The organism is Domibacillus mangrovi (genome assembly GCF_001906925.1).
Lineage (GTDB): Bacteria > Bacillota > Bacilli > Bacillales > Domibacillaceae > Domibacillus > Domibacillus mangrovi.
Genome location: NZ_MRWQ01000022.1, coordinates 1 through 86,972 on the forward strand (window position 1 = coordinate 1; position 86,972 = coordinate 86,972).

84 protein-coding genes, 3 pseudogenes and 2 riboswitches are annotated in these 86,972 nt (G+C 38.1%); of the genes and pseudogenes, 70 read left to right on the forward strand and 17 right to left on the reverse strand.

The genetic code is table 11. From position 1 onward, the window contains the following. The 4 genes and pseudogenes from BLL40_RS15205 to BLL40_RS15220 all read left to right on the forward strand — a co-directional run. A partial coding sequence (locus BLL40_RS15205) for an aldehyde dehydrogenase family protein (RefSeq protein WP_143180132.1) occupies positions 1 to 571 on the forward strand: 571 nt, incomplete at its 5' end. 18 nt (positions 572 to 589) lie between these two features. Then, positions 590 to 1,506, forward strand: a pseudogene (locus BLL40_RS15210) (isocitrate/isopropylmalate dehydrogenase family protein). A 172-nt stretch (positions 1,507 to 1,678) separates the two neighbouring features. After that, a pseudogene (locus tag BLL40_RS18260) lies at positions 1,679 to 3,060 on the forward strand (BCCT family transporter). A gap of 566 nt (positions 3,061 to 3,626) precedes the next feature. Then, on the forward strand, positions 3,627 to 4,604 hold the full coding sequence (locus tag BLL40_RS15220; RefSeq protein ID WP_073712714.1) for a ring-cleaving dioxygenase: 978 nt from the start codon (positions 3,627 to 3,629) through the stop codon (positions 4,602 to 4,604). A 148-nt stretch (positions 4,605 to 4,752) separates the two neighbouring features. On the opposite strand, the gene BLL40_RS17590 is transcribed toward BLL40_RS15220, so the two are convergent. The 3 genes from BLL40_RS17590 to BLL40_RS15230 all read right to left on the reverse strand — a co-directional run bounded on the left by BLL40_RS17590 (position 4,753) and on the right by BLL40_RS15230 (position 7,342). Next, positions 4,753 to 4,911 (reverse strand): hypothetical protein, encoded by a 159-nt coding sequence (locus BLL40_RS17590; protein ID WP_173799935.1) that lies wholly within the window; start codon positions 4,909 to 4,911, stop codon positions 4,753 to 4,755. A gap of 167 nt (positions 4,912 to 5,078) precedes the next feature. Then, on the reverse strand, positions 5,079 to 5,492 hold the full coding sequence (locus BLL40_RS15225) for a YugN family protein (RefSeq protein WP_425429429.1): 414 nt from the start codon (positions 5,490 to 5,492) through the stop codon (positions 5,079 to 5,081). Between the two features lie 758 nt (positions 5,493 to 6,250). Next, complete coding sequence (locus BLL40_RS15230) at positions 6,251 to 7,342, reverse strand: carbohydrate kinase (protein ID WP_073712716.1); 1,092 nt, start codon at positions 7,340 to 7,342, stop codon at positions 6,251 to 6,253. 732 nt (positions 7,343 to 8,074) lie between these two features. Between BLL40_RS15230 and BLL40_RS15235 the strand changes: the two genes are divergently transcribed. The 7 genes from BLL40_RS15235 to rbsK all read left to right on the forward strand — a co-directional run bounded on the left by BLL40_RS15235 (position 8,075) and on the right by rbsK (position 15,223). Then, entirely contained in the window at positions 8,075 to 8,974 is a 900-nt protein-coding gene (locus BLL40_RS15235; RefSeq protein ID WP_073712784.1) for an EamA family transporter, read from the forward strand. A 408-nt stretch (positions 8,975 to 9,382) separates the two neighbouring features. Beyond that, positions 9,383 to 10,477: a carbohydrate kinase gene (locus tag BLL40_RS15240; protein ID WP_245797972.1), complete on the forward strand. Its 1,095-nt coding sequence runs from the start codon at positions 9,383 to 9,385 to the stop codon at positions 10,475 to 10,477. Further along, complete coding sequence (locus BLL40_RS15245) at positions 10,478 to 11,395, forward strand: pseudouridine-5'-phosphate glycosidase (RefSeq protein WP_073712718.1); 918 nt, start codon at positions 10,478 to 10,480, stop codon at positions 11,393 to 11,395. 152 nt (positions 11,396 to 11,547) lie between these two features. Next, on the forward strand, positions 11,548 to 12,729 hold the full coding sequence (locus BLL40_RS15250; RefSeq protein ID WP_073712719.1) for a NupC/NupG family nucleoside CNT transporter: 1,182 nt from the start codon (positions 11,548 to 11,550) through the stop codon (positions 12,727 to 12,729). Between the two features lie 23 nt (positions 12,730 to 12,752). Next, on the forward strand, positions 12,753 to 13,682 hold the full coding sequence (locus BLL40_RS15255; protein ID WP_073712720.1) for a nucleoside hydrolase: 930 nt from the start codon (positions 12,753 to 12,755) through the stop codon (positions 13,680 to 13,682). A gap of 27 nt (positions 13,683 to 13,709) precedes the next feature. Continuing rightward, positions 13,710 to 14,303, forward strand: a complete 594-nt coding sequence (locus BLL40_RS15260; protein WP_073712721.1) for an XTP/dITP diphosphatase — start codon at positions 13,710 to 13,712, stop codon at positions 14,301 to 14,303. A gap of 38 nt (positions 14,304 to 14,341) precedes the next feature. Then, a complete protein-coding gene (gene rbsK, locus BLL40_RS15265; protein WP_073712722.1) occupies positions 14,342 to 15,223 on the forward strand; it encodes a ribokinase in 882 nt (293 codons plus the stop codon). Between the two features lie 396 nt (positions 15,224 to 15,619). Here the strand turns inward: rbsK and BLL40_RS15270 are convergent, their stop codons facing one another. Together BLL40_RS15270 and BLL40_RS15275 are read right to left on the reverse strand one after the other, a co-directional pair. Continuing rightward, positions 15,620 to 16,072, reverse strand: a complete 453-nt coding sequence (locus BLL40_RS15270) for a hypothetical protein (protein WP_073712723.1) — start codon at positions 16,070 to 16,072, stop codon at positions 15,620 to 15,622. 204 nt (positions 16,073 to 16,276) lie between these two features. Next, positions 16,277 to 17,206 (reverse strand): urea transporter, encoded by a 930-nt coding sequence (locus tag BLL40_RS15275; protein WP_083566576.1) that lies wholly within the window; start codon positions 17,204 to 17,206, stop codon positions 16,277 to 16,279. A gap of 157 nt (positions 17,207 to 17,363) precedes the next feature. On the opposite strand from BLL40_RS15275, the gene BLL40_RS15280 reads away from it, so the two are divergent. The 9 genes from BLL40_RS15280 (at position 17,364) to BLL40_RS15320 (ending at position 23,691) form a co-directional block, all read left to right on the forward strand. Continuing rightward, positions 17,364 to 17,666 (forward strand): urease subunit gamma, encoded by a 303-nt coding sequence (locus BLL40_RS15280; RefSeq protein WP_073712724.1) that lies wholly within the window; start codon positions 17,364 to 17,366, stop codon positions 17,664 to 17,666. Between the two features lie 14 nt (positions 17,667 to 17,680). Further along, on the forward strand, positions 17,681 to 17,995 hold the full coding sequence (locus BLL40_RS15285) for an urease subunit beta (protein ID WP_073712725.1): 315 nt from the start codon (positions 17,681 to 17,683) through the stop codon (positions 17,993 to 17,995). Positions 17,996 to 18,000: 5 nt separating this feature from the next. Further along, positions 18,001 to 19,713, forward strand: coding sequence for an urease subunit alpha (gene ureC / locus BLL40_RS15290; protein ID WP_073712726.1), 1,713 nt, complete (start codon positions 18,001 to 18,003; stop codon positions 19,711 to 19,713). A gap of 9 nt (positions 19,714 to 19,722) precedes the next feature. Then, the gene (gene ureE / locus BLL40_RS15295; protein ID WP_073712727.1) at positions 19,723 to 20,178 is read left to right on the forward strand and encodes an urease accessory protein UreE; all 456 of its coding nucleotides are present in this window, start codon (positions 19,723 to 19,725) and stop codon (positions 20,176 to 20,178) included. Continuing rightward, the gene (locus BLL40_RS15300) at positions 20,171 to 20,857 is read left to right on the forward strand and encodes an urease accessory protein UreF (RefSeq protein ID WP_073712728.1); all 687 of its coding nucleotides are present in this window, start codon (positions 20,171 to 20,173) and stop codon (positions 20,855 to 20,857) included. The genes ureE and BLL40_RS15300 overlap by 8 nt, the downstream gene beginning before the upstream one ends. A 22-nt stretch (positions 20,858 to 20,879) precedes the next feature. Continuing rightward, positions 20,880 to 21,491, forward strand: coding sequence for an urease accessory protein UreG (gene ureG / locus BLL40_RS15305; protein WP_073712729.1), 612 nt, complete (start codon positions 20,880 to 20,882; stop codon positions 21,489 to 21,491). 1 nt (position 21,492) lies between these two features. Then, positions 21,493 to 22,317: an urease accessory protein UreD gene (locus BLL40_RS15310; RefSeq protein WP_073712730.1), complete on the forward strand. Its 825-nt coding sequence runs from the start codon at positions 21,493 to 21,495 to the stop codon at positions 22,315 to 22,317. A gap of 62 nt (positions 22,318 to 22,379) precedes the next feature. After that, complete coding sequence (locus tag BLL40_RS15315; protein WP_073712731.1) at positions 22,380 to 23,042, forward strand: urease accessory protein UreH domain-containing protein; 663 nt, start codon at positions 22,380 to 22,382, stop codon at positions 23,040 to 23,042. A gap of 34 nt (positions 23,043 to 23,076) precedes the next feature. Then, positions 23,077 to 23,691 carry a PadR family transcriptional regulator gene (locus BLL40_RS15320; RefSeq protein ID WP_073712732.1) on the forward strand — a complete coding sequence of 205 codons (615 nt, stop codon included), beginning with the start codon at positions 23,077 to 23,079 and terminating at the stop codon, positions 23,689 to 23,691. A 205-nt stretch (positions 23,692 to 23,896) separates the two neighbouring features. Here the strand turns inward: BLL40_RS15320 and BLL40_RS15325 are convergent, their stop codons facing one another. Next, entirely contained in the window at positions 23,897 to 24,370 is a 474-nt protein-coding gene (locus tag BLL40_RS15325) for a ferritin family protein (protein ID WP_083566580.1), read from the reverse strand. A gap of 1,122 nt (positions 24,371 to 25,492) precedes the next feature. Next, positions 25,493 to 25,579: riboswitch (cyclic di-GMP riboswitch) on the forward strand. A 19-nt stretch (positions 25,580 to 25,598) separates the two neighbouring features. Here BLL40_RS15325 and BLL40_RS17460 point away from each other — a divergent pair. The 6 genes from BLL40_RS17460 to hxlR all read left to right on the forward strand — a co-directional run bounded on the left by BLL40_RS17460 (position 25,599) and on the right by hxlR (position 31,022). Continuing rightward, positions 25,599 to 25,748 carry a hypothetical protein gene (locus tag BLL40_RS17460; protein ID WP_159434233.1) on the forward strand — a complete coding sequence of 50 codons (150 nt, stop codon included), beginning with the start codon at positions 25,599 to 25,601 and terminating at the stop codon, positions 25,746 to 25,748. Between the two features lie 490 nt (positions 25,749 to 26,238). Continuing rightward, positions 26,239 to 26,877: a hypothetical protein gene (locus BLL40_RS15335; RefSeq protein WP_073712734.1), complete on the forward strand. Its 639-nt coding sequence runs from the start codon at positions 26,239 to 26,241 to the stop codon at positions 26,875 to 26,877. A 231-nt stretch (positions 26,878 to 27,108) separates the two neighbouring features. Beyond that, the gene (locus BLL40_RS15340) at positions 27,109 to 27,915 is read left to right on the forward strand and encodes an ABC transporter permease (RefSeq protein ID WP_073712735.1); all 807 of its coding nucleotides are present in this window, start codon (positions 27,109 to 27,111) and stop codon (positions 27,913 to 27,915) included. A 4-nt stretch (positions 27,916 to 27,919) separates the two neighbouring features. Further along, complete coding sequence (locus tag BLL40_RS15345; protein ID WP_073712736.1) at positions 27,920 to 28,699, forward strand: ABC transporter ATP-binding protein; 780 nt, start codon at positions 27,920 to 27,922, stop codon at positions 28,697 to 28,699. A gap of 13 nt (positions 28,700 to 28,712) precedes the next feature. Next, positions 28,713 to 29,780, forward strand: a complete 1,068-nt coding sequence (locus BLL40_RS15350) for an ABC transporter substrate-binding protein (protein WP_073712737.1) — start codon at positions 28,713 to 28,715, stop codon at positions 29,778 to 29,780. Positions 29,781 to 30,659: 879 nt separating this feature from the next. Beyond that, the gene (gene hxlR, locus BLL40_RS15355) at positions 30,660 to 31,022 is read left to right on the forward strand and encodes a transcriptional activator HxlR (RefSeq protein WP_073712738.1); all 363 of its coding nucleotides are present in this window, start codon (positions 30,660 to 30,662) and stop codon (positions 31,020 to 31,022) included. A gap of 590 nt (positions 31,023 to 31,612) precedes the next feature. On the opposite strand, the gene BLL40_RS15360 is transcribed toward hxlR, so the two are convergent. Beyond that, complete coding sequence (locus BLL40_RS15360; RefSeq protein ID WP_073712739.1) at positions 31,613 to 32,803, reverse strand: coenzyme F420-0:L-glutamate ligase; 1,191 nt, start codon at positions 32,801 to 32,803, stop codon at positions 31,613 to 31,615. 120 nt (positions 32,804 to 32,923) lie between these two features. Between BLL40_RS15360 and BLL40_RS15365 the strand changes: the two genes are divergently transcribed. Then, positions 32,924 to 33,808, forward strand: coding sequence for a LysR family transcriptional regulator (locus tag BLL40_RS15365; protein WP_073712740.1), 885 nt, complete (start codon positions 32,924 to 32,926; stop codon positions 33,806 to 33,808). Positions 33,809 to 33,873: 65 nt separating this feature from the next. On the opposite strand, the gene BLL40_RS18085 is transcribed toward BLL40_RS15365, so the two are convergent. Continuing rightward, entirely contained in the window at positions 33,874 to 34,005 is a 132-nt protein-coding gene (locus BLL40_RS18085) for a hypothetical protein (RefSeq protein ID WP_281247278.1), read from the reverse strand. Positions 34,006 to 34,401: 396 nt separating this feature from the next. Between BLL40_RS18085 and BLL40_RS15375 the strand changes: the two genes are divergently transcribed. Further along, a complete protein-coding gene (locus BLL40_RS15375; RefSeq protein WP_073712742.1) occupies positions 34,402 to 36,204 on the forward strand; it encodes a sulfatase family protein in 1,803 nt (600 codons plus the stop codon). A gap of 663 nt (positions 36,205 to 36,867) precedes the next feature. Further along, positions 36,868 to 38,379, forward strand: coding sequence for a DHA2 family efflux MFS transporter permease subunit (locus tag BLL40_RS15380; protein ID WP_073712743.1), 1,512 nt, complete (start codon positions 36,868 to 36,870; stop codon positions 38,377 to 38,379). 203 nt (positions 38,380 to 38,582) lie between these two features. Here BLL40_RS15380 and BLL40_RS15385 read toward each other — a convergent pair whose 3' ends face one another. From BLL40_RS15385 to BLL40_RS15405, 5 genes are all read right to left on the reverse strand, one after another. After that, complete coding sequence (locus BLL40_RS15385) at positions 38,583 to 39,791, reverse strand: MFS transporter (protein WP_073712744.1); 1,209 nt, start codon at positions 39,789 to 39,791, stop codon at positions 38,583 to 38,585. A 12-nt stretch (positions 39,792 to 39,803) separates the two neighbouring features. Then, positions 39,804 to 40,223 carry a MarR family winged helix-turn-helix transcriptional regulator gene (locus BLL40_RS15390; protein WP_073712787.1) on the reverse strand — a complete coding sequence of 140 codons (420 nt, stop codon included), beginning with the start codon at positions 40,221 to 40,223 and terminating at the stop codon, positions 39,804 to 39,806. A 303-nt stretch (positions 40,224 to 40,526) separates the two neighbouring features. Then, entirely contained in the window at positions 40,527 to 41,219 is a 693-nt protein-coding gene (locus tag BLL40_RS15395; protein ID WP_073712745.1) for an N-acetylmannosamine-6-phosphate 2-epimerase, read from the reverse strand. A gap of 33 nt (positions 41,220 to 41,252) precedes the next feature. Further along, positions 41,253 to 42,791 carry a maltose/glucose-specific PTS transporter subunit IIC gene (locus BLL40_RS15400; protein WP_073712746.1) on the reverse strand — a complete coding sequence of 513 codons (1,539 nt, stop codon included), beginning with the start codon at positions 42,789 to 42,791 and terminating at the stop codon, positions 41,253 to 41,255. Positions 42,792 to 42,811: 20 nt separating this feature from the next. Next, entirely contained in the window at positions 42,812 to 43,342 is a 531-nt protein-coding gene (locus tag BLL40_RS15405) for a PTS sugar transporter subunit IIA (RefSeq protein WP_073712747.1), read from the reverse strand. A gap of 262 nt (positions 43,343 to 43,604) precedes the next feature. Here BLL40_RS15405 and nagA point away from each other — a divergent pair, with 262 nt between their 5' ends. The 11 genes from nagA (at position 43,605) to BLL40_RS15460 (ending at position 53,088) form a co-directional block, all read left to right on the forward strand. Next, the gene (gene nagA / locus BLL40_RS15410) at positions 43,605 to 44,804 is read left to right on the forward strand and encodes an N-acetylglucosamine-6-phosphate deacetylase (RefSeq protein WP_073712748.1); all 1,200 of its coding nucleotides are present in this window, start codon (positions 43,605 to 43,607) and stop codon (positions 44,802 to 44,804) included. Continuing rightward, positions 44,801 to 45,526, forward strand: coding sequence for a glucosamine-6-phosphate deaminase (gene nagB, locus BLL40_RS15415; protein WP_073712749.1), 726 nt, complete (start codon positions 44,801 to 44,803; stop codon positions 45,524 to 45,526). The genes nagA and nagB overlap by 4 nt, the downstream gene beginning before the upstream one ends. Positions 45,527 to 45,633: 107 nt before the next feature. Next, positions 45,634 to 46,356, forward strand: coding sequence for a GntR family transcriptional regulator (locus tag BLL40_RS15420; protein ID WP_073712750.1), 723 nt, complete (start codon positions 45,634 to 45,636; stop codon positions 46,354 to 46,356). Positions 46,357 to 46,384: 28 nt separating this feature from the next. Next, positions 46,385 to 47,122, forward strand: a complete 738-nt coding sequence (locus BLL40_RS15425) for an SIS domain-containing protein (protein ID WP_073712751.1) — start codon at positions 46,385 to 46,387, stop codon at positions 47,120 to 47,122. Between the two features lie 95 nt (positions 47,123 to 47,217). Next, entirely contained in the window at positions 47,218 to 47,652 is a 435-nt protein-coding gene (locus BLL40_RS15430) for a DMT family transporter (protein WP_073712752.1), read from the forward strand. A 236-nt stretch (positions 47,653 to 47,888) separates the two neighbouring features. Then, on the forward strand, positions 47,889 to 48,284 hold the full coding sequence (locus tag BLL40_RS15435) for a CidA/LrgA family protein (RefSeq protein WP_073712788.1): 396 nt from the start codon (positions 47,889 to 47,891) through the stop codon (positions 48,282 to 48,284). Beyond that, the gene (locus tag BLL40_RS15440; RefSeq protein ID WP_073712753.1) at positions 48,266 to 48,958 is read left to right on the forward strand and encodes an LrgB family protein; all 693 of its coding nucleotides are present in this window, start codon (positions 48,266 to 48,268) and stop codon (positions 48,956 to 48,958) included. Before BLL40_RS15435 ends, BLL40_RS15440 begins: the two co-directional genes overlap by 19 nt. A 220-nt stretch (positions 48,959 to 49,178) precedes the next feature. Beyond that, positions 49,179 to 49,634 carry a DUF6884 domain-containing protein gene (locus BLL40_RS15445; protein WP_073712754.1) on the forward strand — a complete coding sequence of 152 codons (456 nt, stop codon included), beginning with the start codon at positions 49,179 to 49,181 and terminating at the stop codon, positions 49,632 to 49,634. Positions 49,635 to 50,040: 406 nt separating this feature from the next. After that, positions 50,041 to 51,207, forward strand: coding sequence for a TraB/GumN family protein (locus BLL40_RS15450; protein WP_073712755.1), 1,167 nt, complete (start codon positions 50,041 to 50,043; stop codon positions 51,205 to 51,207). Positions 51,208 to 51,619: 412 nt separating this feature from the next. Continuing rightward, positions 51,620 to 52,213, forward strand: coding sequence for a TetR/AcrR family transcriptional regulator (locus tag BLL40_RS15455; protein ID WP_073712756.1), 594 nt, complete (start codon positions 51,620 to 51,622; stop codon positions 52,211 to 52,213). A gap of 242 nt (positions 52,214 to 52,455) precedes the next feature. Then, positions 52,456 to 53,088: an SAM-dependent methyltransferase gene (locus BLL40_RS15460; protein ID WP_073712757.1), complete on the forward strand. Its 633-nt coding sequence runs from the start codon at positions 52,456 to 52,458 to the stop codon at positions 53,086 to 53,088. Positions 53,089 to 53,110: 22 nt separating this feature from the next. Here BLL40_RS15460 and rluF read toward each other — a convergent pair whose 3' ends face one another. Next, positions 53,111 to 53,827 carry a 23S rRNA pseudouridine(2604) synthase RluF gene (gene rluF, locus BLL40_RS15465; RefSeq protein WP_173799937.1) on the reverse strand — a complete coding sequence of 239 codons (717 nt, stop codon included), beginning with the start codon at positions 53,825 to 53,827 and terminating at the stop codon, positions 53,111 to 53,113. 478 nt (positions 53,828 to 54,305) lie between these two features. Between rluF and BLL40_RS15470 the strand changes: the two genes are divergently transcribed. From BLL40_RS15470 to BLL40_RS15525, 13 genes and pseudogenes are all read left to right on the forward strand, one after another. Continuing rightward, positions 54,306 to 55,664 (forward strand): diaminobutyrate--2-oxoglutarate transaminase, encoded by a 1,359-nt coding sequence (locus BLL40_RS15470; RefSeq protein WP_073712758.1) that lies wholly within the window; start codon positions 54,306 to 54,308, stop codon positions 55,662 to 55,664. Then, the gene (locus tag BLL40_RS15475) at positions 55,657 to 57,075 is read left to right on the forward strand and encodes an MFS transporter (protein ID WP_073712759.1); all 1,419 of its coding nucleotides are present in this window, start codon (positions 55,657 to 55,659) and stop codon (positions 57,073 to 57,075) included. The genes BLL40_RS15470 and BLL40_RS15475 overlap by 8 nt, the downstream gene beginning before the upstream one ends. Continuing rightward, complete coding sequence (locus BLL40_RS15480) at positions 57,065 to 58,768, forward strand: IucA/IucC family protein (RefSeq protein ID WP_245797970.1); 1,704 nt, start codon at positions 57,065 to 57,067, stop codon at positions 58,766 to 58,768. The genes BLL40_RS15475 and BLL40_RS15480 overlap by 11 nt, the downstream gene beginning before the upstream one ends. Further along, positions 58,719 to 60,497 (forward strand): IucA/IucC family protein, encoded by a 1,779-nt coding sequence (locus BLL40_RS15485; protein ID WP_073712760.1) that lies wholly within the window; start codon positions 58,719 to 58,721, stop codon positions 60,495 to 60,497. Before BLL40_RS15480 ends, BLL40_RS15485 begins: the two co-directional genes overlap by 50 nt. Then, positions 60,494 to 61,300 (forward strand): HpcH/HpaI aldolase family protein, encoded by an 807-nt coding sequence (locus tag BLL40_RS15490; RefSeq protein WP_073712761.1) that lies wholly within the window; start codon positions 60,494 to 60,496, stop codon positions 61,298 to 61,300. Before BLL40_RS15485 ends, BLL40_RS15490 begins: the two co-directional genes overlap by 4 nt. After that, on the forward strand, positions 61,269 to 62,516 hold the full coding sequence (locus BLL40_RS15495) for a type III PLP-dependent enzyme (protein WP_073712762.1): 1,248 nt from the start codon (positions 61,269 to 61,271) through the stop codon (positions 62,514 to 62,516). The genes BLL40_RS15490 and BLL40_RS15495 overlap by 32 nt, the downstream gene beginning before the upstream one ends. Next, the gene (locus BLL40_RS18155) at positions 62,476 to 64,365 is read left to right on the forward strand and encodes an IucA/IucC family protein (RefSeq protein ID WP_083566581.1); all 1,890 of its coding nucleotides are present in this window, start codon (positions 62,476 to 62,478) and stop codon (positions 64,363 to 64,365) included. Before BLL40_RS15495 ends, BLL40_RS18155 begins: the two co-directional genes overlap by 41 nt. 136 nt (positions 64,366 to 64,501) lie before the next feature. Next, positions 64,502 to 65,131: an RraA family protein gene (locus BLL40_RS15505; protein WP_073712763.1), complete on the forward strand. Its 630-nt coding sequence runs from the start codon at positions 64,502 to 64,504 to the stop codon at positions 65,129 to 65,131. A gap of 298 nt (positions 65,132 to 65,429) precedes the next feature. After that, entirely contained in the window at positions 65,430 to 65,729 is a 300-nt protein-coding gene (locus BLL40_RS15510; RefSeq protein ID WP_143180135.1) for an iron chelate uptake ABC transporter family permease subunit, read from the forward strand. A 416-nt stretch (positions 65,730 to 66,145) separates the two neighbouring features. Then, positions 66,146 to 66,577, forward strand: coding sequence for an IucA/IucC family C-terminal-domain containing protein (locus BLL40_RS18265; RefSeq protein ID WP_425429430.1), 432 nt, complete (start codon positions 66,146 to 66,148; stop codon positions 66,575 to 66,577). After that, positions 66,570 to 67,157, forward strand: a pseudogene (locus BLL40_RS18270) (ABC transporter ATP-binding protein); the annotation flags it as partial. The gene BLL40_RS18265 and the pseudogene BLL40_RS18270, both read left to right, overlap by 8 nt. A 148-nt stretch (positions 67,158 to 67,305) precedes the next feature. Continuing rightward, a complete protein-coding gene (locus BLL40_RS15520; RefSeq protein WP_073712766.1) occupies positions 67,306 to 68,322 on the forward strand; it encodes a C40 family peptidase in 1,017 nt (338 codons plus the stop codon). Positions 68,323 to 68,562: 240 nt separating this feature from the next. Next, positions 68,563 to 70,389 carry a PAS domain-containing sensor histidine kinase gene (locus BLL40_RS15525; RefSeq protein ID WP_143180136.1) on the forward strand — a complete coding sequence of 609 codons (1,827 nt, stop codon included), beginning with the start codon at positions 68,563 to 68,565 and terminating at the stop codon, positions 70,387 to 70,389. Between the two features lie 101 nt (positions 70,390 to 70,490). On the opposite strand, the gene sda is transcribed toward BLL40_RS15525, so the two are convergent. Beyond that, on the reverse strand, positions 70,491 to 70,745 hold the full coding sequence (sda, locus tag BLL40_RS15530) for a sporulation histidine kinase inhibitor Sda (RefSeq protein ID WP_073712768.1): 255 nt from the start codon (positions 70,743 to 70,745) through the stop codon (positions 70,491 to 70,493). A 19-nt stretch (positions 70,746 to 70,764) separates the two neighbouring features. Continuing rightward, a riboswitch (cyclic di-GMP riboswitch) is annotated at positions 70,765 to 70,849 on the reverse strand. A gap of 204 nt (positions 70,850 to 71,053) precedes the next feature. Between sda and BLL40_RS16860 the strand changes: the two genes are divergently transcribed. The 7 genes from BLL40_RS16860 to BLL40_RS15560 all read left to right on the forward strand — a co-directional run bounded on the left by BLL40_RS16860 (position 71,054) and on the right by BLL40_RS15560 (position 76,229). Beyond that, positions 71,054 to 71,230 carry a hypothetical protein gene (locus BLL40_RS16860; RefSeq protein WP_173799936.1) on the forward strand — a complete coding sequence of 59 codons (177 nt, stop codon included), beginning with the start codon at positions 71,054 to 71,056 and terminating at the stop codon, positions 71,228 to 71,230. Between the two features lie 202 nt (positions 71,231 to 71,432). After that, positions 71,433 to 72,482 carry a two-component system sensor histidine kinase NtrB gene (locus BLL40_RS15535; RefSeq protein ID WP_073712769.1) on the forward strand — a complete coding sequence of 350 codons (1,050 nt, stop codon included), beginning with the start codon at positions 71,433 to 71,435 and terminating at the stop codon, positions 72,480 to 72,482. 264 nt (positions 72,483 to 72,746) lie between these two features. Beyond that, positions 72,747 to 73,070: a PadR family transcriptional regulator gene (locus tag BLL40_RS15540; protein WP_018393530.1), complete on the forward strand. Its 324-nt coding sequence runs from the start codon at positions 72,747 to 72,749 to the stop codon at positions 73,068 to 73,070. Further along, positions 73,063 to 73,623 (forward strand): HAAS signaling domain-containing protein, encoded by a 561-nt coding sequence (locus BLL40_RS15545; protein WP_073712770.1) that lies wholly within the window; start codon positions 73,063 to 73,065, stop codon positions 73,621 to 73,623. Before BLL40_RS15540 ends, BLL40_RS15545 begins: the two co-directional genes overlap by 8 nt. Further along, positions 73,616 to 74,551, forward strand: a complete 936-nt coding sequence (locus BLL40_RS15550) for a DUF4097 family beta strand repeat-containing protein (protein WP_073712771.1) — start codon at positions 73,616 to 73,618, stop codon at positions 74,549 to 74,551. Before BLL40_RS15545 ends, BLL40_RS15550 begins: the two co-directional genes overlap by 8 nt. A 29-nt stretch (positions 74,552 to 74,580) precedes the next feature. After that, on the forward strand, positions 74,581 to 74,778 hold the full coding sequence (locus BLL40_RS17870) for a hypothetical protein (protein ID WP_245797971.1): 198 nt from the start codon (positions 74,581 to 74,583) through the stop codon (positions 74,776 to 74,778). Between the two features lie 221 nt (positions 74,779 to 74,999). Continuing rightward, positions 75,000 to 76,229: an S-layer homology domain-containing protein gene (locus BLL40_RS15560; protein WP_073712772.1), complete on the forward strand. Its 1,230-nt coding sequence runs from the start codon at positions 75,000 to 75,002 to the stop codon at positions 76,227 to 76,229. Positions 76,230 to 76,417: 188 nt separating this feature from the next. Here BLL40_RS15560 and BLL40_RS15565 read toward each other — a convergent pair whose 3' ends face one another. After that, positions 76,418 to 76,822: an SET domain-containing protein gene (locus tag BLL40_RS15565; protein WP_073712773.1), complete on the reverse strand. Its 405-nt coding sequence runs from the start codon at positions 76,820 to 76,822 to the stop codon at positions 76,418 to 76,420. A 187-nt stretch (positions 76,823 to 77,009) separates the two neighbouring features. On the opposite strand from BLL40_RS15565, the gene BLL40_RS15570 reads away from it, so the two are divergent. Then, positions 77,010 to 77,552: a TVP38/TMEM64 family protein gene (locus BLL40_RS15570; protein ID WP_073712774.1), complete on the forward strand. Its 543-nt coding sequence runs from the start codon at positions 77,010 to 77,012 to the stop codon at positions 77,550 to 77,552. Positions 77,553 to 77,589: 37 nt separating this feature from the next. On the opposite strand, the gene BLL40_RS15575 is transcribed toward BLL40_RS15570, so the two are convergent. Next, positions 77,590 to 77,976: a VOC family protein gene (locus BLL40_RS15575; RefSeq protein WP_073712775.1), complete on the reverse strand. Its 387-nt coding sequence runs from the start codon at positions 77,974 to 77,976 to the stop codon at positions 77,590 to 77,592. A 120-nt stretch (positions 77,977 to 78,096) separates the two neighbouring features. Between BLL40_RS15575 and BLL40_RS15580 the strand changes: the two genes are divergently transcribed. The 9 genes from BLL40_RS15580 to BLL40_RS15620 form a co-directional block, all read left to right on the forward strand. Continuing rightward, on the forward strand, positions 78,097 to 79,212 hold the full coding sequence (locus BLL40_RS15580; RefSeq protein ID WP_073712776.1) for an NAD(P)/FAD-dependent oxidoreductase: 1,116 nt from the start codon (positions 78,097 to 78,099) through the stop codon (positions 79,210 to 79,212). 37 nt (positions 79,213 to 79,249) lie between these two features. Then, positions 79,250 to 80,203, forward strand: a complete 954-nt coding sequence (locus tag BLL40_RS15585; RefSeq protein WP_073712777.1) for a TRM11 family SAM-dependent methyltransferase — start codon at positions 79,250 to 79,252, stop codon at positions 80,201 to 80,203. A gap of 290 nt (positions 80,204 to 80,493) precedes the next feature. Then, positions 80,494 to 81,498 carry a permease gene (locus tag BLL40_RS15590; protein WP_073712778.1) on the forward strand — a complete coding sequence of 335 codons (1,005 nt, stop codon included), beginning with the start codon at positions 80,494 to 80,496 and terminating at the stop codon, positions 81,496 to 81,498. A gap of 18 nt (positions 81,499 to 81,516) precedes the next feature. After that, a complete protein-coding gene (locus tag BLL40_RS15595) occupies positions 81,517 to 82,392 on the forward strand; it encodes a TIGR03943 family putative permease subunit (protein ID WP_073712779.1) in 876 nt (291 codons plus the stop codon). 231 nt (positions 82,393 to 82,623) lie between these two features. Then, positions 82,624 to 82,893 (forward strand): hypothetical protein, encoded by a 270-nt coding sequence (locus BLL40_RS15600; RefSeq protein WP_073712780.1) that lies wholly within the window; start codon positions 82,624 to 82,626, stop codon positions 82,891 to 82,893. A gap of 153 nt (positions 82,894 to 83,046) precedes the next feature. Then, complete coding sequence (locus tag BLL40_RS15605; RefSeq protein ID WP_073712781.1) at positions 83,047 to 84,039, forward strand: M23 family metallopeptidase; 993 nt, start codon at positions 83,047 to 83,049, stop codon at positions 84,037 to 84,039. Between the two features lie 136 nt (positions 84,040 to 84,175). After that, complete coding sequence (locus tag BLL40_RS15610; protein ID WP_073712782.1) at positions 84,176 to 85,588, forward strand: LysM peptidoglycan-binding domain-containing protein; 1,413 nt, start codon at positions 84,176 to 84,178, stop codon at positions 85,586 to 85,588. A 100-nt stretch (positions 85,589 to 85,688) separates the two neighbouring features. After that, positions 85,689 to 85,952, forward strand: coding sequence for a DUF1292 domain-containing protein (locus BLL40_RS15615; RefSeq protein ID WP_073712783.1), 264 nt, complete (start codon positions 85,689 to 85,691; stop codon positions 85,950 to 85,952). A 306-nt stretch (positions 85,953 to 86,258) separates the two neighbouring features. Continuing rightward, positions 86,259 to 86,972: LysM peptidoglycan-binding domain-containing protein (locus BLL40_RS15620; RefSeq protein WP_143180137.1), on the forward strand; the 714-nt coding region annotated here is incomplete at its 3' end.

Sequence of the window (86,972 nt, forward strand, 5' to 3'; positions counted from 1 at the left end):
TCAGCGTATTTATGCACATGAAGAGGTCTATGAGGCATTTGTTGGGAAATTTGCCGAGGCAGCGAAACAGCTGAAAGTGGGCGATCCGTTTGATCCGGAGACGTATATTTCCGCGATGATCACAAAAAGAGAAACAGAACGCATTGCCGAATGGGTAGAAGAAACGAAAAACAGTGAAGCTGAAATTGCGGCGGGCGGAAACTTGACAAACGGTGTCTTCGAACCGACGATTATTACAAATGCTCATCATGAGTTAAATGTATCTTGCAGTGAAGCGTTTGCGCCGATTGTCGTGGTCAATAAAATCAGCTCTGTAGAAGAAGCGGTCGCTGAAGTGAATCACTCTAAGTTCGGCCTTCAGGCAGGGATTTACACAGAAAACATTACACATGCGCTTTATGCGGCGAAACATCTTCATGTCGGCGGCGTGATCATTAATGACGTGCCGACCTATCGTGTCGATCACATGCCATACGGCGGTGTGAAAGAAAGCGGTACAGGACGTGAAGGCCTGAAATATGCCGTCGAAGAAATGACAGAATTAAAGCTTATTGTTTGGAACCAGAACTAAAGAATTGAGGGGAAAGTTGTGAAACCATATAACATTGCCGTCATCGCAGGAGATGGAATCGGCCCTGAAGTCATCAACGAAGGTATCAACGTATTAAACACAATCAGTACAATCAATCCTGAATCCGAAAAAGTTTTGACCAGTACGTGAATATCCGCCCGGTTACACTGATCAAAGGGGCGCATTGTCCACTTTCCGATGTACAGCGTGAAGAGGTAGACATGCTGTTCATCCGGGAAAACAGTGAAGGAGAATATTCTGGTGCCGGTGACTGGCTATTCAAAGGAAAAGAGAACGAAGTTGTCCTTCAAACTAGTGTGTTTTCACGAAAAGGCACCGAGCGCATTATCCGCTATGCCTTTGAAACAGCCAAAAAGCAAGGGAAGACGTTAACGAGTATTAGTAAGGCCAATGCACTGAATTATTCAATGGTATTCTGGGACCAAGTATTTGAAGAAGTAGGCAAGGAATACCCGGAAGTTCAGACAGCGTCTTATCTGGTCGATGCCGCAGCTATGTTAATGATTAAAGACCCGAAACGATTCGAAGTGGTCGTCACATCCAACTTGTTTGGGGATATCTTAACGGATCTTGGGGCTGCACTGGCCGGTGGGATCGGTCTGGCCGCAGGTGCGAACATTAATCCTGAAAGAGAGTATCCGTCCATGTTTGAACCGATTCACGGCTCTGCCCCCGATATTGCGGGGCAAGGCAAAGCGAATCCGCTGGCCTCCATTTGGTCTGCTAGTCAAATGCTTGATTTCTTTGGATATGAGCAATATGGAAAAATGGTTTTGGAAGCGATCGAACAATTGCTTGTGGAAGGAACGGTCTTAACACCGGATATGGGTGGGACAGCCACTACTTCAGAAGTAGGAAAACGAGTAAATGAGCTATTGGTTTCAATTGCCACTTCCAAAAGTGTGAATAATTAAGTAGAATAGGCTCAGTATCCATGAATGAAGCTCATTCAAGATGCTGAGTCTTTTGAAAAATATTTTTTTATTTTTTTTTGGAAATGATTGTCGAAAAAAGTCGAATTAATAGAGGAGCGATGGGATGAAAAGATCCACGATAGACAAACAAATATTAAGTATTGCGCTTGTGATGGTTGGACTGTTGACGATTCCGATATTAATTAACCCGGAAAAAGGAACCTCGTTTTTGCAAAGTGTTTTAAATGTCATTACGAAAAACTTCGGACCGTTTTACTTATGGGCGTGTTTAGCCATTTTCGGTTTTTTACTCTGGCTGGCCTTCAGCCGCTATGGAAACATCAAACTGGGCACTACCAAACCGGAATTTTCAACGTTCAGCTGGCTGGCCCTCATTTTTACAGCCGGCATCGGATCAGGTATTATGTATTGGGGAATTATTGAGTGGTCCTTTTATTATACGGATCCGCCTTTTGCGCAGGAACCTCAAAGCCTTGGAGCGGCCGATTATGCATCAACGTATGGCATGTTCCATTGGGGATTTTCAGCTTGGGCGATTTACTGCCTGCCATCCATTCCGATTGCTTATGCTCTTCATATCCGTAAATACGACTCGGTTCGTTTAAGTACAGCCTGCCGGGGCATCATCGGTGACCATGCAGATGGGATTCTTGGGAAAATCATTGATGTTTGTTTTATGTTTGGATTAATTGGTGGAGTCGGCACGTCACTTGCACTTGGAACGCCGTTATTGGCAGAAGGACTGCATAGCGTATTCGGTTTCGAGAAAACGCTTACACTGAACTTGAGTATTGTCTTGGCGTTAACGGTCTTTTTCTCCATCTGTTTGTATTTTGGCTTGAAACGAGGATTGAAGCTTCTAAGCGACTGGAACTTGTATTTATACTTTGGACTACATTGTTTTACTGGGGATGGTGGTTTTCCTATGCGCCGTTTACCGGCATGTTCGCGGCTCGTATTTCAAAAGGAAGAACGATTCGCCAACTCATATTAGGCCAATTATTGGGCGGAACATTGGGCTGCTGGCTTGCTTTTGCGATTTTTGGCAACACTGGCATGTTCATGGAGCTGAATCATATCGTGCCCGTACTGGATATTTTAAATAAAGACGGTGCACCGGCTGCGATTTTAGCTACGTTAAAAGCGCTTCCACTAGGTGGCGTCATCATGGTGATTTATTTACTTGTGGCCGCTATATTCCTTGCGACAACCGTCAATTCGGGTGCATATACCTTAGCAGACGTCGCCTCTAAAAACTTGAAAGAGGGCGAGGAGCCTGCACGCTGGTATCGCGTATTTTGGGGAATGATTTTAACAAGTATTGCCCTTGTTTTAATGTACGGAGACGGCCTCGCTGCTCTTCAAACGCTCGCTATTATCACGGCCCTGCCGCTCGTTTTTATTATGGGGCTGATGGTAGCCTCGTTCATGAAGTGGCTGCGTGAAGACTATGGGACACCCCCGCCGCAGTATATGGAAAGCCCAAAAGAAGAACGGATTGAAATGGAACCCATTGATACGAAAGCACAATAAAAGAAAGACAAAAACAGATTAAGATTAAAAGGACTGACTCAAAAGCATTGCTTTTGAGTCAGTCCTTTTAATATATAGGAAAACTGCCTAAAGAAGGGGCCATTTTGATCATTACATCTCCATATATAATGGTAAAGCGCCTGATAATACGGCTAGGTTTGTAGAATGGATCGATCAGATGGAAGCTGGAGAGTTCAGAAGAGTGAAGTACGTTGTTTTTAAAAGGTTCTTCAAAAACGTCTTACGCTGCTTGATTTACTTGAGCAATATCTGGCTTGTGGATAGCCATTTGATCGGTTCATTGAGCTTCTTCTATCGTTAAAAGCCTGATATTTTTCCATTTTACCTAAAATGTTTTCAGATTCTTTAAGTATGACAGTAGGAGTTATATGTGAACTGGTATGGAGTAAACCCAGGAAATACAAGGGAGTTGCATCAAATTATATAATTGACAGCAAATATTAGCTATGATAAAATTATTTTGAATTAAAGATATATTAATTAAAGATATATTGATAAAAAGACAAACATAGGTACAAATTAAGGATTAATGGGAGGATTATAAAATGAGCAAATTAAAAGGAATCCATCATGTAACGGCGATTACAAGCAGTGCAGAAAAGAACTATGAATTTTTTACCTATGTGTTAGGGATGCGTTTAATAAAGAAAACCGTTAACCAAGATGACATCCAAACGTATCACTTATTTTTTGCGGACGATACAGGCAGTGCAGGTACAGATATGACATTCTTCGACTTCCCGGGCATTTCAAAAGGTGTCCATGGCACAAATGAGATATCTAAAACATCTTTCCGTGTACCGAGTGATGAAGCAATAGAGTATTGGTTAAAACGTTTTGAACGTCTAAATGTAAAGCATACAGGAATTAAAGAACAATTTGGTAAAAAGACCCTTTCTTTTGTTGATTTTGATGATCAACAATACCAATTGATTTCAGATGAAAACAATGAAGGTGTTGCGGCTGGTACACCGTGGCAAAAAGGGCCGATACCTCTACATTATGCGATTACAGGATTAGGACCTGTGTTTATTCGGATCGCTGAATTTGATTACTTTAAAGAAATGCTGGAAAAGGTTCTCTTATTTAAAGAAATAGATAAGTCCGGTTCCTTTCATTTATTTGAAGTAGGTGAAGGGGGAAATGGTGCGCAAGTCGTGGTAGAAAAAAATGAGATACTGCCTAAGGCACGACAAGGGTTTGGCACGGTTCACCATGTAGCATTCCGTGTTGAAGATCGTTCTATTTTAGAAGAATGGATCAAACGGATGCAAAGTTTCGGATTTCAAACGTCTGGTTATGTCAATCGTCACTTTTTCGAGTCATTATATGCAAGAGTGGCTCCGCAAATTTTATTTGAATTTGCAACAGATGGTCCAGGATTTATGAGCGATGAATCGTATGAAACACTTGGAGAAAAATTATCGTTGCCGCCATTTTTAGAACCAAAACGGGAAGAAATTGAAAAATTAGTACGCCCGATTGATACCGTCAGAAGCACGAAAGCATTTATGAAAGAATAGAGCGAAAAAGTTTGGTGAGGATTGACTGCTTCTAAAAAGAATCTGCACACTTCACTCACCTCGCATTCTTTAAATATCCAAAAGTTTATCGCAGATTCACTTTATTAAATAAAAAGAGTAAGCCCTAATTATTAGGACTTACTTTTTGTCATACTAGTGGAGGCGACTTTTGTTCTGCAGACTTGCCTTTTGAGCTCATGCCCATTCCTTTGAACTGATTCATTAGTTTTGTACGGGATTTTTCATTTCGAAGGAGATAAGCAGCTCCAAGTGCCAGTGTTGTCATCATTGTTTTGTTACCGACCATTACACGCACGCTCCTTTTTATTAAGGTTTACTCCTACATCATTCCCACTTGATTATAAAATAAACAAGGAGGAACATAAAACGTTCACTCGCCGTTGCTTATCTTTAATGAGTATGATGCCAAAGGAACAAAAATCTTTTCAATATACGGGTTCTTTCACGATCCACTTAATGTAAATAATCGATGATCCGTTTGACAGCCTGTTCACCAGCGTCTTCCCATTTGTTTTTATTTTTTATTTGTCCGTCTGTATCGAGAGGATCTTGGAATTGGTTAAAGCTAGAGGTGAGTAATGAACTTTGATCGTTGTCCAAACCAATATTGATGACGTGCTTGATGACAATGGGTGTTTGAAACTCAATTGAAGCATCGTACTCATCGAGTGCTCCATTTAACACACGGAAAGGGATTCTTAAATAAATGGTCTCGCCCCCATCACGGGATAAAATGGAATCAAAGCTCCCTTGATCATAACCCCAATTTCCTCCTAAATCATACCCGAGCGGTTTAAGCGTATCCTGTATATCACCAAAGTAAGCTTTTTTTCCTTCAATATCTGTTTGTAACTTCAGCACATTCATTCACTCCTTTTAAATAGTCAGTAACTATCCTTCACTAAAAATAGAACTAAAATACGTAAGCAGGAATTAAATTTTTTCCTAAAAATAGTTCCTATTTAAAAGAGTACGTTTTATATCGTAAGCTGATGGATGTTCATGAAGGCTCTGAAGGAACCTTTTTTCTTTCTGATACTATTCAAAAAACCTTAGAAAGAACAAGATAAGGGCAGCCATTATGAAGATGAATTAACTGTATTGAATCTTGTTCTTTTAATTGCTGCCGATGCAGCTCTGCTTGATCACTCATTTGTATAACAAACAGAGGAAATAACAGGAATCCGCAAAAGCATACTGATCAGAGAAAAGAAAAAATGGCTCGTTAAACACCACTAAGAAAATAACACCAGGCATCAACAAAAAATAATAAAAAAAGATTTTTTGAAACGCCAATCAATTTGAATTTAACGAGATCTTAAGAAACGATCTTCATTTAAATGCATCACATGTTTTGGGTTATCTGTGAACGATACTTCGGTTTCCTAAGCAATATCATCAGCGTCCTGTTTAAAAGTCGGAATGTTAAGAAATATAGTGACGAAAACAATACCTATATAAATAGAAGAAACACGTCAAAAAAGAGCATCTGCTTGGGAGAAAACAGATGCTCTTTTAACAAAAGGGGAAATAGTATTTTATGAATATGGCATTTTATACGAGTTAATCATTTCTAAAGTAATGAAAAGGAGGTATTTTTTCGGTAAAAATCAAATACGATTTCATCACGAAAACTGCTTTACTATTTCATGAATTTTTTCAAGTTTTAGAAATGATGATATAGATTCTTCAGTTTGGAGGGTCAGAGCAGCACCAGCAAGTCCTAATTGACAAGCATTAAATAGCGATTCTTCGTTCATGATTCCAAATATTACACATGAAGCAAATGCGTCACCAGCACCTGTGACATCAACAACATCCGTTTTGAAAGAAGGCAAATGCCCAGATTCCTCTGGAGAAAAATAATAAACCCCCTGATCACCAAGTGTGATAATAACTTTTTGAACGCCACGCTGTCTAATTTTCTCACAGGCTAATTGACAGTCCTTGATTGAGACGATTTCCATTTCAGCAAGCATCTCTGCTTCTTCCCGGTTAGGGATCAGTAGTTCTACACCATCAAGACGAAAAGGAAGTTTTCGTGCCTTGGCTGAAGATACAGGGTCAATGTATAAAGGAATGTTTTCATCGCTGCAGCGTTTAATTAAATAGCTGATACATTCCTTAGGAATATTCGTATCCAAAAAAACAGCTTGTGAGGCAACAATATAGGACCATTTTTCCTCAAACATGGAAGTTGATATTTTTTCGTATATATTCATATCAGCCATTGAGACAATACTTTCACCATTCGTATCCAATAAGGTGGTAAAAGTCCCTGTCCGTTCTGTTGGCAACACCCATACTTGGCTAACATCCACTCCTTGACTTTTCGTTTCCTTCAGTATCCAGTTACCCTCTTTGTCGTCTCCGACACAAGTCATAAGAGAAGTGCTACAGCCGAGTCGACTTAAATTTTCGGCAAAGTTGCGTGCTACACCGCCACAGGTTTCAGTAATTTTTACTGGATTGGATGAATATAGACGCACCTTTTGATTTGTTCGCGCTTTTCGGTCGGTGTTTGCCCCTCCGATACATACGATCGACGATTCTTCTCGGAGAATATAGCCACGTCCTTTGATTTCACCGCGTCTTGTCAGGTTAGCAATATAATTAGCAACCGCAGGTCGTGATAACCCAACTTTACTTGATAATTCCTGCTGTGAAATGAAAGGATTCATTTTTATGTAATTTAAAATTTGATTCTCTTTATCCATGAAACAACCTCATTTCTCCTTAAACAATAGTTTAAAGTATAATCAAATGTTTGTAAACGCTTAATTGTATAATCCAATTTTGAAAGTATTCTTATAGATTAGTTATAACAATAACTTTTTCTTTCTGTTTGTTTATAAAGATAGCCGATATTTCGTATGCTAAGTAAATATCGGCTATCTTTATGTCAAAATTGCTTTCAGGTTAATTCATACTCTTGAGCCATCTCTTTTCTATGCTTTCAATTCAAATAAAACTGCTCCTTTTGTGCTGAAATCCCGCTTTAGTTATAAAAATGAAAATTTTTATCCCGCAATAACGAGCAAGTAAGACCCCGCTTCAAGCCGTTGAAAAGAAAAGGAGGATAAACTGCCCGTAAAAGCCCGATTGGTTCGGGCCGGCCGAAGCCGGTCACTCAAGTATTGCCGCAGGACGCGGCGCTCTTTACCTGAGTTCCTTTTTATTCAGCGGGGGATGAAAGAAAATCCCCGCTGATGGCAGATTCACTTTATATGATTCTCATTACTAGTGACAGATAAATTATACGTGATCTAAATATTACAGACAGATGATATAGTCAATCCATTATAACCCAAAAAAAAATAGATTGTAAAAAAGTCTATCTGTAATTTATATTAGAGATTATGATTTTTTTGTTTCAGAAGAACTTTCAAAAATCATAATCATGATTTAATGCATAATTAAAAATTATAGGAGGAAGTAGAATGATGAAGATGTATCTGTACCCCCTGTTGGTAGTTATAGCAGCTAGTAGTTATGGCGTAGTTTCAACGATCATAAAACTAGCAATGCATAGTGGTTTTTCGGTCTCTGAAGCAGTTACAAGTCAATTTTTTATCGGTTTTTGCATCGCGGTGTGTATGTTCTTGCTTACAAACAGAACAAAATTAAGCTTTAATGGAGTTAAAATTCTTATCTTTGCAGGCGTTTTAACAGGGTTGACAAATATTCTATATGGTCATTCTTTGAACTATTTACCTGCATCTTTGGCAGTTGTACTACTATTTCAATTTACATGGATAGGCATGTTGATTTCTTGTATAACAAAACGCCAACTTCCCAGTCGAATTGAATTTCTTTCTTTAATAATCTTGGTTATGGGAACCATACCAGCAGCTGGCTTGATTGATGTTGATTTATCTCAAATACCTTTTCAAGGGTGGTTATGGGGGTTAGCGGCCGCTCTTTGTTATTCCCTATTTTTATTTGTTAACGGTAAGGCAACTACAAATATGACAACCTCTAATCGGTTAGTAATTGTTTCTTTCACTGCTTTTATGATGACGGCTGTTTTTCAGTCTCCAGAAATTATTTGGAATGGGACTTTGTTTAACGAAGGACTTTGGCTTTATGGTTTGGCATTGGGTTTATTTGGTATGATTATTCCAGTATACTTATTCACTATAGCAGTTCCTAAAGTTGGATTAGGTACGACATCAATATTGAGTGCTATTGAATTGCCAATCGCGGTGATGGTGTCAGTCATGTTATTAAGTGAAACTGTTACTACGCTGCAAATAGTAGGTATAGTAACCATAATTCTCGGTATGAGTTTACCAACACTGCTAAATAGAAGTATATTATTAAATAAAAATAAAGTTGCACAACAATAAGCAAAAAATAAATCTTATATGTAATGAAAATATTGCTGATAGAAAATGCCTCATCCAGGAAGACAAAGCGGATGAGGCATTTTTGATTTAGGCTCAACTTTAGGACTGTTTAGACTAGTCGTGTTTTCCTGGATCCGCATCCATTTTAAGAGCTAGTGAGTAACAAATTGTTGTTAAAGTTTTTTTGTTATTACTGGAAATATAGTACAGGTGTTTTGTATAGAGCTGATATTGTGTGGCGATATTACTATCTATAGCATTAACAAATTGTAACGATAAAAAAAATAATATGAAATAATGTTTTTTAATTAAAATACTATTGACAATCCGAAGTGAAAGCTTATACTAAACTTATGTTTTATTGATAAACATTTGTTTAGAGGGTGAGGTGTAAAAATGAATAATGATATTAATGGAAATGAAGAATTAATTTTAAGCATGATTAGAGAAAATCCATTTATTTCTCAACAGGAGTTATCAGAAATTGTAGGACTATCAATGTCATCAATTGCTAATATTATCTCTGAACTAATCAAGAAAGAGTATGTTATGGGCAAGGCATATGTTCTAAATGAAACAACCCCTATTATTTGTATCGGGGGAGCAAACGTAGATAGAAAATTCTATGCGAAATATGAAATTACGAATGAAACGTCTAATCCAGTAAAATCCTCTACATCAGTTGGAGGAGTAGCAAGAAATATTGCTGAAAACTTAGGAAGATTGGGTGAGGAAGTTGTCCTAATTTCAGCAAGTGGTCACGATTCAGAATGGGAAGAGATCTATGCTTTATCGTCACCTTTTATGAATTTAGAACATGTGGCTCGATTTGAAAATTCGTCAACAGGTTCCTATACAGCAGTTTTAGATAAGAATGGTGATTTATCAATTGCATTAGCAGACATGGATGTTTATGAAAATATTACTCCTGAATTGATGATAAAAAACAGTAATTTTCTTAGAAGAGCTAAATGTATCGTAGTGGATTTGAATTGTCCAAGCGAAACGATTGATTATATTTCTTCTTTCACATCTAAATATAATATTCCATTAGTCATTATCCCTGTATCGTCTCCAAAAATGAATAGGCTTCCAAAAACTTTGAGTGCAGTGAGTTGGCTCATTGTTAATAAAGATGAAACAGAAACTTTTATGAATATTAAAATCAATGATGAGAAGGACTGGGAAAATTCAGTTAAGAAGTGGTTAGAGTTAGGAGTCAAAAATGTAATTGTAACAAATGGATCAAAAGGTGTAATGTCCGGTTTAGAAAATGGCGAGATTCGTTATTTTCCAGCTATCGAAACACCAATGGTTGTTGATGTTACAGGTGCAGGGGATTCATTTTGTTCAGGAGTTATTTATTCTTGGCTGCAAAAGAAAGAATTCGATTACATTATTAAAGCTGGCATGGTTAATGCCCATAAAACAATTATGTCCAAATATACAGTTAGACAAGAATTATCACAAAAACAATTTACATTAGATATGGAGGCAATTTAAATGAAAAAGTATATTGAATTATCTGCAGAGGTACAACAAGCAAAAGAGGAAGGAAAAGCAATCGTTGCATTAGAATCTACGATTATTTCTCATGGTATGCCTTATCCTCAAAACGTAAAAATGGCTCGAGAAGTGGAACAAATTGTTCGTGATAACGGTGCTGTTCCAGCAACAATTGCGATCATTGATGGGAAAATTAAAATTGGTTTAACAGATGATGAATTAGAGTTATTTGGTAAAAGTTCAAATGTTGCTAAAGTATCAAGACGTGATTTAGCTCAAATTATTGCTACAAAACAACTAGGTGCAACGACTGTTGCAACAACAATGATTTGTGCTGATTTAGCAGATATCAAAATCTTTGTAACAGGTGGTATTGGCGGTGTTCATAAAGGGGCAGAAACGACGATGGATATCTCAGCTGACCTTGAAGAATTAGCTCAAACGGATGTAGCTGTAATTTGTGCAGGTGCTAAATCAATCCTAGATTTATCTCTTACACTAGAATACCTTGAAACAAAAGGGGTTCCTGTAATTGGATATGAAACGGAGTGCCTACCAGCATTCTACACTAGAAATAGTGAACATCAATTAAATTTCTCTACCGATTCAATCGATGTAATTGCTGAAACGTTAAAAACGAAATGGGAATTAAACCTTAACGGTGGAGCAGTAATCGCTAACCCGATTCCTGAAGAATATGCTATGGACGAAGACTATATCAATGGAATTATCGATCAAGCAATCAAAGAAGCAGAAGAAAATCACATTATTGGTAAAGATAGTACACCATTCTTGCTAGGGAAAATTAAAGAATTAACTGACGGTAAAAGCCTTGATGCCAATATAGAATTAGTAAAGCACAATGCTAAAGTAGGAAGTCAAATTGCCGTTAGTTTCAACAATAAAACGAAATAATATGAAATTTAGTTTGTAATTAGTATAAACTCAACTTCTATAAAGTTAAATTTCGTAAAATATTGTGATCCACAATATTGATATAACTAGACTTTATAGGAGTTGTTTTTCCTAAAAAATGAAAACGCTAACAATAAAAGGGGAGGATTCACATGAATTTTATTTTCTTAATAACAGGAATATTGCTTGTTTTTGGTATTGCTTTTCTAGTTAGTAATAATAGAAAACAAATAAAATATAAACGTATTCTGATTATGTTGTCTGTGCAAATCATTTTAGTTTACTTCATGATGAATACTAGTATAGGTTTAATTGCTATTACTAAAGTGGGTGTGTTTTTTGAAAAACTATTGAAGATTGCTGATACAGGAATTCAATTTGTATTTGGTGGTATGTTGAATCAAGGTGAATTTTCATTTTTCCTTGGAGTGTTATTGCCTCTTGTTTTTATGTCAGTATTAATAGGAATACTGAATTATATAAAAGTATTGCCATTCGTAATCAAATATATCGGTTTAGTTTTAAGTAAAATAACTGGAATGGGCAAACTAGAAAGTTATTTTGCTATATCTACAGCTGTACTTGGACAACCAGAAGTGTTCTTAACCATTATCAAACAAATTCCACTATTATCTCCAAAAAGACTTTACACAATATGTACTTCAGCAATGAGTGCAATAAGTATGGCGATGGTCGGAGCTTATATGACAATGTTAGAGCCTAAATATGTTGTAACAGCTGTTGTATTAAATATTTTCAGTGCACTTATCGTTGCTAATATTATTAATCCATATGATTTAGACGATGATGAGGATTTAATTCAAATTGAAAAAAATGAAAGACTTCCTTTTTTCCAAATGGTTGGAGAAAGTGTAATGGATGGATTTAAGATAGTTATTATTGTTGCTGCTATGCTATTGGGATTTATTTCCTTGATGGAATTGATTAATGTGATTTTTCTAGGCGCATTTCACGTTTCTTTCCAAACAGTTATTGGTTATATTTTTGCACCAATTGCTTTCTTAATGGGTGTTCCCTGGGCAGAAGGGGTACAAGCAGGTGGAATTATGGCTACAAAACTTATTACGAATGAATTTGTGGCAATGTTGAATTTTGGTGAAATTTCAAACCATCTTTCAGATAAAACAATTGCAATTGTATCCGTTTATTTAGTTAGTTTTGCGAATTTTGGAACTGTGGGAATCGTTGCAGGTTCAATCAAGTCAATCAGTGAAAAACAAGGGAGTCACGTTGCAAAATTTTCTTTAAAATTGTTGTTAGGTGCGACATTAGCATCTGTCATTTCAGGAACAATCATGGGTTTTGTAATGTAAATATTATATAGAGGTGAAATAGGATGACGAAAAGAAAAATAATTATGGATTGTGATCCAGGACATGATGATGCAATTGCCATTATATTAGCTGCTGTACAGCCTCAATTAGAGATTTTAGGCATAACAACGGTTTCAGGAAATGCAGAAATCGAAAAAACGACTATGAATGCATTAAAAATTTGCGATTTAGTTTCATTAACGGATGTTGTGGTTTCAAAAGGGGCAAGTGAGCCATTGGTTCGATTACGAGAAACTGCCCCTGGTATTCATGGAGACTCAGGGTTAGATGGTCCAGAGTTGCCTGAACCTTCTCGCAGCTGGAGTGAGGAACATGGTTTTGATACAATCATAAGACTTGTAAAAGAATCAAATGGTCCTGTTACAATTCTTCCAACAGGACCATTAACAAATATTGCTTTAGCTTTATCGAAAGCACCAGAAATTAAGGATAATATTGAAGAGATTGTACTTATGGGTGGTGGAACATTTGGTAACTGGACGCCAACTGCTGAATTTAATATTTGGGCTGACCCAGAAGCGGCAAAAAAAGTATTTGATAGTGGTATTCCAATAGTAGTTATGGGACTGGATATAACACATCAAGCCTTAGCAACAAAAGAAGTTATCGATCAAGTGAATAAAATTGATAACAATGTTGCAAAAATAGTTGGTGAATTATTAGTATTTTTTGCATCGACATATAAAGAAATGTTCGATTTTGATGGGGCACCAGTACATGATGTATTAACTGTCGCATATTGTGTTGCACCAGAATTGTTTAAGATGAAAGATGTAAATATTACAGTGGAAACTAAAGGGGAGTTTACTTCAGGAACAACGTTAATTGATCTACATGGGGTCACTGGTAGAGAAGTTAATGCTAAGTTTGGATTAGAACTTGATGTAGAAGGTTTTTGGAAGCTAATGATTGAAGCACTTAAAAAATACTAGAAACTAATATTGAAGGAAGTAAGTTTGGTGAAAAATATTTGGATTGCAACGAATAACGTGGATAAAGCTTCAGAATTTCAAGAGATGTTCGCGGATTTAGGTTATAAAATAAAAACGTTGAATGATTTAGAAGATGTCATTGAAATCGAAGAAAATGGTAGTACATTTGAAGAAAATGCACGAATTAAAGCAGAAACGTTATCAAAGATGGTAAATGAACCTGTTTTAGCTGATGATAGCGGTTTGATGATTGATCAATTGAACGGATCACCAGGTGTATATTCAGCAAGATATGCTGGTAATCATAAATCAGATGCTGATAATATAAAAAAAGTATTAGATGAACTTAAAAACGTTCCAAAAGAGAAAAGAACTTGTCGGTTTGTTTGTGCATTAGCGATCTCAAGACCAAATCATGAAACAGTATTCTTTAAGGGAACATGTGAAGGAGAAATTGCTTTTGAAGCATCTGGTGCAAATGGTTTTGGCTATGATCCCATATTCTTTTTACCAGAAATCAATACAACAATGGCTCATTTAACTAAAACTGAAAAATCAAAAATTAGCCATCGTGGAAATGCTATAAAACAAATAAAAAATAATTTATACGATTTATTCTAACTTCTATAATTGTATAAACTTTTATTAGAGGTGATAATGTGATTACCGTAATTGGAAGCATAAATATGGATTTAGTTGTTCAAACAAATTATGTACCCGAAAAAGGAGAAACGACGTTAGGGAATTCTTTTACAACTTTTTTTGGAGGAAAAGGTGCAAATCAAGTCGTATCTATTGCGAGATTAGGGAAAAAAGCTCAAATGATTGGAGCTTGCGGTACTGATGAATATGGCAAGATGGCGTTGACTTCATTAAAAAAAGAAAACATAAATACAGAGCATGTGTTTTTATTTCCCGATGAAACAACAGGTGTCGCTTCAATCATTGTATCTAATGCAGATAATCGAATTATTGTCGTTCCTGGTGCGAATAATCTATTGACATCCAATGAAATAGAGCTTGTTAAAAATGAGATTATTAAAAGCGAAATGGTCGTTATACAGCTGGAAATACCTTCAGATACAGTTCATACAGCATTGAAAATATGTAAGGATCATAACATTCCAGTTATACTAAATCCTGCACCAATTGATCATTTTAAAAATGAATTTATTGATTTAGCAACGTATATTACACCAAATGAATCTGAATGTATTAGTATTTTTGGTGAAAATGTTGAACAATCATTAGAACGTTATCCCAATAAATTAATTGTAACGTTAGGTGATAAAGGTGCTCGTTTTTATGACGGTACAAAACATATATTCATTAAAGGATTTAATACGAATACTGTTGATACAACAGGTGCTGGTGATACTTTTAATGGGAGTTTTGCTGTTGCATTAACAGAAGGAAAAAATATTGAGGAAGCCGTAAGATTTGCAAATGCAAGTGCTTCTATATCAGTTGAGAAAAAAGGTGCTCAAAGTGGTATGCCTTCATTAGAAAGAGTTTTAAATAGGTTGAATTTAGAAGTATAGTAAGCATTATTAATTTAATATACGAGTTTTAGAACGCACAAAGCGATAAATTTAAAAGAAAATGGCTGTTTAGTATCACTCCTGTTTTTTGTGTCATTAGGTTACCTGTATGAAAAAAAGCATTCAATAAAAAACTCTCTGAACTTGAGCTGATTTGAGCCAATTTCAGAGGTTTTATTTGACTGAGGCTATGTAAGCTGTGCTGTATTAGGTGTATAAAAATTTCTTTAATCCATTTTAAAGAATAATGTTTACTGAAAAAGCCCAAGAAGCCCTCTCCATAGTATACGACGATGAAGATATCTCTTTCATCGATCTACTGGAAAGGGCATCTATTAAAAAGTATTGTTTTTACGGGACTTTGATTGCTACGGTGCTACTTTTTCGTTTTCTTAGTTATTCATTTTCTTGCTCGGCTACTTTTTCATGAATTTCTGCCTCGATTGCCTGAACGTGTTTCTTTTTAAGCTCTTGATGGGGATGAGGGTGGAACCATTGTATTTCTCCTTCATGAATAAAGCCTTGATATTCTTTCCCTTGAACTTGAAAAGTAAATTGTTGTCGTTCATGCAGTTTGCCTTCAAATGCTGGAGTGAGTTTGACGTTGTTTCCTTCGCTAGTAATACTCTTTTCTTTTATCAGCTTATAGATGCTCTTTTCCAAAGTATCGGTTTGATCATCGCCGATCATTTGCCTCGGATGTGGTTGAAGCCATTGAATTTCATCCTTGTGAAAATGACCTTTAAATTCATCACCTCGAACTTTGACTGTAAATTCGTATCGTTCATAAAGCCTTTCTTGAAAGATGGGTTCTAATCCAAATTCTTCTAGTTCGTTTTCGAAAGACATTGTTTTCCTCCTCTTAGAAGCACTCCTCTTGAGTAATTCCCTGGATTCATAATAAATATTCTGCTTTTTCAATCCTGCTTGTTTGTATCTTTACTATAAAAAATATAGATGAGAATGCAATGTGAGGAGAATGAGAAAATAATGAGAAAAGTAAAGCTGCCTCAAAATCCATATATTCTAGGATTTTGAGGCAGCTATTTATTTTTAAAGATTGGGCATTAGTTTTCGGGCAAATAAAAATAGCCATGTACTTAAGACGAACGGCATGGTTAGCGCCGGCAAACCATATGGAAGTAAAAAGCTATCTAGACTTGCGGTAATCAGCACAGATGTTGCCGCAGCTAGCAGACCGGAAAAAGGAATCCATTTCTTTTTGTTATGAAAAACGTCGGAAACGGCAAATATGGTTAATACCGCATTGTATCCATACAATCCTGAACTCAATAAAGAATGTTCGCTGCCCAGGTAATAAGCGGTCAGCAACGAAATAATGGTTGCGTATATAGCGAGCATACCAAGTCGTCTGCTCGCAAAGAAAATGCCACCTAAAACGAGGAAGCCAGCCCAAGTATGATCAAGGAAGTAAACTTGGCCAATACTTTTTGCAAATCCGCTTGTCAGATCGACTGGACCGTGAATATCGAGATGCCAATAGGCAAGAACTTGTGGAACGAGTGACTTATTCGCTTCGAAAAATTCTAAACGATGAGAAGCTGTTAGTAAAAACCAGGCTAAAATAATGTAAGGAAAAGTAAGAGACGGTACATCAAATGGTTTTGTTAAATGCATCATTCCTGCTGTGAAAATGGCGGCGATCACGGCACTGAACAAAGCGATAACAAAGCGCTGATCCCCTTCTAAAAAAAGCACCATTGCTAAACCAGAGAGAGCAGAGTTGAAGCTGAATAAACCTTGAGAAATCAATTTTTCGTCGGCCCCGCCTATTTTTGCGGTAACTGTACCGATAAAGGAAGAGATGAAGGCCATAATGCTTAATGGGACAGAATAGAGAGAAATGGCTACGAGCACAATAAGACCGGTGATGGCATTTTCAATTAATAGAACTTGCGAGATCCCTTTGAGTGAAGCGGAAAACATGGACAGCACATTGCTTGCATTTAGATGTTTTTGCATAAAAAAGCTCCTTTAATATATTTAAATAAAGAGTTGAAAATTTATATATATATGTATATAAAAATTTGTATACATAAAAATTGATATATATGAGCTTATCATATATTATTTAGCTGTAAGAAATCAAAGAAATTTATTGTAAAATGGAGGAATTTGCATGTATTTGTTGCCTAGGGAACAAGAAAAATTATTAATTGTTGTGGCAGCTGATTTGGCAAGGCGCCGAAAAGAACGAGGATTAAAGCTGAATCATCCGGAAGCAGTTGCGTTGATTACGCATGAAATTTTAGAAGGAGCCCGTGACGGTAAAACCGTTGCCCAGTTAATGGAGTACGGGGCGACAATTTTAACGATCGATGATGTCATGGAAGGCGTGGCCGATATGATTCACGATGTGCAAGTGGAAGCCACGTTTCCTGATGGTGTAAAACTCGTGACTGTCCACGTGCCAATACGATAAGGAGGGATTTTTGAATGATACCTGGAGAATACATTTTAAAGTCGGAAGATATTGTTTGTAATGAAGGACAGGAAACGAAAAAGATTTCCATTTTGAATAAAGGAGACCGTCCTGTGCAAGTAGGGTCCCACTTTCATTTTTATGAAATTAATGCAAGTCTTGAATTTGATCGTGAAGCCGCCTTCGGATTTCGTTTAGATATTCCAGCGGGTTCAGCTGTTCGTTTTGAACCAGGTGATAAAAAAGAAGTACACTTGGTCGCGTTCACAGGGGAAAGACGTGTATATGGATTAAACAATAAAACAGAAGGATCATTAGATCGGGGGTAATAAATATGAGCTTTCGTATGACGAGAAAACAATATTCTGATATGTACGGTCCAACAACAGGTGATGCAATTCGTTTAGCGGATACAGAGTTGTTTATTGAAATTGAAAAAGACTTTACACGATACGGAGATGAAGTGGTTTTCGGTGGCGGTAAAGTGATCCGTGATGGGATGGGCAGTCACCCGCTCGCCGTTCGTGCCGATAATGTTCCGGACCTTGTGATTACAAACGTCATTGTGCTGGATTATACAGGTATTTACAAAGCGGATGTAGCAGTCCGAGACGGGAAGATTTTTTCTATTGGAAAAGCAGGCAACCCACTTTTAATGGATGGTGTTACGATTACGATCGGTGCATCTACTGAAATTATTGCCGGCGAAGGAAAAATTTTAACAGCAGGCGGCATTGACACACATGTCCATTTCATTAACCCTGCTCAAGTGGAAACCGCTCTAACTGCAGGTTTAACAACGCTGATCGGTGGCGGAACAGGTCCTGCTGAAGGATCGAAAGCGACAACTGTTACACCGGGTGAATGGAATATTCATCGCATGCTTGAAGCGGCAGAAGATATGCCGATTAACGTCGGATTTTTAGGCAAAGGACACGCCGGTGCAGAAGAGCCGCTTTCGGAGCAAGTTCGGGCTGGTGCGATCGGGCTGAAGGTTCATGAAGACTGGGGTGCGACACGTTCAGCGATTGATTTGTCTTTAAAAGTCGCTGATGAATATGATGTTCAAGTGGCACTCCATTCCGATACATTGAATGAAGGCGGCTTTGCAGAAGATACAGCGTCTGCCTTTAAAGATCGCGTAATTCATACGTACCATACAGAAGGAGCGGGAGGCGGTCATGCGCCGGACATTATTAAATTAGCCAGCTATCCGAATGTGCTTCCTTCTTCGACTAATCCGACGCTTCCTTACACAGTGAATACAATTGATGAGCATCTTGATATGCTAATGGTGTGTCATCATTTAAGTCCGGATATTCCGGAAGATGTGGCGTTTGCTGATTCGCGGATTCGGGGAGAAACGATTGCGGCGGAAGATATTTTGCAGGATATGGGTGTGTTTAGTATGACGAGTTCCGACTCACAAGCGATGGGCCGTATAGGGGAAGTCATTTTACGGACATGGCAAACAGCGGATAAAATGAAACAACAGCGGGGCAAACTTGAAGGCGATGAAGGCATTGGCGATAACAATCGTATAAAACGTTATGTCGCGAAATATACAATCAATCCAGCCATCACACACGGCATTTCTGAGTACGTCGGTTCGATTGAAGAGGGCAAATTTGCCGATCTTGTAGTATGGGATCCGCAATTTTTCGGTGTGAAACCAAACATGATTTTAAAAGGTGGCCAAGTTGTTCAAAGTTTAATGGGGGATGCCAATGCATCCATTCCGACGCCGCAGCCGGTATTATACCGTCCAATGTACGGGACAATGGGAAAAGCAAAATATAAGGCTTCTATTACATTCGTCTCAAAAGCAGCGTATGAAGGCGGCGTTCATGAAAAATTGGGACTTCAAAAGACGGTCCTTCCTGTACACGGTATTCGATCATTGACGAAAAAAGACATGAAATTGAACGATGCGACACCTGAAATCAAGGTCGATCCAGAAACGTATGAAGTGCGTGTGGATGGTGAACATCTTACATGTGCCCCCGTAGACGTCGTACCTATGGGCCAGCGTTATTTCTTATTTTGAGGTGAAAAGATGATTATTGAGAAAATTGTCGGACATATTGATGAGCTTGATCCGGAGCTTGTTGCCCGTACGCATAAAGAAAAAGTGTATCTCGAAAGCAGTGACTTAGTGAAACGTATTCAGCGCGTCAAAACGGATCATGGCAATGAGATCGGCATCCGTTTAAGCGAATCCCGAGAGTTAAATGCGGGCGACGTATTGTACATGGATGAAAAAAATATCATTTTAATTGAGGTATTTCCAGATGATGTGATCGTTATTGAGCCACGGAACATAAATGAGATGGGAACGATTGCTCATCAGCTTGGCAACCGGCATTTGCCCGCTCAATTTGAAGAGGATAAGATGCTCGTTCAATACGATTATCTTGTGGAAGAACTACTTGAGGAGCTTGGTCTCCCATATGTGCGTGAAAAACGGAAAGTGAAGAAAGCGTTCCGGCATATAGGACATAGTCATGGATAATTATTTGCTCTCTTTATTTCAGTTATGTGATTCCAACTTACCAACAGGAGCGTTTAGTCATTCGTTCGGTTTGGAAACATACATACAGGAAAATAAAGTACATGATAAAGAAAGTTTTTCAGAATGGCTGCGAATGTATGTATTAGGGCAGCTCGTCTATACAGACGGGCTAGCCTCTCGTCTTACTTATGAAGCGCTTGAGCAAAACGATGCCGAGGCGATCTGGGCACTTGACCGGAAAATAACGGTGCAAGCTCTTCCAAGAGAAACGAGAGAAGGAACACGTAAGATTGGTGAACGCATGTTGACCATTGGAAATGACCTGTATCCATCTCCTTTACTATCTTTGTATAAAGAAAAAACAGCGGATGGAACGGCGTTTGGTCATCCAGCTATTGTATTTACAATCATCGCTCATCAGTTAAATGTGCCAGGGAATGTCATTTTATCCACGTATCTTTATTCGTCTATATCGAGTCTTACTCAAAATGCAGTGCGAGGTATACCACTCGGTCAGACAGCCGGGCAGTTTATTTTACGCGATATTCAACAGTGGATTACAAAAGCGATTGAACAAATTAGGATAATGGATATAGCTGATTTTGGCGCTGTGGCCCCAGGTCTGGAAATTTCTCAAATGAAACATGAACGGGTACATATCCGTATTTTCATGTCTTAATAATGAAAGGACGTGCTTTTAAATGGAACCGATTAAAATTGGTGTAGGTGGCCCAGTTGGTGCCGGTAAAACAATGCTTGTCGAAAAATTAACTCGTCATATGCAGGGTGATATTAGTATGGCGGCGATTACGAATGATATATATACGAAGGAAGATGCTAAGTACTTAATGAACAATGGTGTTTTAGATGATGACCGAATTATTGGTGTTGAAACAGGCGGCTGTCCTCATACAGCGATTCGTGAGGATACGTCAATGAATAGTGCGGCGATTGAAGAGTTGAAAAAACGCCACTCTGATTTGGACTTGATCTTCGTGGAGAGCGGGGGCGATAATTTGGCGGCTACATTCAGCCCTGAACTTGTTGATTTTTCCATCTACATTATCGACGTAGCCCAAGGAGAGAAAATTCCGCGTAAAGGCGGACAAGGAATGATCAAATCAGATCTTTTCATCATTAATAAAATCGATCTTGCTCCATATGTGCACGCGAATTTGGATGTCATGGCTGCTGATACGAAAGTGTTCCGAGGCGAAAAGCCATTTATTTTCACGAACTTGCAGGACAATACTGGTTTAGATGAAGTCATCCGCTGGATTAAACAAAACGCTTTACTCGCTGGGTTGAATTAAGATGGATAAATGGACAGGCGTGTTGCGTCTGAGCATGGAGAAAAAACGGGATAAGACGGTAACGAAACAAATGTATTTCCAAGGTGCATTTAAGATGCTGCGTCCCCATTATTTTGATAACAGCGGACAAGCATGCTATTTTCTCATTAACCCAGGGGGCGGATATGTAGATGGGGACCGTTACCGGATGGAAATTAAACTTGAGGAGCAGGCTGAGCTGATCTTAACGACACAGTCTGCGACGAAAGTTTACAAAACACCGAATACACCCGTTCTTCAGGAAAATGAAATCATCTTGAAAAAAGGCAGTGTGCTTGAATACATCCCTGATCCGCTGATCGCCTATCGAGATGCCAAGTATAAGCAAAATACGATCATTAAGATGGAACGTGGAGCGACTCTTTTTTACAATGACATTTTAACACCGGGCTGGTCTCCCGATGGAGAGTGGTTTCGGTATGAATTGATTCAATTGAAAAATGAAATTTATTTAGATGGGAAATTAATTATATTTGATCATTTAAAACTCCAGCCCGATGAAACCGGTGTGAATGGAATCGGTTATATGGAAGGGTATACTCATCTAGGTTCGATGATTGTGATTAGTGAAAAAGTAAATGAGGACGTTCTTCAACGATTGTATGGTGTAATTGAAAAAGATTTAGGCGAGTGTAAGGCAGGACTGTCTCTCTTGACAGAAGGCGGTTTTACATTGCGTATACTGGCTCATTCTACACAAAAAATTGAAGAACTTATGGCTGCCTGCAGCGCGTTCCTCCGCAAAGAATGGTATGGTCGTCATCCAGTTACCTTACGAAAATATTAATCAGATAAAAAATTCTGAAGGGAAAATATGTTGATTAAATTGAAGTTAGAAAGGATTTTAAGATGGATGTCACGTTGTTTTCAATATTATCACTGGGGTTCATACTGGGCATTAAACATGCGATTGAGCCAGATCATATTATTGCCGTTTCAACAATTGCGAGCAGAAGTAAAAAATTATCGCAGTCTGCTTTAGCAGGTGTTTTTTGGGGAATCGGTCACACGGCTACTTTGTTTTTGATTGGGATTACCCTTATTTTAATGAAAAATAGCATTCCAGATAAAGTATCTATGTCACTCGAATTTTTAGTCGGTGTCATGCTTGTTTACTTAGGCGTAGCCAACGTTTTGGCAGCGAATAAAAATCAACGACATATCCATCGGAATCATAGCCAGTATGGAGATAAACATTATTTTATTAAGTCATCTCTCATCGGTCTCGTGCACGGACTGGCTGGAAGTGCTGCGATGGTTTTATTGACAATGAGCACAGTAAATAGCGTTTGGCAGGGTGCGGAATACATTCTTATTTTTGGAGCAGGTACGGTAGCAGGGATGCTCCTTTTTACAACCGTGATAGGTATTCCATTCGTGTTTAGTTCTTCTAAAAAAGAAATGAATTCACTGTTTACGATTATCTCTGGTATAATTAGTGTATTGTTTGGTTTGTACTATATGTACAATCTGGCGATTACAGATGGGCTTCTCTCGCTTTTGCTCAAATAGGCGAGTTTACCTGTCGCTGCAAGGGGTGATCACGGTGAACACATTGGGGTATGCAATTCTTAGTATTTTGATTGGAAAGCCATGTTCTGGATATGAGTTGGCATCTTCATTAGAATTCATTTGGCCGGCTAAGCATAGTCAAATATATCCTCAACTATCTAGAATGGAAGAGCAGGGATTGGTTGTTTTTCAAATGATCCAACAAAATGGAAAACCAAATAAAAAAGTATACTCTGTCACGGAACAGGGACAGGAACTCTTAACAAGTTGGCTGAATAAAGAACCTTCTGATCCGGTCGTACGGGATGAGTTTTTAATTAAGAAAAATTCAATCTGGTTATCAGATCAGGAAAGTTCTGAAAGATTGCTGCATAATCGGATCGAAAAATTGAATAATAAAATTGCTTCTCAGGAAAAGCAGATATCTAACATACAACAACATATAGATGGTGATGATTATATGGATTCTGAACAATTTGGTCGTTATATGTTGATAAATAGAGGATTAAGGTTGCAAAGAGAAGAATTGGAATGGTGTAAGTGGGCGCTGAATTTAGTGTCTAAAGGAAAAAAGAAAGTTTGGGCGCTCGGGTTTCTTAGTTTCATTAACATGGAAGAAGCGTTAAGTATGACTTTTTTAATTATATAATCAAAGTCATAAAAGAGACAGTTTTAAAAGTATAGCTTTTGAAACTGTCTCTTTATTATTATTTGGTAGATGAAACTTTAGAAATGTCGTTGTAAAAAGCTAAGAGTGATCCACCTGCTGGTAGTGTGAATGAAGGGAAAAGTGAATCAAAATCTACTATATTACTTCCACTTTTGGTCAGCTGTATATTATTCATTACCTTTCTCTACACATTCATCAACATATATTGAAACCAAGATGCATGACGTTGTTCATCATGAGAGGCATGCATGAAGTGCATTTGAGTATGATGAGTGGTTGCTCTAGAGGCAATATCCTGATAAAAAGCAGCGGCTTCTAATTCATTACGAATTGCTGTTTTAACGCCTTCTTTAAATTCCTTCGGTAATTCTCCAGCTGGGATTTGTGGTTGTTGCCCACCCATTCTGCGTAAAATCATAGTAAACCAATGATAATGTTTTGCTTCGTCTTGCTGTATTTTCAAGATCACTTGTCGGTCCTGTGCATTCGTCGCTAGTTCAGCTAATTTTTGATAAAAATTGTAAGCGTGAACCTCGCCAATTATCGCTTTTGAAACATCATTTAATAAGTGATTATCACTGCTTGACATACCTTGTCCCATCCCCATTTGTCCACCGCCAGAGCCGTCTAGCCTTTGTTCATAAGATTTATTATACATGTAATTTCCTCCTCCCTTTGAAATAATCACATTTAGTATATTCTCATACTGTCCATTAATGTCTCTTCTTCTGATTCGATGGCCACGATTCTATGTTGAAATCGAACATGACTTTCTTCGATCCTTGATTGGAAAAAACCCGCCACTTCTTAAGACATATCAAACAAAACAAAATCAGCTGATCTTCTTTCGTGCCGATATACATATAGGCTACGTAAGCCTGTTAATAAAGCAGATCGATGAAATGATAAATGAGTGAATAGCGGAGTGGGAGTTTCAGTATTGCATACCCTGATGTGCCGATCGCTTCTCAAGTTTCACAGGATAATCAGATTTTAACTGTTGTTCATAAATCCCTTCATTTCCGCATGCCAAATAGTCACTTGCCGGTTTCCAGCGTCTGCTTTTTTATCGCCGGATGCCGTTGAAATAGAAGGTAGGAATGGCATTGTTTCTGCATCACTAATTTGAGTTTCAACAGAGGGAAGCGATTTGGCTTGGGCTAATCACCAGACGTATAAAAGAACGTTTAAAAAACATGAAAGTAAAGGAAAACAATAAGAAGGGTTTCTTTTTGTTTTTTTATGGGTACAGAAGCCATGTAGTAATAAAAAATATACTATCGGGTTGTATGGAAAAGGTGGCTGTCAAGGTATCCAGTGTAGATGAGGCCGATCCTATGAAAAAGAGTGAAATGAGATTCTATTTTTATCCTGCATTAACGGGCAGTAAGACCTTTGCTTCAAGACTTCGAAAAGAAAAGAAGGATAAGCGGGGGATCCACTGCCCGTAAAAGCCCGATTGGTTCGGGCCGGCTGAAGCCAGTCACTCACGTATTGCCGCAGGACGCGGCGCCCTTACCTGAGTTCCTGTTTATTCAGTGGGGAGAGAGGAAGGCAGACTAAGAACGTCACATCCTGTGACAACGTGTGCATGATTCACATCCTGTGAACCTAACCCCTACTGAATAAAGTTTCACTTTATATGAAGTAATCGTTTTTAGCTTATATAATCATTTTCCTGAAATTTCATTTATAAAAAGAAAGATTAAACGATGAATAAAAAATGTCATTTTTAATGTTTTTTCATTGGAAATCTCATAAAATATAATTATGAATAACTAAAAATCAAAGGCAAACTAATCGAAAGATTGGGACGCAAAGCCACGGATCTAAGGTTCTTAGCAACGATGATAGCCGGGTTGCAGAAATGGAAGGATTACATCGCTATGAGTGAAGATAAAGAGCGCCTTATATTTGAGCAGGAGCTCATTCGTTTATATGGAGATTGTGAGCGTTGTAAAGATAGTGAGATTAAAGAAGAAATATTTGAAGATATTAACATTTTAAAAGAAGCCATTGAGTTACTTTCACAATAATCTCAAATGCACCATGAATAAATGGAACAAAAAGGGGAGGCATCGATCTCGCCTCTAGGGAATGATAGAATGGGATGAAAGCGTTTCTTTTGCTCCTAGCTATGTTTTTCGTCTTTTGGAATGATACGCTAGTTCGAACCGAGTAGGAATCATTCTTTTTCAGAAGTCTTAATTCTCTGTGTGAAAGAGGATGGAGGCTTTTTTCTTTGTTTTAAGTATTATTATGATGTTTTCCAAGTTATCCTTTTTCCGTATCTACTAAATCCTTTTTGTTCAAGAACTTATCAATAGTGGAAGGAGATTACGGCTACTGCTTTAATACTAGAGCTAGTTTAGGCATCTTCTTTTAACATCTAGTGTTAGGTTCCCTCTTAACGAATATACATGTACCGTCTATTCGTTGTTTTTTGCTTTGTAGAAGGCGACCTAAAGTGGAACGGTGAACCAAACCTTAAATGAAAAATGTAACGCATTAAAGGAGGGAGAGGAGATGGAGAGGATGACGCCAAGTAGATTACGGTATTTGTTTGATGTGGAGCACCCTTTATTTCAGTTCGAACAGTATGCTGCGTTTATTGAACACTCACTCCGAAGGGAAGCGAGCAAGTATGAAAAGATGGCCGCAGAAAGCAACGAAACAGATCCAGAAGGCTTTCGGGGGTGGCATATAGATGAATGCAGCCTTTACCGCAGTGATTTCCCTAATATTTTGCGAAGCTCGCTTTTAACGAGTCTTTACTCTTTTATAGAAAGTAAATTGGTCGCGCTCTGTTACCCGAGTGAATCAGGAAGAATGTTTAGTAAACGAAACAGCAGCCGGCAATCTCTGATTAATAAGGCTAAAGATTATTTAATAACGGAGTTGCACGTGGAGTTTCCAATCCATCTGCCAGCGTGGAAATTCATTCAAAATACAAATAGGATTCGAAATTGTTTGGTTCATAGCGGAGGGGATGTGAGTGCATTCAGATCGGAGCGGAAATTAAGAAGCATTATTGCCAATATGGAGCATGTAACGATCGATTGGAGAGACAAGATCATTCTGGATGAAATGTTTTGTCTCGTATTTATTAACCACGCCTCTATACTTTTATCAGCGCTCTACAATGTTCAAGTAGAGGGACGGTAAAGATTTTTACTCATCTCCCTTGTATTTACTCAAGAAGTTCGACTTTTCTTGTTCAAAAGCTTTCTTTTTTCTGAATATGATCATTCTCGTTTAAAAAGGACGAGCATTGATTAAATTTAGATACTATTTTGTAGGGGAGTTAGTTCATCATAAGCTAACGGCCGACACTTTATGTTTGGTGCACACAATTTTGGAAGTATGCATATTATTTTGATGAAGAGGTGGTGAAAAATGAAGGATATAAAAAATCCAATCGAAACAGAAAAACAAGAATGGCGTAAACAACAAATAAAGCAAAGGTTGAAGACATGGTTAACTATATTTTCTCCTATATGTCTCTTGCTTATCTGGCAATTTTTATCCCAAAGTGGACTGATTGACGCACGATTTTTCCCCCCACCTACCGCCATTATTTCCACATTTATTGAATTGCTCACAAGTGGTGAATTGTTTCACCACATAAACATTTCTTTGTTTCGAATCTTCACTGGTTTTTTACTGGGTGTCATTCCTGGTGTCATCCTCGGTTTATGTATGGGTTTGTATGCACCAATTCGGCACTTTATTTCACCTATTATTATGGCGTTAATGCCTATTCCCACACTTGCTTTATTGCCGATTATTTTAATCATCTTTGGAATTGGTGAAGTGTCAAAAGTCGTCACCATTGCGGGAAGTGTTTTTTTTCCTGTTGTGATCAATACCATCGCTGGTGTTATCTCGATCGACTCCATTTATTTGGATGTGGCAAAAAACTATGGCGCCAGCAGGAAAGATTTTTTTTTGAAAATCGCTTTACCTGGCTCACTTCCTTTCATGATGGAAGGCATTCAGATGGGGCAGGCAATCGCCTTGCTAACTATCGTCGCAGCTGAAATGATGGGGGCAAGGTCAGGAATTGGTTATTTGATTTGGACGTCCTACAGTGCCTTTTTATTAAAAGAAATGTTTGTTGGATTGATTCTGATTTCATTTTTTGGCTATATTTTTTCATTAATACTAAGGGGGCTGCAACGAAAACTAATACCATGGAGGTGACGACGTGAGCCAGAACTCGAAAATATCGATTCATGAATTGACGAAAGTGTTTTATAAAAAACAAAATAGTGTTACTGCGCTTGAGAATATTACAATCGATATCGAAGAGGGAGAATTTGTTTGCCTTGTTGGACCGAGCGGTTGTGGAAAAACAACCTTGCTTCGCATATTAGCTGGTCTTGAAAACCAAAGTTCAGGTAACTTCAAAATTGAGAGAAGTAATGAAGATCGTCCGAACCAGTCTATGGTTTTTCAAGAACGAGGCATTCTGCCATGGTTAACGGTTGAAGAAAATGTAGCGTTCGGTCTGAAGATGCGTCATTTACCAAAATGGCATGTAAAAGAACGAACAAACTATTTTTTGAATAAAGTGGGACTAGCAAAATTCGCAAAAATGTACCCGAAAGAGCTTTCTGGCGGGATGAAGCAACGAGTCAGCATTGCGAGAGCGTTTGCGAACGATCCGGAAATTTTGCTGATGGACGAACCGTTTGGGGCTTTGGATGAGCAGAACCGATATATTTTGCAAGAAGAGCTGTTGTCCATTTGGTCTGAAACAAAGAAAACGGTGCTGTTCATCACGCATAGTATAGATGAAGCGTTGTATTTAAGTGATCGGGTACTACTTATGAGTGCACAACCTGGAAAAATCATTGATGAGGTGAAAATAGATTTGCCTCGGCCGAGAAAACTGGAAGATATGCGCTCAAATCAAGAAATGGCTTCTAAGTTTTTGGATATTTGGCGTCATTTGCAGGTGGAAGTACAAGGATCAAGATTGTAAAGGGGGCATATGGATGAAAAAGTGGTTAGGGATGATGGCTGTTTTACTTTTATTGGCGGGGTGTGCGAAAGAAGAATCGGTGAAGGTCAACGACGATGTAAGTAAAGATAATCCGTCTGGGGATTTAGCTCCTTTAAGTAAGGAGACAAAAGTGGTCATTGCCGAAGATGGTTCTGCGTCAGGCGCAGGTTTTTATATTGCCAATGAAAAGGGATATTTTGATGATTATAACATTGAAGTGAAGTTTGCGACATTTTCGAATAGTGATGATATGTTGCCAGCTCTCGCATCTGGTGATGTGGATATTGCAGGAGGCATTTCGTCCGCGTCATTTTTTAATGCTATTGCCCAAGGGATTGATGTAAAGATTATAGCGGATAAAGGGCACAATGAAAAAGGAAAATCGTATTTCACGTTTGTGATCGGTGCTGATAAACAAGGTGAAATAAAGGACTACAGTGATTTGAAAGGCAAAAAAATTGCTGTTTCCACTGAGCATGCTGTAGATGATTACATTTTCCATCAAATGCTTGAGCACGCAGGTCTGACGAAAGACGATGTTGAAATGGTGATTATGTCTGACTTTGGTAACATGATGGCAGCGATCGGAAATGGCTCGATTGATGCAGCACTGCAAATTGAACCACTTATTACACAAGGTGTAGCAGAAGGCATTCACGTTCGTTTCGGTGATACAACCGATTTTGCGCCGGAAGCACAAATTGCGATGGTACTTGGTTCACCGCAATTCATGAAAGACGAACAAGATGTGTCGTTACGCTTCATGGCCGCGTATTTAAAAGGGGTTCGAGATTATAACGATGCCTTCAAAAAAGGCGAAGGGAAAGACGGTATTATCGACATCATGACACAGTACACAGCTTTAAAAGATGCGGCCGTTTGGGAAGATGTATTTGTGACAGGGCTTGATCCAAATGGCAAGATGTTCATTAAGGACATTCGCAATCAGTATGAAATGTATAAGAAAAATGGAGCCATTCGCGGGGAATTCAATTTTGACGAAGCGATTGATACGGCCATAACAGAAAAAGCAGCCAAGATTATTGGCGAATATCAATAAGCGTTAAAAAGAATAGACAAAATGTTATCGCAGTGGCAAATAAAGATGTGGTTTTTCATTTGGGGATAAATAACATTTTAATTTATTAAAGTATACTACATGTGAGAGAAGAGGCCCGAATTAACATCGGGCTTTTTGTTATCCAGTTGAAGATGAGTTTTACCATTATAAACTACCAAAAATTAATAAATGGGAAAACTCAATTTGCGGCCGTATTGAGGATCGATCATTTGAGTTCTTTTCCCGGTCGTGCTGATTCTGTTTTCATCAAGGACAGATAATAAGTGCTTCTTGGCATGTTCAGCACTTCACAAATGACTTGAACAGGAACCACTTCTTTTTAATCGTAAATCAAGTTTGTTAGCTCGGGATCGGTTATGTTCTGGAGAATATGGCTACAGCCTTTTTTAAAATGTCCATATCTGTTCCATTCGAAGGTTCTCTTTTTGGATTTCAGCTATGTCCTGTGGCGTTAGCCTATTTTCCTCGCCATTCACTAAAGTCAAGGCTTTCATCCATTTTGACTTCAGATACCGCTATATTCGCTGCTTAACGTACTCACCGAGCTACCAGTGTGATAAAGTTCCACCACTATTTTCTTAAAATCGTCGTTATATTTACCATTGTTTCTTGATTCTATGCCAGACACCTCCCCCTCTTATTTTTATCATTTTTGGAAAATTGGGATTTGTGTAAAAGAACAGACTTGGATATAATATACTTAGCGAAGAAAAAATGAATAGTTAAGAAGCGATGAATAAATATCGTTGTATCCTTCCCGAACTATATTGTAAAGGTCGATAGATTTCTTTGCCCGTTCATGCAGGAGAAGTAAAAGTTTAGACAATGTGGAAAAATACACGAACGGAGGACAAATTGATGATTCATTTACAAGACAAAACATTTAATTGTGAAAAGGAACTAACTCTCTCCATGTTTAGTGGGAAATGGAAAATGCGCATTTTATGGCATTTAGGGAAAGAGGGAACGAAGCGTTTTGGCGAATTAAAAGCGTTAATTCCAGGAATTACTCAACGAATGCTAGTGAGTCAATTACGAGAACTGGAAGAAGATCATCTTGTCCATCGTGAAGTATATCCAGTCGTTCCGCCTAAAGTAGAGTATTCACTAACTGCAAAAGGGGAAAGTTTATTGCCTATTCTAGAAAAAATGGATGAATGGGGAAAAAACCATATGGAAATCCTTGTAATGAGCGAATTGCGAAGTAATGGAACTCGATAATGGCAGGACATTATTTTAAAGTCATCTGATAATCATATAGGGTATTTAATTCAATAAATATCTTATCTTATTTAATAGCAGTATAACGAAAAGTTGGAGCGTGAAGATGGAACGACTGCGCAAGAACGTGTACTCGTGCAAACATGATAGCGTTACTCAGTCCGAACGCCAACAAGATTTGTTTATTAAACCATCCTCGGTAATAAAATGAATTAATCTATTAGAACGCAAAGGTTTAGTTAAGAGGACAAATAATAGGAAAGACGATAGAGTTAAAAAATTAGTTTGACTTATAAGGGTTTCTAAGAGCGATTTTATTCCTTCCAGGTACACTTCCTTTCTATGTTTCTTCTATTGCAAATTTCAATACAATTGTTTTCCAATACCACTTCCGCGATCTGTAACAATGGCGACTTTATTTTGAAATCTCATGAGAGTTCCTCTAATTTAAACATGATCGGTCAAATGCCCATTTTAAATTGAAAGTAATCGTATTTTTGAATGTATAGAATTAAAAAATAAGCAGTGCTAGTAAAAGCTAGCATTGCTTATTTTTTATATACCATTTTTGAATTACTGAATAATTACTATTATTTTGTATAGTTATCAAAATAACCTTGTATAAAGACAATCGGTGTACCTTTATCTCCGCTTCCTGAAGTTAAATCGGAGAGAGAGCCGATAAGGTCAGTAAGTTTTCTAGGTGTAGTACCTTGTGCTTCCATTGATCCCACAAGATCCTCCTCTTTATTGTTAATAAATTGGGAGATAGCTTGTTTAAGCTCTTCGCCTCTTAAATCGGCAAAGTTATTATCAGCAAGATATTTTAACTTCACTTCATTAGGTGTACCATCAAGACCTGATGTGTAAGCAGGTGATACAACTGGATCAGCAAGTTCCCATATCTTACCGACCGGATCTTTGAATGCTCCATCTCCATAAACCATGACTTCAATATTTTTACCAGTCTTTTCTTTGAGCATATGTTGTATGTTATCAACGATAGATTGGCAATTACGTGGGAAAAGTTTAACACTATCGTCTGTTGATTTATTTGAGCCTAGCAGGCCATAAGCTTCATTACATCCACTGCCATCAATAGACTCTGATAATATGTTATCAAGGCTATAAATTTTATCTCCACCATTTGCTTTTAATATTCTCTTCGTTCTAAATCTTGTATGAATATCGCAAGTAAGAACACTTTTTGTGTAATTCAAAATGGTTTTTGCATTATTTGAGAAGATAACTTCACATTCAACATCGAATTCCTCAACTAATGATTTATAATAGTCAATATAATCAACGCCAGTAAAAGTATGTTTGATATATCCAAAATGATCACGGAATTGTTTTTCTGTTAAAACATCTGTCCAAGGATTAACTCCCTTTTCATCAAGTACGTCTATATCTACTAAGTGATTACCAACTTCATCAGATGGGTAGCTAAGCATTAATACAATTTTTTTAGCTCCTTTTGCAATACCGCGAAGACAGTTTGCAAAACGATTACGACTTAAGATAGGGAATATGACTCCAATAGTATCTTCTCCGTATTTTGAATAAACATCTTTAGCAATATGATCGATAGTTGCATAATTACCTTGAGCACGAGCAACGATTGATTCTGTTAATGTAACGATATCTTTATCATTAAATTTAAAGCCTTCAACTTCTGAAGCTTTTAACACACTATCTACAACGATTTCCTCGATATTGTCACCTTGATTTATGATTGGGCAACGAAGCCCCCTCACAACTGTTCCAACTACTCTTTCCAATATAATCGCTCCTTACAACTATTAAAGTGAATTTTAAAAATATATCTATTTGTACTATACATCGTTGTAATAATATAAGTAAAATTAATATATTGAATATCTTATATAAGGAGTGATTATATGGTGATTAAATTAGATTTATATAAAGTTTTTTGTAAGGTAGCGAAAAGTGAAAGTTTTTCCAAGGCAGCAAAAGATCTTTACTTGACACAACCAGCTGTTAGCCAAGCGATTATGCAGTTAGAAAGAGAGTTAGATACACGTCTTTTTAATAGAACACCTAAGGGAGTTTCATTAACAAATGAAGGTAGTCTTCTGTTTGAATACGTTAATTCGGCTATTAATTTAATTGATGTTGGAGAAGAAAAAATTTTAGAATTTAAGAATTTAACGGCAGGGGAATTAAAGATAGGTGTAGGAGATACGATTTCTAAGTATTTCTTACTTCCCTGTTTAGAAGCTTTCCATAATAGATATCCCAATATCAAGTTTTATATTGTTAATGGTACAACAGTTGAACTCTGTTCGATCTTAAAATCAGGAGAGGTGGATATTGCCATTTGTAACCTCCCTATTGATGATCCTACATTAGAACTGAGACCATGTTTTGATATCCAAGATACGTTTGTTTACGGGGAGAAATTTAAAAAAATATTTTCTAAACCATTAAGCTTTCAGGAATTAGTAAAACTGCCATTAATTTTTCTTGAACCAAAATCAAATTCTAGAAAGTACGTAGAGGATTACATGATTTCTAAAGGTATCAAGATTTCGCCCGAATTTGAATTAGGTTCCCATGATTTATTATTGGAGTTTGCCAAAATAAATTTAGGGATAGCATGTGTGACGAAAGAATTTTCCCAAGAGTATTTAAATAAAGGATTAGTATATGAAGTACAATTAAATGAAGAGATACCAAAGAGAAATATAGGAGTATGTTTTTTGAAAAGCGTGCCTCTATCACCAGCTTCAACAAAATTTGTTGAGATTATAGAAAATAAATAGGCATAAAATATTTTGCTGTTAATTAATCGTTTAGCATGCTTGTTAAATTATAAATAAAGATTTTTTTATTTCGTTTCATACATAATTCCCATTTTCGAATTTGTATGCCAAGCTGTCTCTTGCTGGCTTTCAGCGAATGCTTCTTTGTGACAAGCTGCGGCTGAATGGCAGGCAGAATGGTGTTGTTTCTGCATCATTATTTAGAGGTTCACTGGAAGAAAACTGTATGATTCAGGCTAGTTAACACGCATTGTTTTTCTATAGTAATGAACATAAAATGACGGTGTCTGTCCTCAGTACAGTAAAAAATGGAGGACTGACACCGTTTTATTCTTACTTAATTATTGTCGTGTCTTTGAGGATCTAGTGCGGATCGAACAAAGTGGAAAAACACTCCGCCAATTAGTCCAAGCATAAGAAGAAACCCTACTGTGATTGTCCATAAATAAGCCAAGAAAACCCCTCCTTTTTTGATGTATATGCATGCCGATAAATAAAATTTCCGTTTGAACATGTATTTCAACAGGTCAATTTTTACTTGAATGTACATAAGGTAGTAAAGCATTTGTCATGTTAAAAGGGAGGGAAACAAGATGCGTGGGAAAAAACGAAGTTGCATCGATCTTCATAAGAAACGACCGAATATCCTCATCTTAATGGTTGATCAGGAACGCTTTCCATCGGTCTATGAAACAAAGAAGTTGAAGGATTGGCAGCAAGAAAACTTAGTCACGCAACAATTATTACGAAAGAACGGCATGGAGTTTTTAAATCATTATGCTGGGAGTACGGCTTGCTCTCCAAGCAGAGCAACTTTATATACAGGGCAATATCCGTCACTTCATGGAGTTACCCAAACGACTGGTGTTGCTAAAGAACCATTTGATCCCGATGTGTTTTGGCTCGATCCAAACACGGTTCCGACTATGGGAGATTACTTTCGTGCAGCCGGATATCGTACGTTTTGGAAAGGGAAATGGCACGCCTCAGATGAAGATATATTAATTCCAGGTACACACAATGCATTTCCGAGCTATCGTTCAAAAACAGGCATACGTAGTAAAAAGAAAGAACGGCTGTATCAAAGTGCGAACCGTCTCGATCATTTTGGATTCAATGATTGGATTGGACCGGAACCGCATGGCACAAATCCAAGAAACTCGGGATCATCCGCAGGAAATGGCACGAGCGGTCGTGATGAAGTGTATTCAGCTGATACGGTAAAGCTGATCAAATCGCTAGAAAAAAAATCAACAAAAGATGATACGCCGTGGTTTATCATGTGTTCCTTTGTAAATCCTCATGATATTGCGCTATACGGTGTGATAACAGCGCATGACCCAGATTTTAACTTTGATGTCGATCCAACACTGCCGCGCATTCAACCAGCTCCGACAAGTAGGGAGTCTCTTTTAACGAAACCAACAGCACAAGAAAGCTACCGCCTCACATACCCAAAAGCATTGCAGCCGATCGTAGACAACAATTTTTATCGTCAATTGTATTACAGCTTACAAAAAAAGGCTGATCAAGAAATGCTTAAAGTCTTTAAAACCCTTCAAAAATCAAGCTTTTATAAAAATACAATCGTTTTATTTACATCAGATCATGGAGAACTTCTAGGGGCACACGGTGGTCTCTATCAAAAGTGGTATAACATGTATGAAGAATCGATTCACGTCCCGTTAATCATTCATAGTCCGACCCTTTTTCAAAAAAGAAAAAAGACCGAAATACTAACAAGTCATGTGGACGTTCTCCCGACATTATTAGGACTGGCAGGAATAAAGGCAGATTATATACAAGAAAAGCTCTCAAAAGATCATAATGAAGTCCATCCATTCGTCGGGCGAGATTTGACACCGCTCTTGAAAGGGAATGAACCTTGTTGTAGAGTAGACGAACCTCTCTATTTTATGTCGGATGATGATATTACAAAAGGATTGAATCAAACGACTGCAACAGGCGAACCTTATAAATCAGTCATCCAACCAAATCATATCGAAGCGGTTATTACAACGCTTCCAACAGGAGAGGAAAATAAAAAAGAGATCTGGAAATTTGCTCGTTATTATGATAATCCTCAGTTTTGGAGTAGCCCAGGCTGTAGTGATACATCTGTAACAAAGTGTCAATCAAACGACACCCAGCCGATCGAATGCTTTGTAAAGAATACGAAAAAAGAACCAGTTCCGGACCAGTTTGAGTTATACAATCTTACAATGGATCCACTAGAAGAAAAAAATTTAGCCAACCCTGCCTTCGTAACGGAAGAATCGGCCAACATCCAGCGAATTTTAGCAAGGATACTTGAAGAACAGTGCAAGCAAAAAAGACTTTCTCCAACGAGTGGGAATGTTCCTGGTATGCCATCTTGTCGTAGCATAGAAGAATGAATTTATCCCGCATTAACGGGCAGTAAGACCCCCGCTTCAAGCCGTCGAAAAGAAAAGGAGGATAAGCGGGGGATCAACTGCTCGTAAAAGCCCGATTGGTTCGGGCCGGCCGAAGCCGGTCACTCAGGTATTGCCGCTTACCTGAGTTCCTTTTTATTCAGTGGGGGATGAAGAAAACCCCGACTAAATGAAGTTTCACTTTATTAACAACATAGGAGCATATAGAACCGAAACGCAGTAAAAGCACTCGGTTTTGAGGTTAGTGGTATATAAGCAAAAGGTTATTAAAATAGTGGGATAAAGAGAAGTGATCAGTTGCATAGGCGGCTGGTTTTTTTGTTTTTGAGATAAATGGTGAAAAGAGGGAGTTTAAGCAGCTTTCTTTAAAAAGAAGCGAAGGACTGACATGTATTCTAAACAGCCGGAAATAATAAAGGTTGGGCTGTTTTTATCATATATCTATTTCCTGCCGTACATAAATTCACCGGTTTACGATTGTACCAACTGTACAAATATTCATAATAATTCATTTGTGTAGTGTATATAAAACAAGTTATAAAAGGAACACTTTTGTGTTGTAATATTTGGACTGCTGGTATAACATAGTCTATGCATGAAATATATGTGCAAAAAATGAACTGTAAGTTTATAGGGGGAACAACAATGGAACATGCTATAAAAAAGGCGGATCGTCCACCGTACGGGCTTATTGCTGTACTGATGATCGGCGCTTTTATTAGTTTTTTAAACAATACGTTACTAAATATCGCATTGCCGTCTATTATGAAGGACTTAAATGTAGGCCCATCGACTGTACAGTGGTTAACGACAGGATTTATGTTAGTAAATGGGATTTTGATACCTACTACGGCTTTCTTAATTCAAAAATTTTCTGTTCGCCATTTATTTTTAGCATCTATGGGTTTATTTACACTTGGGACTATTCTTGCTGGCTTTGCTCATGCATTTCCTCTCTTATTAACCGGTCGAATGGTTCAAGCTTCTGGTTCGGCCATCATGATGCCTTTGTTAATGAATGTCATGTTGACGAGCTTTCCTGTGGAAAAAAGGGGAGCTGCCATGGGTGTTTTCGGTTTCGTTTTAATGGGCGCACCAGCGATTGGCCCGACTTTATCGGGCTGGATCATTGAACATTATGATTGGAGGATGCTTTTCCACTTTGTTACGCCAATTGCAGCTGTTATTGTGTTGATTGGCTTTTTCGTGCTTAAAGATAAAAAGGATAAAGTGGAGATCCGTCTTGATTTATTTTCGCTTTTATTATCAAGTGTAGGCTTTGGTGGCTTATTGTATGGATTTAGTTCGGCAGGCAATAAAGGCTGGGATAGCCCTCAAGTCTATGGGACGATTATTGTTGGAGCCCTTTCATTGGTTTCGTTTATTTTACGTCAATATAAATTGGACAGACCAATGCTTGAATTCAGGATCTTTAAATATCCGATGTTTGCCTTATCATCGGTCATTTCTATGGTTCTTACGATGGCCATGTTTTCTGCTATGCTGCTTCTGCCTATTTATGTTCAAACAATACGTGGGATATCTCCAATAGATGCAGGTTTACTGATGATGCCAGGGGCGATTTTGATGGCCGTCATGTCACCGATTACAGGGAAATTATTTGATAAGTATGGAGGACGTGTATTAGCTGTCATTGGCTTAATCATCACAACAGTAACGACTTATTATTTTAGTCAATTAACTTTGGATACTAGCTATACACATTTAATGATTTTATATTCTGTACGGATGTTTGGTATATCGATGGTGATGATGCCAGTTTCGACGAATGGCTTAAATCAATTGCCAGCACGCTTCTATCCACACGGTACGGCCATGAATAATACATTACAGCAAGTATCAGGCGCCATTGGTACGGCGTTGCTAGTTACAATCATGTCTACTCGTGCGGAAACATATGCGACTGAATTGGCCGCAGGTGCTGTAGGAAATGTAACGGCAACAGCCGAAATGCAGCAGCAGGTTGCTATGCAGGCCATGTTAGAGGGAATTAACGATGCTTTCTTAGTGGCTACCTTTATTGCAGGTGTTGCACTTGTTCTTGCTTTCTTTATTAAACGAGCAAAACAAGCAGAAGACCATTTAGAAGGAAAACCATCAGGTGAAAAAATTGTTACTAAATTGGCCGATCATTAAACGTTGATATCTGTTCTTAATTTCTGTTGAAGTATTTGGCAAGAGAAGTAAAGCATTTCGTAAAACAAAAGGAGAGGAGCAATCGTCATATGATGATTGCTCCTCTCCTTTTTTGAATGAAGATGACGCTGTGAGCGTCGATTAAGATGATTTAGAATATCTTTTAAATTCCATTTATAGGGTGTTACTTTTCTCGTTATCAATTAAACCAAAGTCGAAGTGTGGCTACTCGGTTCTACTGCGCTTTCCTTTTTGCCATGCAGGAAGTAGTACGGAATAGAAGTTGCCAGGATCACAACACCAATAATGACATATAGCGTACTATAGCCGGTTAATGGAATAATGAACCCAAGTAGATAAGGACCGAATCCAAGTCCTGCGTCAAGAAATATAAAGAAGGTCGACGTGGCCAATCCCATACGATGAGGAGGGGTCAATTTAACGGCAATCGCCTGAGTACTTGACTGCATATTACCGAATCCCAGGCCAATTAGGAAACCGGCTAATAATAAAGTGCTGCTTTTATCTGCTGAACTTAAAAGCAACATTCCTGCTCCAAAGATAAGAAAGGCGGGATACATGATAAAGTTCGCGCCTTTTACGTCTATTAAGCGGCCAGTGAATGGGCGTGATACTAATACGGCGACTGCATATACGACGAAGAAGAAGCTTGCTGTATTCACCAGGTCAATTTCAATGGCATAGAAACTAATGAAAGAAAGGACGCTGGAGTAACAAAAGGCGATTGCGAGAGTAATAAATGCGATGGGCAGTGCCTTTGGCTCAATAAAGCTGGAAAGATTGAATCCTTTTATTTCAGCAGTTTTTGTTGCTGATTCTAGTGCCGGCACATATACGAAGAATGCAGTGATCAAACTAAGGATCCCTAAAGCAAGGCAGAAACTAAAAATCATTTGGAAGCTTGTGTGTTGGCTCATATATAGTCCGATGAATGGTCCGATTGCTGTAGCCAGTGTCGCACTCATGCTGTAGTAGCCGATGCCTTCTCCTTTTCTTGTTGCCGGGATAATCTGGGCTACAATCGTTCCGGTTGCTGTGCTGGCCATACCAAGTGCAATACCATGGATGAAACGGTTAATAAGCAGGAAGGTGATCCCGAAATTGACAAAATATAAAAGTGTCGTCAACGTAAAAAAGATTAACCCAATGAACAACGTTCTCTTACGGCCAATCGAATGCATAATGCGGCCGATAAACAGCCGCCCAATTAAAGTTCCGATAATAAAAATTCCCGATATAAGTCCGGCCTGACTTGTAGAAGCATTCAATTCATCTACTGCGTAGACTGCGAGGGTCACCATTAATAAATAGAAAATTAACGTTAAGAAAAAATTGACGGAGGAAACGATGATAAAGTCCTTCGTCCACAGTTTAGGTCTTGATTGATTCACCTTATTATCCCCTTACTCTATAATATTGTTCTGTATTTCTCTCATAATGCGGATGACCTCGAGCTGCTCCTCCTCTGAGATACCTTTTAAAATATCCTGTTCAAATTGGTCAATCGTCACACGGACATCCTTATAGATATTTTTACCAAGCTCTGTCAGCTGCATCCTTTTTTCGCGTCTGTCTTTGCCAGGGACATGTTCTACATATCCGAGTTCTTCCAAACGGTTAATGGTCCTCGTAACGGTAGGTTTTTCCACAGATTGATAATTGGAAAGCTCAACAAGTGTTGAAGAACCATTGTTGGATAAATAATGCAAGATGGACCATTGCGCTCTGTAGAGATCATGCTTGGCGAGTTGGGCATTAAGTCGATTCTCAAAAGGCCGGTACAATAGCAACAGTTGTTGAAAGAATTTTCGATAAGTCTTGATTAGAAACACCTCATTATAAAAAAGTTAGCGAAGGTAATAGTTATCGTAGGTAACTATTATAGTGTACAGATACGATCGTCATATGTCTAGTGAATGAGTGGGTATTTCATATTCTTAGAAGGGGAAACTATGGATCATATCGTGAAAACGGTAACGGATAAATGAAAGAGAGGGTTTGGGATGATTTATTTTCTATCAACTTTTTTAAAGACAATCGTAAAATGACTCAAGCTGATGCTTGAGTCATTTTACAATTAATTGAAGCGATTTGTTCGTTCAACTTATATTATCCATTCATATCAACTATTTTTGTAAAGCATCGGCGAATCTTTTTGTAATGATTTGTGGTCTTGTAATTGCCCCGCCAACAACTACTGCATGAACGTTGATATTTAAAACAGAACGGGCAATTTCTGGCGTAGAGACGTTTCCTTCCGCGATGACCTTTGCTTTTTTAACTTCATGGACAATTTGTTTAATGACAGCATAGTCGTTATCGTCAATTTTCAGTCCACTTGTTTCTTCTGTGTATCCATATAAAGTGGGAGCTACAATGTCAAACCCAAGATTGTCAGCGTAGATCGCTTCCTCGACGGAGGAAACATCGGCCATTAGAATAACATGAGGATATTTTGATTTAATCTCCTTATAAAATGATTCTAATGTACTTCCGTCAGGTCTTATGCGTTCTGTTGCATCTGTTGCGATAATTTCTGCTCCTGTTGTCATTAATGCATCAATTTCCTTTATAGTGGGTGTGATAAAAACAGGATGATCTCCATAAACTTGTTTGAAGATTCCGATGACCGGGAGATCTACTTGTTTTTTTATTTCTACAATATCAGAAACAGAGTTTGCGCGGATTCCAATTGCCCCACCTTCTTTAGCGGCTAAGGCCATACGTCCCATGATGTATGAGCTGTGTAAAGGCTCACCCTCTAATGCTTGGCAGGATACAATTAATCCTTTATATAGTTGATCTACTACTGGCTGCATGTAAAACACTCCTTGCAAGGATAGATTCTATTCTTATTGCTCCAAGTACTCTTCAACTTCGTTTTTAACAATCGTCACTTGAGGACCGTAAATAATTTGTACACCTGTTCCTTTTTTAACAATACCTTTTGAACCTGTTTGTTTAATAATATCTTCATTGAATAATGATTCATCTTTCACTGTGACACGTAAACGAGTTGCACAACAATCCACGACATCAATATTTTGTACTCCGCCTAAACCTTCAACAATCGTTTTAGCACGATCAGTAGCGGTTACTTGATCAACGGAAACGGACTGTTCCTCATCTTCACGACCGAGGACTTTATAATTATTCTTCCTAATAAGGAATTTGAATGTAAAGTAGTACAAGAAGAACCATGGAATACCGACAATTAATACATAGAGCCAATTGGTTTTATCCATACCTTGGAGAATACCAAATAAGACGAAATCAATGAATCCACCAGAGAAGGTTTGTCCAATCGTGATATTAAAGATATCAGACATCATAAAAGCTAATCCGTCAAATAAAGCATGGACGAAATAAAGGACAGGAGCGACAAATAAAAAGCTGAATTCGAGCGGTTCCGTTATTCCTGTTAAAAAGGACGTTAATGCAGCAGAAAGAAGAATTCCTGCGACTATTTTTTTATTCTTTGGCTTAGCACAGTGATAAATAGCAAGTGCTGCTCCAGGTAGACCAAACATCATCGTGATAAACCTGCCAGACATAAACCTTGAAACGCCCTCGTAATATTGAACCGTTTGAGGATCAGCTAATTGCGCAAAGAAGATGTTTTGAGTACCACTAATCAATTTCCCACCAATCTCCATTGTGCCACCTAAAGCAGTTTGCCAAAATGGCAAATAGAAAATATGATGTAGACCTAAAGGACCTAGCATTCGTAAAATAAAACCATAGAAGAATGTTCCAATTGTTCCCGTGCTCGTCACGAGCGAACCTAATTGATTAATAAAAAGTTGGAAATAAGGCCAGATGACAAAAAGAACGGCCCCTACAAAGATCGATGTAAAGGAAACAACGATTGGAATGAATCGAGATCCTCCGAAAAATCCAAGAACTTGAGGGAGTTCAATTTTATTGTATTTATTGTGAAGTGCGGCTGCGACAATCCCGATGATAATCCCGCCAAATACTCCTGTTTCCAGTGTCTGAATTCCAACAGCCATACCTTGTCCGGCTCCAGCTAAATTATCTTTGGCAAGTTGCCCCGTAATAGAGAGCAAGGCATTTATTGCACTATTCATGACAAAATAGCCAATCATGGCAGCCAATCCAGCCGTACCTTTATCTGAACGAGCTAGACCAACCGCAACACCGACTGCAAAAATAATCGGTAAGTTACCAAATACAATACTTCCTGCTGAACTCATAATTGTAAAAATCGCTTGAAGCCATACAATATCTAAAAATGGATAAGCTGAAACCGTATTTGGGTTTGAGAGCGCACCGCCTATACCAAGCAGCAAACCTGCAGCAGGTAAGACAGCGATTGGAAGCATAAACGACTTCCCAAATTGCTGAGCTTTTTCAAAAAACTTCCCCATAAGTACTACCTCCTATAAATTTATTGAACGGATACGATCCCGTTATCTCCTTGCTTGACTGCACCTTGTTTTTTCACAGTGACATTCGCTGCATTAGTAAATATGACTGGTGTAACAGTAGAAGAAGCAGATTTCTTAATATAGTCAAGATCAAACGTTAAAAGTTCGGTTCCTTTTGAAACTTGATCTCCTTCTTTAACGAGAGCAGTAAAGCCTTCCCCTTTTAAATTGACGGTTTCTAAACCTACATGAATTAAAATTTCATGCCCTTGTTTTGACTTAATGCCAATTGCATGCTTAGTTGGAAAGACATTCATAATTACTCCATCAACAGGCGATACAACCAAACCCTTTGTCGGAACAATGGCAAAGCCATCCCCCATCATTTTTTCTGAAAATACTGGATCTTCCACTTCTGTAATCGGAATGATATCACCTTCAATTGGCATGACAAAATCTTGACTATTTAGGGGCAGCAGTCCTGTTGCACCAGAGGGTTCGGTTACATCCTTTTTTACTTCCTTCTCTTTATGTTTAAAAAATCCAAACATGTGAATAACACTCCTTTTTGATTTTTGACTGATTGGATTGAAAAGGCTTTCCAAGATAAAAATAATATAGCATCTAGTTAATATAGATGTCTATACCATTAGTTTATTTTTTTTTGATTTTTTTTGGAAATTCGATAAAAAATCAGGATTTAAGTAGTTTTTCCAAAGGTTACAGACAATAATTAATATAACTGGTATAGACAACTATTCTTTGGAGATGCTAAAATATAATCAAGTTTAGAGTGGAAAGGACGGCATTTTAATGAATCCAAAAGGTACATCTATTTTGCTCAAGGGCATGCAAATATATTCTGAAGACATGAAAATTGAGCATGGATATATTAAAATAAAAGATCAAAAAATAATGGAGTATGGATCACTTGAAAAAGTAGACAATGAGGAGCAATTTGACGTTATAGAAGTGGCCGCTACTTATAAGGCGGTTCCTGGTTTTATCGATGTTCATATTCATGGAGCCAATGGTGCTGATGCAATGGATGCAACGGAGGAAGCATTAGATATAATGGCAAAAGCACTTCCTAAAGAAGGTACAACTGCTTTTTTAGCAACGACAATGACACAAAGTAGTGTGGCCATTGAAAAAGCATTAGTTAATGCAGGCAATTATATTTGTGATCAGCAAAGTCCAGGAAAAGCTGAAATAATCGGAATTCATCTTGAAGGTCCATTTGTAAATAAAAAAAGAGCAGGCGCACAACCATTGAACTATATCATTGATCCAAATGTAGAGGATTTTAAAAGGTGGAATAGACTAGCGAAGGAAAAGATTAAGCTCGTGACGTTAGCACCCGAACAACCAGGCGGTTTAGAAATGGTGAAGCATTTAAAAGAGAACGGGATCATTGCTTCCATCGGTCATTCTGATGCTACATATAATGAAGTAATCGAAGCGATTCATGCAGGAGTCAGTCATGCAACACATTTATTTAATCAAATGCGTGGCTTGCATCATCGCGAACCGGGTGTAGTTGGTGCTTCTTTTTTACATGATGAATTAAAAGCGGAAATCATCGTTGATGGCGTTCACGTTCGACCCGAAATGGTCAAGCTGGCTTACAAACAAAAAGGGAAGAAAGGGTTAATTTTAATAACAGATGCCATGCGCGCAAAAGGCTTGGAAAATGGTACTTATGATCTGGGTGGTCAAGAGGTGACTGTTAAGGATGGAAAAGCGGTTCTTTATGAGGATACGCTTGCTGGGAGTATACTGAAATTAGGACATGCAGTGAAAAATGTTATAAACTTTACAGGTTGCTCACTAGAAGATGCCATTGAAATGGCATCTGTCAATCCCGCCAAACAATTAAATATATTAGATCACAAAGGCAGTATTGCGGTAGGGAAAGATGCAGACATTGTCATTTTGGATGAAAATCTAAATGTAGCGATGACATTTTGCCGCGGAAAATGTGCATTTCACAGCGAAGGAGACACGATATGAATATAATTGAAGTAAAAGACTATCAAGAAATGAGCAAAAAGGCTGCTGAATTTGTTCGTGATAACGTACGCCGTAATCCAAACATTAACCTAGGGTTAGCAACAGGTGGAACACCTGTCGGAATGTATAAACAGTTAATTGAAGACCATCAAAAAAACCACACGTCTTACAAAAATGTAACAACATTTAATTTAGATGAGTATATAGGCCTTTCAGAATATAATCACAATAGTTATCGTTATTTCATGAATGATAACTTATTTGATCATATTGATATTCAAATGTCTAAAACAAATGTACCTCATGGGAATGTGAAAGATTTGAAAAAAGAATGTTCAGATTTTGAACATTTGATTAAAGAACATGGTGGAATCGATCTTCAAATCCTTGGAATTGGAAGCAACGGGCACATTGGATTTAACGAACCTGGCACATCTTTTGAATCTCGAACCCATATTATCGACTTAACTCATTCAACTCGAGAAGCAAACGCAAGATTTTTCGGCAATCGTGCAGAAGTTCCTGCCCAAGCCATCACGATGGGGATTTCAACCATTATGAAAAGCAAAGCAATTCTGCTGCTAATATCAGGTACTAACAAAAGAGAAGCTTTTTTCCAGCTCGTACATGGTGAGATCAGTGAAACCTTCCCCGCATCTGTATTAAGAAAGCATTCATGTGTTACAATTATTGTAGATGAAGCAGCACGTGGGAATGTGTAGGTTTGACGATTATACTAAATACCTATAACATATCATGAAGTAATCTGCTCAATGAAGCTGCATTCATGTTTTTTGATTCGCATGGAAAGGATACAGGTGAATGAAGAATGATTAAAAAGAATTTTCCTATTCCTATTTATTATCAAATAATAGAACTTATTCAAGAACAAATCGAAAAAGGTGAGCTAAAGCCGGGAGATAGTCTTCCCTCTGAAAGAGAGTTTGCAGAAAAATACCAAATTAGCAGAATGACCGTCAGGCAAGCTTTTACTCAACTTGTAAACAACGGCTACTTACATCGATTACAAGGAAAAGGAACTTTTGTTGCTGAACAAAAAATTGAACAGACGCTTCATGGCTTAACAAGCTTTACTGAAGATATGATCGCACGAGGAATGGAGCCGGGCAGTGAACTGATCCACTTTGAAATCATTCCTGCGACCAGTCAAATTGCGAGACAGCTAGCCATTAAAGAATATGGGCCTGTATACGAAATGAAGCGAATTCGTTTAGCGGATGATGTTCCGATGGCACTAGAAACAAATTATATTTCGGCTAATCTTATTAAAGGACTAACTGAACAAATTGTAAATCAATCTTTATATGCGTATATTGAAAATCAATTAAACTTCAGAATCGATCATGCTTCTCAAATTATTGAATCGTCCGTCGCCAATCAAATGGAATCACAACATTTACACATTCAAAAAGGAGCACCTGTCATGCGTATTCAAAGAAATACATTTCTGCAAAATGGGACTCCTGTTGAACTTGTCAAATCCTCATACCGCGCAGACCGTTACAAGTTTATGATTCAGATGAAACGGTGAAAATGAATAAAGGTGGGAAATGTTCAGCATGTTCAATCACTATTTTCAAAAGTTGAGGGATCTATTAGACATTGTCGAAAAAGATGAAAAAGAGAAGATAAAAAAAGCGGCTCAAAAGGTTTCGGAATGTGTCCAACATGATGGAATCATTCATCTATTCGGCTGCGGTCATTCTCATATGATTGGGGAAGAGTTATTTTATCGTGCAGGTGGGCTTGCTCCTATCAGTCCAATACTCATTGAAGATGTCATGCTACATAAAGGAGCAGTACGCTCGTCGCAATTAGAAAAACAGCAACATTTTGCCGAGCAATTCATGATTCATGACAGGATTCATCCAGAAGATGTCGTGATTGTTGTCTCAACGTCTGGAAGAAATCCTGTTCCGATTGATGTTGCTGAAATCGCTAAAAAACAAGGTGCTTTCGTTATTGCAATAACCTCTCCAAGTTATGCCAAAAGCCAATCATCCCGACATGAAAATGGACAATATTTATATAGTTCAGTTGATCTTTCGATTGATAATCACATTGAAGTCGGAGATGCCCTTATGACACAAGAATCCCTTGATATAGCCTTTGGCTCAGGCTCAACAGTTATTAGTATGGCCATTGCGAACGGTATAATGGTCGAAGCCGTTAAGATCATGCTTGAAAATGACTTTATCCCCCCTATATTTAAAAGTGGCAACATTGACGGAGCGGAAGAACATAATAGAGAGCTCATCAATAAGTACAAAAGTCGAATTCCGATGCTGGAAGTCTAGTTTACCTTTTTACATAATTTTAATAGACATTGATAGAATGTATGCTACATTTAAAATTGAAATAAGCTATTGATGAGATAAGGGGATTAATACTTGTGAAGCTGCTGTTTCCGTTACTCGCAATCATTGGCGGTATCGCCGTTGCCGCTCAAAGTCAAATCAATGGAGGATTGGGGAAAAAAACGGGCGTCCTTGAAAGTTCGTTTATTTCCTTCGGTATCGGAACGCTTGCCTTGTTCTTTGCTGTCTTGTTTTTTGGAAAAGGCAATCTGTTAGCCGCAACGGCAGTTCCCAAGTGGCAATTGCTCGGGGGATTGTTAGGTGCTTTATATTTGACTATTTCGATTTTAGTCGTACCGAAAATTGGCGTGGCATCGACTTTCGCTGCCGTTATTGCAGGACAAATCGTGATGGGCGCGATTATTGATCACTTTGGGCTCTTTGGCGGCATGCGTATGCCAATGGATGTTAAAAAGGCCGCTGCGATTTTCTTGCTATTTGTTTCGCTTTATTTGTTTAACCACAAGTAAGCGTCTAATCGTCATCACTGATCATATCGATTGAGAAGAGAGCGTGAACAAGGTATTAGAAGCGTTACTCAACTGATGTGAATGAAACGAGATTAAATAAAAAAGTCGATTCTTTCAGATAATCGACTTTTTTATGTTGTCTTTTATGTCATGTTAATTGACGCTTATATTCACAACCTGTAAGGAGGGGGGATTGTGTTCCTTTGATTTTGTTTAGGGTGAACACGTATTCGACTATGAAGTTCATAAAGGTTATTTTGCAAATGGTACTGTTATACATATTTTACATTGGGGGCGTTTGGTTGTCTGATAGGCTTCATTTGCCGCTTCCTGGAAGTATTATAGGGTTATTGTTATTATGGACGGCTTTAATGTTGAAGATTTGTCCACTGAATTGGATTGAGTCCGGAGCGAATTTTATTCTCTCCTATTTGCCATTATTTTTTATACCGGCTACCGTCGGGGTGATGAATTATTTCCACGTTTTCGCTGGAAAGGGGATCTTATTAATCCTGATTGTTGTTTTTAGTACGCTCATCACGATGGCCATAGCCGGTTACACGAGTCAATATTTTGCCGGGCGAGAAGAGACTAAGAGAAAGGAATTAAAATCATGCAAAGAACGCTCGTAGCCATTCTAATCATTGTTTTAACAGTTATAATATATGTTGTTATGAATCAACTCTACTTTCGTTATCGTTACCCTATTTTAATGCCGGCTATCACGGCAGCCGTTGCTATCGTTCTGATTTTAATTGGATTTAATATTCCTTATCAAACGTATATGATCGGAGGAGACTGGATTAGCTTGTTTTTAGGTCCGGCCGTTGTCTCTCTTGCCTATCCATTATATAAACAGCGAACGACTCTGTGGGAGAATTTGGTCCCGATTGTGGGAGGGTTGTTCATCGGTACGGTAGTAGGAATGGCTAGTGGGATATTGTTTGCTAAATATTTAGGATTCTCCAAGGAAATCATCTATACGCTGTTACCTAAATCTGTTACAACGCCTGTCGCCATGCAGATTGCTTCGGATTTAGGCGGTATACCTTCATTAGCGGCGATATTTGTCATGATTGCTGGATTTACGGGAGTTATCTTCGGACCGCTTCTATTAAAGGTTTTACGAATTCACCATTTCATCGGCCAAGGAGTCGGATTTGGAACAGCTTCCCATGCGATTGGCACAGCGAAAGCATTCGAATATGGTGAAAAAGTAGTCTCTATGAGTTCTGTTGCGATGACAGTCTGTGCTGTCATTGGTTCTTTATTAGCTCCTCTCTTTGTATGGATCTTTATAACATAACACTTTAAAAAAGTTAAACGATTTCCCCCCTTTAGATAGGATGTCTAAAGGGGGTGTTTTTATTGAGGACTTAAATTAGTATCAAACGTACTCGTTCCAATAGGCAAAGTGATTGTTTTTGTGTGAAATCAATTAATAGGAAGTACCATTTTAAAAAACGTATAATAAAAAATTGAAAGGCTTGTTCTTCTCACTTAAATTAAGAAGGAGTTCAGATGAAATGAAAAGGTTATGTATAATCCCATGTGGTGCTAAAAAGATATGGGATGTTGATCCATTGAAAGGGGCTACGAAAGCATGCTATGTATATAGGAGCCCATTCCACATCGCTTGTCAAAAGTATGCAACGGTATTTTTTAGTGATTGGGTCATTCTTTCGGCTAAACACGGATTTTTATTTCCAGATGATCTAGTGCTTGCGAATTATGATGTAGCATTTGGCACAAAGAAAGATGACATCATCACAGCAGAAGCTTTGCGTCATCAACTGAAAGAAAAAGAAATAAAGGACTATCAAGAAATCATCGTATTGGGAGGAAAAAAGTACAGGAAAGTGATCAGTGAAGTCTTCGATGAATCGTATCATGTTACTTATCCATTATCCGGATGTAAAGGGATTGGTTACATGTTGCAACGATTAAACAAGGCAGTAGAGAGCAAGGAAGAGATCAAATAATATCACCTGAAACAATGTGCAAAATTCAATGAAGAGCCTTTAAATAAACGGTTTCAAGTAAATACTGAAATGGTGCTATAATAAGTAGAAATAAATAAAGTAGAAAGCAAAACGTATATAAGATGGGATAATACTTTAAATGAAATTTATAGCGTGCTAAAACTCAGCATTCTACGTGAATGGATTACGTATAGAGATAATATTGCAGAGGCTGAGGTAGCTCAATTTAAAGGTGGAACATTCAAATCTGTACAATAGCATGCCCTATGAAAGAAAGATGTTATGAGCTAGTGAACGTTTAATATGAAGTGATTTTTATTTTTCAAAACTTCTGACACATTGCATAATAATGAAATAGAAGTAGAATAGTTGAAAGAATAATAAATTGGGTGAGAGGGAGTCGTTTATGTCGGAAGAAAATGTGACAAGAATAGATTTAAATGGCAAAGAATTCATTCTTATAGGCACTGCTCACGTCTCAAGGCAAAGTGCGGAACAAGTAAAAGAGGTGATCGAATCTGAAAGACCCGATTCTGTTTGTATAGAGTTGGATGATCAACGATATCAATCGATCATGGATCGAAATAAATGGAAAGAAACCGATATTTTTAAAGTTATTAAAGAGAAGAAGGCCACGCTGCTTTTAATGAATCTCGCCATATCTTCCTTTCAAAATCGTTTAGCGAAGCAATTTGATATTCAGCCTGGACAGGAAATGATTCAAGGAATTGAATCAGCGAAAGAAACGGGCGCGGATTTAGTGCTGGCTGACCGGAATATCCAAATTACGTTTTCGCGAATATGGTATAATCTAGGGCTGACGGGGAAAGCTCAGTTGCTCACATCCGTTTTTTATAGCATTTTCAGCAAAGAGACGATTACAGAAGAAGATATGGAAAAAATGAAATCGAAGGACACGCTTAACGCTGTTCTGACTGATTTGACGGAATCTTTCCCGAAGTTAAAGGTGCCTTTAATTGATGAGCGGGATCAATACTTAGCACAGAAGATTAAAGAAGCTCCTGGTAATAAAGTGGTTGCGGTTCTAGGTGCTGCCCATATACCAGGCATTACGAAAGAAATTCATAAGGAGCATGACGTAGAAGCTTTATCACAAACACCACCTAAATCAATTGTCCCTAAAATAATTGGCTGGGTAATCCCATTGCTCATTCTTTCTATCATTGCCTACACCTTTTGGGCGAATCCATCTGCCGGTTTCGATCAAGCATTAAGCTGGATTTTATGGACGGGCATTTTGGCAGCCATTGGCGCTGCCGCTGCTTCTGGACATCCGCTCGCCATTATAGCTGCTTTTATTTCGGCCCCACTTGCCACATTGCATCCGCTGATTGCAGCTGGCTGGGTTTCAGGAATTGTTCAAGCGTATTTCCGCCGGCCAAACGTTGGCGACTTTGAAACGCTTTCAGAAGATGTTTTTACCATTAAAGGCTTTTGGCATAATAAAGTGACACGGGTTCTGCTTGTAGTCGTTTTAACGAACATAGGAAGTTCGCTAGGAGCGTTTATAGGGGGAGCTGATGTGATCCGTGTTTTCTTTGAGAATTTGTAGTTAAGCAGTTTTTTCTATAAGTGTGTCCTGATCCTTCATGAGAACTTAGCAGTTATTATTTATTTATTTATTTATCGATAATCAGCTGAAAAGCATAAGAAGTTCTTATAAGAAGCCTATTCGTATGTCGTTCGATGTAATAAATTAATAAAAAGTTGTCCCTCGCTCATTTTACAGACGTCTAATATAATCCCTCTAAAGTAGACAGAAATAAAATCCCTCCCTTATTCCTTACGATAAGCTGAAGGAACATATCTACTTTAGGGGATTTTTCCATGGTGGTCTGAATAATTTTTGCTCTCTATTTAAATCAAATGGTACAGAAAACTATAATAACAAGATGGAAATAGGCGTTTGCTTATCAATTAATGCTACAAGAGCGTTTTATCATTCAATTAGGAGATGATGACAAATGGCTAAAAGAGGAAGAAAGAAAGGATCTGACGGCAAAGTGAGCCGGGCTCTTTTATTAAAAATAGCCGCAGATGAATTTGCAGAACATGGCTATCATAAAACAAAAATCAGTACAATTGTACAAAAAGCGGAATTAACACAGCCGACTTTTTATTTATATTTTAAAAGTAAAGAAGTGATTTTCCAGGAACTTGAAGACTCATTCCGACTCAAACTGACGTCTTTGACTAGCAACAGCCGTCTTGAAAAAGGGATTGAGGAAGAGTTTTTGCCACATCGAATTGCAGAAGGATTATCAGCGGTTCTCCACTTTTTTGCGGATCATCAAAGCTTGGGACGAATTGGCTTTTTCGTTTCTGAAAACGCTAGTCAAATAAAAGAACAGATGGCTCAGCAAATAGAGAAAAACTTGCTTGAAGAAGCAAAGGCGGGTTACTTTCATTTGAATGTTGACATGAATATTGTCGCAAATGGGCTTGTCGGCATGATTGAACGACTGATTATTACAAAGCTATGGACCGGTCAAAATACGGCTGATGAACTAACAAAAGAAATTGTAACAGCCCTTCTATACGGACTAAAAAACAACTAAAGTCCGTATGTATCTTGACGCAAATCAATCAATAGAATGGATTAAAGCTGAGAGATGTATAGATTGTCCCTATAATAGTAAAAATATATTGAATACATATGTAAAAAAAGTAAACTAAATTGAACTAGGTTTAGCTAATTAGACTAATTTAAGAATACAAACCGTTCCATACATAATGCTAGAAGTGAGTGAATAGTTACTAAGACAAAATCGATAACGAATAAATGAACAGGAGCTTTTCTATGAACGAAAAAGACTATGATCGATTGCTTCGTATTAGAACGAAAGGTACCCTTGAGGGGCTAAGTCAATCGGTCCATTATAACCGTTATGAAGCGACACCTTATGAGGCACTCGATGAGCTATTTACAGAGTATGATTTAAAGAAAACGGATCAAGTCGTGGATTACGGGTGCGGCAAAGGCCGGCTGCCTTTTTATGTTCACCATCGTTTTCATGTAACAGTTATAGGGATTGAAATGAGCGGCCATCTATACCAGGAAGCACTAGAAAACCAGGCGAGTTACATGCAAAAGATCAAGAAGGGGAGCGGCAGTGTCCGCTTTGAACGCGGTTTAGCGGAAGAATATGAAGTGGAGCACGCGGATAACCGGTTTTATTTTTTTAATCCTTTTTCCATTCAAATATTTATGAAGGTCGTCGATAATATACTGCGTTCGGTTGAGCAGCAGAGCCGATCTGTAGATATAATCCTCTATTATCCAACGACAGAGTATGTCTATTACCTCGAAACGAGTACCGCTTTTACCCTTTTTAAAGAGGTAAAAGTATCGGATCTGTATGAACAAAATGAGAATGAGCGATTTTTGATTTTTCGGCTGAAAGACGTAAAAAAGGCTGAACCAAAACATTAATGTTTTGGTTCAGCCTTTTTTGTTACCATTCGTTCGGTTCGTAATTTAGATCTGCGAATAATTGATTGCGCTCTTTCTTTGTTAAGTCTCTCCATTGTCCGATAGGGAGATTGTTTAAATGAATATTCATAATTCGCGTACGCTGAAGCCTATACACATCGTATCCTAGTTCTTCACACATGCGGCGAATTTGACGATTTAATCCTTGTGTTAAGGTAATTTGAAACTCATATTTTGACAGCTGTATCACTTCACAAGGAAGCGTTTTTGTACCTAAAATGTGGACACCTTCTGACATTTGTTTCAAGAAATCAGGACTGATAGGCTTGTCTACTGAAACAATGTATTCTTTTTCATGTTTATTTTCGGCTCGCAAAATTTTGTTGACAATATCTCCATCGTTTGTAAGAAGTATTAAGCCCTCTGAATCCTTATCCAGCCGCCCAATATGATGAATGCGTAAAGGATGGTTGACTAAATCAATAATATTTCCTTTTACCTTTTTTTCTGTCGTGCTCGTAATGCCTACCGGTTTATTTAACGCAATATAGACATTGTTTTTGGCAATCCCAATAGGGTTCCCGCTTACACGAACATCATCTCCAGGCTTGACCTGGCTGCCGATTTTCGCAATTGAACCGTTTATCGTCACTCTTCCATCCATAATTAATTTATCTGCTCCGCGCCTAGACGTTGTACCAGACTCGCTGATGAATTTATTGATTCGCAGGGAAACCACATCCTCATATGTAAAATAATTAAGATAATCCATCTCTTATCTTAAAGGAAAAAAGGTTTTTTTAGCAAGGAATTAATGTGAATCAATTGTCACCTTAAAAAACTGATTTCTTGATTTCTCCAAAATCAGCTACCAGGTTTTGGGGATTTTTAGGATGCACTGCTTGTATTGGCTATAAAGATCGTCTATATCAGTTAAATTCTTTATACACGTTTCCATATCGTAGTACATCGTAAATAGCTTTGCTGTCACCTGGTAAAAAGAGGGGTTTGCAGAACTTAGAACTTCCATTAAAAAAAGATAGATCTATTGGGAGAAAATATAACACTTTGATTTAAACATATACAAAATTCTAAAAGATAAAGAAAAATGTGTAATTAGTCTCAATTGCTGAACAATTTAACCATTTACTTGACAATGATAATCAATATCAATTAGTCTAATACGTGTAATCAACTAAAAAAGGGAGTGTCTGATTATGGTCACATGTAACATGGAGAACACGTATTTAGAATTCCAGAATGAGAAAGAATCGAATGCAAAGTCTTATCCACGTCATTTCCCCTTAGTGATTGAGAAAGCTGAGGGCATGATGATAACGGATGTGGAAGGAAATGTTTTTTATGATTGTTTATGTGGTGCAGGAACGCTTGCTTTAGGACACAATCATCCAGTAGTCATTCAAGCGATAGAAGATGTGTTAAAGCAGCAACTACCGTTACACACGTTAGACTTAGCAACTCCTTTAAAAATCGAATTTATGCAAGAAATATTCTCTATGTTACCTAAAGAGTTAAGGGGTTCTACTAAAATACAATTTTGTGGTCCGACAGGTGCTGATGGGGTTGAGGCAGCGATTAAATTAGTGAAGAATGCGACGAAAGGGAAATCGATCTTGGCGTTCCAAGGTGGTTATCATGGATCGACGCAAGCAACAATGTCGATGAGCGGCAATTTAAGCAAAAAACAACATTTGCAAAGCTTACTGCCCGATGTTCATTTTCTGCCATTTCCGTATGAGTATCGATGCCCGTTCGGTATTGGCGCAGAGAAGACAGCTAAAATTAGTGCGCAATATATAGAGAATGTATTAGATGATTGTGAAAGTGGGATCGCTTCTCCTTGTGGCATGATTTTTGAAACAGTGCAAGGAGAAGGCGGTGCCATTCCAGCCGATATTGAATGGTTAAAAGAAATGCGGCGTGTTACGGCAGAGAGAGGGATCCCTTTAATTATAGACGAAGTTCAAACAGGAATTGGAAGAACAGGTGAAATGTTTTCATTTGAACACGCAGGTATCATTCCAGATGTCATTGTTTGTTCGAAAGCGATTGGTGGAGGTTTGCCAATGTCAATCATTATCTATCAAGAAGAACTAGATCAATGGAATCCAGGTGCACATATCGGGACATTCCGAGGCAACCAATTAGGCATGGCTACTGGATTAGCCACGTTAAAATATATGAAAGAAAACGATGTACTCGAAAATGTTAACGTACGCAGCAAGCAAGTTTTCGAACGATTGAATGAGTTACAAGAAAAATATGAAGAGATTGGGGATGTTCGCGGAAGAGGATTGATGATTGGGGTTGAAATTGTGAATCCAAAAGGCCGTAAAGATCGATTAGGACATTATCCACAATATGAAGAATTGGCATTGCAAATTCAAGAGAGATGTTTTCACAACGGTTTAATTATTGAAGTAGGAGGACGTTACTCCGCTGTGATGCGTTTCTTGCCGCCATTAACAATGACAGAAAATGAAACAGCAGAAGTATTAACGATTTTTGAAAAATCGGTTGTTGAAGCGATTCAAGTCATGAAGACAAATGAGTAAGATAGCCAAATTGAAAAAGCATTCTGTATTATTTGCCATCTTGGTCGGTGCTTTTTCTTTAGTTTTGACGAATAGCGCGTTTAATATTTTATTACCGAGCTTCATTCAAATGTATAGTATATCCACTGCATTTGGTGGATGGATTATTACACTGTACCTTTTAGCGATGACGATCACCATGCCGTTGACTGCTAGCATTGTCGATCGTCTTGGTAAAAAGAAAACCTATATTTTAGGAATTAGTTTATATGGTCTGTTTTCTATGATCGGGGGTTTGTTTTATCAATATGTACAGATTATATTGTTCGTGCGCTTTATGCATGGTATTGCTGCTGGTTTGATGATTCCGCTGTCGTTAGTTTTGTTATTTGATATTTACAGTAAAGATGTGCGTGGAAAAGTGACGGGGATATGGGGGATGTTATTAACGATTGCACCAGCTATTGGGCCAGCGTTTGGCGGTATCATGATTCAATTCGGTGAGCTGAAATATTTATTTTGGATAAACGTTCCGTTTGCGCTGCTTTCATTCATACTGTGTTGCAGGCAAATCAAACTCGATCGACCCGCACATAAAAAAACAATTCGTCTTAAAAGTATTTTATTAATGGTTTTAGGAATTGGTGGATTAAGTCTAGGCATTCAACTATATTCAAACCCTACTTTTCCAAGGTGGATAATATGCATATTACTTTTTTGGGGATTCGTTATTTTGATTCGTTTTATTCAAAAAGAAAACGGACAAAAAGAACCGTTAATTCGTTGTAAGTTATTACGTAATCCAATATATGCGATTACAGTCATTATGTCTGCCATACAGGCGTCTGTTATGTTTGGGGTTATCTTTATTATTCCATTGATGTTACAGGAGGTGTTTCATTTATCCCCTTCTATAACGGGTGCCATGTTTATTCCGGCAGCCATTTGTACGAGTTTGTTTGTTTGGATTGGTGGAAACTTAATGGATTCGGGCAAATCGTTACATTTTATCGCTTATGGCATTGGCTTAATTGCCAGTTCAGTATTGTTGTTTGCATTTGTTCCGAAAGAGACATCTTTACTGGTCATTGTCTTCTTAATGGCCGTAAGAGGAAGTGGGATTGGACTATCAAATATGACTGTAACCACCATTGGACTTAATTCATTAACAGATGATGATCTGCACGAAGGATCCGCCTTGTCGAATACGATAAAACGTTTAGCCTCTTCCTTGGCAGTCATGTTATTGACCGGTTATTACGACATTCGTTGGCAAATGATTAGTCGAACAGGAGAAAGTGCTCAATACGCAAAATGGATAGCATTAAAAGAAGAGTGCATTATATTAGGATGTTTTATGTTAGTAACGCTACCGTTAGCTTTGTTTTTAAATAGAAGAAAATTAGATGTGGGTGTTGAAAATGGCAAATAATAAACGATTGAACAGTCGGGAACAAGCAAATTTCCATACGTGTAAGACATTATTGAATTGTTATATTAGAGAGTTTTGTAGTAAAAACTCGAACTTATTTACGGTGAATCAAAATAAGAAGACGTATTCTCTTTATTTCCCAGCGAGTGATGCAACCATCTCAGGTGTTCTTTCGTTTTATTCAGAGATGGGTGAGCATGAATATGAATACTATGATGTAAATGATGATCGAGAGCTTCATTATGCTTATTTGGTTCAATTGATTGTGAAAGAGTTAAAGCATGATCATCCAACAATTACCGATAAACGATCGATTGATTTTTTAACGAAAGTGAATAATAGCTATCATAAATTAGCTTTATTTTTAAATCAGTCAGCTAATCAGCACAAATGGAATTATGTAACATCGGAACAATCTTTAGTATATGGGCATCCGTTTCACCCTTTTCCGAAAAATACCGAAGGATTTACAGAAGAGGAAGTGATACAGTTTTGTCCGGAGCTCTATACTTCTTTTCAGTTATGTTATTTAGCTGTTAGAAAAGATGTTTTTCAAGAAGAATGGGTATCAAAAGAAAGAAAAATAGAACTGCATGAAAGTGTAGAAGCACATGTTCAGCATGTGCTTAAAGGGAAAAGAGACGATTATAACATTTTGCCCATTCACCCATGGCAATATGAACATGTGAAAACGATGAAAGAAGTAAAGGATTATATCGATCAAAGAAAAATGATCCCACTCGGTCGCTTTGGTCCGGTGGCTTATCCGACATCATCCGTGCGTACGGTGTTTATTCCGAAGATGAACTGTAACATTAAGCTATCGTTAAATATTCAAATAACGAATATGATGAGAAACAATAATAGAGAACAAATGCGTAGAACGTTGGATGCGACGAATTATATATTGGAGAGAAACTGCTTCCAAAACGAAGTACACACAACGATCGCATATGAGGTAGGTGTATGTACGTGTCAATTTGCCGATGATGATGTAACCAAATTATTTACGATTGTCTATCGTCCAATTGAATTTGATGAAACGTCAACGTATGTTTTATCTAGTTTAGTGGAGTCACCCGTTGAAGGAGGTCCATCTCGATTAGGTTCGATGATTGATCATCGAACGATAGAGCAATGGTTCATCCGTTATTTAGAAATATCATTGTTGCCTATTGTTCGTTTAGCAGAAGAGAAAGGCATTCACTTTGAAGCCCATTTACAAAATTCTTTATTGACGATAAAAGATGGAATGCCTCATGTCTTTATTATTAGAGATTTAGAAGGCGTAAGCGTGAATAGAGAAAAGGTTGAAGAGGATGTTGATACGACAGGCCCTCTTTTCTATGCAAAAGAAGCAGCGTGGGCACGCACTTCCTATTATTTTATCGTGAATCATTTAGGCTCTTTCATTCATGCAATTGCTAAAGATATAAAAGTAGACGAAAAATATTTTTGGGCTATTGTACGCCGTGTTCTCACACAAGAATATGAAAACAATGAAAATGAATATGTACGTCATTTACTAACGACTGAGACATTTGCCGCTAAAAAAAATATGATGAGTTGTCTTATTGGACAAAGTGAGACGCCATCTTACATTCCAGTGAACAACGTAATGAAGAAATTAGGGAGTGAAATGTATGGAAATGCTAAATTACCAGTCTCAAGAAAAGTCATCATTCATGAATGAAGTACAAGAAAGAATCATGCGCCAAACGATAGAGGCATTCATATATGAAGACATCATTGAAGTAATAAAAAACGGAAGAGATTGGTCTTTTACAGGGAAAAGCGCTGCAGGTGATACCATTTATTATTCATGCAAAGCAGATGCCAAATGGTCTTTCGGCAGAATAAAAATAGAGAAAAATTCGATCAAACGAGAAGGAGCAAGATGCACGAATCTCTATGGATTTCTTGAAGAAATCATTCAAAACAATCTAAAAGGTGACTATACGGATCAATTTATTCATGAATTATTGGAGACTTTTGTAAAGGATAGTCAGTCTAAGTTATTCCAATTGGACCAAATACCAGAACAAGATAAACATTATGAAGCGTTGGAAAGTCATATGGTAGATGGTCATCCGTATCATCCGAGCTATAAATCAAGAATTGGTTTTTCTTTAGCAGATAACTTTGCCTATGGGCCAGAATTTAATCAAAACGTTTCGATCTACTGGGTGGCGGTCAATGAACAGCTAATCGATGTCAACGTTTCGCAAGAGATGTCAGTGGATGAAATAGTTAAGCATCATGTAACGAATGAAGATCACAACAAGTTTATGAAACTGATAAAAGAGAAAGGGTGTCAACATACAAAATACGTTCTTTTACCGGTGCATCCTTGGCAATTAGAGCATCCGGTTCAATCTGTCTTTGCTCAACAATTGAATGATAAAGATATGGTAATAGTAGGAGCATCTACTCATACGTATCGAGCGCAACAATCGATTCGTTCGTTATCTCGTCGCGACAATACACATGCACCGTATATAAAATTGCCGTTAAGTATAACCAATACGTCAACGAGTCGAATTCTTGCTCATCACACTACTCAAAATGCACCACTCATAAGTGACTGGTTAAATAAAATTGTTCACCAAGACTCGTTCTTATCGAATGGAAAAATAAATGTGTTAAGAGAAGTGATGGGGGTGTCTTTTCGATACGATGAACTGCATCCTATTCAATATCGTTCGACTTATGGAACGCTTGGCACCATATATAGAGAAAATGTTTCGATCTACCTTGAAGAGAATGAAAAAGCGTGGCCGTTAAATGCTCTATCCCATATTCAAAAAAATGGCGAATCTTTTATTCAGTCAGCGATTGATCAATATGGGATTGAGGCGTGGAGTGATGCATTGATTAACGTTGTCATGCTGCCGATTATCCATCTGCTGTATGCCCATGGAATCGCACTAGAATCTCATGCCCAAAATATTATTTTAGTCGTTGAAAACAATTTCCCAAAACGCATCATCATTAAAGATTTACATGATGGTGTTCGCTATACACCGGAACACCTTTTGAAACCGGATTGGGCACCGACATTACATCCGGAGCCAGAAAGTCACCGGAAAGTGAATCGATACTCGTTTATCCAAACGGAAGATGTGTCAGAAGTAAGAGACTACACATATGATGCTTTTTTCTTCATCTGTATGACCGACATTTGTTTCGCGCTTGAAAAATTGGGGTTGAGTGAACAAGCGTTTTGGCGTAAATGTGTAGAAACGATTGCGATGTATCAAAAGAGTTACCCAGAATTTAAAGAGCGATTTGACCTTTTTAATCTATTTTCTGAAGACGCTCTAATCGAAGAAATGACGAAGCGGCGTATTTACGGCGATGGTCAGTTGTACTTCCGCAAAGTGAAAAATCCTTTGTTGCGGGCAAAGGAGTCATTGGAATGAAAGTCAATAAGCTCAAAGAAAAAATAAATCGAAATCAACCTGTTTTTGGGATGTTTGTATCGATCCCGCATCCTATTATGATCGAGCTCATTGGCTATGCGGAATTTGATTTTGTCATTATTGATTATGAACATGCATCCACGAATATGGAAACGATTGAAGAGATGGTTCGCGCAGCAGAGTTAGTCAATATTACGCCACTTGTCAGAATATCAAAAGTGGATCGGAATGAAATATTGAAAGTACTTGATTGCGGGGCTCAAGGTATTGTCATCCCTCATGTTCAGCATAAGAAGCAAGTGGAAAAGGCCGTTCACTATGCTTACTATCATCCGATTGGTATGAGAAGTTTGAATAGCGGCCGACCAGGTGTTTTTGCTAAATATTCTTTAAATGATTATATTGCGAAAGCAAATGAAGAAATAATGGTTGTCCCAATGATAGAAAGTTTGGAAGGCATTCATGAAAGTGAATCTATTTTATCTTCACCCTATGTAAGTTTTGTTTTAGAAGGAGCGGTGGATCTGTCCCAGTCGCTGTCTGTACCATGGGAGACAGATCATCCAGAAGTTCAACGACATTTAGAAGAATTATATGAAGTATCAAAGCGATGTAAAGTGCCTTACGCCATTGTGTCTAGAAATCACCACAATCATAAAAAGTGGGCGGAAAAGGGGACGAAGATATTTGTGTTGGGAGACGAGAGAGGGACAGCATTTCGTGCCTATATGGAAAAATTAGCGGACTATCAAAATCTAACTGGAGGACTGTATGAATCGTTATATAAAGAAAATAATACATGAAGTATATGAGCAACGTACAGATCCACTATGCGCTTATATTTATGATTTAGAAGGCATAGAGCAACACGTACGCAATATGGTCAAAACAATGCCGAAGCAAACGAACTTATTTTATGCGATTAAAGCAAATCCAGATAAGAGAATTATTCAGGCATTGTTGCCGTACGTGAAAGGATTTGAAGTGGCATCAATAGGCGAATTGAAAAAAGTAAGAGACGTTTCCAAAAGCATACCTATTTTGTTTGGAGGACCAGGCAAGAAAGATTATGAACTTGAAATGGCTATGAAAGAAAACGTCTTTTATATTCATGTAGAAAGTCTTTTGGAATTAAGGAAATTAATCATGTTGGCGAAAAAACGGGATAAGCATATGCACATTTTATTACGTATGAATATAAGAACAAAAACATTACCTAAAACGAATATTTCAATGGGGGGACGCCCGAGCCAGTTTGGCATTGATGAACAGTTAATGGAAGAGGCCCTCTCTATTTTGAAAGAGAGAGAAAATACGCATGTTCATTTAAAGGGTTTTCACTTCCACTCATTATCCAATAATATGCAAGCAGCGTTACATGTAGACATGATCCATCATTATCTTCAAAAAGTAGAACAGTGGAAGAACGCATATGGATTAACTATTAATGTCATTAATGCGGGAGGTGGTTTTGGTGTCTCGTATGATGCAACAACTAGATTTGACTGGCCGCTTTTTACGTCGTTATTAGCACAAAGTGAAGCCGTGCAAAACTTAGGGGATACACAACTATTCTTTGAACCAGGGCGATTTATCGTTGCGGACTATGGTTATTACGTGGCAGAAGTAATCGATATCAAAATGTCAGTAGAATGCTGCTTTGCTGTCATAAGAGGCGGTACGCACCATAATCGATTACCCGCTTCTTGGGGTCATAATCATCCGTTTGCTGTTTTGCCTCTTGAAAGATGGCAGTATCCTTTTGCAAGGCCGGAAGTTAAACAATCGAAAGTAACGGTCGTCGGTGAGTTATGTACGCCGAGGGATCAGCTGCATGAAAATGCTGAGGTGGACAGTCTTCGTGTGGGCGATGTTCTTATATTTGAAAAATCTGGAGCTTATTGCTGGACGATTTCTCATCATGACTTTTTAGGTCATCCACATCCGAATTTTTACTACATAATGGAAGGGAATTATTATGAAGCAAACAATTACTCCATTGAACAATATAACGGCTGAACAAGTAATACTGAAAGATTTAATGAATACGTTTATTGCCGAGCAGTTTTTTACTATTGATGAACAGACAGATAACAGGCTTTCAGACGCACCGAATAGTATCCAACATCTTTTTTCCGGATATGAACAATCATTCGTTTATATCGGTGAAATTTGTTTTCTTATAAAAAATAGTTATCGGCAGGGCTGGCAATGGGTGACGGGTTCCCCTATATATATAAAAGAGAAGGGTGATTGGCTGGAAATAAGTTCACCTCTAAAACTAAGCCAGCTTGTATTACGCTATGCGCTGTCTGAAGAAGCCTATTTACATCCGGGTGTAACGTATTTCCTTCATGGATTAAAAGTATCCATTCAACAATTACATCTTAGTATGAAACAAATGGAAGACAATCAATTGATTACACCTAATTCCCCTTACGACTGGTTTGTTAAGGGTGAGATGATTGCTTCTTTGCGTGACCGGCCGTTTCATCCATTGTCTAAAGCCAAGATCGGCTTTACACCGGAAAATTATCAAGCCTATATGGCTGAGTTTGGCCAGCCGACAACGTTATATTGGGTAGCTATATCCAATGAGTCCATTGTAAAAGGATGCCAAGAAGAGGAAATGGAAAGTCTTGATGTGTTGAACGATGAGCAAAAAGCTGTGATTGAAAAGGAGTTGGCCCTAAAAGGACTATCAAAAGAAAAATATACAGTCATTCCTGTTCATCCGTGGCAGCTTCATCAAGTTATCTTACAGGACTTCAAAAAAGAAATAGGGGATCAAACTATCATTATTTTGGATTCAAAAGCAGGCGATTTTTTGGCAACATCTTCCGTACGCTCGCTTATATCTCCTTATGAATCAATGAAGATGTTAAAACTGCCGATCAGTGTGAAGTCTTTAGGAGCAGCGAGATACTTGCCGGTTGTTAAATTATTAAATGGGATCGCTGGAGAGCAAATGTTTCGCCAAGCAATAGCGTGTGATAAGACGCTTGCTGATAGAGTATTCTTATGTGAAGAAAAACATTGGTGGGGGTATATGCCAGAGACTTTGGGCCTTTTTGATGATCATCCTCGTCATTTGGCCGCCCAAGTGAGAGTGTACCCACAAGAAATTATGAAAAAAGAGTATAAAATCATCCCGATGGCTTCTTTAGGTGTTGTGATGCAAGATCGTCATTTTTTAACGGAAATCATAGGAGAAAATGTAACAAATGAAGATGTCATCCACTTTTATGCTGATTTAGCCGCCCTGTTTTATGATATTACAATGAGGTTATTTAAAATCGGGATTGTACCGGAAATACATGGTCAAAATTGTTGTGTCGTACTGAAGCATAATAAAATAGTTGGATTATTATTTAGAGATCATGATTCTGTGCGTCTGCATCAACCGTATTTAGACAGGCATCAAATTAAAGATCCAGGCTACTATATTAGACCAGGTTATTCCAATAGTTTATACAATGAAACGATTGAAAAGTTAATTTACTACGTTCAATCACTTGGAACACAAGTGAATTTAGCTGCTATCATGGAGTCATTATCGAATGTGTATACTATTCCAGAAAAAAGACTTTGGCAAATTACTGAAGCGAAATTAAGAGAATCGTTACAAACAATCGATATTCCAGAAGCGGATCGAGAAATCCTTCACTATGAACTATTTGAAAATAAACAGTGGCCAGTGAAGTTAATCATTCGCCCATTACTAGAAGCGGATGGTGTACCAGGAGCAATGCCATCTGGAAAGGGCGTTGGACACAATCCATTTTATCCCGCATTAACGGGCAGTAAGACCCCCGTTTCAAGCCGTCGAAAAGAAAAGGAGGATAAGCGGGGGATCAACTGCCCGTAAAAGCCCGATTGGTTCGGGCCGGCCGAAGCCGGTCACTCAGGTATTGCCGCCCTGAGTTCCTTTTTATTCAGTGGGGGATGAAGAAAACCCCCACTGAATGAAGTTTCACTTTATTTGAAAGAATAAGGAGGCTTTTATGTTAACGGTTAACGATAGAATAGAAAAATATTCGACTGATGAAATAGAGAAATTTAAAATGGTTAGTACATCTACGATCGGTCACTTTACTGATTTTGGTTTTTTGGCAAACTATGAATGTACAATCCGGGTAACAAAAGTATTTGGAGAAGTGACAACAGTCAAATTATCTAGTGGAGATGGTTCCCCACTGAATACAGCATTTCAACAAGCCAAAAAAGGAGATATTTTAGTTATTGATACGTCAGGAAATAAGATACATGCTTGTTGGGGAGAATTTAGGGCGAGAAAAGCAGAAGAAATTGGACTATCTGCCGTTATAGTAAGTGGAGCCGTAACAGATATTGACTATTTGAAAACGAGTCGTGTACCTGTGTTTTATGAGTCGATTTCTCCAAAAACGACAAGAGTATTAAAGTTGGAGGGAGAAGTGAACACGGCAGTAAGTGTAGGGAACGTCGTTTTTGAATCAGGTGATTATGTCATTGCGGATCAAGATGGAATTTATAAATTTAATCAATTAAACTATAAAACGTTGATAGAGTCCGCGATCGAGAAACAAAAAAAAGAAAAATTAAAAAGGTTGGAAAATAATGCTGTACATTATGAAAAAAATAGTATTATATAAATGAAAATGATTATCAATACCAGATGGATGAAGTGTACTGGAGTGCAGGGACTGGTTATCAATCCGCGAACTTAATGCTCGACAGTTGTTTATAGGTCATTAACGAATTGGAAAAATAAGTGAAAAGCTTATGACAATCGTGAACCTGCTGATGAAATGAACGATCCTTGTTCAGAATTGAAGCAGGTTCTCTTTTACTGTTGGACGAAATCAAAATATGAATGGTGATTAAATGGTACAACTTATAAAGTAAGATAAGGGGAAGATCGTTGGCATATGTTTGTTAGTCGTTTTATTAATGGTATGCATGTTATCAAGTGTGATGTTCGGTATTACTCATTATACATTAGCTGATATTTACAGAATGGTAACGTCGTTTAATACGCAAGATATAACGTATATCATACTTTGGAAAGAACGCTACCCACGGATGGTGATTGCAGTTGTTACGGGGGTATTGCTGGCCATTGAGGGTGCCATTAGTCAGCTGTTAACACGTAATCCGTTAGACTCTCCTAACGTGTTAGGGATTAATTTCAGTTCGATTTTCTTTATTATTGTCTTTGTTGTTTTGTTTAACGTGTCAGATCAGATTTAAACATTCTTGTTTACTTTGTTGTTAGGAGAACCGTATTTTCTTTATTTACTGATTAAAAATCAAAATTTATTTTAAGGATGATATAAATGAGCAGTATTGTGATGAACGAACTGAAAACGTTTGATATACATGTGGAACATGAGAGGGTCACGGAAATTGAGATAATAGATTTATTAAATGAAGAAAAATGTTTATCATTTCTACGAACGCAAATGATCGAGATAAAAGCACCGAGTTTATCCGTCACAGCTTCCATGCTTTCGAAAAGATATGCTTATCTCGTCGTATCTTCCACTTTATACAGTATGGTCGAATTCAACTGTGCCCTTCATTTACCGGTAAAAGCGTGTGCATTAAGTAAAGAACGTACATTATGTATTCAAGCAGGCATGTGCAAATGGCAGGAAGTAAAGAGCATGGAGAGAGAGACATGGCGTGAAAACGTGCTGCGCACCCTTTTTTCGTCTCATATTACGCCAGTTTTAAACATATTGAAAAAAACATCCGGCGTTTCGTCGTCGATATTGTGGGAAAACGTAGCCATTCGAATTAACTCCATTTACCGGAAAACATTAGCGAAAGAAATGGATTCAGTTAAAATGGAACGGTTAAACAGCGACTTTCATTTTTTGGAAAATGCAAGCGGGGATCTGTTTAATTTAAAAGAAAACCCGCTTAAACAGTACTTAAAAATAGGAGAAGAACTTATCATAAATCCATGCCGGAAAACGTGCTGCTTGTACTATAAATTAGAAAAAGATGTTAAAGGAATCAGTCATTGTGGCAATTGCCCTATTAAAAATAAGAAAATAAAAGCGAGGATTCATACAATGAATGAGATTAAATGATCAAGGCATTTTGAAAATGCAATCAAAAGAAGTCGCTAACAAGTTAGCCATTTTACCACAGTCATCGATCGCCCTAGAAGGCGTAACGATGGAACAATTAGTGAAACGAGGCAGATATCCGTATCAAAGTACATTGAAACAATGAACAAATGAAGATGAAAATACAGTTTATCATGCTTTAACAGTAACAAGTATGGAAGAATTGCAAGATCGATATGTTCATGAAATATCTGGTGGACAACGCTAACGAGCTTGGATGTCGCTGAATCTTGCCCAAAATACGGATACTATTTTATTAGATAAACGAACAACGTATTTAGACTTAACTCATCAAAACGAAATCTTAGATTTGCTCTACGATTTGAATAGAGAAGAGAACAATTGTTATGGCTTTACACGATATTAATTTAGCTTGTCGCTATGCAGATCAACTTGTAGCGATAAAAGATCAAAAAGTGTTTCTTCAAGGTACTCCTGAAGATATATGATAACGAGGGAAAATATAGAACGTATTTACGGACTAAAATGCCGCATCGATATAGAAGGAAGAAAAATAAATAATGGAAGCCACAGATTTTAATAGAATCATATTTTTGGAAAAAAATTCTTTTTATATTACAAAGAATATCGAATTTGTCATTATAACGTAAAACAAATTAATGTTTCATTTTGATAAAATCAGAATTATAAGAAAAATAGATTAATAGAAAAAAGAATCCGGGAGGTTTATGGTGAATAGTTGCAGAAAAATAATCATTTCATTTATGTTAGCAATGATGTTTTTAACTCTTTCTCCGTTAGCATCATTTAAAACGGAAGCCGCATCAATCGGAGAATCGATCGTTACCTATGGAGAAAAATTCATGGGCGTCCCGTATATTTTTGGGGGAACGACACCAAATGGATTTGATTGTTCCGGATTCGTACAGTATATTTATAAACAAACGGCAGGTATTTCACTGCCACGTACAACAGACCAACAATATAATGTTGGAACATCGGTAGCAAAAAGTGAATTAAAACCAGGAGATCTTGTTTTTTACGCCAATACATATCGCAAAGGTATTTCACATGTTGGAGTGTATGCCGGTGGAAACATGGTATTAAACGCAACAACAAGTAAGGGAATTGATCTTGTTTCGTTAAATGATACGTATTGGGGTCCGAAATACGCAGGATCGAAACGTGTTCTGGATGAAGTGCAGACACCGGATTGGTTTACAGATGTCGATAAATCTACTTCTACATATACAGCTATTAAAACATTGTCAGATCAAGAAGTGATTACAGGATTTGAAGATTATACATTCCGTCCAAATGAAAAAGTAACACGTGGACAAGCAGCAGCCATCATTAACCGTGTTTTGAACATCGAGCCGAAAGTGATGAGTCATTTTGCAGATGTACCAAAATCAAACCGTTTCGCTTATGATATCGCGGCGATGCGTGAAGCGGGGATCATTACAGGATTTGCAGACAAAACATTCCGTCCTGAAGCAGAAATGACACGAAGCGAAATGGCTCTCATCATTCAGCGCTCTTTTGACCTCAACATGTCACAAACAGCTGCGGCAAGTATCAGTTATACGGATATTGATGCGAACCATTGGGCTTTTGAAAGTGTTGTGACGATGGCGATGATCGATAAAACAGGCATTTTTGCAGGTGATAAGTTCTATGGAACGCATCATGCGACGCGGGAATCATTTACTGTCGCAATTTATAACGCAATGAATGCAAAATAGAAAACGAGGAACAGTCTTAAAATACAGTGAATAACTATATTTTAGGACTGTTTTTTTTGTTATCTCATAAACGAATAGTAAAGATCTCACGGAATGAAGTATATTTTAATTCCAATCGTTTTACTTTAATTAAAGTAATAAAGAATAGTCAAATCTATTTATTCGTGATTTAATGAATATATCTATATATGAATAAATTTACAACTGTGAGAGTTTTGACTAAAGGGAGAGGGGAAATTGGTGTATAACAGTAAATTAACAGACAACGATTCCATACAGTGGTTTTCTAATGAAAAAGATGAGATAAGACTTTTAATTGATAAGAGTGGTCAGATCAAATATATAAATCCTATTATGGAGACTGTGTCACAACACACCATTTTGGATATGTTAGATCAGAATCTACTTGATTTTATTCATCCAAATGACAAAGAAAAGACGCTACAAAATCTCCTTCATGTACAACAACCTTATAGCTTTATCTCTTTCATAATCCGTTTTCTTCGTAAAGACGGTTCGTACTGTAAACTACAATTTGCCTCAGTAGAACTGTCGGAAAGGGGATGGCTTCAAGCGATTGTACATATTGCAGATAGTGAAAAAGAAAAACATCTTCAAAACGATTCCATTATTAATGTAAATCATCCTTTGTTTACGATGTCAGATAGTTCGGCTGCGATTATCAGTTTAGACGGTCGGGTAATGGCGGCTAATCAAGCATTCGAGAAACTGTACGGATGGACATTAAAAGAGATAAGTGATCAATTCCTTCCAATTGTTCCGGAGCACCTTTTAAATGAATTTAATGAATTAAAAGAACGGGTGACAAATGGGGAAAATGTCGTTCATCATCCGACATTTCGATTAAGAAAAGATGGTACGCTCTTGCCAGTCACTCTCTCTCTATCTGCCGTGAAAGATGATACAGGTAAAATTAAAGCATTATCCTCCGTCACAAATGACCGGACAGAGTATTTAGAGACACAAAAGATAATCGAAGAACAAAAAGAATTACTGATAACACGGGAAAAAGTGATGAGCTACATTACGGAAAACATTAAAGAAGTTATTTGTCTATATGATCTTAATAATAAAAAGCTTGTTTATAAGAGTCCTTCTTATGACAGATTTTGGGGATTTAATAATGAGGGAATATGTAAAGATCCAATGTATTGGCTCGATAAGCTTTATCCGAAGGATCGAGATAAATTGATTGAATTTCATAGGTCGCTGGATAACAGCCCGAAAGAATTAGAATTTGAAATAAAAGGAGACATAGGAGAAGAACCGCGCTGGATCTGGTCGAAAATAACACCGATTGTGGATGAAAAAGGGACGGTTATCCATCACTTGTGTGTATCGCAGGATATAACGGATATAAAAAATAGAGACAACATGTTAAAAAAACGGGATGAACTAGGGATCATCGGACAGCTAGCAGCAGGTATTGCGCATGAAATTAGAAATCCACTGACAGCTGTAAAGGGATTTATACAGCTTCTTCATGAAGAAACGAATAATACTTACAGCGATGTAATCTTGTCAGAACTTGACCGAATCGAATTTATTATGAATGAATTTCTCATGCTCGCAAAGCCGGAGCAGGAAATGATGATGAAAAAGCAAAATATAAATGATCTGTTAAAAGAGATAATTGCCTTTATGACACCGGAAGCGTTACTCCATCAAGTGGAAATTAAAAGGGACTTTGATCAAGAGCAACTAGTCGTTCATTGTGAGCCTAAACAGATCAAACAAGTGATTATGAATCTTGTGAAAAATGCCATTGAAGCGATGCCTTCTGGCGGAGAAGTTCAAATCATAACAAAAAGAAGAGAAGATGGATGGATAGCTATTGATGTAAAGGACCAAGGAATAGGGATACGAAAAGACAAACAGGCGAATCTCTTTAAACCTTTTTATTCGGACAAAGAACGGGGGACAGGCCTTGGTTTAATGGTGAGCAAAAAAATTATTGAGCAACATAAAGGGAAGATTCACATTTTCAGCGAGGAGGGGGCAGGCACATTAGTACAAGTTCTTATGCCTATAGAGAATAAAGAATGATATATAGATGTTATCAGTTCGAAAAGAACACCCTCAGAAATGATTGATTTTGTTTAATCATTCCTGAGGGTGTTTTTGTTGGGCGATTAGAAGATAGATGATTAACGATTCGTCTCTGTCAAGCATTCAATATGTATGGTAGAGTCGACAGTCAGTAATAAGTCTCTTCTTTTTATTTCTTTTTCAAGCAGTTGAATGAAATCTTCGTCTAACTCGAGCGTTAGGGCATTTTTATGTGCGATCAGCAACTGTTCATCTGACAGATATCGCTCCTCCATATACGCGATTTTAACTTCTAACGGTGAAAAAATCCATATTCTGTCTAATCTCTTCATTCCAACATTGCCCCGCTTCAACACCTATACCTCCAATTACTAAGGCGGCTCAGCCATCATAGCCATTTGGCCTTAGATCTGTAACTTTGCGTCCCAATCTTTCGATCAGTTTGCCATTGTCAGAATTATTTATTATAAACAACATAATACCATATGATCAATTAAATGAATACGAAAAATGGTCACTTGAAATGCTCTTTTGATTGAACGGATGAACCCCCAAAAGTTCTCTCTATTCGACGGAATAATTTTAATGATTTTACAATATTTTCATAATAGATGCGATATAATAATATAAAGCGCTTTCAAAAAAAGGGGGAAATCATATAATGAACAATGAAGTTGGTTTAATATGTTCTACTTGTGGGAAAAAGATATTAGAAAGAGATTTAATCGCGTGGACTGAAAAAAATAATGTTGTGCATCTCATTTGTGATACAGTTCAAATAAATGAAGGAGTAAGGTTTATGGGACGGGCAGAAGAGTTAAAAGAACAGTTTTTGTGAACGCTTTCATCTTATTGACAAACCTGCTTATTACAATTTCGAATAAAAGCAGGTTTGTCTTCGCCTCCTTTCTTTCTGTTCATGTCAGCGAATCGTTTTAGATGAATTGGTTTCTTATGTATATGCAAGGAAAATACAGTAAATATGTGGATAAGTGGTGTCTTTTAAGTTATTTTTTGCTATCTTTATACTAAAGAAGGTGATGTGCTTGCTAGCGGAAGTTGGAGGAAAGAATATAGATTTTTATCAATTGATTGATTATTCGTTCAATTCAATTTTAATTGTTGAACAAGAAGGAGAAATTATTTATTGTAATAAAGCCTTTGTTGAATTACTCGATTTTTTTACATCTAACGAAGTGATACAGAAAAATTTATTATCGTTTGTTTCTCCAGAGTTTCATGTTTTTTGTAAGCAACAATTGAAAAACGTGATTGAGAAAAAAGAAATAGCGGGACGAGGGGAGAAAAAGATGATTAGGCGTGATGGGACGCTTATCGATGTTGAATTAATGGTTGTGCCTTTTAATATGAAAGGAAAAGTTTTAGCTCAACTCATTATTCAAGATATATCTTCTCGTAAAATAGCTGAAAAACGATTAAAAGATCAAGAAAAATTGGCGTCTATCGGTCAAATCGCAGCGGGTATTGCACATGAAGTGAAAAATCCATTGACAGCGGTCAAAGGGTTTTTACAGCTATATCAAGAAGACCATTCACATCCGTATTTAATGACAATCAATGAAGAGTTAGATAGAGCATTAGATACAATAAAAAATTTATTACAAGTATCCAAACCAGATTTACAGGATGAACCATTTGTTCAAATCAATGTATGCAAAGAAATAAAGTCAATGCTATTTTTATTCCAGGACAGATTGTATAGTGTAGAAGTAGAGATAGATTTAAAAGATTCTGAGAAAACAATAAAAGGAAAGAAAAACTTATTTATTAAAGCTTTTTACAATTTAATGACAAATGCACTGGAAGCGATTGAAGGCGAAGGAAACATTAAAATTGAACATTATTATAAAGATGGCTGTAACCATATCATCATAAGTGATACGGGAATAGGGATACCAGAAGAAAAAATCCATATACTTGGTACGCCATTTTTTACGAGTAAAAGCGAAGGAACTGGTTTAGGACTGACACAAGTCTTTACAACGGTACAAGAGCATGGAGGGAATATTGCTGTTCAAAGTGTTCTTGGGAAAGGAACAACTTTTCATATACAAATCCCTGTTACTTAAAAGAAAACTGGTTGAACAGATAATGAAAAAAAGATGTAAGCAGCCATGAATCCATATACATAAAACACAACGTTTATTAAATTAAAACAAGGCGGAAAAAAGAAAAAATGCGTTTTCAGATCAAGTTTTGAAAAGAAAACGTATTTTTTAATGAACAGTACCTTGCAATGAATAGTACTAAGTGATATATTCTTTTCAACAGGTATTTTTTATAGGTTAGTACTATATAGTATATAGTACTGAGGAGAAATGAGGGATGTAACATTGAATGTACAATTTAAAAAAGGTGTTCTAGAACTATGTGTTCTCGTATTATTAGATAAGCAAGATCGGTACGGATATGAACTTGTTCAAAAAATATCTGAACAAATTGCCATATCGGAAGGCTCTGTCTACCCATTGCTGAGACGTTTAACGAAAGAAGAATATTTTACAACCTATTTACAGGAATCATCAGAAGGTCCATCACGTAAGTATTACAAGTTAACAGATAAAGGGAGAATGTATCTTCGGGAGCTTACCCGGGAGTGGAAGGAATTTTCAAACGGTGTTAATCAATTAATAAAAGAAGGTGTCAGTGATGAATAAACAACAATTCTTGAATAGTTTAGATGAATCTTTACAAAAACTTTCTTCAGATGAACGGCAAGATATTTTGCAGGACTTTAAAGAACATTTTGCTAATGGAATAGCAGAAGGAAAAAGCGAAGAACACATTTCAGCTTCTCTCGGTTCACCCAATCACATTGCAAAAGAACTGTTAGCCTCTCATCTTCTTGAAAAAGCAGAAAGAACGGAAACGACGGGAAATATTGTTCGTGCCATGTGGGCGGTGATTGGATTAGGTTTTTTTAACGTCGTCATTGTGCTAGGACCATTTATCGCAATTGCAGCATTGGTGGTTGCCGGGTGGGCGTCAAGCATTGCGTTTATTCTTTCTCCTTTGCTTGTGTTTATAAATGTCATGTTAAACCCAGATACATTTATTCTATTTGATATGTTTTTCTCGATGATGCTTTGTGGACTGGGCTTGTTTATTGCCATAGGCATGTTTTATATGACGAAGGGGTTCATACGTGGATTTGTCCGCTATTTAAGATTCAACACGAAAATGGTTAAAGGTGGATTAAAACATGTTTAATATGAAAAAAATATCACTCATCGCACTCATTCTTTTACTTGTGGGCGCCCCGGGAAGTCTCATTACATTTAAAAAGATGAATCACTCTGTTTCTGTCTTAGCAGAAAAAGCGATAGCTGATCAAAACATTACACGTTTGAGCGTAACGACAGATAACGCTGCTATTGAAATCATCCCGACGAATAAACAAGAAACAACAGTACAGGTGTCAGGAACGGCGAAGAAAAGCTCGGCATATAGGTTCTTGGCAGACGTAGAAGGAACGACACTTTCGGTTCAGTTAAAAGAGCGACAGACAAAACTTTATAACTTTGATTTTATATCAACGTCATTATTATTGAAAATATATGTACCTGAAAAAGTGTATGATTCACTCATCATTTCCAGTGATAATGGACGTGTTAAAGCGGAGAATTTACGTGTGAAAGATGTGAAAGCTAGAATAAGCAATGGACGTGTAGAACTGCGAGATATTAAGGGTTCTACTGTCACTGTTGAAACAGACAATGGGCGTATTCAAGCAGAAAATCTTGATGTAAAACAAGTGAAAGCAAAGACAAGTAATGGACGCATTGATCTGAAAAATGTATCTTCCTCAGCTGTTTTAGTCAAAGCAGATAATGGGAAAATTGCACTTGACGATGTGGATGGTAAGATGGTCGGAGAAGTAAAAAATGGAATGATTTCTCTTATGACAAATCATTTAGATCGCGCTATTGAATTTGAATCTGATAACGGTAATATTGAGATCCAAACCGAAAAAGAGCCGACAAATACGGCATTTGATGTTAGTGTTGACAACGGAAAAATCGATATTCTGAATGGGTACAGACCAAACGAAATAATTGGTGATGGGAATCACTTAATTAAACTAACAACAGTGAATGGGAAAATTTCTATTGCGAAGCAAAAAACAATAAATAAATAGCACTTATTATTAGAATAAAGCGGTCTGCATTGTGCAGATCGCTTTATTCTAATGAAGTGACACGTGGAGAAATGGCAGTCGTGTTATCAAAAGCATTCGATTATAACTTTGCTAGAAAACTATCTGGTGCTGCGAATGCATTGACATCACGTAGTATTACAAGTGGAGTGGCAGATGGCTCATTTGGTGCAGGTCAGATTACGCTGTTTTCCTTGCCAGTGCGATGAACCCGGAATTCCGTACGAGAGAGTTTTCAAGTTTTACGAAAACATTATGGACGAATACAGGTGACTTAAATGTTCGTTCAGGTCTATCTACATCGTACCCCTCTAAAGGAAATAAGGAGGGTATGGCTGCCAAAAAAGGAGAAATTTCATTTTCATCTCCATATCTTTGAAACTATTTGATAGAATAGGTGTATGAATGAATTTGTGGGAGGTTTTATCATATGAGGAAATGGTTTCTATTTGTAATGGTATTTATGTTGATCAGTTCAACACTTTGGGCGGCGAAAGTAGATGCAGCCGCGGCTATTTTTGATGATATATCGCCAAAGCATCGGGCGTATGATGCTGTCTGGAGTTTGGATTCAAAACGGGTGTTTGAACCGGATGAAGACGAGATGGCTCGTCCAGGAAAGTATGTGACACGGATGGAGGCAGCGGTCATGCTCTCGCGCATTCTTGGACTGGAACGAAAGACGAATCATGCTGGATTTCGTGATGTCACGGTGCTAAATAAAAACTATGATGAAGTGGCCGCACTGGCAGAGCGGAAAATTTTGCAAGGATTTACGGACCGGACGATGCGGCCGAATGATATTTTAACGCGGGCACAAATGGCGAAGTTGATTGTTGATGCGTTTGGTTATGAGCAAAAAACATCGTTTACATTGCCTTTTAAAGATGTGAAAACGTCTAACTGGGCAGCACCGTATATCGAGGCACTAGTCCGTCACAAAGTAACAGCTGGAACGACGGTAACGACATTTTCGCCAGATAAAAAGTTAACGCGTGCCGAATTGATGATGTTTTTAGACCGTGCACATAAAGCGAAGCCAGTGAACGAGTACAATGATCAAGAGATTTTGAGTTTAATTCGAGAAGTGCAGAATAAAGCGTCTTCGATTATGTATCATTATTTATATGTAAATGAACCGAATGGCAGCCGCCCTGCTTTTTCAACGTTTAAACAGGAGTTAGCGCCTTTTGCGGAAGGCAAGATGCTTACGATGATGGAAGAGTATTACAAAGTGACATGCACATATTGTGATTGGATCGTTTATAGTGAAGTATATGATTGGGGTTTGCCGTATGAAATGATCGAGCGGAGCAATGAACGTATAACAGTAAAAGTACGTTATCCGGAAGGCATGGATGAAGCAGCCTCAGAAACATGGACAATTGTGAAGCGGAACGGCCAATGGAAAATGAGTGAGCTTCCTAAATATGCGACCGCGTACGACGAGCCATTCGATTTAACGGTGGCAGAAGCGGAAAAATATTTAATTAGTGCGTATGAAGATCTATATAGCTATGAAAAATACCGCGAGTACGTGCAGCACATTTCATATAAGAAAACAGATAGAAAAGGACACTACGAATTTTCGATTGAAACAAATGTAGACGATTACTATGTTTCCATCGATCCAGAAACAGCTATTATTGATGAATGGTAAAAGACAAGTTTATTCAATTATCGAATTGCGAACTAAAAATCTCAAGCTGTCTGTTTTTTTAGACTAAAAAGCAGTTGCATCCTTTTTTTACCAAATAGCTGACGTGCAAAAAAGCCATAAAAGCGGACGATTATGTATAAGTCCTCGTTTTATGGCTTTTTTTCGTTAAGCGAGAGTAAAGAATGGGATCACTTATCGGATTTATCTTTATTATCCGTTTCTTCATTAAACCATAGCGGATCTTGGTTATCGACTTCACCATTGTAGTTGATCAAGATCTCTTCTCCTGCTTTTATGTCTGTGTAAGCAAAAAAGTCAAATGTATGGTTGTCAAAGTTAATATCATACGTAGCATTCGGCGTATAGGAATGGTTAAACAGCATACCATAGCCTAATACGAAAGCGGTATGGTTTTGGCCGTATTCAAATGCATAGTCATCAAGAAGTGTTTTTTCGATATGAACGTGCTGCTCATTCGGATATGGAATAACGGGTGCTTCGTGCAGCAACTCACCTTTTGCGATATCACGTTTCGCAAATACACCTCTATTGAATTCTCCATCGCTGAGCGTGGAAGTTTTAATCTCAATCATGTTCGTCACCTTCGCGTTCTTTTTTCAAAGTATTTGATCCTTTAAGAATGACAGTTGATCTAGCTGAATGCAAGTATTTTCGATTGTTAAGAAGAACATTTTTACGATTGTTTCATTTTACGGAGGAGCATCTACTGTTAAAATCGGTATAATGAAAAGAAAGATGAAAAAGAAAGGAGGAATCGATATGAATAGTTTAGAATTATGGATACAGCGTATCATCGAGCAAGCGGGTTGGATCGCACCTATTCTTTTTATTTTATTACATTTGCTGCGTCCCATTCTTTTTATACCGGTCGTCGTCTTGTGTGTAGCTGGCGGGTACTTATTTGGATTCGTGAACGGCACATTTTATTCCATCATTGGTTTATCACTGATGAGTGCGGCTTTTTATAAAGTGGTCAATCTTTTTCCTTCTGTACGTGAAAAGATGCTAATGTTGAAAAGGAAAGTGTTAAAAGATCAAAAGATGACAGTTGGTCAAGTGATGATTTTGCGTATGATGCCCTTTATTCATTTTCAATTATTATCTCTTTATTTAATAGACATGACAAAATCGTACAAAGAGTATATGTATTACTCTGTTTTAGGTATTATCATTCCATCCATGGTGTATACGGCATTCGGTCAATCCATTACCGATATGCCGTGGTATATATCGCTGTTATTTGTAGCTTGTTTAATAGGTTTGTATAGTCTATTTGGGAAATTGAACAAAAAAGGAAATTGAAAACAAGGTAGTAAAGAAAAAAATGGATGACTCGCTTTTAGTTGGTCTGTTCAACGTGCAGTTCGATCAAATTTCCATCTGGATCCGCGCAGAAAATTTGGGCGAAGCCGCTTTTGCTGTTTGGTTTCTCAAGTACAGAAACGTTATGGCTTTGTAACCAATGAAGCGTTTCATCGTAATCATGAACGCGGAGGGCGAAATGGCCTTCACGGCTTGATAATGACTTGTCAGCGCGAATCGTTTGCGACTGAGGGGTAACGAGGAGATGAATTTGCTGCTTACCAGCTGCGAACCAAGCGCCTTCAAAATCAAAGGGAGGGCGCTCGAGCTCTTGCAAGCATAAAATATCTCGGTAAAAATGTTTCGCTTTTTCAAGGTCGGTGACGTTGACTCCGATATGATGGATTCCTTCATATATAATCAAAATAGAAGCCTCCTTTTTATCCCCATCATAGCATATATCACCTCATTGTTCGGCGTTTTTCTTATTTGCTCTGCTAAAAAAGGTATAATAAGAAACAAAAAGGAAAAGGTGTTTTATTTTATGAAAACGTATATTGTTGTTGGAGCGGGCATTCTAGGCGCTTCTACCGCTTATCATCTCGCAAAAGCCGGAGCGAATGTAACATTAGTCGATCGGAAGGATTCGGGAAGAGCGACGGATGCAGCGGCAGGGATAGTCTGTCCCTGGCTTTCGCAGCGCCGTAATCAAGCGTGGTACACATTGGCGAAAAATGGAGCAAAATACTATACATCTTTAATTAAGCAATTAGAAGCTGATGGTGAAAGGGATACAGGGTATAGCCAAGTAGGTGCGATTAGTCTTCATACAGAAGATGTAAAACTGGATCAAATGGAAGAACGGGCATATAAACGGCGTCACAAAGCTCCGGAAATCGGTGAAATTACTCGTTTAACACCGGCTGCAACGAATCATTTGTTTCCGCCTTTAGACGCCCAATATGGATCTGTTCATATAAGCGGTGCGGCACGCGTAAACGGGAGGGCTCTCCGGCAGTCTCTTGTGAATGGTGCGAGAAAACAAGGTGCATCTATTCTTCAAGCAGATGCCTCATTAGTCTATGAAGAAAACATCGTTACAGGTATTAAGGCTGGGGAGAAGATGTTACGATCTGATCATGTAATTGTCACGGCAGGTGCCTGGGCAAACGAGCTGTTGCAGCCGCTCGGTATTCGTTTTTTAGTAACGCATCAAAAAGCGCAAATCGTTCATCTCCATCTACCGGACACGGATACGAGCAATTGGCCGGTTGTCATGCCGCCGAATGATCAGTACATTCTCACATTTGAAGGCGGCCGAGTTGTCGTAGGCGCCACACATGAAAATGGAACCGGATTTGATGACCGGGTGACAGCAGGTGGGCTGCATGAAATTTTTGATAAAGCATTGTCGGTGGCACCAGGTCTTACAAATAGCACGGTGCTTGAAACGAGGGTGGGATTTAGACCATTCACACCTGGTTTTCTCCCCGTAATTGGTGAAATGCCTGGCTATGAGGGGTTATTCATTGCAAATGGGCTCGGTGCTTCCGGGTTAACAGTAGGTCCATATCTCGGTTCTGAACTGGCTAAGCTTGCTCTTGGCAAAGCAACAGAAATCGACCTTCGTCATTATGAGGTAGCTGGAGCCCTTGAATAGTTGAATAAAAGTAAAAGATATATAAGGATGGGAAAATTTGAATAAAAACAGAAAAATACAATCATTTATTTATACATACGCATTCAGTGAGGAAGAACATTCATTATGCCACATGGAAATGCGCTCACTATTTGGAATCGAATCGGAATCGAAGCTTATCAAAAGCACAACCAAAATCGACCCGAGCCGGAGTCCGTTTATAAAGGAGCGGATTGACGTCATGTTTGAAGGGGACGGCCTGCCGGATATTTTAGCGGAAGTCGAACAAATTCAATTGTTTGAAGAGACGTTTAAAGTCCTCTTCGTTAAAATTAATGATCTGGATCAATCGGAAAAAATAGAATATGACAAGAGGCGTGTCATTGAGCGAGAAATTGGCATGCATATTCATGGTGAAGCTGATATTCATCATCCTGATCATACATTTGGCATTGTGACAATGGGCGGCCGTTGGTATTTTGGGAAATACGAGAAAAGCGAGTCCGTTTGGTTTCATCACTTGAAAAAGCCGCGTGAATATTCCACGGCGCTCAGCACAAGAGTAGCCAGAGCTGTTGTGAATATTGCCGTTCCGAACCCAGAGGGCATCAGGGCGATCGATCCGTGCTGTGGAATTGGGACCGTATTGGTGGAAGCACTTTCTATGGGCATTGACATTGTCGGCCGTGATATCAATCCTCTTGTAACGAGTGGATCAAGGGAGAACATCGCTCATTTCGGGCTTGAGGGTGATGTAACGTTAGGTCCGATCGCCGATGTTGCGAATAACTATGATGTAGCTATTATCGATTTACCGTACAATCTTTATACGCATGTAACACGAGAAGAGCAGTTCTCTATTCTCCAGCATGCGCGTCGTTTTGCTCAAAAAGTGGTCGTGATCACAATCGAAACCATCGATGAGATGATCGAAGCAGCAGGGTTTGATATTACAGATCGCTGTGTGGCTAAAAAAGGCTTATTTTTGAGACAAATCATTGTTTGTGAATAAGATCGATCCTGAAGAGCTGTCCCTTAGCCAATGAATAACTGGCTGAAGGACAGCTCTATTCTTTTGTTTGCAAAACAAATTTGCTCGCTCAAACGAGCTATTCGTCACGAAAGATAAGATTTCTTAGCTTGGAAATCAATGAGGAGAGACATGCTTTTTTAAACGATTGTTGTAAAGTATTAATCGTAATAATTACGTTTTAAACATCATAATCATGAACGTGCATATATCAAAAATACACACCTGAATGAATGGATGTAGTAAAAAATGGACGGAGGGTGGAGGGACAAATGAATCGTTCAGTTTGGATACATTTACTGAATTTCACAGAAATTATTGTGTTGGCAGCCATTACTTATTTCGCTGTTATAAAAAAAATGATGAATGTGGAATTTATTACTTTTCAAATTCCAGCATCTTTTTTGCAACTAAATACGATTTTTTTAAGTATTTTAATTGAAGCGATGCCGTTTGTTTTAATTGGTGTGTTAATTGCCGGGTTTATTCAAATTTTTGTGAGTGAAGAGCAGGTGGAGAAGTGGATTCCCAAAAATCGATGTGCAGCGGTGACGATAAGCTGCGTAATCGGAGCTTGTTTTCCAGCCTGTGAATGCGGGATTGTGCCGATTGTGCGCCGGCTTGTTGCGAAGGGAGTTCCCATTTATGCAGGCGTTGGGTTTTTATTAACGGGGCCGCTTATTAATCCAATTGTGATTTTTTCCACGTACATGGCGTTCGGAAATGATATGAGAATAGCTGGATTGCGAATGGGTGTCGGTTTTGCAGCGGCGATGATCATCTCTCTAATCATGAGCCTGTTTTTTAAAAAGAATCAGTTGAAAGTGCAGCCGCATCAAGAGACGATACGTGAATCGAAACGAAAGGCTTCTTTTTTCGTGCGAGTTTGGGACATGTTTAAACATTCTATTGATGAATTTTTTGTCATGGGAAAGTACTTAATTTTAGGGGCGTTTTTTGCTTCATTTATTCAAACGTACGTATCTGCCCAATCTCTTTTGCAGGTCGGGGAAGGTTGGGCTTCATCAACACTCGTCATGATGGGACTTGCTTACGTCTTATCCCTTTGTTCAGAAGCAGATGCGTTTATCGGTGCCTCCTTCCGTCATATGTTCCCAATGTCTTCCATTCTTGCTTTTTTAATATATGGTCCGATGATTGACCTGAAAAATACGTTCATGCTAGCTAGTGTCTTTAACATGAAATTTGTCATCAGTTTAATTGTATTGATTACGATCACTGTTTTTACATGTGTCAGCTTCTTAGCCTGGCTGTAACAGGAGGGAGAAATACTTATGACATTTCATATACAGCAAGCCTTTAGAGCTGTTATTTTAGCTGCATTTACCTGGTTATTAATAAATCTTCATTTAAATGGGGATATTGCCAAGTATATAAATCCTAAATATGATCTGCTAAGTAAAACGGCCGCGTACGTATTTTTTTTCCTTTTTTTCATTCAGCTTTTTCGAATATGGAGCAGAAAGAAAAAGCATGAACATCAATGTCATCATGAATGCAGTCATGATCATCCCCGATCGCCCGTTAAAAAAATGATTTCGTATTCTATCTTGATCTTTCCGTTAATGACTGGTTTTCTATTACCCCCGCAAACGCTAGGTGCAGGGGCTGCGGCTAAAAAAGGGACCGTTTTGACACCGAAAACAGCTGAATCTCAAATGCAGGCAGAAACAGAAGTTGATCCATCGCTTTATGATCATAAAGGAATGGTTGTCGATCGAAAAGAAATAAAGCAAGGGGAGTATGACGAGAACATGAAGCGTTTAGATCATGACCGTGTCATCCATATGAAAGATGAGGTGTTTGAACCGTACTACGGGCGGATCAACGCGGAACCTGAAAAATATATTGGCCGAACGGTAAAGATGACAGGCTTTGTTTATAAAGAAGAAAGTTTTCAATCCAATCAGCTTGCCTTGACGCGATTTTTAATTACTCATTGTGTTGCAGATGCCAGTAGCATTGGTTTTTTAACGGAGTTTGATGAAGCTTATACAATAGAACAGGATACATGGATGGAAGTAGAAGGAATACTTCATATTACACAATATGACGGTTTTGAGATACCGATGTTGAAAATCAGTTCATGGAAAATAATATCAGAACCAAACGAGCCTTATGTGTATCCCGTGTATATCAAAATAAAATAAAAAATGGTACCTTTCTTAGCTAAAGACAATAAAAATCACAGCCTTTCTTCAACGGAAAAGGCTTTTTGTTATGTGGATTATAAAATAAATTAAAACAAGTGACAGTATATGCATAATTCAAATATAAAACAACACAATCAAATCATTAATAAATGAATGGATACTTGTATAGAACATTTTTTTACGGGCATAACGATAGAGAGAAATTTTTGAAAAGGTGGTTAAAAAAGAATGACATTAAAATTAGTGAAAATTGTCCGTACAAACCCGGTTTATAATAAGTGGTATGAACAAAACTTAAACGAAACGTTTCATGTGATGGATGACGGGCGGGAGAGATATATAGTCATCTGGCCGGCATTTGAACGGCGAAATCGGCGCAGTATCCCAAAAAGTCTTTGTGAGGTAGTGGAAGGGGAAGAGAACGATGTACGCAATAATCCCGTTGCACGCCATTATTTAGGAGAATGGGCTCAGCCGCTTGAGGGAGATAAATGGTAAATAATGATAAAGTGAATCTGTTTGTGTGAAATATTGGAAAACCCCTAAAAATAATTGATTTGAAGGGGTTTTTTTGTCGCCAATAAAAGGATTTATGAAACAAACTGGATTAGGGAAGTCTAGGGAAGATATTAAAAAAAGGAGGTTTTATGTGTGCGTCGATCGTTATTATTGCTGCCTTCTTTGATCGCATTCATCTTTCTTTTTACCTCTGTTGCTTCAGCTGAAGAGCAGCCGACGAGAGAGGAGCAGCTGAATGCGCGGATGAGGTATTATATAAAATATGAGAGTATTATGTTACCGTGGTATTACTTGGCTGCGGTCGATCAGTTTGAACGTAACATAGAGCAGGTACGCACGGACATACCTGAAAAAAAAGGTGTTATTTCCATTAAATTTCCATATGAAGTATGGGCAGGGATGCTTAATCCAAATAAAGAAGATACGGCCCCCCGCTCCATCACTTTTTTTAACGGAAAAGGACGGGATGGTAATCAGGATGGCATTGCCGATCCAGACAACGATGACGATGTGATGTATACGATGGCTGCTTACTTAAGTGAATATGGGCATACAGAAAAAAGTATTAAAAAAGCGTTAATGAATTATTATGGGCGTAAACAAACAGTCAATCAAATTATGACCATTGCGAAAATTTACAAACATTTCCAAAATATACATTTGGATGAGCATGCTTTTCCTATCCCTGTTGAACATAACTTTAGTTATCGGGGCACATGGGGAGCAAGTAGAGGATGGGGAGGCCGCCGGATACATGAAGGGACCGATTTATTTGCGGATTACGGCGTCCCTGTACGGGCGACATCATACGGAATCGTTGAAATAAAAGGGTGGAATAAATACGGAGGCTGGCGAATTGGTATTCGCGATATTCACAATACGTACCATTACTTCGCTCATTTAGCTTATTTCAGTAAAGAGATTAAAAAAGGAGATATTGTTAAACCAGGGGATGTGATTGGATACGTTGGCAGCTCTGGATACGGAAAAAAAGGGACGTCTGGTCAATTTCCTCCACATCTTCACTATGGCATGTATAAAGATAACGGCCGGAATGAATGGGCATTTGATCCATATCCATCTCTAAAGCTTTGGGAAAAGCAAGAACGGGAGGCTCGCAAGTAAGCTTCCAAGTATACACACGACGAGAGGTTGCGCTTGTCGTGTTTTTTGTATGTGCAGACTTCAACAGATTTAATCATATAAAGGTTTTTTTATTAATAAACTGAATGGAAAACAGGAAGGAAAGCGGGGTCTAAATGTGAAAATTCATGTAGTGAAGAGAGGGGATTCGTTATGGGGCATATCCCGCCAATATGGGATTAGCACCACCCAAATCGTCAGTGTGAATAGTCTGGAAAATCCTGAAATGTTAGTCATTGGCCAGGCATTACTCATTCCAGAACCGTATCTTCTCTATACCGTGCAGCTAGGGGATACGCTTGCAAACATTGCGACTCATTATGGAATAACTGTGCAGGAAATCATGCAAACGAATAACATGACTAATCCAACTAGTCTTTATCCTGGTCAGATCATTGTAATACCGGTGACCTATCACACTGTAAGAGCAGGAGACAGTTTTTATAAGGTCGCGGCTAGCTATGGAACGACGCCTGAAGCGATTGTACAGGCGAATCAGCTGACAACATCTTCCCGCCTTTATATAGGACAAAGTTTGAAGATTCCGACTGCACCAAAGCCCATCATTGATGTAAATGCATTCTCGTACACATTTGGGCAAGCTGGTGGGCAGCAAGTACGTGAAGTCGCTTATGATCTGACGTATATAAGTCCATTTGGATATCGAATGAAGGAAGATGGCAGTTTAGAAGGCATTGATGATGGTCCGACGATACAGGCAGCTCAGTCAACAGGTGTCGTACCTATCATGGCTATTACCAATTTTTCCAGTACAGAAGCAGGAACTGATCTTGCGCACACTATTCTTTCGAGCCCTAATTTAGTGGAAAAAGTATTGACCAACAGTATAAAAGTGATGAAGGATAAAGGGTATAAAGGACTGAATATCGATTTCGAGAATGTGGCACCTGCAGACCGTGAATTATATAATCTTTTTCTCAAGCGGGCAGTGGACCGTTTGCATCCTGAAGGGTACTTTGTCTCTTCCTCTCTTGCACCAAAAACGAGTGCCAATCAAAAGGGATTATTAGTTGAAGCACACGATTATCCTGCACACGGACGGATACTTGATTTTACTGTGCTCATGACCTATGAATGGGGATATCGGAAGGGGCCGCCACAAGCGATTTCCCCGATTAATCAAATGAAGCGTGTCCTTGACTACGCTGTGACTGCTATCCCAAGAGATAAAATTTTATTAGGGTTTCAAATTTATGCACGTGACTGGCTTGTACCGCATAAAAAAGGGCAGGAAGCAGAGACATTTGACATGCAGGAAGCGATCAGACGAGTTGTCAAATATAAGGCTGAAATAAAATATGACGAGATGACTCAATCTCCATTTTATACGTACAAAGATGAACAGGGACGCTCCCATGAAGTCTGGTTTGAAGATGCCCGCAGTGCCAAAGCTAAATTTGATTTAGTGAAAGCGTACAAGCTTAGAGGTCTCAGTTATTGGGTACTTGGGTATCCTTTTCCTCAAAATTGGGCACTTCTTGGTGACACCTTTATTGTCCGAAAAAGGTAACGAACCCCCATAAAAAGTTTGTTTTTCTTTTGAAAAATAAGGCAGCGGGTATAATGTATAAAGAATCTAATTTAAAAAGGGCATAGGAGGGGAAAGCAATATGGAAAAAGTTGAAATCGGCGATATTTTTACGTTAATTGATGAGAACGATCAAGAGCAGGAAATTGAAGTGCTCGGCACAATGAATATAGAGGGAATAGAATATGCGGCTGTTGGATTTGTAGAAGAAATTCAAGAGGAAACGGACGAAGATATTGATGTCTTCTTTTTGAGAGTAGAAGAAGATGAGGGATTATCCATTATTGAGAGCGATGAGGAATTTGATCAAGTGTCTGCTGCGTTTGAAGAAGCAGGAGAAGAGTAGAAGACGATTGGAAACAAGGCTGTCCAAAAAGTCAGTGAATAACTGACTGGGACAGCCTTGTTTTTATCTGGCTGGGAAATTTCACTTTATCCCGCATTAACGGGCAGTAAGACCCCCGTTTCAAGCCGTCGAAAAGAAAAGGAGGATAAGCGGGGGATCAATTGCCCGTAAAAGCCCGATTGGTTCGGGCCGGCCGAAGCCGGTCAGGGGATGAAGAAAACCCCCACTGAATGAAGTTTCACTTTATTGATAAAAGTGGAAAAGCATACATACACTTTAAGGAGGGCGACAATAAGGGGGAAACGTATGGATGTTGTTGTGAGAGCGGGAGATTCATTATGGTCTTACAGTCAGTTGTTTACGATTCGTCTTCAGCTTATTAAAGATTCAAACCGGGAACTTCAGCCAGATCGACTGTCAGTTGGACAAAGAATACGAATTCCAGGTTTTGTTACGCATAACTATCGAATAAAGAGTGGCGATTCCCTGTGGCGTATTTCAGAGGACTATAAGATCCCGATTGATGCCATTATGCTGGCGAATCCTGGACTACTTCCTACTCAATTGCAAATCGGGCAAACGATTCATGTACCGCTACGAGTTACTTGGCGGATTGTACAGGGAAAGCGACCGTACGATTATAGTCAAATGATAACGGATCTGAGGCAATTACGAACGGTGTATCCATTTTTACGTGTGCCTTCAATCGGCCGTTCTGTGCTTGGGAAGGAAATACCTGAAGTGACAATTGGTAATGGGAAGAAACGGGTTCATTATAATGGTTCATTTCATGCGAATGAATGGATCACCACACCAGTTATCATGACGTTTTTAAATGATTATGTTTTATCATTGACCAATCTACAGCCGATACGAGGTCTTTCAACTTATCGTTTGTATCAAGAAAACTTTTTATCCATTGTGCCGATGGTGAATCCGGATGGGGTGAACCTAGTGTTAAATGGACCACCTGAGGATGAGCCGTGGAAAAGCAAAGTGGTTGAATTAAATAATGGCAGC

Excerpts from the sequence above, each read along its gene's own strand:
- BLL40_RS15220 (WP_073712714.1), top strand. The coding sequence starts at position 3,627 with ATGAGCAAATTAAAAGGAATCCATCATGTAACGGCGATTACAAGCAGT.
- BLL40_RS17590 (WP_173799935.1), bottom strand. The coding sequence starts at position 4,911 with ATGGTCGGTAACAAAACAATGATGACAACACTGGCACTTGGAGCTGCT.
- BLL40_RS15225 (WP_425429429.1), bottom strand. The coding sequence starts at position 5,492 with ATGAATGTGCTGAAGTTACAAACAGATATTGAAGGAAAAAAAGCTTAC.
- BLL40_RS15230 (WP_073712716.1), bottom strand. The coding sequence starts at position 7,342 with ATGGATAAAGAGAATCAAATTTTAAATTACATAAAAATGAATCCTTTC.
- BLL40_RS15235 (WP_073712784.1), top strand. The coding sequence starts at position 8,075 with ATGTATCTGTACCCCCTGTTGGTAGTTATAGCAGCTAGTAGTTATGGC.
- BLL40_RS15245 (WP_073712718.1), top strand. The coding sequence starts at position 10,478 with ATGAAAAAGTATATTGAATTATCTGCAGAGGTACAACAAGCAAAAGAG.
- BLL40_RS15250 (WP_073712719.1), top strand. The coding sequence starts at position 11,548 with ATGAATTTTATTTTCTTAATAACAGGAATATTGCTTGTTTTTGGTATT.
- BLL40_RS15255 (WP_073712720.1), top strand. The coding sequence starts at position 12,753 with ATGACGAAAAGAAAAATAATTATGGATTGTGATCCAGGACATGATGAT.
- BLL40_RS15270 (WP_073712723.1), bottom strand. The coding sequence starts at position 16,072 with ATGTCTTTCGAAAACGAACTAGAAGAATTTGGATTAGAACCCATCTTT.
- BLL40_RS15275 (WP_083566576.1), bottom strand. The coding sequence starts at position 17,206 with ATGCAAAAACATCTAAATGCAAGCAATGTGCTGTCCATGTTTTCCGCT.
- BLL40_RS15280 (WP_073712724.1), top strand. The coding sequence starts at position 17,364 with ATGTATTTGTTGCCTAGGGAACAAGAAAAATTATTAATTGTTGTGGCA.
- BLL40_RS15285 (WP_073712725.1), top strand. The coding sequence starts at position 17,681 with ATGATACCTGGAGAATACATTTTAAAGTCGGAAGATATTGTTTGTAAT.
- ureC (WP_073712726.1), top strand. The coding sequence starts at position 18,001 with ATGAGCTTTCGTATGACGAGAAAACAATATTCTGATATGTACGGTCCA.
- ureE (WP_073712727.1), top strand. The coding sequence starts at position 19,723 with ATGATTATTGAGAAAATTGTCGGACATATTGATGAGCTTGATCCGGAG.
- BLL40_RS15300 (WP_073712728.1), top strand. The coding sequence starts at position 20,171 with ATGGATAATTATTTGCTCTCTTTATTTCAGTTATGTGATTCCAACTTA.
- ureG (WP_073712729.1), top strand. The coding sequence starts at position 20,880 with ATGGAACCGATTAAAATTGGTGTAGGTGGCCCAGTTGGTGCCGGTAAA.
- BLL40_RS15310 (WP_073712730.1), top strand. The coding sequence starts at position 21,493 with ATGGATAAATGGACAGGCGTGTTGCGTCTGAGCATGGAGAAAAAACGG.
- BLL40_RS15315 (WP_073712731.1), top strand. The coding sequence starts at position 22,380 with ATGGATGTCACGTTGTTTTCAATATTATCACTGGGGTTCATACTGGGC.
- BLL40_RS15325 (WP_083566580.1), bottom strand. The coding sequence starts at position 24,370 with ATGTATAATAAATCTTATGAACAAAGGCTAGACGGCTCTGGCGGTGGA.
- BLL40_RS17460 (WP_159434233.1), top strand. The coding sequence starts at position 25,599 with ATGAGTGAAGATAAAGAGCGCCTTATATTTGAGCAGGAGCTCATTCGT.
- BLL40_RS15335 (WP_073712734.1), top strand. The coding sequence starts at position 26,239 with ATGGAGAGGATGACGCCAAGTAGATTACGGTATTTGTTTGATGTGGAG.
- BLL40_RS15340 (WP_073712735.1), top strand. The coding sequence starts at position 27,109 with ATGAAGGATATAAAAAATCCAATCGAAACAGAAAAACAAGAATGGCGT.
- BLL40_RS15350 (WP_073712737.1), top strand. The coding sequence starts at position 28,713 with ATGAAAAAGTGGTTAGGGATGATGGCTGTTTTACTTTTATTGGCGGGG.
- hxlR (WP_073712738.1), top strand. The coding sequence starts at position 30,660 with ATGATTCATTTACAAGACAAAACATTTAATTGTGAAAAGGAACTAACT.
- BLL40_RS15365 (WP_073712740.1), top strand. The coding sequence starts at position 32,924 with ATGGTGATTAAATTAGATTTATATAAAGTTTTTTGTAAGGTAGCGAAA.
- BLL40_RS18085 (WP_281247278.1), bottom strand. The coding sequence starts at position 34,005 with ATGATGCAGAAACAACACCATTCTGCCTGCCATTCAGCCGCAGCTTGT.
- BLL40_RS15375 (WP_073712742.1), top strand. The coding sequence starts at position 34,402 with ATGCGTGGGAAAAAACGAAGTTGCATCGATCTTCATAAGAAACGACCG.
- BLL40_RS15380 (WP_073712743.1), top strand. The coding sequence starts at position 36,868 with ATGGAACATGCTATAAAAAAGGCGGATCGTCCACCGTACGGGCTTATT.
- BLL40_RS15395 (WP_073712745.1), bottom strand. The coding sequence starts at position 41,219 with ATGCAGCCAGTAGTAGATCAACTATATAAAGGATTAATTGTATCCTGC.
- BLL40_RS15400 (WP_073712746.1), bottom strand. The coding sequence starts at position 42,791 with ATGGGGAAGTTTTTTGAAAAAGCTCAGCAATTTGGGAAGTCGTTTATG.
- BLL40_RS15405 (WP_073712747.1), bottom strand. The coding sequence starts at position 43,342 with ATGTTTGGATTTTTTAAACATAAAGAGAAGGAAGTAAAAAAGGATGTA.
- nagA (WP_073712748.1), top strand. The coding sequence starts at position 43,605 with ATGAATCCAAAAGGTACATCTATTTTGCTCAAGGGCATGCAAATATAT.
- nagB (WP_073712749.1), top strand. The coding sequence starts at position 44,801 with ATGAATATAATTGAAGTAAAAGACTATCAAGAAATGAGCAAAAAGGCT.
- BLL40_RS15420 (WP_073712750.1), top strand. The coding sequence starts at position 45,634 with ATGATTAAAAAGAATTTTCCTATTCCTATTTATTATCAAATAATAGAA.
- BLL40_RS15425 (WP_073712751.1), top strand. The coding sequence starts at position 46,385 with ATGTTCAATCACTATTTTCAAAAGTTGAGGGATCTATTAGACATTGTC.
- BLL40_RS15435 (WP_073712788.1), top strand. The coding sequence starts at position 47,889 with ATGAAGTTCATAAAGGTTATTTTGCAAATGGTACTGTTATACATATTT.
- BLL40_RS15440 (WP_073712753.1), top strand. The coding sequence starts at position 48,266 with ATGCAAAGAACGCTCGTAGCCATTCTAATCATTGTTTTAACAGTTATA.
- BLL40_RS15445 (WP_073712754.1), top strand. The coding sequence starts at position 49,179 with ATGAAAAGGTTATGTATAATCCCATGTGGTGCTAAAAAGATATGGGAT.
- BLL40_RS15450 (WP_073712755.1), top strand. The coding sequence starts at position 50,041 with ATGTCGGAAGAAAATGTGACAAGAATAGATTTAAATGGCAAAGAATTC.
- BLL40_RS15455 (WP_073712756.1), top strand. The coding sequence starts at position 51,620 with ATGGCTAAAAGAGGAAGAAAGAAAGGATCTGACGGCAAAGTGAGCCGG.
- BLL40_RS15460 (WP_073712757.1), top strand. The coding sequence starts at position 52,456 with ATGAACGAAAAAGACTATGATCGATTGCTTCGTATTAGAACGAAAGGT.
- BLL40_RS15470 (WP_073712758.1), top strand. The coding sequence starts at position 54,306 with ATGGTCACATGTAACATGGAGAACACGTATTTAGAATTCCAGAATGAG.
- BLL40_RS15475 (WP_073712759.1), top strand. The coding sequence starts at position 55,657 with ATGAGTAAGATAGCCAAATTGAAAAAGCATTCTGTATTATTTGCCATC.
- BLL40_RS15480 (WP_245797970.1), top strand. The coding sequence starts at position 57,065 with ATGGCAAATAATAAACGATTGAACAGTCGGGAACAAGCAAATTTCCAT.
- BLL40_RS15485 (WP_073712760.1), top strand. The coding sequence starts at position 58,719 with ATGGAAATGCTAAATTACCAGTCTCAAGAAAAGTCATCATTCATGAAT.
- BLL40_RS15490 (WP_073712761.1), top strand. The coding sequence starts at position 60,494 with ATGAAAGTCAATAAGCTCAAAGAAAAAATAAATCGAAATCAACCTGTT.
- BLL40_RS15495 (WP_073712762.1), top strand. The coding sequence starts at position 61,269 with ATGAATCGTTATATAAAGAAAATAATACATGAAGTATATGAGCAACGT.
- BLL40_RS18155 (WP_083566581.1), top strand. The coding sequence starts at position 62,476 with ATGAAGCAAACAATTACTCCATTGAACAATATAACGGCTGAACAAGTA.
- BLL40_RS15505 (WP_073712763.1), top strand. The coding sequence starts at position 64,502 with ATGTTAACGGTTAACGATAGAATAGAAAAATATTCGACTGATGAAATA.
- BLL40_RS15510 (WP_143180135.1), top strand. The coding sequence starts at position 65,430 with ATGGTATGCATGTTATCAAGTGTGATGTTCGGTATTACTCATTATACA.
- BLL40_RS18265 (WP_425429430.1), top strand. The coding sequence starts at position 66,146 with ATGGAGAGAGAGACATGGCGTGAAAACGTGCTGCGCACCCTTTTTTCG.
- BLL40_RS15520 (WP_073712766.1), top strand. The coding sequence starts at position 67,306 with ATGGTGAATAGTTGCAGAAAAATAATCATTTCATTTATGTTAGCAATG.
- BLL40_RS16860 (WP_173799936.1), top strand. The coding sequence starts at position 71,054 with ATGAACAATGAAGTTGGTTTAATATGTTCTACTTGTGGGAAAAAGATA.
- BLL40_RS15535 (WP_073712769.1), top strand. The coding sequence starts at position 71,433 with ATGTGCTTGCTAGCGGAAGTTGGAGGAAAGAATATAGATTTTTATCAA.
- BLL40_RS15545 (WP_073712770.1), top strand. The coding sequence starts at position 73,063 with ATGAATAAACAACAATTCTTGAATAGTTTAGATGAATCTTTACAAAAA.
- BLL40_RS15550 (WP_073712771.1), top strand. The coding sequence starts at position 73,616 with ATGTTTAATATGAAAAAAATATCACTCATCGCACTCATTCTTTTACTT.
- BLL40_RS15560 (WP_073712772.1), top strand. The coding sequence starts at position 75,000 with ATGAGGAAATGGTTTCTATTTGTAATGGTATTTATGTTGATCAGTTCA.
- BLL40_RS15565 (WP_073712773.1), bottom strand. The coding sequence starts at position 76,822 with ATGATTGAGATTAAAACTTCCACGCTCAGCGATGGAGAATTCAATAGA.
- BLL40_RS15570 (WP_073712774.1), top strand. The coding sequence starts at position 77,010 with ATGAATAGTTTAGAATTATGGATACAGCGTATCATCGAGCAAGCGGGT.
- BLL40_RS15580 (WP_073712776.1), top strand. The coding sequence starts at position 78,097 with ATGAAAACGTATATTGTTGTTGGAGCGGGCATTCTAGGCGCTTCTACC.
- BLL40_RS15590 (WP_073712778.1), top strand. The coding sequence starts at position 80,494 with ATGAATCGTTCAGTTTGGATACATTTACTGAATTTCACAGAAATTATT.
- BLL40_RS15595 (WP_073712779.1), top strand. The coding sequence starts at position 81,517 with ATGACATTTCATATACAGCAAGCCTTTAGAGCTGTTATTTTAGCTGCA.
- BLL40_RS15600 (WP_073712780.1), top strand. The coding sequence starts at position 82,624 with ATGACATTAAAATTAGTGAAAATTGTCCGTACAAACCCGGTTTATAAT.
- BLL40_RS15615 (WP_073712783.1), top strand. The coding sequence starts at position 85,689 with ATGGAAAAAGTTGAAATCGGCGATATTTTTACGTTAATTGATGAGAAC.